This is a genomic window from Streptomyces sp. NPDC016640, from assembly GCF_043076215.1.
Taxonomy (GTDB): domain Bacteria; phylum Actinomycetota; class Actinomycetes; order Streptomycetales; family Streptomycetaceae; genus Streptomyces.
Window position 1 is genome coordinate 569,157 of sequence record NZ_JBIBRG010000001.1, and the last position, 113,633, is coordinate 682,789.

At 73.2% G+C, this 113,633-nt stretch carries 95 protein-coding genes and 5 pseudogenes (2 of these 100 cut by a window edge); 33 read left to right on the plus strand and 67 right to left on the minus strand.

All coding sequences use genetic code 11. The features are described from left to right. Window positions 1-1,192 carry the 5' portion of a GMC family oxidoreductase gene (locus ACF07S_RS02665; protein ID WP_391961691.1) on the minus strand. The gene continues 350 nt to the left of window position 1, outside the view, so only the first 1,192 of its 1,542 coding nucleotides appear in the window; its start codon is at window positions 1,190-1,192; its stop codon lies beyond the left edge, outside the window. A 127-nt stretch (window positions 1,193-1,319) separates the two neighbouring features. Next, window positions 1,320-2,840, minus strand: coding sequence for an aldehyde dehydrogenase family protein (locus tag ACF07S_RS02670; protein WP_391961692.1), 1,521 nt, complete (start codon window positions 2,838-2,840; stop codon window positions 1,320-1,322). A 244-nt stretch (window positions 2,841-3,084) separates the two neighbouring features. Here ACF07S_RS02670 and ACF07S_RS02675 point away from each other — a divergent pair, with 244 nt between their 5' ends. Further along, on the plus strand, window positions 3,085-3,987 hold the full coding sequence (locus tag ACF07S_RS02675; RefSeq protein ID WP_391973260.1) for a GNAT family N-acetyltransferase: 903 nt from the start codon (window positions 3,085-3,087) through the stop codon (window positions 3,985-3,987). A 61-nt stretch (window positions 3,988-4,048) separates the two neighbouring features. Here ACF07S_RS02675 and ACF07S_RS02680 read toward each other — a convergent pair whose 3' ends face one another. The 4 genes from ACF07S_RS02680 to ACF07S_RS02695 form a co-directional block, all read right to left on the minus strand. Next, the gene (locus ACF07S_RS02680) at window positions 4,049-5,038 is read right to left on the minus strand and encodes a malate dehydrogenase (RefSeq protein ID WP_391961694.1); all 990 of its coding nucleotides are present in this window, start codon (window positions 5,036-5,038) and stop codon (window positions 4,049-4,051) included. Window positions 5,039-5,565: 527 nt separating this feature from the next. Then, the gene (locus tag ACF07S_RS02685; protein ID WP_391961695.1) at window positions 5,566-6,708 is read right to left on the minus strand and encodes a DUF2690 domain-containing protein; all 1,143 of its coding nucleotides are present in this window, start codon (window positions 6,706-6,708) and stop codon (window positions 5,566-5,568) included. 684 nt (window positions 6,709-7,392) lie between these two features. Further along, on the minus strand, window positions 7,393-7,887 hold the full coding sequence (locus ACF07S_RS02690; protein ID WP_391973261.1) for a DUF3017 domain-containing protein: 495 nt from the start codon (window positions 7,885-7,887) through the stop codon (window positions 7,393-7,395). Next, the gene (locus ACF07S_RS02695; protein ID WP_391961697.1) at window positions 7,877-8,731 is read right to left on the minus strand and encodes a bifunctional methylenetetrahydrofolate dehydrogenase/methenyltetrahydrofolate cyclohydrolase; all 855 of its coding nucleotides are present in this window, start codon (window positions 8,729-8,731) and stop codon (window positions 7,877-7,879) included. Before ACF07S_RS02695 ends, ACF07S_RS02690 begins: the two co-directional genes overlap by 11 nt. Before the next feature lie 294 nt (window positions 8,732-9,025). Between ACF07S_RS02695 and ACF07S_RS02700 the strand changes: the two genes are divergently transcribed. Beyond that, window positions 9,026-9,616, plus strand: a complete 591-nt coding sequence (locus ACF07S_RS02700) for a hypothetical protein (RefSeq protein ID WP_391961698.1) — start codon at window positions 9,026-9,028, stop codon at window positions 9,614-9,616. Between the two features lie 501 nt (window positions 9,617-10,117). Then, a complete protein-coding gene (locus ACF07S_RS02705) occupies window positions 10,118-11,914 on the plus strand; it encodes a protein kinase (RefSeq protein WP_391961699.1) in 1,797 nt (598 codons plus the stop codon). A gap of 62 nt (window positions 11,915-11,976) precedes the next feature. Here the strand turns inward: ACF07S_RS02705 and purH are convergent, their stop codons facing one another. Together purH and purN are read right to left on the minus strand one after the other, a co-directional pair. Beyond that, a complete protein-coding gene (gene purH / locus ACF07S_RS02710; RefSeq protein ID WP_391973262.1) occupies window positions 11,977-13,539 on the minus strand; it encodes a bifunctional phosphoribosylaminoimidazolecarboxamide formyltransferase/IMP cyclohydrolase in 1,563 nt (520 codons plus the stop codon). Next, the gene (gene purN, locus ACF07S_RS02715; protein WP_391961701.1) at window positions 13,536-14,174 is read right to left on the minus strand and encodes a phosphoribosylglycinamide formyltransferase; all 639 of its coding nucleotides are present in this window, start codon (window positions 14,172-14,174) and stop codon (window positions 13,536-13,538) included. Before purN ends, purH begins: the two co-directional genes overlap by 4 nt. 387 nt (window positions 14,175-14,561) lie before the next feature. On the opposite strand from purN, the gene ACF07S_RS02720 reads away from it, so the two are divergent. Continuing rightward, window positions 14,562-15,344 (plus strand): hypothetical protein, encoded by a 783-nt coding sequence (locus tag ACF07S_RS02720; protein ID WP_391961702.1) that lies wholly within the window; start codon window positions 14,562-14,564, stop codon window positions 15,342-15,344. Between the two features lie 25 nt (window positions 15,345-15,369). Here ACF07S_RS02720 and ACF07S_RS02725 read toward each other — a convergent pair whose 3' ends face one another. Further along, a complete protein-coding gene (locus ACF07S_RS02725; protein WP_391973263.1) occupies window positions 15,370-16,965 on the minus strand; it encodes a DUF6350 family protein in 1,596 nt (531 codons plus the stop codon). A gap of 96 nt (window positions 16,966-17,061) precedes the next feature. On the opposite strand from ACF07S_RS02725, the gene ACF07S_RS02730 reads away from it, so the two are divergent. Next, window positions 17,062-18,273 (plus strand): helix-turn-helix domain-containing protein, encoded by a 1,212-nt coding sequence (locus tag ACF07S_RS02730; RefSeq protein ID WP_391973264.1) that lies wholly within the window; start codon window positions 17,062-17,064, stop codon window positions 18,271-18,273. 82 nt (window positions 18,274-18,355) lie between these two features. Here ACF07S_RS02730 and sucD read toward each other — a convergent pair whose 3' ends face one another. From sucD to ACF07S_RS02755, 5 genes are all read right to left on the minus strand, one after another. Next, on the minus strand, window positions 18,356-19,240 hold the full coding sequence (gene sucD / locus ACF07S_RS02735; RefSeq protein WP_391961705.1) for a succinate--CoA ligase subunit alpha: 885 nt from the start codon (window positions 19,238-19,240) through the stop codon (window positions 18,356-18,358). Between the two features lie 21 nt (window positions 19,241-19,261). Further along, on the minus strand, window positions 19,262-20,440 hold the full coding sequence (gene sucC / locus ACF07S_RS02740; RefSeq protein ID WP_391973265.1) for an ADP-forming succinate--CoA ligase subunit beta: 1,179 nt from the start codon (window positions 20,438-20,440) through the stop codon (window positions 19,262-19,264). 491 nt (window positions 20,441-20,931) lie between these two features. Next, complete coding sequence (locus ACF07S_RS02745; RefSeq protein WP_391961707.1) at window positions 20,932-22,101, minus strand: vWA domain-containing protein; 1,170 nt, start codon at window positions 22,099-22,101, stop codon at window positions 20,932-20,934. Further along, a complete protein-coding gene (locus ACF07S_RS02750; RefSeq protein WP_391973266.1) occupies window positions 22,098-24,473 on the minus strand; it encodes a DUF5682 family protein in 2,376 nt (791 codons plus the stop codon). The genes ACF07S_RS02745 and ACF07S_RS02750 overlap by 4 nt, the downstream gene beginning before the upstream one ends. Then, window positions 24,470-25,621 carry an AAA family ATPase gene (locus tag ACF07S_RS02755; RefSeq protein WP_391973267.1) on the minus strand — a complete coding sequence of 384 codons (1,152 nt, stop codon included), beginning with the start codon at window positions 25,619-25,621 and terminating at the stop codon, window positions 24,470-24,472. The genes ACF07S_RS02750 and ACF07S_RS02755 overlap by 4 nt, the downstream gene beginning before the upstream one ends. 132 nt (window positions 25,622-25,753) lie before the next feature. Between ACF07S_RS02755 and ACF07S_RS02760 the strand changes: the two genes are divergently transcribed. Then, complete coding sequence (locus tag ACF07S_RS02760) at window positions 25,754-26,833, plus strand: SWIM zinc finger family protein (RefSeq protein ID WP_391973268.1); 1,080 nt, start codon at window positions 25,754-25,756, stop codon at window positions 26,831-26,833. Window positions 26,834-26,939: 106 nt separating this feature from the next. After that, window positions 26,940-28,601: a DUF5691 domain-containing protein gene (locus ACF07S_RS02765; RefSeq protein WP_391973269.1), complete on the plus strand. Its 1,662-nt coding sequence runs from the start codon at window positions 26,940-26,942 to the stop codon at window positions 28,599-28,601. Window positions 28,602-28,735: 134 nt separating this feature from the next. Here ACF07S_RS02765 and ACF07S_RS02770 read toward each other — a convergent pair whose 3' ends face one another. Then, window positions 28,736-29,152: a cobalamin B12-binding domain-containing protein gene (locus ACF07S_RS02770; RefSeq protein WP_391961712.1), complete on the minus strand. Its 417-nt coding sequence runs from the start codon at window positions 29,150-29,152 to the stop codon at window positions 28,736-28,738. A gap of 413 nt (window positions 29,153-29,565) precedes the next feature. Here ACF07S_RS02770 and ACF07S_RS02775 point away from each other — a divergent pair, with 413 nt between their 5' ends. After that, entirely contained in the window at window positions 29,566-30,426 is an 861-nt protein-coding gene (locus tag ACF07S_RS02775; RefSeq protein ID WP_391961713.1) for an esterase/lipase family protein, read from the plus strand. A gap of 177 nt (window positions 30,427-30,603) precedes the next feature. Continuing rightward, window positions 30,604-32,223 carry a peptidoglycan DD-metalloendopeptidase family protein gene (locus ACF07S_RS02780; RefSeq protein WP_391973270.1) on the plus strand — a complete coding sequence of 540 codons (1,620 nt, stop codon included), beginning with the start codon at window positions 30,604-30,606 and terminating at the stop codon, window positions 32,221-32,223. A gap of 46 nt (window positions 32,224-32,269) precedes the next feature. Here the strand turns inward: ACF07S_RS02780 and pcrA are convergent, their stop codons facing one another. Further along, complete coding sequence (pcrA, locus tag ACF07S_RS02785; protein ID WP_391973271.1) at window positions 32,270-34,771, minus strand: DNA helicase PcrA; 2,502 nt, start codon at window positions 34,769-34,771, stop codon at window positions 32,270-32,272. A 469-nt stretch (window positions 34,772-35,240) separates the two neighbouring features. On the opposite strand from pcrA, the gene ACF07S_RS02790 reads away from it, so the two are divergent. Continuing rightward, window positions 35,241-36,428, plus strand: a complete 1,188-nt coding sequence (locus tag ACF07S_RS02790; RefSeq protein ID WP_391961716.1) for an NlpC/P60 family protein — start codon at window positions 35,241-35,243, stop codon at window positions 36,426-36,428. A 28-nt stretch (window positions 36,429-36,456) separates the two neighbouring features. Here ACF07S_RS02790 and ACF07S_RS02795 read toward each other — a convergent pair whose 3' ends face one another. Beyond that, window positions 36,457-36,810 carry a hypothetical protein gene (locus ACF07S_RS02795; protein ID WP_391961717.1) on the minus strand — a complete coding sequence of 118 codons (354 nt, stop codon included), beginning with the start codon at window positions 36,808-36,810 and terminating at the stop codon, window positions 36,457-36,459. 284 nt (window positions 36,811-37,094) lie between these two features. On the opposite strand from ACF07S_RS02795, the gene ACF07S_RS02800 reads away from it, so the two are divergent. Beyond that, entirely contained in the window at window positions 37,095-38,150 is a 1,056-nt protein-coding gene (locus ACF07S_RS02800; RefSeq protein ID WP_391973272.1) for an NlpC/P60 family protein, read from the plus strand. Window positions 38,151-38,172: 22 nt separating this feature from the next. On the opposite strand, the gene ACF07S_RS02805 is transcribed toward ACF07S_RS02800, so the two are convergent. Together ACF07S_RS02805 and ACF07S_RS02810 are read right to left on the minus strand one after the other, a co-directional pair. Then, the gene (locus ACF07S_RS02805; RefSeq protein WP_391961719.1) at window positions 38,173-38,913 is read right to left on the minus strand and encodes a LuxR C-terminal-related transcriptional regulator; all 741 of its coding nucleotides are present in this window, start codon (window positions 38,911-38,913) and stop codon (window positions 38,173-38,175) included. After that, window positions 38,910-40,202, minus strand: coding sequence for a PspC domain-containing protein (locus tag ACF07S_RS02810; protein ID WP_391961720.1), 1,293 nt, complete (start codon window positions 40,200-40,202; stop codon window positions 38,910-38,912). Before ACF07S_RS02810 ends, ACF07S_RS02805 begins: the two co-directional genes overlap by 4 nt. Before the next feature lie 178 nt (window positions 40,203-40,380). Between ACF07S_RS02810 and ACF07S_RS02815 the strand changes: the two genes are divergently transcribed. Together ACF07S_RS02815 and ACF07S_RS02820 are read left to right on the plus strand one after the other, a co-directional pair. Next, window positions 40,381-41,838: a PspC domain-containing protein gene (locus tag ACF07S_RS02815; RefSeq protein ID WP_391973273.1), complete on the plus strand. Its 1,458-nt coding sequence runs from the start codon at window positions 40,381-40,383 to the stop codon at window positions 41,836-41,838. Further along, window positions 41,825-42,061, plus strand: a complete 237-nt coding sequence (locus ACF07S_RS02820) for a hypothetical protein (protein WP_391973274.1) — start codon at window positions 41,825-41,827, stop codon at window positions 42,059-42,061. Before ACF07S_RS02815 ends, ACF07S_RS02820 begins: the two co-directional genes overlap by 14 nt. Window positions 42,062-42,068: 7 nt before the next feature. Here ACF07S_RS02820 and ACF07S_RS02825 read toward each other — a convergent pair whose 3' ends face one another. The 3 genes and pseudogenes from ACF07S_RS02825 to ACF07S_RS02835 form a co-directional block, all read right to left on the minus strand. Then, entirely contained in the window at window positions 42,069-42,599 is a 531-nt protein-coding gene (locus tag ACF07S_RS02825) for a DoxX family protein (RefSeq protein ID WP_391973275.1), read from the minus strand. A 142-nt stretch (window positions 42,600-42,741) separates the two neighbouring features. Next, the gene (locus ACF07S_RS02830; RefSeq protein WP_391961724.1) at window positions 42,742-44,019 is read right to left on the minus strand and encodes a hypothetical protein; all 1,278 of its coding nucleotides are present in this window, start codon (window positions 44,017-44,019) and stop codon (window positions 42,742-42,744) included. Window positions 44,020-44,284: 265 nt separating this feature from the next. Continuing rightward, a pseudogene (locus ACF07S_RS02835) lies at window positions 44,285-44,404 on the minus strand (class II aldolase/adducin family protein); the annotation flags it as partial. A gap of 190 nt (window positions 44,405-44,594) precedes the next feature. On the opposite strand from ACF07S_RS02835, the gene ACF07S_RS02840 reads away from it, so the two are divergent. Beyond that, the gene (locus tag ACF07S_RS02840; protein ID WP_391961725.1) at window positions 44,595-45,068 is read left to right on the plus strand and encodes a pyridoxamine 5'-phosphate oxidase family protein; all 474 of its coding nucleotides are present in this window, start codon (window positions 44,595-44,597) and stop codon (window positions 45,066-45,068) included. Between the two features lie 33 nt (window positions 45,069-45,101). Here the strand turns inward: ACF07S_RS02840 and guaA are convergent, their stop codons facing one another. Then, window positions 45,102-46,682, minus strand: a complete 1,581-nt coding sequence (guaA, locus tag ACF07S_RS02845; RefSeq protein ID WP_391961726.1) for a glutamine-hydrolyzing GMP synthase — start codon at window positions 46,680-46,682, stop codon at window positions 45,102-45,104. A 378-nt stretch (window positions 46,683-47,060) separates the two neighbouring features. Between guaA and ACF07S_RS02850 the strand changes: the two genes are divergently transcribed. Beyond that, window positions 47,061-47,357, plus strand: a complete 297-nt coding sequence (locus tag ACF07S_RS02850; RefSeq protein ID WP_391961727.1) for a chorismate mutase — start codon at window positions 47,061-47,063, stop codon at window positions 47,355-47,357. Between the two features lie 289 nt (window positions 47,358-47,646). Here the strand turns inward: ACF07S_RS02850 and ACF07S_RS02855 are convergent, their stop codons facing one another. Continuing rightward, complete coding sequence (locus ACF07S_RS02855) at window positions 47,647-47,841, minus strand: hypothetical protein (protein WP_391961728.1); 195 nt, start codon at window positions 47,839-47,841, stop codon at window positions 47,647-47,649. Window positions 47,842-48,024: 183 nt separating this feature from the next. Between ACF07S_RS02855 and ACF07S_RS02860 the strand changes: the two genes are divergently transcribed. After that, a complete protein-coding gene (locus tag ACF07S_RS02860) occupies window positions 48,025-49,083 on the plus strand; it encodes a hypothetical protein (protein ID WP_391973276.1) in 1,059 nt (352 codons plus the stop codon). A gap of 150 nt (window positions 49,084-49,233) precedes the next feature. Here the strand turns inward: ACF07S_RS02860 and ACF07S_RS02865 are convergent, their stop codons facing one another. From ACF07S_RS02865 to ACF07S_RS02900, 8 genes and pseudogenes are all read right to left on the minus strand, one after another. Then, window positions 49,234-51,051 carry a GMC oxidoreductase gene (locus ACF07S_RS02865; protein WP_391961730.1) on the minus strand — a complete coding sequence of 606 codons (1,818 nt, stop codon included), beginning with the start codon at window positions 51,049-51,051 and terminating at the stop codon, window positions 49,234-49,236. 65 nt (window positions 51,052-51,116) lie between these two features. Then, entirely contained in the window at window positions 51,117-52,730 is a 1,614-nt protein-coding gene (locus ACF07S_RS02870) for a succinic semialdehyde dehydrogenase (RefSeq protein WP_391961731.1), read from the minus strand. A 132-nt stretch (window positions 52,731-52,862) separates the two neighbouring features. Further along, entirely contained in the window at window positions 52,863-54,536 is a 1,674-nt protein-coding gene (locus tag ACF07S_RS02875; protein ID WP_391973277.1) for a serine/threonine-protein kinase, read from the minus strand. Between the two features lie 64 nt (window positions 54,537-54,600). Continuing rightward, window positions 54,601-56,313, minus strand: a complete 1,713-nt coding sequence (locus tag ACF07S_RS02880; protein ID WP_391973278.1) for a serine/threonine-protein kinase — start codon at window positions 56,311-56,313, stop codon at window positions 54,601-54,603. 108 nt (window positions 56,314-56,421) lie between these two features. Next, a pseudogene (locus ACF07S_RS02885) lies at window positions 56,422-57,801 on the minus strand (serine/threonine-protein kinase); the annotation flags it as partial. Window positions 57,802-57,883: 82 nt separating this feature from the next. Then, complete coding sequence (locus ACF07S_RS02890; RefSeq protein WP_391973279.1) at window positions 57,884-59,539, minus strand: serine/threonine-protein kinase; 1,656 nt, start codon at window positions 59,537-59,539, stop codon at window positions 57,884-57,886. A 230-nt stretch (window positions 59,540-59,769) separates the two neighbouring features. Further along, window positions 59,770-62,331, minus strand: a complete 2,562-nt coding sequence (locus ACF07S_RS02895; RefSeq protein ID WP_391973280.1) for a protein kinase — start codon at window positions 62,329-62,331, stop codon at window positions 59,770-59,772. Between the two features lie 153 nt (window positions 62,332-62,484). Next, complete coding sequence (locus ACF07S_RS02900) at window positions 62,485-64,461, minus strand: serine/threonine-protein kinase (protein ID WP_391973332.1); 1,977 nt, start codon at window positions 64,459-64,461, stop codon at window positions 62,485-62,487. Window positions 64,462-64,632: 171 nt separating this feature from the next. On the opposite strand from ACF07S_RS02900, the gene ACF07S_RS02905 reads away from it, so the two are divergent. Then, window positions 64,633-65,727 carry a serine hydrolase domain-containing protein gene (locus ACF07S_RS02905; protein ID WP_391973281.1) on the plus strand — a complete coding sequence of 365 codons (1,095 nt, stop codon included), beginning with the start codon at window positions 64,633-64,635 and terminating at the stop codon, window positions 65,725-65,727. Between the two features lie 88 nt (window positions 65,728-65,815). Here ACF07S_RS02905 and ACF07S_RS02910 read toward each other — a convergent pair whose 3' ends face one another. Then, a complete protein-coding gene (locus ACF07S_RS02910) occupies window positions 65,816-67,522 on the minus strand; it encodes a glycerol-3-phosphate dehydrogenase/oxidase (protein WP_391961737.1) in 1,707 nt (568 codons plus the stop codon). Window positions 67,523-67,794: 272 nt separating this feature from the next. Between ACF07S_RS02910 and ACF07S_RS02915 the strand changes: the two genes are divergently transcribed. Further along, entirely contained in the window at window positions 67,795-69,003 is a 1,209-nt protein-coding gene (locus ACF07S_RS02915) for a nucleotide sugar dehydrogenase (RefSeq protein WP_391961738.1), read from the plus strand. Between the two features lie 269 nt (window positions 69,004-69,272). On the opposite strand, the gene ACF07S_RS02920 is transcribed toward ACF07S_RS02915, so the two are convergent. From ACF07S_RS02920 to ACF07S_RS02935, 4 genes are all read right to left on the minus strand, one after another. Then, window positions 69,273-70,397: a GuaB3 family IMP dehydrogenase-related protein gene (locus ACF07S_RS02920; RefSeq protein ID WP_391961739.1), complete on the minus strand. Its 1,125-nt coding sequence runs from the start codon at window positions 70,395-70,397 to the stop codon at window positions 69,273-69,275. Window positions 70,398-70,526: 129 nt separating this feature from the next. Continuing rightward, a complete protein-coding gene (gene guaB / locus ACF07S_RS02925; RefSeq protein ID WP_391961740.1) occupies window positions 70,527-72,032 on the minus strand; it encodes an IMP dehydrogenase in 1,506 nt (501 codons plus the stop codon). A gap of 161 nt (window positions 72,033-72,193) precedes the next feature. Then, on the minus strand, window positions 72,194-72,781 hold the full coding sequence (locus ACF07S_RS02930) for a sigma-70 family RNA polymerase sigma factor (protein WP_391961741.1): 588 nt from the start codon (window positions 72,779-72,781) through the stop codon (window positions 72,194-72,196). 528 nt (window positions 72,782-73,309) lie between these two features. Then, window positions 73,310-73,921: a response regulator transcription factor gene (locus ACF07S_RS02935; RefSeq protein ID WP_003948568.1), complete on the minus strand. Its 612-nt coding sequence runs from the start codon at window positions 73,919-73,921 to the stop codon at window positions 73,310-73,312. Between the two features lie 379 nt (window positions 73,922-74,300). Between ACF07S_RS02935 and ACF07S_RS02940 the strand changes: the two genes are divergently transcribed. After that, window positions 74,301-74,630 (plus strand): WhiB family transcriptional regulator, encoded by a 330-nt coding sequence (locus ACF07S_RS02940; protein WP_391961742.1) that lies wholly within the window; start codon window positions 74,301-74,303, stop codon window positions 74,628-74,630. Between the two features lie 81 nt (window positions 74,631-74,711). Here the strand turns inward: ACF07S_RS02940 and ACF07S_RS02945 are convergent, their stop codons facing one another. Beyond that, a complete protein-coding gene (locus ACF07S_RS02945; protein WP_391961743.1) occupies window positions 74,712-75,608 on the minus strand; it encodes a LysR family transcriptional regulator in 897 nt (298 codons plus the stop codon). An 80-nt stretch (window positions 75,609-75,688) separates the two neighbouring features. Between ACF07S_RS02945 and ACF07S_RS02950 the strand changes: the two genes are divergently transcribed. The 3 genes from ACF07S_RS02950 (at window position 75,689) to ACF07S_RS02960 (ending at window position 78,002) form a co-directional block, all read left to right on the plus strand. Then, complete coding sequence (locus tag ACF07S_RS02950) at window positions 75,689-76,384, plus strand: MOSC domain-containing protein (protein ID WP_391961744.1); 696 nt, start codon at window positions 75,689-75,691, stop codon at window positions 76,382-76,384. 36 nt (window positions 76,385-76,420) lie between these two features. Continuing rightward, window positions 76,421-77,194 (plus strand): SDR family NAD(P)-dependent oxidoreductase, encoded by a 774-nt coding sequence (locus tag ACF07S_RS02955; protein ID WP_391973282.1) that lies wholly within the window; start codon window positions 76,421-76,423, stop codon window positions 77,192-77,194. 100 nt (window positions 77,195-77,294) lie between these two features. Next, complete coding sequence (locus ACF07S_RS02960) at window positions 77,295-78,002, plus strand: ester cyclase (protein WP_391973283.1); 708 nt, start codon at window positions 77,295-77,297, stop codon at window positions 78,000-78,002. Window positions 78,003-78,137: 135 nt separating this feature from the next. Here ACF07S_RS02960 and ACF07S_RS02965 read toward each other — a convergent pair whose 3' ends face one another. The 6 genes and pseudogenes from ACF07S_RS02965 to ACF07S_RS02990 all read right to left on the minus strand — a co-directional run bounded on the left by ACF07S_RS02965 (window position 78,138) and on the right by ACF07S_RS02990 (window position 82,657). Further along, window positions 78,138-78,878: a hypothetical protein gene (locus ACF07S_RS02965; RefSeq protein ID WP_391973284.1), complete on the minus strand. Its 741-nt coding sequence runs from the start codon at window positions 78,876-78,878 to the stop codon at window positions 78,138-78,140. A 241-nt stretch (window positions 78,879-79,119) separates the two neighbouring features. Further along, window positions 79,120-79,860: a class I SAM-dependent DNA methyltransferase gene (locus ACF07S_RS02970; RefSeq protein WP_391961749.1), complete on the minus strand. Its 741-nt coding sequence runs from the start codon at window positions 79,858-79,860 to the stop codon at window positions 79,120-79,122. A 432-nt stretch (window positions 79,861-80,292) separates the two neighbouring features. Beyond that, window positions 80,293-80,499, minus strand: a complete 207-nt coding sequence (locus ACF07S_RS02975) for a DUF397 domain-containing protein (protein ID WP_391961750.1) — start codon at window positions 80,497-80,499, stop codon at window positions 80,293-80,295. Beyond that, window positions 80,496-81,350, minus strand: coding sequence for a Scr1 family TA system antitoxin-like transcriptional regulator (locus ACF07S_RS02980; protein WP_391973285.1), 855 nt, complete (start codon window positions 81,348-81,350; stop codon window positions 80,496-80,498). Before ACF07S_RS02980 ends, ACF07S_RS02975 begins: the two co-directional genes overlap by 4 nt. Window positions 81,351-81,464: 114 nt before the next feature. Further along, window positions 81,465-82,215, minus strand: a pseudogene (locus ACF07S_RS02985) (transposase family protein). 199 nt (window positions 82,216-82,414) lie between these two features. After that, a complete protein-coding gene (locus ACF07S_RS02990) occupies window positions 82,415-82,657 on the minus strand; it encodes a hypothetical protein (RefSeq protein ID WP_391973286.1) in 243 nt (80 codons plus the stop codon). Between the two features lie 645 nt (window positions 82,658-83,302). Here ACF07S_RS02990 and ACF07S_RS02995 point away from each other — a divergent pair. The 6 genes and pseudogenes from ACF07S_RS02995 to ACF07S_RS03020 all read left to right on the plus strand — a co-directional run. Further along, a pseudogene (locus ACF07S_RS02995) lies at window positions 83,303-83,407 on the plus strand (IS5/IS1182 family transposase); the annotation flags it as partial. Window positions 83,408-83,737: 330 nt separating this feature from the next. After that, window positions 83,738-84,505, plus strand: coding sequence for a hypothetical protein (locus ACF07S_RS03000; RefSeq protein ID WP_391973287.1), 768 nt, complete (start codon window positions 83,738-83,740; stop codon window positions 84,503-84,505). A 348-nt stretch (window positions 84,506-84,853) separates the two neighbouring features. Next, window positions 84,854-85,210, plus strand: a complete 357-nt coding sequence (locus tag ACF07S_RS03005) for a DUF6281 family protein (protein ID WP_391973288.1) — start codon at window positions 84,854-84,856, stop codon at window positions 85,208-85,210. A gap of 535 nt (window positions 85,211-85,745) precedes the next feature. Further along, window positions 85,746-85,931, plus strand: a complete 186-nt coding sequence (locus ACF07S_RS03010; RefSeq protein ID WP_391973289.1) for a hypothetical protein — start codon at window positions 85,746-85,748, stop codon at window positions 85,929-85,931. A 25-nt stretch (window positions 85,932-85,956) separates the two neighbouring features. Continuing rightward, on the plus strand, window positions 85,957-86,325 hold the full coding sequence (locus tag ACF07S_RS03015; protein WP_391973290.1) for a hypothetical protein: 369 nt from the start codon (window positions 85,957-85,959) through the stop codon (window positions 86,323-86,325). A 30-nt stretch (window positions 86,326-86,355) separates the two neighbouring features. Then, window positions 86,356-86,820: an ATP-binding protein gene (locus ACF07S_RS03020; protein WP_391973291.1), complete on the plus strand. Its 465-nt coding sequence runs from the start codon at window positions 86,356-86,358 to the stop codon at window positions 86,818-86,820. Between the two features lie 21 nt (window positions 86,821-86,841). On the opposite strand, the pseudogene ACF07S_RS03025 reads toward ACF07S_RS03020, so the two are convergent. From ACF07S_RS03025 to ACF07S_RS03050, 6 genes and pseudogenes are all read right to left on the minus strand, one after another. Then, window positions 86,842-87,056: pseudogene (locus ACF07S_RS03025) on the minus strand (Txe/YoeB family addiction module toxin). A 12-nt stretch (window positions 87,057-87,068) separates the two neighbouring features. Then, window positions 87,069-88,118, minus strand: a complete 1,050-nt coding sequence (locus ACF07S_RS03030; RefSeq protein WP_391973292.1) for a hypothetical protein — start codon at window positions 88,116-88,118, stop codon at window positions 87,069-87,071. 192 nt (window positions 88,119-88,310) lie between these two features. Next, window positions 88,311-89,936, minus strand: a complete 1,626-nt coding sequence (gene groL, locus ACF07S_RS03035) for a chaperonin GroEL (protein WP_391961754.1) — start codon at window positions 89,934-89,936, stop codon at window positions 88,311-88,313. Window positions 89,937-90,077: 141 nt separating this feature from the next. Further along, entirely contained in the window at window positions 90,078-90,386 is a 309-nt protein-coding gene (gene groES / locus ACF07S_RS03040) for a co-chaperone GroES (RefSeq protein ID WP_006130737.1), read from the minus strand. Between the two features lie 351 nt (window positions 90,387-90,737). Further along, on the minus strand, window positions 90,738-91,496 hold the full coding sequence (locus tag ACF07S_RS03045) for a polysaccharide deacetylase family protein (protein ID WP_391961755.1): 759 nt from the start codon (window positions 91,494-91,496) through the stop codon (window positions 90,738-90,740). Then, window positions 91,493-92,389 carry a polysaccharide deacetylase family protein gene (locus tag ACF07S_RS03050; protein WP_391973293.1) on the minus strand — a complete coding sequence of 299 codons (897 nt, stop codon included), beginning with the start codon at window positions 92,387-92,389 and terminating at the stop codon, window positions 91,493-91,495. Before ACF07S_RS03050 ends, ACF07S_RS03045 begins: the two co-directional genes overlap by 4 nt. 126 nt (window positions 92,390-92,515) lie before the next feature. On the opposite strand from ACF07S_RS03050, the gene ACF07S_RS03055 reads away from it, so the two are divergent. Next, window positions 92,516-93,700, plus strand: a complete 1,185-nt coding sequence (locus ACF07S_RS03055; protein WP_391961757.1) for a methyltransferase domain-containing protein — start codon at window positions 92,516-92,518, stop codon at window positions 93,698-93,700. A gap of 17 nt (window positions 93,701-93,717) precedes the next feature. Here ACF07S_RS03055 and ACF07S_RS03060 read toward each other — a convergent pair whose 3' ends face one another. The 4 genes from ACF07S_RS03060 to ACF07S_RS03075 all read right to left on the minus strand — a co-directional run bounded on the left by ACF07S_RS03060 (window position 93,718) and on the right by ACF07S_RS03075 (window position 97,849). Continuing rightward, on the minus strand, window positions 93,718-94,998 hold the full coding sequence (locus ACF07S_RS03060) for an RNA polymerase sigma factor (protein ID WP_391973294.1): 1,281 nt from the start codon (window positions 94,996-94,998) through the stop codon (window positions 93,718-93,720). 56 nt (window positions 94,999-95,054) lie between these two features. After that, the gene (locus tag ACF07S_RS03065) at window positions 95,055-95,411 is read right to left on the minus strand and encodes a YciI family protein (protein WP_391961759.1); all 357 of its coding nucleotides are present in this window, start codon (window positions 95,409-95,411) and stop codon (window positions 95,055-95,057) included. Between the two features lie 146 nt (window positions 95,412-95,557). Beyond that, window positions 95,558-96,580 carry an LCP family protein gene (locus ACF07S_RS03070; RefSeq protein ID WP_391973333.1) on the minus strand — a complete coding sequence of 341 codons (1,023 nt, stop codon included), beginning with the start codon at window positions 96,578-96,580 and terminating at the stop codon, window positions 95,558-95,560. Window positions 96,581-96,796: 216 nt separating this feature from the next. Further along, window positions 96,797-97,849, minus strand: a complete 1,053-nt coding sequence (locus tag ACF07S_RS03075) for a LacI family DNA-binding transcriptional regulator (RefSeq protein ID WP_391961760.1) — start codon at window positions 97,847-97,849, stop codon at window positions 96,797-96,799. Between the two features lie 437 nt (window positions 97,850-98,286). Between ACF07S_RS03075 and ACF07S_RS03080 the strand changes: the two genes are divergently transcribed. Then, complete coding sequence (locus ACF07S_RS03080; protein WP_391961761.1) at window positions 98,287-98,820, plus strand: hypothetical protein; 534 nt, start codon at window positions 98,287-98,289, stop codon at window positions 98,818-98,820. Window positions 98,821-98,840: 20 nt separating this feature from the next. On the opposite strand, the gene ACF07S_RS03085 is transcribed toward ACF07S_RS03080, so the two are convergent. The 4 genes from ACF07S_RS03085 to tsaB are packed head-to-tail and all read right to left on the minus strand — an operon-like array spanning window position 98,841 to window position 101,464. Beyond that, the gene (locus tag ACF07S_RS03085; protein ID WP_391961762.1) at window positions 98,841-99,104 is read right to left on the minus strand and encodes a hypothetical protein; all 264 of its coding nucleotides are present in this window, start codon (window positions 99,102-99,104) and stop codon (window positions 98,841-98,843) included. After that, a complete protein-coding gene (tsaD, locus tag ACF07S_RS03090; RefSeq protein WP_391961763.1) occupies window positions 99,101-100,219 on the minus strand; it encodes a tRNA (adenosine(37)-N6)-threonylcarbamoyltransferase complex transferase subunit TsaD in 1,119 nt (372 codons plus the stop codon). Before tsaD ends, ACF07S_RS03085 begins: the two co-directional genes overlap by 4 nt. Further along, window positions 100,212-100,814, minus strand: a complete 603-nt coding sequence (locus tag ACF07S_RS03095; protein ID WP_391961764.1) for a GNAT family N-acetyltransferase — start codon at window positions 100,812-100,814, stop codon at window positions 100,212-100,214. The genes tsaD and ACF07S_RS03095 overlap by 8 nt, the downstream gene beginning before the upstream one ends. Further along, a complete protein-coding gene (gene tsaB / locus ACF07S_RS03100; protein ID WP_391961765.1) occupies window positions 100,811-101,464 on the minus strand; it encodes a tRNA (adenosine(37)-N6)-threonylcarbamoyltransferase complex dimerization subunit type 1 TsaB in 654 nt (217 codons plus the stop codon). Before tsaB ends, ACF07S_RS03095 begins: the two co-directional genes overlap by 4 nt. Window positions 101,465-101,583: 119 nt before the next feature. Here tsaB and ACF07S_RS03105 point away from each other — a divergent pair, with 119 nt between their 5' ends. Next, window positions 101,584-102,135: a hypothetical protein gene (locus ACF07S_RS03105; protein ID WP_391961766.1), complete on the plus strand. Its 552-nt coding sequence runs from the start codon at window positions 101,584-101,586 to the stop codon at window positions 102,133-102,135. Window positions 102,136-102,155: 20 nt separating this feature from the next. On the opposite strand, the gene ACF07S_RS03110 is transcribed toward ACF07S_RS03105, so the two are convergent. From ACF07S_RS03110 to ACF07S_RS03130, 5 genes are all read right to left on the minus strand, one after another. Next, window positions 102,156-102,329, minus strand: a complete 174-nt coding sequence (locus ACF07S_RS03110; protein WP_391961767.1) for a hypothetical protein — start codon at window positions 102,327-102,329, stop codon at window positions 102,156-102,158. Window positions 102,330-102,479: 150 nt separating this feature from the next. Then, entirely contained in the window at window positions 102,480-103,004 is a 525-nt protein-coding gene (gene tsaE / locus ACF07S_RS03115) for a tRNA (adenosine(37)-N6)-threonylcarbamoyltransferase complex ATPase subunit type 1 TsaE (protein WP_391961768.1), read from the minus strand. Beyond that, window positions 102,973-104,241, minus strand: coding sequence for an alpha/beta fold hydrolase (locus ACF07S_RS03120; protein ID WP_391961769.1), 1,269 nt, complete (start codon window positions 104,239-104,241; stop codon window positions 102,973-102,975). The genes tsaE and ACF07S_RS03120 overlap by 32 nt, the downstream gene beginning before the upstream one ends. Before the next feature lie 198 nt (window positions 104,242-104,439). After that, a complete protein-coding gene (alr, locus tag ACF07S_RS03125) occupies window positions 104,440-105,621 on the minus strand; it encodes an alanine racemase (protein ID WP_391961770.1) in 1,182 nt (393 codons plus the stop codon). Then, window positions 105,618-107,105 carry an NAD(P)H-hydrate dehydratase gene (locus ACF07S_RS03130; RefSeq protein ID WP_391961771.1) on the minus strand — a complete coding sequence of 496 codons (1,488 nt, stop codon included), beginning with the start codon at window positions 107,103-107,105 and terminating at the stop codon, window positions 105,618-105,620. Before ACF07S_RS03130 ends, alr begins: the two co-directional genes overlap by 4 nt. Before the next feature lie 162 nt (window positions 107,106-107,267). Here ACF07S_RS03130 and ACF07S_RS03135 point away from each other — a divergent pair, with 162 nt between their 5' ends. Continuing rightward, window positions 107,268-108,449: a hypothetical protein gene (locus ACF07S_RS03135; protein ID WP_391961772.1), complete on the plus strand. Its 1,182-nt coding sequence runs from the start codon at window positions 107,268-107,270 to the stop codon at window positions 108,447-108,449. 70 nt (window positions 108,450-108,519) lie between these two features. On the opposite strand, the gene ACF07S_RS03140 is transcribed toward ACF07S_RS03135, so the two are convergent. The 4 genes from ACF07S_RS03140 to ACF07S_RS03155 form a co-directional block, all read right to left on the minus strand. After that, window positions 108,520-109,356, minus strand: a complete 837-nt coding sequence (locus ACF07S_RS03140) for an RNA polymerase sigma factor SigF (protein WP_391961773.1) — start codon at window positions 109,354-109,356, stop codon at window positions 108,520-108,522. Between the two features lie 131 nt (window positions 109,357-109,487). Continuing rightward, window positions 109,488-109,859 (minus strand): holo-ACP synthase, encoded by a 372-nt coding sequence (locus tag ACF07S_RS03145; RefSeq protein ID WP_391961774.1) that lies wholly within the window; start codon window positions 109,857-109,859, stop codon window positions 109,488-109,490. 312 nt (window positions 109,860-110,171) lie between these two features. Then, complete coding sequence (glmS, locus tag ACF07S_RS03150; protein WP_391973295.1) at window positions 110,172-112,019, minus strand: glutamine--fructose-6-phosphate transaminase (isomerizing); 1,848 nt, start codon at window positions 112,017-112,019, stop codon at window positions 110,172-110,174. Window positions 112,020-112,143: 124 nt separating this feature from the next. Beyond that, window positions 112,144-112,929: a hypothetical protein gene (locus ACF07S_RS03155; RefSeq protein WP_391973296.1), complete on the minus strand. Its 786-nt coding sequence runs from the start codon at window positions 112,927-112,929 to the stop codon at window positions 112,144-112,146. Between the two features lie 168 nt (window positions 112,930-113,097). Here ACF07S_RS03155 and coaA point away from each other — a divergent pair, with 168 nt between their 5' ends. Next, window positions 113,098-113,633, plus strand: the 5' portion of a protein-coding gene (coaA, locus tag ACF07S_RS03160) for a type I pantothenate kinase (RefSeq protein WP_391961777.1). 454 nt of this gene lie beyond the right edge of the window; 536 of the gene's 990 nt are visible here — the first part of the coding sequence; the start codon lies at window positions 113,098-113,100; its stop codon lies beyond the right edge, outside the window.

Genomic DNA, 113,633 nt, shown 5'->3' on the forward strand with positions numbered 1-113,633 from the left:
GGGCGTCGTAGTCGTCCTCGTCGGTGAAGTAGCGGAAGTCGAGCGCCGGCTTCACGGACGGGTCGGCGCTGGTGAGGCCGAGGCGGCCGCGGCTCTTCGGCTTGGGGATGTTCGGGGTCATCGAGACGCCGAACTCCGGTCGCCGGTAGCCCAGTCGCTCCGGATTGTCGGTGAACGGGATCTGGTAGAAGTGGAACATCAGGTCCGGGCCCGCGTGTCCGGGGTCACGGCGCACGAACAGGCCGGCGTCGGAGTCCATCGCGGAGTTCTCCGGGATGGGTCCGTTCGTCTCCCAGACGATGACCGACTCGGGGTGGTCGAGCAGGTTCTCGCCGACGCCGGGCAGGTCGTGCGCCACGGGTATGCCCAGCGCCTCCAGGTCGGCCTTCGGGCCGATGCCGGAGTGCAGCAGCAGCCGGGGCGAGTCGACGGCGCCGGCGCACAGCACGACCTCGCTCCGGGCGCGGACGAGGATCTCCTCGCCGTCCTTGGTGCGCACGTGCACGCCCTCGGCCCGGGTGCCGTTCAGCTCCAGCCGGTACGCCCAGGTCTCCAGCATGATCGTCAGGTTGGGACGCTCGTCCATCACCGGGTGGAGATAGGCCACCGACGCCGACGAGCGCTTGTTGTCCTCCGGATGGTAGGCGAGGTCGAAGAAGCCGACGCCCTCGTCGAACGGCTCCCTGTTGAAGCCCTCCACGCGCGGCACGTCCAGCGCGGCCTGTGCGGCGTCGACGAAGTCGCGGGCGATGGCGTTGCGGTCCTTCTCGTCGACCGGGACGATGTTGTTCTCGAGGCGGGCGTAGTACGCCTCCATCCGCGCCGCGCCCCAGCCCTCGGCGCCGGCCCGCTCCCACTCGTCCCAGTCGGACGGCAGCGGCTTGAACGCGATGAGGGTGTTGTGGGAGGAGCAGCCGCCGAGGACGCGGGCGCGGCTGTGCCGGATGTGCGAATTGCCGCGCGGCTGCTCGGTGGTGGGGTAGTCGTAGTCGAGTTCGCCGCCGAGCAGGCCCATCCAGCGGCGCAGGGTCAGCACGTCGTCGCGGCCGACGTCGCTGGGGCCGCCCTCGATGACGGCGACGGTGACGTCCGGGTTCTCGGTCAGCCGGGAGGCGACGACGGAACCTGCGGTGCCGCCGCCTATGACGACGTAGTCGTATTCATGCGGGAGTTCGTGGGTGTGATCCGGCATCGGCGTGGTACTCCTCCGGGGATTCGGGACAGGTGGGCGGGTCGCGTGGCGACGTCGGGCCGGGGCGGGCGCGGACACCGTCCGGCGGGGAGCGGCGGTGTGCGGACACCGCCCGGCGGTCGGCGGCTCAGCCCGCGAACCAGCGCACCGGCTTCGGCGCCAGGTTCTGGTAGACGTGCTTGGTCTCGCGGTACTCGGCGAGACCGGCCGGGCCGAGTTCGCGGCCCACTCCGCTCTTGCCGAAGCCGCCCCACTCCGCCTGCGGGAGGTAGGGGTGGAAGTCGTTGATCCACACGGTGCCGTGGCGCAGCCGTCCGGCCACCCGGCGGGCGCGTCCCGCGTCGGCGGTCCATACGGCGCCGGCCAGCCCGTACTCGGTGTCGTTGGCGAGGGCGACGGCCTCGTCCTCGGTGCGGAAGGTCTCGACGGTCAGGACCGGTCCGAAGACCTCCTCGCGCACGACGCGCATCCCGCGGTGGCAGCGGTCCAGGACGGTCGGCTCGTAGAAGTAGCCGGTCCCGGGGCGGTCGGCGGACGGCTCGGGCCGCTTGCCGCCGGAGCGCAGCACCGCGCCCTCGGCAAGCGCGGACTCGACGTACGCCTCGACCTTCGCGCGCTGCTGTGCGGAGACCAGCGGACCGCACTCCACGCCGTCCGCGGTGCCCCGGCCGAGCCTGATCAGCTCGGCGCGGCGGGCGAGTTCGGCGACGAAGCGGTCCCGGACCGACTCCTGGACGATCAGCCGGGCGCCCGCCGAGCAGACCTGGCCGCTGTGGATGAAGGCGGCGTTGAGGGCCTGGTCGACGGCCGTGTCGAAGCCCTCGTCGGTGGCGCAGGCGTCGGCGAAGACGACGTTGGGGTTCTTGCCGCCGAGTTCGAGGGCGACCTTCTTCACGCCCGGGGCGGCGGCCTGGGCGACCTTGGTGCCGCTGGCCAGGCCGCCGGTGAAGGAGACCAGGTCGACGTCGGGGTGCCCGGCGAGCCGGGCGCCGACGGTGTGGCCGGGCCCGGTGACGATGTTGGCGGTCCCGGAGGGCAGTCCGGCCTCGGTCAGCAGACCGATGAGGGCGACGGTGGTCATGGGGGTGATCTCGCTGGGCTTGATCACGAAGGTGTTGCCCGCCGCGAGGGCCGGGGCGATCTTCCAGCTGGCCTGGAGCAGCGGGTAGTTCCAGGGCGTGATCAGCGCGCAGACGCCGACCGGCTCGTGCACCACGACGCTGTGGATGTGGGGGGAACCGGCGTCGACGACGCGTCCGGGTGCCTCGGCGGCGACCAGGCCGGCGAAGTAGCGGAAGGCGTCGGCGACGCAGTCGATGTCGACGCGCCCCTCCTCGACGGTCTTGCCCGCGTCCCGGCTCTCCAGCAGGCCGAGCCGTTCCCGGTCCCGTACGAGCAGGTCGGCGACGCGGTGCAGCAGGGCGGCCCGCTCGGCGACGGGGGTGTGCGGCCACGGACCGTCGTCGAAGGCGCGCCGGGCGGCCGCCACCGCGAGGTCGGCGTCCCTCTCGTCGCCCTCGGCGACCACGGCGAACGGCAGGGCGTCCGCGGGGTCGACGATCTCGCGCGTGGCCCCCGAGAGGGCCGCACGCCACTCGCCCCCCGCGTGGATGGTGTCGCGTGCCTGGAGCTCCGTACGGTCCGCCATGATCGGTTACTGCCTTCCGTTCCTGTTCGGCGCCCGTGGGTCACACGGGTGGCACCCACGGGACCGGGTGCGCCTGCCCTTCGTCCCCGGATGCATGCGTGATCCATGGTCGAAAGTGCGCTGGGTCACGGAACTTGAGGGCGAAAGGGAGAAATGGCTTGCGTTCCGCGGCACGGAAAGCGCTGTCGGCGTGGACCGGCGGGCCTCTGGCCACCCCGCACTTCTTTGACTAAAGTCAAAGAACATGGAGACGGTGCCAGGGGATCAGGTGGCGGACTTCCGCCGGTTCAATCGCTGCTACACGCGCCGGATCGGCGTGCTCGACGACCGCTACCTCGGTCAGGACCGGCCGCTCGGCGAGGCCCGGCTGCTGTTCGAGATCGCGGAGCGCGACGGCCCCGACGGGGTCTCCCTGCGCGAGCTGCGGAGCCGGCTCGGCCTGGACGCCGGGTATCTGAGCCGGATGACGAAGACGCTCGAGCGGCAGGGCATGGTCCGGCTGGACGTGCACCCGGGGGACAACCGGCTGCGCACGGTCCGGCTGACCCCGGCCGGGCGCGTGGAGGTCACCGAGCAGAACCGCCGGGCCGACTCGCTCGCCGCCGGAGTGCTGGGGGGCCTGGACGCGGAGCAGCGGGCGCGGCTCACCGGGGCGCTGGCCACCGCCGGGCGCCTGCTGCGGCTGGCGGCGATCACCGTCGAGCGCGTCGACGGCCACGCCCCGGACGCCCGCGCCTGCCTCGACGCCTACGCCGGCGACCTGGACGTCCGCTTCCCCGAGGGCTTCGACCGGACGGACCTGGTGAGGCCGGAGGAGGTGTCGGGGGACGCGGGGGCGTTCTTCGTCGCCTACGAGGAGGGCCGTCCGGTGGGCTGCGGGGCGCTGCGGCGGCAGGCGGCCGGGATCGGCGAGATCCGGCACGTGTGGGTCCACGCCGGCGCCCGGCGGCTCGGACTGGCGCGCCGCATCCTCGACGCGCTGGAGGCGGAGGCGCTGCGCCGCGACTGGACCGTCGTACGGCTCGACACGCACGCGGCGCTCACCGAGGCGCGGGCGCTGTACCGGGCGTGCGGCTACACCGAGATCCCGGCCTACGCCGACCACGTCTACGCCGACCACTGGTTCGAGAAGCGCCTGGCCGGCTGAACACGACGGGCCCCGCACCGGCCGGAGCCGGTGCGGGGCCCGGAATCCCGGGCGGGTCGGATCAGAGGAGACCGAGGCCGCGGACCGCCTCGCGCTCCTCCTCGAGCTCCTTGACGGAGGCGTCGATGCGGGCGCGGGAGAACTCGTTGATCTCCAGGCCCTGGACGATCTCGTACGCGCCGTCCTTCACGGTGACCGGGAAGGAGGAGATCAGGCCCTCCGGGACGCCGTAGGAGCCGTCCGACGGGATGCCCATGGAGACCCAGTCGCCCTCGTCGGTGCCGTTGACCCAGCTGTACACGTGGTCGATGGCGGCGTTGGCGGCGGAGGCGGCCGACGAGGCGCCCCGGGCCTCGATGATGGCGGCGCCGCGCTTGGCGACGGTCGGGATGAAGTCCTCGGCCAGCCACTTCTCGTCGTTCACGACCTCGGCGGCGTTCTTGCCGGCGACGGTGGCGTGGAAGATGTCGGGGTACTGGGTGGCGGAGTGGTTGCCCCAGATCGTCAGCTTCCTGATCTCGGAGACCGGGACGCCGGTCTTCTTCGACAGCTGGGTCAGCGCGCGGTTGTGGTCCAGGCGGGTCATCGCGGTGAACCGCTCGGCGGGTACGTCCGGCGCGGCGGCCTGGGCGATCAGGGCGTTGGTGTTGGCCGGGTTGCCGACCACGAGGACCCGGATGTCGTCCGCGGCGTGGGCGTTGATGGCCTGGCCCTGGGGCTTGAAGATGCCGCCGTTGGCCTCGAGGAGGTCACCGCGCTCCATGCCCTTGGTGCGGGGGCGGGCGCCGACGAGGAGGGCGACGTTGGCGCCGTCGAAGGCCACGTTCGGGTCGTCCGTGATGTCGATGCCCTGGAGCAGCGGGAACGCGCAGTCGTCCAGCTCCATGGCCGTGCCCTCGGCGGCCTTGAGCGCCGGGGTGATCTCCAGCAGGCGCAGTTTGACCGGCACGTCCGCGCCGAGCAGCTGGCCGGAGGCGATGCGGAAGAGCAGGGCGTAACCGATCTGGCCGGCCGCGCCGGTGACGGTGACGTTCACGGGAGTGCGGGTCATGGCTTCTCCGTATGACAGCTGGCGGTGGGGCGGTCCCTGCCCCGGGTTGCGGGATCCCGCCGCGATGATCGATCAACGGTTTCGATGATCGATCTCTTGGCGTCAAGAGAGATCCAGCCGTCAGGCTATCGCGCATCGACGAGCGCGGACGGGCGGGCTCCCTGTGGCCCGCCCCACAGAGTGACGGTGCGGACACAGGGGTAACGGGGAGCCGCGCGAAAGTGCGGCCACCCCGTCCGGGAGAGGTGGAGACGGGGCGGCCGCCGCCGGGGACCGACCGTGCCGGGCTCCCGTGCGGATGTCCTCCGCGTGCCCGCCCCGCGCCGCCGCATGCGCGTCCCCACGCATCCCCCACATGTGCGCGTCCGATCGGGCTCATACAGGCGGGGCCGCGCCTCAGCGGCCGCCTGCTCCGCGCGGCCCCGCACCGTACGGCCCTGCTCCGTACGGCCCTGCCCCGTACGGCCCTGCTCCGTACGGCCCTGCTCCGTACGGCCCCGCACCGTACGGCCCTGCTCCGTGCGGCCCTACTCCGTGCAGCCCTTCTCGCCGGAGGCGGCCAGGACCGCGCAGGCCCTGACCTCGGTGCGACCGTCGGCCGGCACCATCGGGGTGTACGTGACCGTGTCGCCGGCCGCGGTGATGGTGTCGCTCTGCGTCGACGTGCCGGTGGTGATCTCGACCCGGTCCCCCTGCGCCGCCTGGGTGATACGCCCCCATGCCGCGCCGCAGGTCTCGCTGTAGCGGATCTCCACGGTCGCGGCCCCGACGGTCGCGGTGCGGGTCGTGGTCACGAGTTCGCCGCTGCACCCCATGACCTCCGCGTCCTTCCCGTCGCAGCCGTCACCGCTGCACTTCACGCCCGGCGGCAGTTTCGCCTCGGTGGTGGCGGTGGGCGACGGGGACGTCCGGGCCCCGTCGTTCCCGTCGTCCTGGGTCCCGGTGACGTAGAACGCGGCGGCGATCACCACCAGTGCCCCCACCGCTCCGACGACGAACCTCGACGTCCGCCGCCTGCCGCCGGAACCGCCCGAGCGGCCGTGGCCGGCCGGTTCCCGGGGCGGTGCGCCGTACTCCCCCCGCGCGGGCCCGCCCCCGGCGGGCGGAACGGCCCCGGTGCCGGTGCCGCGGCGGCCCGGCCGCGACGGCCCGGCGACCCCCCAGGGGTCCGTCCCGGGCGAGCCGCCCGGGACGCCGTCCTCCCGCACCCCGCCGGAGGCGTCGCGCACCTCCGAGGCGGTCGGCTGCGGGGGCACGCCCGGCCCGGCCCCGGCCGGCCCCGCGACACCCGGACGGACCGCGGCTCCGCCCTTGCGGGCCCTGCCGCCCGCGCCCGACGACGGCCCGGCGAGCTCGCTGAGCGCGGCGCGCGCCTGCGAGATCCGGATCGCCTCCATCGTCATGTCGTGACGCATCTCCGAGCGGCTCCAGGCACGTTCGGCGAGCTCCCACATGGTGGTGAGGTGCGTCGGGTTGGTGCCGGTGACCTCGGCCAGGGCCACGATCGCGCCCTTGGGCGCGAGCAGCCGGCCGTTCAGATAACGCTCCCAGGACGTCTTGCTGTAACCCGTGCGGTCGGAGACCGACGCGACGCTCAGGCCGCTGCGGTCCACGACCCGCCTGAGCTGGCTCGTGAACTCCCTGATCTGCGGATCGAGTTCATCCGGCAAGGCCTTCCAACGAGGCACTGCTTCCCCCTCTTCCCCCCGGTACGTGCTGGTTCTTCCCTCGCGCACGGCGCTCTCCGCCGAGTCCCCGTTCCCGCTACCCACAGGGATACCGCAGGGAAGGGTCCCAGTTCCCGGGGCGGGGGCGCACGGGTGCATCAGGCCGGTGGGCGCGCACCCCCGCACGCCTGCGATCTCGCGGTCCAGTGTCCCATCGGCCACCCCTCGGCCGAACGGCGCCCGGGACCGGTGAGCGGGACACCCCGGACCGTCCCGATTGTTCACACCGGCTCTGCGGTTATCCCACTTGGACACACATCCGCGAATTTGTCAATACACGGACACAAACCGACCGCATGGGGACGCACACCCGTCCCGGACGGCCCGCCCGTCCCGGCCCGTCCCGCCGCGGGCACCTCGCGCGGGCCGGGCGGGGTGCCGGCCCGCGGACACATCGCAAACGTGTACGGGGATTCCGGAGGACGTACCGGAACGGTCACTTCCGTGCCACAGCGGCCGGACAGCCGTTGAACAGCCGCTTCTTCGTGCAGGAGTGTTGATCCCGACGGCGGCCCGTCCTCTCACGGGGGTGAGGACGGGCCGGCGTATCCCGCGGGGATGCGACGGGCCGGCGTCTGTCACAGGGGTGTGACGGACCGCCGCCGCGGGCCCCGGCGTTCCGTGCCCCTAGCCGCTCACGGTGAAGTGCAGCGTGTCCTTCAGGAACGGGATCTCCAGCAGCGGATCGGGTTGCACCATCAGCGCCAGCAGCGCGATCGCCAGGCCCATCCCGCCGTAGGTGACGATGTCGGTGAACCGGGAGCGCACCGCGAGCATGCCGACGTCCGGCACCAGCCAGCGCAGCGCGGAGCCGGTCAGCAGGGCCAGGCCGATCAGCAGCGTGCCGAGCCGGAACTGGTCCGTCGCGGTCAGCAGCAGCCCCAGTCCGACCACGAGCAGCACGGCGAGAATCGGCCACTGCCGGGCGGGCGCCGGGGCGTCGCCGGGAGCCGCCCTGCCGCCGCCCTCGGGGCGCGCGGTGTCCCGGGTGAACAGCGGGAACCGGCGGGTGGTGCGGCGCGGCCGGCCCTCGGCGTCGGGCGCGCTGACGGGATCGGTGACCGTGACCTCCTCGGCCCCGGCCGCTTCCCGCGCCTTGGGTGCGCTGCGCTCAGCCGACACTGCGCTCCGCCGCCTCGACCACGTTGACCAGCAGCTGGGCCCGCGTCATCGGGCCGACACCGCCGGGGTTCGGGGCGACCCAGCCGGCCACCTCGGCCACGCCCGGGTGGACGTCGCCCACGATCTTGCCCTCGGCGCTGCGGGAGACCCCGACGTCGAGGACGGCCGCGCCCGGCTTGACGTCCTCGGGGCGGATCAGATGGGCCGAGCCCGCGGCGGCGACGATGATGTCCGCGCGCCTGAGGTGGGCCGCCAGGTCGCGGGTGCCGGTGTGGCACTGGGTCACGGTGGCGTTCTCGCTGCGCCGGGTCAGCAGCAGCGGCATCGGGCGGCCGATGGTGACACCGCGGCCGACGACCACGACCTCGGCGCCCTTGATCTCCACGCCGTGGCGGCGCAGCAGGGTGATGATGCCGTTGGGGGTGCAGGGCAGCGGGGCCGGCTCGTTGAGGACGAGACGGCCGAGGTTCATCGGGTGCAGGCCGTCGGCGTCCTTGTCCGGGTCCATCAGCTCGAGGATGCGGTTCTCGTCGATGCCCTTGGGCAGGGGCAGCTGCACGATGTAGCCGGTGCAGGCGGGGTCCTCGTTCAGCTCGCGGACGACGGCCTCGATCTCCGCCTGCGTGGCGGTGTCCGGCAGCTCGCGCTGGATGGAGGCGATGCCGACCTGGGCGCAGTCGCGGTGCTTCCCGGCGACGTACTTCTGGCTGCCGGGGTCCTCCCCGACGAGGATCGTGCCGAGGCCGGGCGTGACGCCCTTCTCCTTCAGCGCCGCCACGCGGGCGGTCAGATCGGACTTGATCTCTGCTGCGGTGGCCTTGCCATCGAGAATCTGGGCGGTCATGACCCCATCCTCGCGGATGACCGGGCCCCGGTTCCAATCCGCCCGCATTCCGGGCGGCCGCGGGGTCCGCACCACGCGACCGGTCTTCTCCGGTTCGAATCCGGTCAAGATCAGTGATGTTGCACTTGCACAACGCCTACGGTGTACGCCTGGACAGCAACGGAACGGTCAAGAACGATGAGTGGCACAGTGCCGCGGGCAGAACCGGGGGGACGGACCGCATCTGTAGGACTTCCTCCGCGCCGTGCCTCGCACCGTCCCCGCACCCGATGCACAGACGGAGGAAGAACCGCCATGAGTTTCGGCGACCCGAACAACCCCTACGGGCAGCCGCCCCAGCAGCCCCCCGCCGGACCCGGCTACGGCTACCCCCAGCAGCCCGGCGCCCCGCAGCAGGGCTACGGCTATCCGGCGGCCCCTCCGGTGTCCCAGCCGTACGGCGGCGGTTACGCTCCCGCCCGGATGCCCGGCATCACGCGCGCCGCGCAGGTCCTGCTCGCGGTGATCGCCGCGGCCCACGCCGTCATCGCGGCCGTCTACGGCAAGGCGCTGGCCGACTGGGACACGACGATGCTCGAGGCCGGCATCACCGGTGACGCCGAGGCCGAGCGGTACGCCGACCTGGGCAAGGGCGTCGTCGTCTTCTTCCTGGGCCTGGCCGCCGTCTTCGCGATCCTCGGTCTGGTGCTGCTGCTGCAGTACGCCAACGGCGGCAACGGCGTCCGTGTCTGTTCGATCGTGTACGCCTCGTTCGCGATCGTCAGCGGCATCTTCTCGATCCCCCTCTACCTCCTCGGCCTGCTCATCATCGTCGTCGCGATCCTGACGATCGTCTTCGCCTCGAAGCGGGCCAGCGCCGAGTGGTTCAGGCGACCTCGCTACTGAGCCGCTGACCGCCTTCGGCGACTCGCCGTGTCACAGGGAGGCTCCGGCGCTCCGCCGGGGTTCCCGCACCCCCTCCCCCGCCGGACCGGGGAACGTCGGACCCGAGCGACCGGGGGGGGAGGGGCGGTCCCGAGCTCCCCGGCGGTCCGGGGCACCCCCCGATGGTGAGGGCGAGACCCGCGTCCGTCCTCGCCGCCCGGCCGAACGCGGGGCCCGGAGGATGCGGGGCCCGGAGAACGCGGGGCCTGAAGGATGTCGTGGAACGTCTTCGCCCCACCAGGCCCGGCGCCGTCCGCTCCACCGTCCAGGTGCGGCGGAACCGTCACATCCGCGCGGCGGCCCCGGGCAGAGCCGTCACATCCGCGCGGCGGCCCCGGGCAGAGCCGCGCACACTCGTCCGTGACTCCGGGCCACTCCCCCCGCCCCGAGACGGTAACCTCCCGTCAGCTGGCATGACACACCAGCATTTTACGGACGTGAGGACAGTCGGGGGACTCATTCATGACAGACCAGCGGCCCGGGCCGCCGTACACATCGGCGTCCGGTGGGGCCGCCGTGCGGCGGACCGGTGCGGCACCGCTGCAGCCCGGGGATCCCGCGAGGATCGGGCCGTACGTGCCGCTCGGGCGGCTCGGCAGCGGCGGGATGGGCCGGGTCTATCTGGCCCGGCCCACCGGCGACCGCCGCCCGGGTCTCGCCGCGGTGAAGGTGATCCGGCCCGAGTACGCGGAGGACCCCGAGTTCCGGCGGCGATTCGAGCGGGAGGCCGCCGTGCACGCCCGGATCGGGGCGCCGTACGCGCCGCGCCTGCTCGGCACCGGGTTCGCGGACTCGCTGCTGTGGATGGCCACGCAGTACCTCCCCGGCCTCAACCTCACCGACGCCGTGCGCGGATGCGGCAGGCTGGACCCCGCCGGGGTGTGGCGGCTGGTGGGCGAGCTGGGGCGGGCGCTGTCCGCGCTGTCCGCCGCCGGGATCGTCCACCGGGACCTCAAGCCGTCCAATGTGATCCTCTCCCTGGACGGCGTCCGGGTCATCGACTTCGGCATCTCGCGTGCCATGGACAGCAGCGCGATCACCGTCACCGGTTCCCGGGTCGGCACACCCGCCTACATGTCCCCCGAGTATCTGCGCGAGAGCCGCTGCGACACCGCCTCCGACGTGTTCTCGCTCGCCGGCACCCTCGTCTACGCCGCCACCGGCAACGCGCCGTTCGGCGACGGGACCGGCGTGGACGTGCTGCACCGCATCGCCTTCGAGGAGCCGAACCCCGAGGTCATGGCGGAACTCGCGGCGGCCGACCCGCGGTTGGCCACCCTGCTGTCCGCCTGCCTCGCCAAGGATCCCGCCGTGCGGCCCGCCGCACGGCAGCTGATCGACGCGGCCGCGGAGGCGGCGGAGGGCCCCGGCCCCTCCTGGCCGGAACCGCTGAGCGCCCGGCTGCTCGCCCGGCAGCAGGCGTACGAGGAGCTGGCACAGGCCCCCGCCGGACCGGCCGGACCCCCGCGGACGCCGACCGAGCGGGTGGCCGCGCCCGTTCCCGGCCCCGCGTTCGGGCCCGCGACGCCCCCGGGCGCGTACCGGGCGCCCACCGTGGAGAGCCGTGAGCGACGCCGGCGGCACGGGCCGTACTTCGCCGTCGCCGCGTGCCTCGCCGTGTGCGCCGTGGCGGTCGGCGCCTATCTGCTCACCCGCCCACCGCTCGACGGAGCGGCCTCCCCGGGCCCCACGGCGGCCACCGGCGGGAGCACCGCCGACGACGCCCTGGCCCCGCTCCTGCCGCTCCCCTCCGCCTCACCGTCCGGCGGCGGCGCGGAGCAGGGGAGGGGGAAGGGCGCGGGAAAGAGTGCGGGGAAGGGCACGGCGGAGGAGAGGAGCGACGCCGGGGCGAAGGGCGAGGAGGCAGGGGGCACCCGCACGGAGCCGACGGAAGGAGCCGGTGGTTCCGGCGCGGCGGACGCCGGTCCGGGCGGCGCCGGCGCGCAGGGCGGCGGAGGCGGCACCGCGGCGCCTTCCCCCACCGGGCCGGCGACCGGTCCCGCCACCGCGCCGTGGCTCTCCCAGTGCACGTACTACTCCGGCACCGAGCTCACCGTCTACGGCGACAGCGGCCGGCGCGTGGTCCAGGTGCAGTGCATGCTCACCGAGCGGGGCTACGGCGTCGGCCGCTCGGGCGTCGACGGCCAGTTCGGCAAGGACACCATGTCGGCGGTCAGGCGGTTCCAGAGCGACCGGGGACTGGACGTCGACGGCGACGTGGGCGCCAAGACCTGGGCGGCGCTGCGCGCTTCCACGTGACCCCGAGCAGCCGGGGCCGGTGTGTCCGGCCGCCCGCGCGGGCGGCCGGACGCACGGGGACGTCAGTGGAAGAAGTGCCGCGTCCCGGTGAAGTACATCGTCACGCCCGCCTTCTCCGCGGCCTCGACGACCTGCTCGTCGCGGACCGAACCACCGGGCTGGACCACGGCCTTCACTCCGGCCCCGGTGAGGATCTCCAGGCCGTCGGGGAAGGGGAAGAAGGCGTCGGAGGCGGCGTAGGAACCGGCCGCGCGCTCGGCGCCCGCCCGCTCCACCGCCAGCTTCGCGGAGTCGACGCGGTTGACCTGGCCCATGCCGACGCCGACGGAGGCGCCGTCCTTGGCGAGCAGGATCGCGTTGGACTTCACCGCGCGGCAGGCCCGCCAGGCGAAGGCGAGATCGGCCAGTTCGGCCTCGGAGAGGGCCTCGCCGGTGGCCAGGGTCCAGGTGGCCGGGTCGTCGCCCTCGGCCTGGAGGCGGTCGGTGACCTGGAGGAGGGCGCCGCCGTCGATCGGCTTCACCTCGACGGGCGCGGCCGGGGCCTCGGGGGCGCGCAGCACGCGGATGTTCTTCTTCTTGGTGAGGGCTTCGAGGGCGCCGTCCTCGTAGTCCGGCGCGACGATGACCTCGGTGAAGATCTCCGCGACCTGCTCGGCCATCTCCTTGCTCACCGGCCGGTTCACGGCGATCACACCGCCGAACGCGGACAGCGGGTCGCAGGCGTGCGCCTTGCGGTGCGCCTCGGCGACGTCCGCGCCGACCGCGATGCCGCACGGGTTGGCGTGCTTGATGATCGCGACGGCGGGCGCGTCGTGGTCGTAGGCGGCGCGCAGGGCGGCGTCGGTGTCCGTGTAGTTGTTGTAGGACATCTCCTTGCCGTGCAGCTGCTCGGCCTCGGCGAGGCCGCCCGTGCCCGAGACGTAGAGCGCGGCGGGCTGGTGCGGGTTCTCGCCGTAGCGCAGGGTGTTCTTGCGCTCCCAGGTGGCGCCGAGGAAGTCGGGGAACCGCGAGTCGTCGACGGGGGCGTACTCGGAGGCGAACCAGGAGGCGACGGCGACGTCGTAGGCGGCCGTGTGCCGGAAGGCCTCGGCGGCCAGCCGCTTGCGGGTGGTCAGGTCGAAGCCGCCGTCCCCGACCGCGGCGAGGACGTCGCCGTAGCGGGCGGAGCTGGTGACGACCGCGACCGAGGGGTGGTTCTTGGCGGCGGCGCGCACCATGGAGGGGCCGCCGATGTCGATCTGCTCCACGCACTCGTCGGGCGTGGCACCGGAGGCGACGGTCTCGCGGAACGGGTAGAGGTTGACGACGACGAGGTCGAACGGCTCCACGCCCAGCTCTCCGAGCTGCCGCCGGTGGTCCTCCAGGCGCAGGTCGGCGAGGATGCCGGCGTGGACCTTCGGGTGCAGGGTCTTGACGCGGCCGTCCAGGCACTCGGGGAAGCCGGTGAGCTCCTCGACCTTGGTGACGGGGACGTCCGCGGCGGCGATCCTCGCGGCGGTGGACCCGGTGGAGACGAGCTCCACGCCGGCCTCGTGCAGGCCGCGCGCGAGGTCCTCGAGGCCGGTCTTGTCGTAGACGCTGACGAGCGCCCGTCGGATGGCCCGCTTGTTGCTCTCGGCGGTCACTGGATAACTACCTTTCGTCCCTCGATGCGATAGCCGTTGCGGGCGAGCCGCCCCACGACCTCGACGAGCAGCCTTCGCTCGACTTCCTTGATGCGCTCGTGCAGAGCGCTCTCGTCGTCCTCGTCCCGGACCTCCACCACGCCCTGCGCGATGATCGGCCCGGTGTCGACGCCGTCGTCGACGAAGTGGACGGTGCAGCCGGTGACCTTGGCGCCGTACGCGAGCGCGTCCCGTACGCCGTGGGCTCCCGGGAAACTGGGCAGCAGCGCGGGGTGGGTGTTGACGAACCGCCCGCCGAAGCGCGCGAGGAACTCCTTCCCCACGATCTTCATGAACCCGGCGGACACCACGAGGTCCGGTTCGTGGGCGGCGACGGCCGCGGCGAGCGCCGCGTCCCACTCCTCACGGGTCGCGTGGTCCCTGACCCGGCACACGAAGGTCGCCAGCCCGGCGCGCTCGGCGCGGGCCAGTCCCTCGATGCCGTCGCGGTCCGCGCCGACGGCCACGATCTCGGCCCCGTACGCCTCGGTGCCGGTGGCGGCGATCTCGTCGAGGAGTGCCTGCAGATTGGTGCCGGATCCGGAGACCAGCACGACGAGACGCCTGGCGCGCTCGGCCACGGGCTTGGCGGCCACGGTGGGGCCCTTTCTCGGGGAGCGTCTGTACGGTCGGCGGCACAGCGCTTTGTACATTCATACGAATGCTTCGTGCCCCCGGATACGGGGAAGCCTACGAAGCGGCCGACCGCCAGCAACGATACCGGCACATCGGGCGGCCCCCACGGGACGGGGGCGTGGCCGGAAGGTAGCGTCTGGGACGAGCCGGTCCGGGAGAGCCGGGTCCGGGAACGCCGGGGGCGCGCGGGAACGCGAACTGCGCCCCGAGCGTTCACGGAGTGGCGGACCCGGGCCGGAGAGCCGGCGGGAACGCGTCGGCTCAGCAGCCCAGCCGTAGTCGATACGTCGTGCGAGGCGGCCGCGCCGCACCACGCCGTGCTTCATTAAGGGGAAGACGCTCACTTGATGCCGGACCGCAGCCTGCGACTCCTCACGTTCCCCCAGCAGTCGGCCCAGGGAGGGGAGCGTGGCGCCGTGCTGCTGCGGGAGCGCCCCGCCTCGCCGCCCGACGCGCCCCAGGGCGAGGGCAGCGGCGACGGCCGGCGCCACGACTCCCAGGGCTCCCAGGATGACAATCCGTTCGCGCCGCCGCCGGAGGGGAGCCCCGACCGGCCCTGGCAGCCGAGGCACCCGTCCGGCGGGGACGGCGGCGGCCGCTCCCCCTGGGGCCGGAACTGGAGCGACCGGCAGCCCGGCCGCTCATCCGGCGACTTCGGCGAGCGCCCGCGCGGCCCGGAGGGGCAGGGAGGCGGCGCCCAGGGCCCCGGTCCGCGCTGGGATCCCACCGACCCGACCCAGCGCCGGGCGCGCTATGCCCTGCTGACCGGCATGTGGGCCTTCTTCTTCGCCCTCTTCGGCTGGCCCTCCGTGGCGCTGCTGCTGGGCGCGCTGGCCCTGTACTGGGGTGTCGGCGCCCTGCGCGCCAAGCCCCGCACACCGGACCCGGACTCCCCCGCACAGGGACGGACCGACCGACCGGGCACCGGCCGCCCGGGGACCACCGCCGCGGTGAGCGGCCTGGTCACGGCGTCCCTGGCACTCGCCCTGGTCGCCGCGTCCTTCACGGCCCAGCTGGTCTACAGCGACTACTACACCTGTACCGACGACGCCCTCACCCAGCAGGCCCGCCAGTCCTGCGGCGACCTCCTGCCGGAGGAGCTGCGCGACCTCCTCGGCACCACCGACTGACGGCGCCGGCCTCGGGACGCCGGCCTCACCCCCCGGAGTCGCCGGACGGCGCCTCCTCGGGCCGGAGTGCGGCCGCCGTGGGCCCGGGGTCCGGCGGCAGGTCGCGGGGAAGGCCGTCGGGTGTCTTCCGCCCGTCGCCCCCGGGCTGCCGGCTTCGGGGGAACCAGCGGTGGGGCCCGGGGACGAGGGCCCGGGACCGCCGGGCGAGGGGACGGTCGCGAGGTGCGCGGGGTCCCGGAAGCCGCTCGGTCGGCGGGTCGGCGGGGGCGCGGCCGCGCCAGGCCCGTACCGCCAGTGACGTGGCGATCGCCGTCGGCCCGAGCCAGGCCAGTGTCGCGGCGCCCACCTGCCACCACACCGGACCGAACCGGGAGAGCGCGGCCACGCCCAGCGGACCGCCCGCGAGCGCGGCCAGCAGGGCCAGCAGGGCCGCGCACAGCACGCCCGCCAGCGCCGCCGCCCCGGCGGTCCGGCCACGCGTCCACACCTCGGCGGACGTACGTCCACGCGGCCGGGCCCCGGCGGGCGCTCGGCCGTCCGTCCGGGCGGCGGGCGCGCGGCCGTGCGTCGTGGTGCCCCGGCCCACGAAGTAGCCCACCACCAGCCCGGCCGTCAGCGGCACCGCCCCGGCCGCCCAGTTCACCGCCGTCCCCGCCCCCGTGTCCGGTACCGCCGCGAGCAGCGGGAACGGCGGCAGCGGCGGGGCCGGCGCGGAGCCGAGCGGGGTCACCGGGGCGTCCGTGCCGAGGAAGAAGCCGGGGCCCACGGCGTACGCCGCCGCCCACACCGCGGCGTTCGGCACCAGCGTGACGCAGAGCAGCAGCACGGCCAGCCAGCCCGACCAGCCCTCCGTCAGGCGCAGGAAGGCCCCTCGGGTCTCCCCGCCGTGCCCGCCCAGCGACACCGCCAGCAGCAGCGTCCCGCCCCCGGTCAGCACCACCGCCCCGGCCGCCGCGGCCCGCGCCGCCGCGCCCGGGCGGCCGTCCGGTCCGAGGACCAGATGGCGCACCCCCCTCGGCAGCACCGCGCCGAGCACCCGTTCCAGCGGGCCGCTCGGACGGCCGTACGCCGTCCACACCCCTGCGCCCGCGGCCGCCACCGCGACCAGCGTCACGCACACCCCGGTCCACACCCACGCCGGCCGCAGCCCGCCGCCGGCGGCGTGGAGCGCGGCGGGCGCGCCGACGGCGAGGTAGCCGAGGACGACGCCCGTCCACGCGGTGCGGCCGGGGACCAGCGGGGCCTCGTCGCCCGCGCCCCCGTCCGCGGCGTCGCAGGCCGCCCGGCGCAGCAGCCACACCGGCAGCACGAGCAGCAGCAGCGGCGACACGCCCATGGGGGCGGGGACGCCGGAGAGGGTGTCGGTGCGGACCAGTTCGGCGCCGTGCGCCAGCAGCCACAGCGCCGCCGCGACGTGCAGCGCGCCGCCGGGTCCGCTGTCGGGGTAGGGCGAGCTGATCCACAGCAGCATCACCAGCGCGGTGAACGCCGCGAGGCCCAGCACGGCCGCGAGGGCGCCGCCGAGGAGGGCGGAGGGCAGCCCGGGCGAGCGGTCGCGCACCCGGGCGAGCAGGGCGGCCGGTGTCGAACGGCGAGCGGTCATCGGGGTCACGTCCGCCATGCTCCCAACGACACGCGCTTTACCGGCGTAACAGGCGAAGCGCCGCTGTGTCGCTCAATATACGTTTATGTACTTTTCCGTACGGAGGGGCGCCCGGTGACGCGGCACCCTGCCACCTCCCTCCCTCCGCCCAAGGACCGCCGACGCCTGCGTGAGGAGGCGTCGCTGACACGGGTTCAGCTCGCCGAGCGTGTCGGGGTCCGGCCCGAGACGGTGCGGGCGTGGGAGTCCGGCCGCAGCACACCGCGCGGCCGGAAGCGGGAGGCGTACGCGAGACTGCTGGCCGATCTGACCGGGCCGGCGGACCGGACCACCGGGGTCGCCGCACCGGGGTCCGCGCCGGACCGTCGGCGAGGGGCCCGCACGGCGGTGGTGACGGTGTGTCCGGACGAGCCGGGTGGCGGACGCCGGGGCCGGGGCACGGCAGCCCCCGGCGCCGTGCCGGAGCCTGCCGCGTCCACCCAGGCGCCCCCGCCGCCGTCGCGGCCCTCCGCCGGCCCGCGAGCCCCGGCCCTGACACCCGCTCAGGCCTTCGACGCCCTGTACGCCGTGGGCGCCCCCGCGCTCGTCCGGCAGACGTACCTGCTCACCGGCCGCCGCGGCCTCGCCCGTGAATCCGTGGAGCGGGCCTTCCAACTGGCCTGGGACCGCTGGCCGGAGGTGGCCCGCGACCCGGACCCGGCCGGCTGGGTGCGCGCGGCGGCCCACGAGTGGGCGCTGTCCCCGTGGCACCGCTACCGCCGCCACCACCGGCGGCCCGAGCCTCCGCCGCCCGAGGCGGCCGACCGCGCGCTCCTCGAGGTGCTGCTGCGCCTGCCGCCGCCGTACCGCCGCACGCTCCTGCTGCACGACGGTGTCGGCCTCGGACTGCCCGAGACGGCGGCGGAGACGGAGGCCACCACCCGGGCGGCGGCCGGCCGGCTGCTGCACGCCCGCGAGACCGTCGCCGCCCGGCTGCCGGACCTGTCGGATCCGCGGGAGCTGCACCGGCGGCTGGCCGAACTGGCCGCCACCGGTCGGCTGCGCACCGCCGACCCCCCGGCGGTGCGCGGCGGCAGCGAGCGCCGGGCCCGGTTCTGGACCCGGGCCGCCATCGCCTTCACGGTCGTCCTCGTCGGCACCACGGCGCTCACCCTGCGCACCGCCCCCACCCGCTACGAGCCGCCCGTGCCGGCGGGCGAGACGGTCCGCGGCGTTCCGCCCCACGTGGCGCCCGGGCCCCTGTCGGAGGAGCAGCGGGAGCTGCGCGCCCGGCTGCGCGAGGAGCTGCCGCGCGGACCCGGGCGGCTGACGCCGCAAGCGCGCTGACCCACGGGTGAGGACGACGGTGGGCCCGTTCTCCCTCGCGGGGAACGGGCCCACCCGTGCCGTACTGCTGTGCGCCGGTGACTCAGCCGGCGAGGACCGCGCGCGCCAGCTTCGCCGTCTCGGTCGGCGTCTTGCCGACCTTGACGCCGGCGGCCTCGAGGGCCTCCTTCTTGGCGGCGGCCGTGCCGGAGGAACCGGAGACGATGGCGCCGGCGTGGCCCATGGTCTTGCCCTCGGGCGCGGTGAAGCCCGCGACGTAGCCGACGACCGGCTTCTTCACGTTCTCCTTGATGTAGGCCGCGGCCCGCTCCTCGGCGTCGCCGCCGATCTCACCGATCATCACGATCAGGTCGGTGTCGGGGTCGGCCTCGAACGCGGCGAGCGCGTCGATGTGCGTGGTGCCGATGACCGGGTCGCCACCGATGCCCACCGCCGAGGAGAAGCCGATGTCACGCAGCTCGTACATCATCTGGTACGTCAGCGTGCCGGACTTCGAGACCAGGCCGATACGGCCCGGCTTGGTGATGTCGCCCGGGATGATGCCGGCGTTCGACTGACCGGGGCTGATCAGGCCCGGGCAGTTCGGGCCGATGATCCGGGTCTTGTTGCCCTTCTCCACGGCGTAGGCGTAGAACGCGGCGGAGTCGTGCACCGCGATGCCCTCGGTGATGACGACGGCGAGCGGGATCCGGGCGTCGATCGCCTCGACGACGGCGGCCTTGGCGAAGGCCGGCGGGACGAAGAGGACGGACACGTTGGCGCCGGTCTTCTCCATCGCCTCGGCGACCGTGCCGAAGACGGGGATCTCGTTGCCGTCGATGTCGACGGAGGTGCCCGCCTTGCGCGGGTTCACGCCACCGACGATGTTCGTGCCGTCGGCCAGCATGAGCTTGGTGTGCTTCATGCCCGTGGCACCGGTCATGCCCTGGACGATGACCTTGCTGTCCTTGTTGAGGAAGATAGCCATGGCTGTTTAGTCCCTCGTCCCTTACTTCGCAGCCGCGAGCTCGGCGGCCTTGTCGGCCGCGCCGTCCATGGTGTCCACGCGCTGGACCAGCGGGTGGTTGGCGTCGGAGAGGATCTTGCGACCCAGCTCGGCGTTGTTGCCGTCCAGCCGGACGACCAGCGGCTTGGTGACGTCCTCACCCTTGTCCGCGAGCAGCTGCAGCGCCTGCACGATGCCGTTGGCGACCTCGTCGCAGGCGGTGATGCCGCCGAAGACGTTGACGAAGACGGACTTGACGTCCGGGTCGCCGAGGATGATCTCCAGGCCGTTCGCCATGACGGCGGCGGAGGCGCCGCCGCCGATGTCGAGGAAGTTGGCGGGCTTGACGCCGCCGTGCGCCTCACCGGCGTAGGCGACGACGTCCAGGGTGCTCATCACGAGACCCGCGCCGTTGCCGATGATGCCGACCTCGCCGTCGAGCTTGACGTAGTTGAGGTTCTTCTCCTTGGCGGCGGCCTCGAGCGGGTTGGCCGCGGCCTTGTCCTGGAGGGCCTCGTGGTCGGGGTGACGGAACTCGGCGTTGTCGTCCAGGGTCACCTTGCCGTCGAGGGCGATGACGTCACCGGAGGCGACCTTGGCCAGCGGGTTGACCTCGACGAGGAGCGCGTCCTCGGCGACGAAGGTCTCCCACAGCGTGACGAGGATGTCGGCGACCTTGTCGGCGACCTCGGCCGGGAAGTTCGCGGCCTCCACGATCTCGCGGGCCTTGGCGGGGGTCACACCCTCGTTGGCGTCGATCGGGGTCTTGGCGACGGCCTCGGGGCGGGTGGCCGCCACCTCCTCGATGTCCATGCCGCCCTCGACCGAGGCGATGGAGAGGAAGGTGCGGTTGGCCCGGTCGAGGAGGAAGGAGACGTAGTACTCCTCGACGATCTCCGGAGCGGTCTCGGCGATCATCACCTTGTGGACCGTGTGGCCCTTGATGTCCATGCCGAGGATGTCCGTCGCACGGGCGACGGCCTCGTCCGGGGTGGCGGCGAGCTTCACGCCACCGGCCTTGCCGCGGCCGCCGACCTTCACCTGGGCCTTGACGACGGACTTGCCACCGAGACGCTCGGTGGCTGCGCGGGCCGCCTCAGGCGTGTCGATGACTTCACCGGCCAGCACCGGTACATCGTGCTTGGCGAAGAGGTCCCTCGCCTGGTACTCGAACAGGTCCACGCGCTTCCGTCCCTATCAGTGATCTCGCGGTTCGTTGGATGCGTGGGCGTGCCGCGAAGGGCAACGTGACGTCCGCTGTGTCACAAGGGAGGCGCACACGGTGTCCGAGCGCGCGGCATGTCCGTCTCGCAGGTTATCTCCGCCGGGGGGACCTCTCTAAATCGCGAGTCACACATGAGCGGTGATACCTGTCACATGATGCCGCCTTCTCTGGCACCGCGTGCCGGATGTGAAGGGCCTCACCGGGCCGGGGCCGACCCGGTGAGGTCCCGCGAAAAAATCCGGAGGGGGCGAACGCGGACGAACGCCCTGTTTCTCCGGGGTGCGGGGCGGACGGCCCTCACCCCCATGGGGGCCGAGCGCCCCTTCACGGGGTTCCGGCCGGACGAGCCGACGGCTTCCGGCCGTCCGGGAGGTGATGCCCCGTGGAGCCGTTCGTCACCCGCGAGTCAGGTGCGGGTCGGCGCCGGCCCACCGGGTCCGCCGCCCGCTCACCCCCCATCGGGTACCGGCAACGGCCGCTTCTCGATCGCCGCCGCCATCACCTCCGGGAACAGATCGGGTGTGCAGGCGAACGCCGGCGATCCCAGCGCGGCGAGCGCCGCGGCGTGCTCCCTGTCGTAGGCGGGCGCGCCCTCGTCGGACAGCGCGAGCAGTGTCACGAACTGCACTCCCGACGCCTTCATCGCCGCCACCCGCTTGAGCATCCCGTCGCGTATGCCGCCTTCGTAGAGGTCGCTGATCAGTACGACCACCGTCTCCGCCGGCCGGGTGATCCGCGACTGGCAGTACGCGAGCGCCCGGTTGATGTCCGTACCGCCGCCGAGCCGGGTGCCGAAGAGGACGTCGACGGGGTCGTCGAGCCGGTCGGTGAGGTCGACGACCGCCGTGTCGAAGACGACGAGCCGTGTGCTGATCGACCGCATGGACGCCAGCACCGCCCCGAACACGGAGGCGTGGACCACGGACGCCGCCATCGACCCGGACTGGTCGACGCAGAGCACGACCTCCTTGCGCACCGACCGCGCGGCCCGCCCGTAGCCGATGAGCCGCTCGGGCACGACCGTCCGGTGCTCCGGGAGGTAGTGCTTGAGGTTGGCCGCGATCGTGCGGTTCCAGTCGATGTCGTGGTGGCGTGGCCGGCTGGTGCGGGCGCCGCGGTCGAGGGCGCCGGTGAGGGTGGCCCGGGTGCGCGTGGCGAGCCGCTCCTCCAGGTCCTCGACGACCTTGCGCACGACCGCCCGTGCCGTCTCCCTGGTCGTCTCCGGCATCGCCTCGTTCAGCGACAGCAGCGTGCCGACGAGGTGGACGTCGGCCTCGACCGCCTCCAGCATCTCCGGTTCCAGCAGGAGCGTGGCGAGCCCGAGCCGGTCGATGGCGTCGCGCTGCATGACCTGGACCACGGAGGAGGGGAAGTAGGTCCGGATGTCGCCGAGCCAGCGCGCCACCGAGGGCGCCGACGTCCCGAGCCCCGCCGAACGGTCCCGGCCCGCCCGCGGCTTGTCCCCCTTGCCGTAGAGCGCGGTGAGCGCCCCGTCCATCGCGGCGTCCTGTCCGGACAGCGCGCATCCGGTCCCGTCGGCCGCGTCCCCGCCGAGCACCAGCCGCCATCTGCGCAGCCGCTCCCGCGCCGGGTCCGTCGTCGCCTCCGCCTCCGTCATGCGCGCCTCTCCCTGGTGCCGCGTGTCCGTCGTCCCGCCGCTCCCGCGCAGGCGTCGCGTGCTCCCTCGTCGTCCCCGTCCGTCCCGAGCAGCAGCCGCAGGACCGGCAGCACGGCGTCCGCGCGCGCGGTGTCGGGGCCGGGCGCGAAACCGGGGGTGCCGGCGGCCGTCGTGCCCCCGCCGGTCCCGGGCCCGCGCCGGACCAGTTCGCCCAGGGTGCGCCGCACCCCTGGCTCGTACGCCGAGAACGTCCGCCGCAGCAGCGGCAGCACGTCCGTGAACGCCTCCGCCGGTACGCCCGTCAGCCACGCGTCGACCAGCCCGAGCAGCCGCTCGTCGTGGACCAGGAGCAGCCCGTCGCCGGCCCCTCCGCCGGCGAAGCCCCCGATCCACGCGGCCGCGTCCGCCGGCGGTGTGCCCGGCGACAGCACGAGCCCCATGAGCCGCGACGCCTCGTCCTGTGCCAGTTCCCCGCCGTCCAGCAGCAGCCGCACGGCCCGCCCGCGCAGGACGCCGGGCACGGTGTCCCGCGCGGACAGCGTCCGCAGCACCGACTGCCAGCGGGCGCGCAGCTCCCCGTGGCCCGGTGTGGGGGTGTCGCCGAGGAGACCCACCGCGCCGTGCACGGCGTCGACATGGCGCCGCATCTCCTCGGCGGCGTCCGCGTCCAGCGCGGCGCAGGCCGGGGGCAGTCCGACGAAGACCCGCTCGGCGAGGCCGGCGGCGACCTCGGCCAGTGCCGCGGTGCCGGTGCCGCGTACGTCGCCGTAGCGCAGCGCGCGGGCCAGGGCGGGCAGCGCCCGGGCGAGATGGCCGACGTCCGTGTCGAGGGCCGCGCGGTCGGCGAGGACCCGCATCACCGTGGGCAGCGCCTCCGGCAGACCGGCCGGCAGGCAGCGTTCGGCGAGCCCGGTGACCTCGGCGAGGTGCCGCGCGGCGACGGCGTCCGCCTCGGCCCTGGCGGTCGCCGCGGCGCGTACGGTCGTCCCCCACACGCCGGCCTCGGCGACCCGCAGGGACAGCTCCGGTTCCCAGCGCAGCCGCCAGGTCTCCCGGAAGGTCCCCGTGCTGCCGCGCGAGGCGGCCGGCTCTCCCCAGCCGATGCCGAGCAGCCGCAGCCGGTGCAGCAGCCGGCTGCGTGCCGCGTCGGTCTCCTTGCGCAGGTCGAGCTCCAGCTCCCGCTCCGGGGCCTCCGGTCTCAGCCGCAGCCGGCGCTGGATCCGCGCGAGGTCCCGCTGCAGCGGCACGGCGGGCGCCGTGGCGGGCACCTCCCCCAGCACGTCGCCGACGACCAGCCGGTCGTGCACCAGGGTCAGCGGCACGTCGGAGCCCTCGCACAGCACCGCCCGGACCGCGTCGGTCGTCTCGCTCAGTCCGGGCAGCGGACGCCCGCGCAGCGCCGCGAGCGTCTCCGCCAGCCGTACGGCCTCGATGACATGGGCGGACGAGACGATCCGGTCCTCGTCCCTCAGCAGCCCCGCCACCTTGGTCAGCCACCGCTCGACCGGCCGGTCCGGGGCGCCGAACAGGTGCGCGTACCAGCCGGGCGAGTCGACGCCCGCGCCGTACCCGCTCGCCCGGGAGAGCCTCCGGTTGGTCCAGGGCACCCAGGTCATGTCCGTCTTCACCTTGGGCAGCCCTTTCAGCAGGGCCCGGTCGGCGGCGACGGCCGCCTTCCGCCGCAACGCCGGCACGTGCCAGGCCCCGCACACCACGGCCACGCCGCTCTCGGACTCCCGCCGCGCCTCCCGGATCCGCAGCCGCATGTGCGCCTCGCGCACGAGGTCCCGCCGGTGTCCCCCGCTGCCGTACTCCTCGCGCAGCACGGTCATGGCCTCCTCGAGCGCGGTGAACGGCGCGACCGCGTCGCCCCTTCCCACGCCCCGGTGCTCGACGACGTCCTCCCACCAGCGCTCGGCGTCGTCGTACCCGGCGGCTTCGGCCAGCGCCCCCAGCGGATCGACCCGCACCCCGGCATCCGGCGGGGGTTCGCGGCCGCCGGTCTCCCCGTCGCCGTCGTCGTCCCCCGTCCGGGCCAGCGTGTGTGCGGCCGGCAGGTCGATGAAGCGGGCCGGGACGCCGTGGCGCAGCGCCCAGCGGATCGCGACCCACTCCGGGGAGAACTCGGCCAGCGGCCAGAAGGCCGAGCGGCCGGGCTCGTCCACGGCGTGGGCGAGCAGCGCGACCGGCGGGCGCATGTCCTCCCCGGCGGCCAGCGGGATCAGCGCGTCCGCCTCCGGCGGTCCCTCGATCAGCACCACGCCGGGCCGGGCCTCCTCCAGTGCCGCCCGCACGGCCCGCGCCGACCCGGGCCCGTGATGCCGTATGCCGAGCAGCAGCGGGCCGGCGGCGTCCCTCCCCCCGTCGCTCATGGGGTGACCTCCCGGCAGGCGCGGTAGAGGTCCTTCCAGCCGTCGCGCTCGCGGACGACGGTCTCCAGGTACTCCTGCCAGACGACCCGGTCGGCCGCCGGGTCGCGGACGACGGCGCCGAGGAGGCCCGCGGCGACGTCCCCGGCCCGCAGCACGCCGTCGCCGAAGTGGGCGGCCAGCGCCAGCCCGCCCGTGACGACGGAGATCGCCTCCGCGGTCGACAGCGTGCCGCTGGGCGACTTGAGCTTCGTACGGCCGTCGGCCGTGACCCCGTCGCGCAGTTCGCGGAAGACGGTGACGACGCGGCGGATCTCGTCGATGCCGGCCGGCACGGCCGGCAGGTCGAGGGAGCGCCCGATCTGGCCGACCCGGCGCGTGACGATGTCCACCTCCGCCTCCGGCGTCTCCGGCAGGGGCAGCACCACGGTGTTGAAGCGGCGGCGCAGCGCGCTGGACAGCTCGTTGACCCCCCGGTCGCGGTCGTTGGCCGTGGCGATCAGGTTGAAGCCGCGGACCGCCTGCACCTCCTGGCCCAGTTCCGGTATGGGCAGCGTCTTCTCCGACAGGATCGTGATGAGCGTGTCCTGCACGTCGGCCGGGATGCGGGTCAGCTCCTCGACGCGGGCCGTCCTGCCCTCCGCCATGGCCCGCATCACCGGACTGGGCACGAGGGCGTCGCGGCTGGGGCCGTGGGCGAGCAGCCGGGCGTAGTTCCAGCCGTAGCGGATGGCCTCCTCCGGGGTGCCGGCCGTGCCCTGCACCAGCAGGGTCGAATCGCCGCTGACCGCCGCGGCCAGGTGCTCGGAGACCCAGGTCTTCGCGGTGCCGGGCACACCGAGGAGGAGCAGGGCGCGGTCGGTGGCGAGGGTGGTCACCGCGACCTCGACGATGCGGCGGGGGCCGACGTACTTCGGTGTGATCACGGTGCCGTCCGGCAGTGTGCCGCCGAGCAGGTAGGTGACGACGGCCCACGGCGACAGCCGCCAGCGGGCCGGGCGCGGACGGTCGTCCCGCGCCGCCAGCGCGGCGAGTTCGGCGGCGAAGGTCACCTCCGCGTGCGGGCGCAGGGCCTCGGCCGCCGGCGGCTTCGCGGGCGCGGAGCCGCTCCGGCTCGGGTCGACGGACGTCGGTTCAACGGACACGGGCATGGCTGAGTCCCCCTCCAGCTCGGCCGGTTCGGATCTGTCACCAACCGTGCACCACGCCACTGACAATCGCTCCGACCTGCGCGGACGTGCCCGTCGGGGCGATTGTCAGTGCCGGGACCTAGTTTCGGTGGCATGACTGAGCAGGGGGTGCGCCGGGGCGCGGACCGGGCGCCGGAGCGGGCCGAGGAGTGGATCGCCGGCCGGCGCACGCGCACGGGACGGCGCGGGGACGCGGACGCCCCGGACGCGCCGCCGGGGTCCGCCGGTCCGGAGGCGGCACGGCGCAGGGCGGAACGGCGGGCCGAGCGGATCGACGCGGGCGCGACCGAACTGGAGCAGCGCCTGACGGATCTGCTGCGCGGCGGCCTGGCGTCGGCCGAGCAGTCCGGCTACGGCCTGTGGGAGGAGACCGCCGCCCGCATGGTCGACGCGCAGGCGCCGGGACTGGCCGCCCGGGTGCGGGAGCTGGGCGCGCTCCCGGGCACCGGTCCGGGCTGGCCGGTGCGGCTGCTGGAGGAGTGCGCGCTGCTCCACCTCCTCGGCCGGGGCTGGCTGCGCCGGGAGCGGCTGCCGCAGGGCCTGGCCGCGACGGTCCGCTCCCGTGTCGGCCTGCCCGCGACGGCGGACGGCCCGCCGGTGCGGGACCGCTGGCTGGTCCTCGCCCAGTACGACACGGCGGACGGCCGGCTGACCACCCGGCGCATCTGGCTGTACGGCACGGAGTCGGGCCGCACGGCGCTGCTCCTGTCCTACGGTGCGGCGGGCCGCGCCCCGGAGCTCGCGCTGCCGGTCGGGCTGGCCCTGGACGCGGAGCTGTCCGCGTACCCGGGCGCGGGCGGGCCGCGCGCGGCCCTGGGGGAGCGGTTCGCGCCGGCCGCGCCGACGGCGGCGCGGCCGGCGGGGACGACGACGGCCCGGGCGCTCGCCCGTTACGGCGAGGCGTTGCGCGACGACCCCTGGCTGGACTCGGTCCCGGTGACACTGGAGCGGGTGATACCCGCCCCGGACGGTGAGGGCTGGCAGCTGGCCGACGCCGACGGGGACACGGCCCTGCCGCTCACCCCGGCCGCGCGGTCCCGCCCCGGGCTGTGGCGCCTGGTCGCCGTGTCGGGCGGCGCCCCGCTCAGCGTCTTCGGCGAGTGCGGCCACCAGGGGTTCACCCCATTGGCGGCATGGCCCGAGGGGGCCGGTGAGGTGGTGCCGCTGTGCTGAGCGGCACGCCCGCTCCCGCTCCCCGCAGGAATCTTTCGGGCATCACTGGACACTCGGCGCAGGTGAGTCTTCGACCGCTCCGGGCCACCCGTCGGAAGGGAAGCTCATGAGCAGGACCACCCCCGCCGCGGAGGCGTCCCTCCCGGCCGCCTGGGAGGAGCTGGTGACCTCGGCCCTGCTGGGCACGGACCGGCGCACCCCCGCGGGCACCGCGCCCGGGCCCCGCGCCCCGCTGGCCCTGCTGGACGCGGCGGCCGTGGCGACCGTACGGCGACGGGCCGGTCTGCGGCCCGCGCGCGCCGCCGGGCGTCCGGAGCCCGCGCCCGAGGACCGGCGTCCCGGGCTGCCGCCCGCCGCAGCGCGCCGGCTCACGACGCTGCTCGCCGACCGCCCCGGCGCCTCGGCCGGTGGCCGCCGGGGCGCGGCGCCGGATCTCATGGAGCTGCTGCCCCAGTGGCTCGCGGCCGCGAACGCCCGCGGTTTCGCGGCGCCCCCGGCGGCGCTGCCCGCCCTGCTCGACGCCGCGCGGGGGCGTACGGACCTGCGTCCGGCGGCGCTGCGGTTCGCGGGACCGCGCGCCCTGTGGCTGGCCCGGTTCAACCCGGACTGGCGGTTCGCCCTGCGTTCCCTGCCCGGCGGGCCGGCGGCGGGGCCCGGCCCGCGGGACCCGGACGGGGTGCGGCGGCTCTGGCAGGAGGGCCTCTTCGCCGAGCGGGTCGCCCTTCTCGGCGCCCTGCGCTCGCGTGAGCCGGCCGCCGCGCGCGAACTCCTCGCGGCGACCTGGGAGACGGAGCGGGCGGAGGACCGGCTGATGTTCCTGGACTCGCTGCGCGCCGGGCTCGGTCCGGACGACGAGCCCTTCCTGGAGCAGGCCCTGGCCGACCGCAGCCGCAACGTGCGGGCGACGGCGGCGGAGCTGCTGTCGGCGCTGCCCGGCTCGGCGCTGGCGGAGCGGATGGCGGTCCGAGCCGGGGCGTGTGTGGCCGTGGACCACACGCGGGACGTACCGACGATCACCGTCGAGGCGCCGCACGAGTGCGACGCGGGCATGGAGCGTGACGGTGTGGTCGCCAAGGCCCCCGCGGGCCGGGGCGAACGGTCTTGGTGGCTGGGCCAGTTGGTGGAGGCGGCGCCGCTCGGCAGCTGGTCGCGGCGGCTCGGCGGGCGTACGCCGCGGGAGATCGTGGCCCTGCCGGTGGCGGACGACTGGCAGGGCGAACTGCACGCGGCCTGGTGCCGGGCGGCGGTACGGCAGCACGACGCGGCGTGGTCCCGGGCGCTGCTCGCCGAACCCTGCGCGCCGGAGGCGGGCGGGCCGGGGGCGGTGTCGCTGGCCGAGCGCGCCCAGCTGCTCGGCACCCTGGCGCCCGCCGAACGGGCGGAGTGGGTGGCCGGGTTCATCGGGACGCACGGCCTGTCCGAGGCGTTCCAGCTGCTCGGCGTGTGTGCCGTGCCGTGGGCCGAACCGGTCGGGCGGGCGGTGGTCGACGCGCTCGACATCGCGCGGGACGCAGGGAGTTATCCATGGAGTTTCAGCGGAGTCATGGGCTTGGCCGAACGCTGTCTCGACCCGTCCGAGGCCGGCCGTCTCGACGCGCTGCTGGCGGTACCGGACGAGCCGGAGGACGCCTCGCCCGGAGCCGGTGGCTACTGGTCGGAAGCCTTCCAGCGCCTGGTCACCACGCTGCGCCTGCGCGCGGCCATGCTCTCGGAACTGACCCCGTCCGAGGCCTCGGCGGGTCCGGCCGCGGTGTCCGCGACGGGATGACCCCTGCCCGGCGGGCGGGGTACGGCGGGGGCACGCGTGCGGGGCGGACGGCGGCCCGGGACGGCCGCTTCCGTCACGTCCCCGGCCCGCCCCCGCCCGGGGACGCGGACGTCCGTGCCGCCTGCGACGGCAGGCTACGCCTGCGCGGGCTGGCGTACGTTCGAGCGGACCCAGTCGACGATCGACGCCGTGGTGGCACCCGGCGTGAAGATCTCCGCGACGCCCTTCTCCTTCAGCGGGGCGATGTCCGCCTCGGGGATGATCCCGCCGCCGAAGACCAGGATGTCCGCCGCGTCCCGCTGTCCGAGCAGCTCGATCACCGCCGCGAACAGCGTGTTGTGCGCGCCGGAGAGGATGGAGAGACCGATCGCGTCGGCGTCCTCCTGGATCGCGGTGTCGACGATCTGCTCGGGGGTCTGGTGGAGCCCGGTGTAGATCACCTCCATACCGGCGTCGCGCAGCGCCCGCGCGATCACCTTGGCCCCGCGATCGTGGCCGTCGAGCCCCGGCTTGGCCACCACCACGCGGATCGGACCGGCTGCCACACCCATCACTGCCTCCATGAAGCGACTACATCCATCCGTACCGACAAGTACCGCACACATCCGTCACGCCGTACACCTGGCACGGAAACCCGGGCCCGAACCGGCCGAGGAAGTGAACGAACGTTATCCCCAGCATCCCGCACCCGGCAGTTTCACGGTGCGCAGCGAGGGGCAAATCACACGGTGGGACACGTTCATCGCGCAGCGTCCCCGGGCTCCGCGGCCCGCGCACCGCGCGCCCGTGCGGCACTCGGGCATCGGTGGGACCATGCGCACAGGGGATTCGTACCGGGGCCGCCGCGCCGGTGCGCCCCCTCCAGCCGTCACCCGCGCGCACCGTCGACCGCTCTCGTAGCGAGGTCCCGCGAGGGCACACGGGGGACGAGGCCGTCCTCGCGTGTGCCGACAGGAGGCCGGCCATGAAGGTCACCCAGGCAGCTCTCCCCTTCCTGCCGCTGTGCCGGCGTCTCGTGCCGGCCCGGCTGGCGGATCTCTCCCTGGCCCTGCTGAAGGCGACCGCCCTGGAGCTGGCGATCCTGGCGGGCCACCTCCTGCTCTATCCGGCCGGCATCGTCCAGGAACGACGGGGCGCGATTCCCGCGCTGCCCGCACCGGGCGGTGCCGCGCGGCTGCCGGCGGAGGCCAAACCGCCGGTCGTGCTGCTGCACGGCTTCATCGACAACCGCTCCGTCTTCGTCCTGCTGCGCCGCAGCCTGGCCCAGCACGGCAGGCGGCAGATCGAGTCGCTCAACTACTCGCCGCTGACCTGTGACATCCGTATCGCGGCCGAGCTGCTCGGCCGACACATAGAACAGGTGTGCGAGCGGACGGGCAGTGGCCGGGTGGACGTGGTGGGACACAGCCTCGGAGGGCTGATCGCGCGCTACTACGTGCAGCGGCTGGGCGGTGACGCCCGCGTGCGGACGCTCGTCACGCTCGGCACGCCGCACTCCGGCACCCGTGTCGCGCCGCTGGCCAACGCGCACCCGATCGTGCGACAGATGCGTCCCGGTTCACCGGTACTGCAGGAACTGGCCCTGCCCGCACCCGGCTGCCGTACGCACTTCGTCGCCTTCTGGAGTGACCTCGACCACATCATGGACCCGCTCGAGGCGGCGTGCGTGGGACACCCCGACCTGTCCGCGGAGAACGTGCGGGTGAGCGGCGTCGGCCACCTCGCCCTGCCGGTGCACCCGGCCGTGGCGACCGGCATACGGCAGGCGCTGGACACGGCACGCCCCGGAGAGCCCGGCAGCCCGGCGGGCCTGACGGTGGCCTGACGCCGGCGGAGCGACACGCCCGGCCCCCGCGCCCGGCGACGGGCAGCATCGCGGCGTCACATCTGGACAACTTCGGTCCGACACGGCCGACTTGCCGACGCCGCCTCACCCAGAACCTCGAACGCTTATCGAACAAAGAGCCAAGACCGTGCCCGCCGTCCGCCAAAAGACGACCGAATGCCCGTTTCCTGCGCACCCGAAACCTGCGGAAGATTGTCGTGCCCGCGTACCGCCGGGTACAGTCGCGGCACTGCTCTGGCAGCCCTTGTTGTCGAGGCGAAAGAGAAGTTGGTGAACGACCGTCACCCGTCGGGGACCGTGGCCCCGGCTCCGGCTTCCGATGCCGCCTCGGCGCCCTACGCGTCGTACGAAACGCAGGAAGCCCAGTACGGCGGCTACGACACCACCGGTTTCGACGCCACGCACTTCGGCACCGGTGGCCACACCACCGGGACCTTCGCCACCGACCCCCTCTTCGGCGACCTCCCGGGCAGCGGCCAGGACACGGGTGCGTACGACACCGGGCACTGGCAGGCCGGCGGTCACGACACCGGGCACGACACCGGGCACTACGACGCGTACACGGCCCAGCAGCCCACCGCGTACGACACCGGCGGCTACGACACGACCGCCTGGACCACCGGGCACCAGCCGATAGCGGTGATCCCCCCGCAGGGCGGTTCACCCGAGACCAGCGGCCAGTGGGACGCCGGTTCCTGGCTCCAGCCCGACCAGAGCGGGAATCCCGCCGACCAGACCCAGCAGTGGGACTGGGGCACGCAGACCTTCGACAGCGGTGTCTACGACGCCACGCAGTGGAACTTCGACGGCGGCGACACCGCCGAGGCGTCCGCGCCCGACACCTACGAGCCGCAGGCCGACTCCTACGAGCCGCAGGCCGACTCCTACGAGCAGGGCGCATACGAGGACCCCGCCGCGGCCGAGCCGGTCCACGGCGAGCCGGCCGACACCGGTGAGCTGCCCGCGGTGCACCTGCTCGACGGGCAGGAGGAGACCGTCCCCGCCCCGTCGCCGCGCGCGGCGACGCGCTCCGGATCCCGTTCCCGCCGCCGTACGCCCCCCAAGCGCTCCGCGCTGCTGACGGTGGCCGTACCCTCGGCGTGCGTGATGGGCGTCGCCGGTATCGCGGCGGCCTCGGTCGGCGATCTGACCGAAGACGGCGGCCAGGACACGGCGACGACCGCGGCGGACGCCCAGCCCGTGCAGCCGTCCACCGCCAACATCAAGCTGGACACCCAGCTGGAGAGCCTCGCCGCCGGCGCCGACGACTTCGCCGACCGGGCCAGCCGCACCCAGGAGCGCATCGACCTCAAGGCGCAGCAGGAGGCCGAGCGCAAGCGGGCGGCGGAGGAGGCGGCCCGCAAGGAGCGGCTGCGCCCGAAGTTCGCGCTGCCCGTCGCCCAGCACGGCCTCAGCGCCTACTACGGCCAGTCCGGCATCAACTGGATGTCCGTCCACACCGGCATCGACTTCCCCGTCTCGTACGGCGCCACGGTGGTGGCCGCGACCGACGGCACGGTCCGCACGCAGTACAACTCCGCCTACGGCAACATGATGATCGTGACCGCGATGGACGGCACGGAGACGTGGTACTGCCACCTCTCCAGTTACCAGGTTCCCTCCGGTACGACCGTCAAGGCCGGCGATCCGATCGCGTTCTCCGGGAACTCCGGGAACTCGACCGGGCCGCACCTGCACTTCGAGGTCCGGCCCGCCGGCGGCCCGGCGGTCGACCCGCTCGCCTGGTTCCGCAGCCACGGCCTCGACCCGTCCTGACCCTCGCGGACGAGCGGCGCGAGGGCCGGTCTCCGGCCCTCGTCCGCTACAGCTTCTCCACCGGCGCGTACCGCAGCAGCAGGCGCTTGGGCTTGACGTCCCCGAAGTCGACCGTCGCCTCCGCGTTCGCGCCCGTGCCCTTCACCGCGACCACGGTGCCGAGACCGTACTGGTCGTGTGTGACCCGGTCTCCGACGGCCAGCGACACCACGGGCTTCTCCCCCGCCCGGCGGGTGGCGAAGCCGGAGGCACCCGAGGCCGACGAACGGGAACGGGACGACGACAGCGAGGCCGCCACCCCCGACGCCGGGCCGGAGGACACGGGCGCGCTCGCCCCCGTCCGCTTCCACTCCAGGTGCGCGGCCGGGATCTCCTCCAGGAAGCGCGAGGGCGGGTTGTAGGAGGGCTGCCCCCACGCGCTGCGCAGGGTCGACCTGGTGAGGTACAGCCGCTCACGCGCGCGCGTGATGCCGACGTAGGCCAGGCGCCGTTCCTCCTCCAGCTCCTTGGTCTGGCCGAGGGCGCGCATGTGCGGGAAGACGCCGTCCTCCATGCCGGTCAGGAAGACGACCGGGAACTCCAGGCCCTTGGCGGTGTGCAGGGTCATCAGGGTGATGACTCCGGAGCCGTCCTCCTCGTCGGGGATCTGGTCGGAGTCGGCGACGAGTGCGACCCGTTCCAGGAAGTCCGCCAGCGTGCCCCCCGGGGCGCCGGCCCCTGACGTGGCCGCGGTTGCCTCGCGCTCCTGTTCGAACTCAAGCGCCACCGCCGCGAGTTCCTGCAGGTTCTCGATCCGGGTCTCGTCCTGCGGGTCGGTGGAGGCCTGCAACTCGGCCAGGTAGCCGGTGCGTTCGAGGATCGCCTCCAGGACCGTCGCCGGGCCCGCCCCGGACTCGACGACCGTACGGAGGTCCTCCATCAGCGTGTTGAACCGCTTCACGGCGTTCGCCGACCGGGCCGCCATGCCGTACGCCTCGTCGACGCGCTTCAGCGCCTGCGGGAAGCTGATCCTCTCGCGCTGCGCGAGGGCGTCGATCATGGCCTCCGCGCGGTCGCCGATGCCCCGCTTGGGCACGTTGAGGATGCGGCGCAGCGGCACCGAGTCCTCGGGATTGGCGAGCACCCGCAGGTAGGCCAGGACGTCCCGGACCTCCTTGCGCTCGTAGAAGCGGACGCCGCCGACGACCTTGTAGGGCAGGCCGACCCGGATGAAGATCTCCTCGAAGACACGGGACTGGGCGTTGGTGCGGTAGAAGACGGCGACGTCACCGGCCCTGGCCTCGCCGGCGTCGACCAGGCGGTCTATCTCGTCGGCGACGAACTGCGCCTCGTCGTGCTCGGTGTCCGCGACGTACCCGGTGATCCGGGCGCCGGTGCCGGCGTTGGTCCACAGGTTCTTGGGGCGGCGGGACTCGTTGCGTTCGATGACGGCGTTGGCGGCGCTCAGGATGGTCTGGGTGGAGCGGTAGTTCTGCTCCAGCAGGATCGTGGTCGCGTCCGGGTAGTCCTCCTCGAACTGGAGGATGTTGCGGATCGTCGCGCCGCGGAAGGCGTAGATCGACTGGTCGGCGTCGCCCACCACGCACAGTTCGGCGGGCGGGACCTCGGTCTCCGGCGGCACGCCGACGGGGTGCTCCGAGCTGCCGACGAGCTCCCTGACCAGGGCGTACTGGGCGTGGTTGGTGTCCTGGTACTCGTCGACGAGGACATGCCGGAAGCGTCGGCGGTAGTGCTCGGCGACGTCCGGGAAGGCACGCAGCAGGTTGACCGTCGTCATGATCAGGTCGTCGAAGTCGAGGGCGTTCGCCTCGCGCAGACGCGACTGGTAGAGGGCGTAGGCCTGGGCGAGGGTCTTCTCGAAACCGTCGGCGGCCCGGGCGGCGAAGTCCTCCTCGTCGATCAGCTCGTTCTTCAGATTGCTGATCTTGGCGCTGAAGGACTTCGGCGGGAAGCGCTTGGGGTCCAGGTCCAGGTCGCGGCAGACGAGGGCCATCAGGCGCTTGGAGTCGGCGGCGTCGTAGATCGAGAACGACGAGGTGAAGCCGAGTTTCTTGCTCTCGCGGCGCAGGATGCGCACGCAGGCGCTGTGGAAGGTCATCACCCACATCGCGTTGGCGCGCGGGCCGACGAGATGCTCGACGCGCTCCTTCATCTCGCCGGCGGCCTTGTTGGTGAAGGTGATCGCGAGGATCTGGCCGGGGTGGACGCCCCGCTCGGCGAGCAGGTGGGCGATGCGGTGGGTGAGCACACGCGTCTTGCCGGAGCCGGCGCCGGCCACGATGAGCAGCGGGGAGCCGGAGTGCACGACGGCGGCGCGCTGGTTGTCGTTCAGCCCTTCCAGCAGCGCGGCGGCATCGATCACCGGGCGCGGGGCACCGTCGCGGTAGTACGCGTCCCGGTCCGGCGGCACGTCGAACCTTCCGCCGAACAGATCGTCCGGAAGGGGCTCCGGCACATGATCGTCCTCGGGTGGCGGCGGGGGTTCGTCCGCGGGGCCCCGCTGGGCCTGGAGGTCCGCCAGGAAGCTGTCGTCAAAGAGGCTGCTCATCGCTCTCCGAGTCTAGGGTGCCCCACCGACAATCCGGGCCCGCCCCGGGAACATCCCCGGATTCCGGCGCACTCCCCGCGACCGGCCCGGCCACCGGCGCCACTCACCCTCCAGCACCGCCCCCTCACCCTTGGTGACACCTCCGGCAAGGTCACGAAAATGTATCGGGCATATCACCCACCAACCTTCACAGGGGCCACACGAGTTGGCTACGGTGCGGGCGGGCCGCTCGACCCCCACCGGCGAACCTCGCCGGGCCGTGCGGCCTCCGCCGAGTCCGTCGCCGCCCCCGCGGCAGCCGGAGCCGGGGACCCACCGAGACCATGGGGTGAATCGGCCCGCTCCCTCGCGGAGCGGCCGTAGGGCAACCCTTCCAAGCAGCCGCCCGAACCCTCCCCCGATACCTGACCGGCCTGGGGGACCCCCACCGCTCACCCGGTAGGCGGAGCTTTGGAAGGAGTCGCCTCCCTTGGCGTCGCACCGCAAGTCGCGCATCCCCGGCCCGCGCGTGGCAGGCATACGGACCCCGGCCCTCGCCACGGCCGCGCTGACCTCCGTGGCCCTGCTGTCCCAGACCGCCGACGCCGCCCCCTCGGACGACGGCAGGCCGAGCCTGGAGGAGGTCGAGAAGAAGGTCGACGATCTCTACCGCCAGGCGGAGTCGGCGACCGAGAAGTACAACGCGGCCAAGGAGAAGACCGCGAAGCAGCGCAAGCGCGTCGGCACCCTCCTCGACGACGTGGCCGAGCGCACCCAGAACCTCAACGAGGCCCGGGAGAAGCTGGGTTCCTTCGCCGCCGCCCAGTACCGGACCGGCACCGCCCTCCCCGACACCGCGACCTTCCTGCTCGCCGACTCGCCGCAGGACATCTTCGACCAGAACCGGCTGATGGACCGGATGACCGGCCGTCAGAAGGACGCCGTCGACGACTACGTCACCCTGCAGTCCGAGACGATGGAGAAGCGCCGGGAGGCCACCGAGAGCCTCGAGACGCTCTCCGAGTCCCAGGGCGACCTGAAGACGGCCAAGGCCACCGTCCAGAGGAAGCTCACCGACGCGCGCGAGCTGATGTCGAGGCTGACCGCCGAGGAGAAGGCGCGGCTCGCGGCGGCCGAGAAGGAGAAGCGGGAGGAGGCCGCGCGCAGGGCGGCCGAGCTCGCCCGGCAGCAGACGGAGCAGCAGAAGGCCCAGGAGGAGGCCGCACAGCAGGAGAGCGGCACCTCGGGGGGCTCAGGTGCCCCCGGCACCTCGGAGTCCTCCGGCCCGGTCACCGCGCCCCCGGCGGACTCCTCGTACGCCACCCAGGCCGAGAAGGCCCTCGCCTTCGCCCGCGCGCAGATCGGCAAGCCGTACGTCTGGGGTGCCACCGGCCCCGACTCCTACGACTGCTCCGGCCTCACCCAGGGCGCCTGGAAGGCGGCCGGCGTCACCCTCCCGCGCACGACCTACGACCAGGTCGAGGCGGGCACGACGGTCCCCCTCTCCCAGGCCCGGCCCGGCGACCTGGTCTTCTTCTACGACGACGTCACCCACGTGGGCGTCTACATCGGCAACGGCATGATGATCCACGCGCCGAAGCCCGGCACGTACGTCCGCGAGGAGTCGGTCTACTACGACGGCGAGTCCTCGATCCACAGCGTGGTGCGCCCGGCCTGACCCGTACGGGACCCGTACGGGGGAGGAGTCAGGTCCACAGCACCGCGATGAAGACGTTCGCCGTGGTCAGCAGGCCGACCAGGCCGAACAGGCCCTTGTCGGCCTTCTCCTCGTCCCGCTTCACATAGACCAGGCCGAGGATCACGATCAGCAGGGCCAGCTTCACGCCGATCTTGATGTTGTCGACCGGCTGGTCGTCGGCCTGGTTGAGGCCGACCAGGATCACACCGGTGACCAGCATCGTCAGCGCGCCGTGCAGCATCGCGGGGCTGAAGCGGGCGGTGCCCGCGCCCATCGCCCTCAGCTGGGTGAGGAAACCGCCGAGGAGCGACGCGATGCCGATGATGTGCAGACCGACGAAAAGGTGGATGAGTACGTCCATGGGGCCGGAGCCTAGCCACGTCCGCCCCATGGCACTGCGGTGCCCTCCCCCTTCCCTCCTTCACCACATCGGTCATGGCTCCGAGCGAATCGGAGCGAATCCGAGTGAATCCGAGTGAAGAGGACGAGACAGGAACGCGATCACGGTCGCTTACGGTCACCCAGCGGTCCGGACGCACCAGTTCCGCACAACCCGTTACCGGGACCGCGCGGCCGGACCTAGCGTCCTGCAGCAGGTGACCGGCCCTCCACTCCGGGCGGTCGTCGGAAAGGACGGGAGGCCAAGTGGCAGCGCACCGCAGGTCCCGGCAGCGCCCGGCGGGCGGCACCACGGCCCGTACGGCCGCCACCATCGCCCTCGCCGGCGCGGCCACCGCGGCCGGCTTCGACGGGTCGGGGCACGCCGAACCCCAGCCGACACCGGACCGGGTCAGGGCCGATGCCGACCGGCTGTACCGGGAGGCGGAGGCGGCCACCGAGAAGTACAACGGCGCGCAGGAGAGGGCGGAGTCCGCCCGGCGGCGGCTGCGCGCCCTGCAGGACGAGCGGGCGCGCCGCGAGGACCGGCTCGCCTCCGCACGCGCCGCGCTGGGTTCGGTCGCGGCGGCGCAGTACCGCGGTGGCGGCCTGGATCCGGCGCTGCAACTCGTCCTCTCCGAGGACCCGGACGGCTACCTGGACGGCGCCGCGCTCGCCGAACGGGTGGGCAGCCGCCGGAAGGCGGCGGTGGGGCGCGTCCGCAGCCAGCTCCGGGAGATCGAGCGGCTGCGGGGAGCCGCGCGCATCGAGGTGACCTCGCTGACGTCCCGCCGGGCCGAGCTGAAGCGGCACAGGACGACGATCACCGGCAAGCTGACCGCCGCGCGCCGGCTGCTGTCCCGGCTGCCACCCGAGCGGCGCGCGGGGCTCGGCGAGGGCACCTCGCGCTCCTCGCAGGGCCACCGGGACGGGCCGGCGGCCCCCGGCCCGGTCACCTCCCCGGCGGCCCCCGGTCCCCGCGCCGCACAGGCCGTCTCCTACGCCTACCGGAAGCTCGGCAGCCCCTACGTCTGGGGAGCGACCGGTCCCGACGCCTTCGACTGCTCGGGCCTGATCCAGGCCGCGTACCGCTCCGCCGGCGTCTCCCTGCCCCGCACGACCTACGCCCAGATCGACGCCGGCCGCCGCATCCCGCGCTCCGAACTGCTCCCCGGTGACCTGGTGTTCTTCTACTCGGGCATCAGTCACGTCGGCATCTACGTCGGCGACGGCCGGATGATCCACGCCCCGAACCCCTCGGCGCCGGTGCGCGTGGCCCCCCTCGACGAGATGCCGTTCGCGGGTGCCACGCGGGTGACCTGAGCGGCCCTCGCGAGGCCCCGGCTCACACCAGCCGTCGTGCCGTCGCCCAGCGGGTCAGTTCGTGGCGGTTGGACAGCTGGAGCTTGCGCAGCACCGCCGAGACGTGGGACTCGACCGTCTTCACGGAGATGAACAGCTGCTTGGCGATCTCCTTGTACGCGTAACCCCGGGCGATCAGCCGCAGTACCTCCCGCTCGCGCTGGGTCAGGCGGTCGAGGTCCTCGTCGAGCGGTGGGGCGTCCGTCGAGGCGAACGCGTCCAGGACGAAGCCGGCCAGCCGGGGCGAGAAGACCGCGTCCCCCTCCTGGACCCGGAAGACCGAGTCGACCAGGTCGGTCCCGGTGATCGTCTTGGTCACGTATCCGCGGGCACCGCCCCGGATCACACCGATCACGTCCTCCGCCGCGTCCGAGACGGACAGGGCCAGGAAGCGGACCGGCCGCTCGGCGTCGCTCATCAGCGGGGCGCAGCGGCGCAGCACTTCGACACCGCCGCCGCCGGGCAGGTGCACGTCGAGCAGGACCACCTCGGGCCGGGTGGCGGTGATGACCGTGACCGCCTGGTCGACGTCGGCTGCCTCACCGACCACCTCGACACCCGTCTGCCCGGTCTGCCCGATCTCGGCCTGGACGCCCGTGCGGAACATGCGGTGATCGTCGACGAGGACGACCCGCACATGGCGCCCGGCGCCGCCCGCCGACTCCGCGGGACCGGCCCCCCGTCCCGGTCCCGTCGTTCCGTTCGCCTCGGTCGGCTCGCTCATGACGTCTTCTCCGCCCTCTCCATCTCCAGCTCGACCTCCGTGCCGCCGCCCGGCACCGCGCGCAACCGCGCCGTACCGTCGTTGCGCTCCATGCGGCCGATGATCGATTCTCTGACGCCCATGCGGTCGGCGGGTATGGAATCGAGGTCGAAGCCGGGACCGCGGTCCCGGACGGACACGAAGACCGTCTTCCCCTCGACTTCGGCGTAGACCTGAACCGCGCCTCCCTCGCCACCGTACTTGGCGGCGTTGACCATCGCTTCGCGCGCGGCCTGCATCTGCGCGCCGATCCTCTCGTCGAGCGGGCAGTCGCCCACCACGACGACCTCGATGGGGACGCCGTGCTGGTCCTCCACCTCGGCCGCGTTGCGCCGCACGGCGTCGGCGAGGGTGGTGGGCTCGTCGTCCTCGTCCTTCCCGTTGCCCTCCGGTTTGTAGAGCCAGGCGCGCAGGTCGCGTTCCTGGGCCCGGGCCAGGCGGCGCACCTCGCCCGCGTTGTCCGCGTTGCGCTGGATCAGGGTGAGGGTGTGCAGCACCGAGTCGTGGACATGGGCGGCGACCTCCGCGCGTTCCTGGGCCCGGATGCGCATCAGACGCTCCTCGGAGAGGTCCTGTGTCATGCGCACGAGGTAGGGGCCGGCGAGGAGCGTGATGCCGACGAGGACCGCGAGAGCGGCCTGGAGCACCGAGCCGAGGTGGCTGCCGGAGCCCCGCAGGACGAAGATGCCCGAGACGCCCGCCGTCACCAGCAGGACACCGGCCACGGCCCGCAGCAGCGTGACCGTCCGGCGGCGCCGGCCCACCTCCATCCAGCGGGCCCGGCGGGCGTTGTCGGCCTGCCGCCAGACCAGGGCGACACCCGCACCGACCAGCACGGTCGGCCAGAGGTAGGCCTTGGCGCCGTTGCTCAGGTTCACATTGCCCACGAAGATCATGGCCACCACGACCATGAGCAGCAGGGCGACGATCTGACCCTTGTCCGGTCTGCGGGTGACGAGTCTGCGCCGGCCGTCCGGCGAGGACTCGGTCGTCACCAGCGAGGGCGGCCGCTGCGCGTCCACGCCGCCGACACCCAGCGGTACGAAGAACCAGAACGCCGCGTACAGCAGCGCGCCGAGACCGTCGGCCATGAACAGGCCGACGAAGACCAGACGCACCCAGATCACGGGCAGCCCGAGATGCCCGGCGAGCCCCCGCGCCGCACCACCGAGCCAGCGTCCGTCACTGCTGCGGTAGAGCTTGCGCGGCGGCCGCGGCTCGGCGAGTGGCGCTGCTGCGGCTTCCGACATGCCAACGATGGTCACACGCCCGGGATGCCGGAGCATCAGGGTCCGCCCCGGAGACTCCCCTGATCCGCGCCGGGCAGGCCGGTCGAACGCTCCCCCGGCCCGCTCCGGGCCCGATATCAGGGTCCGGCCAGGGTCGTACCGGCTGCCGCCGCGGCGGCCCGCCCGTCACCATGGACCCATGACCGATCACCAGCACGCCGCGACGGGTCCGGGGCCCGGCTCCGGCCCGCGCGCCCATGAGGGCGCCGGACCACGGGATGCCGTGCCCGACGCGGACCCGGCTCGCGCGCACGGGGGCACGGGCGCGCACGAGGAGGAGGGAGCGACCGCCCCGCGGCCGGACCGGGCCGGCGAGGCCGGCCCGGGCGAAGCCGGCGACCGCTTCCGTCGCGACCGCCGGCACAAGATGCTCGGCGGGGTGTGCGCCGGGCTGGGACGGCAGTGCGACATGGACCCGGTGATCTTCCGGATCACGCTCGCGGTCCTGTCCGCCACCGGCGGCATCGGCCTCATCTTCTACGGGTTCGCCTGGCTCTTCGTCCCCTACGACGACGACGAGGAGAACGAGGTCCGCAGGCTGCTGACCGGCCGCGTCGACGGCCACACCCTGACGGCCGTGCTGTTCGCGCTGGTCGGCTGCGGCGTCTTCCTCACCATGCTGAGCAACGACGGCGTGCTGAGCTTCGCCGTCATACTGTCCCTGCTGCTCGCCGGCGCCGGGTACTGGTCACGGCGGCGCGGCGTCCCCGGCCCCGACCACATCGCCGCCCAGGCCGTCGCCGACGCGCCGCCGGAACCCCAGGCGCCGCCGGTGGCCACCGGCTTCCCCTCGTGGTGGCGTGACCCCATCGTCAAGGACGGTACGCACATCGGCGGCACGGGCTATCTGTGGGGCCCCCGGGAGTCCCCCGACGCGGACATCGCCGCCGCCGTCAACATCAGCCTCGGCACCCACTCCGGCGCCCGCGGCCACGCGCCGGGCTCCCGGCCGCCGAAGCCGCGCGGCCCTCGCCGGATCGGCGGCTGGATCTTCCTGCTCGCCCTGCTCGCGGGCGGCCTCGGCACCGGTCTGACCTGGGAGGGACAGCCGCTCGGCACCAGTCTGCAGACCGGTCTCGCCTGCGCGCTCGCCGTCTTCGGCTTCGGTGTGGCCCTCAGCGCGTTCCTCGGCCGCACCGGGGCGGGATCCATCGTCCTGGCGGTCGTCACGGCGGGCCTGCTCGCCGGCTCGGCCGCCGTCCCCGGGGACATCGGCACCGACTGGACGCGCACGAGCTGGAAGCCCACCTCGGCCGAGCGGATACGCCCGGCGTACGAGGTGGGCACGGGAAGCGGCGTATTGGACCTGTCCGCGATACGCGTGCCCGGGGACGGGACCGTCTCGACGCGGGCCGATGTCGGCCTGGGCCGGATCCATGTGATCGTGCCCAGGGACGTGACCGTGAGGCTGATCATCGACGTGGGGATGGGCGACATCCAGTTGCCGGGCGACAAGCAGAAGGACGTGGACGTGGCTCCGGGCAAGCACAGGGAGGTGACCCTGGAACCACCCGCCGGCGTCGGGAGGGCGGGCACGCTGGACCTCGAGCTCCAGGTCGGCGCGGGACAGGCGGAGGTGAGCCGTGCTACGTCATGAGTTCCAGCCGGGCAAGCTGGTCGCCGGCGCCTTCCTCGCCCTCGCCGGGGTGATCTACGCCGGTGACGCCGGTGGCTCCTGGGAGACACCGTGGTTCGTGGTGATCCTCGTCGTCGCGGGCGGCCTCTGTCTGGCCGGCGCGGTGGGCGCCGTGACCGCCGGTGTACGCCGCCGCCGGGCCAGGAGGAAGCCCCGGGAGGCCGACGCGGACCCGGTGGCCTGACGACGGTCTACCGGTACTGCCCCGTCCGCTGCCGCCGCCGCGCACGAAGGGCGGCGTCCACGGACAACAGCGGGGCCCCGGCCAGCACCAGCGGGATCCAGCCCATGAGGTACGGGAGGTCATTGCCGTAGTAGTAGGGATCGGCGGCCCAGCTCACGGTCAGCCACAGGCTGAGGGAGATCAGCGCACCGCCCAGGGCGGCCGGCCGGGCGAGCAGACCGAGCAGGGTCCCGATTCCGACGGCCAGCTCCCCGAAGGCGATGGCGTAACCGAATCCGACCGGGTTCTCCAACGCCAGGTCGACCAGTGCGGGAACGGCGGAGGAATCGCGAACGCCCCGCATCAGGTCACCGATCGACCCGGCCCCGGAGTCCTTCAGGAACGCGCTGTCCGTGAGTTTGTCGAGGCCGGCGTAGAGGAAGGTGACCCCGAGGAAGATCCGCAGCGGCAGCAGGGCGTAGCGGCCGGCGGTGCCCCGCCACCCGTCGTCGCCGCCGGAGTGCGGGGAGTACCTGTCCGCACGCATACCGTGAGTCATCGCTGCCTGCCACCTCTCACCGCGGTACCGGCACTCCCCGACAGGACCATACGTACGGCAGTCGGGCCCGGCTCAATCCTGCCGCCGGGGTATTTCTTCGGGACCGCGTCGGCACACGCGCGGGTTTCGGCCGTGGCGCCGCCTACTCCGTCACGTCGATCGCATACCGGTTCGTCTCCACCCCCGCCGCGGTGACGACCTGCACCTCGACCCGCCCCGGCTCCACGTCCGCCGGCACCGGCACCGTCAGCAGAGCGTCCGTCGGGTTGTCGAACCCGCCCGTCACCGGAACCAACGGCACATGCACATGCACCGCTCCCACGCGGACCACCATCCGCGACAGCCGGTCGGCCCCCTGCGCCCCGGCCGGCACGAACCCGGCCCCGCGGATCTCGATGTCGTCGCCGGTCCGGATGGGCGCGTCCAGATCACCGGGCTCCCGCGCCCGCACCACCGACAGGATCACCGGGCGCCCGCCCTCGGCGTACTTCCCCGCGAGATACGTCGCCGCCGACACCAGCACCACCACCGCGAGTCCCCACGGCAGATCCGGCAGCTGGTCCGGCCGCCGCGCCAGCCGCACCGCCGCGAACGCCAGGGCGACGCCGCTGATCACGACGTACTGGATGTCGGCGAAACTCCCCCGGCCCGCGTCGTCGGTCAGCAGGTCCGCCGCCCTGGGCCGGTACGCGCGCACCTTCTGCAGCCGCTGTCCCTGTACCCGCAGCCCGACCACCCGCCGGACCAGCACGGCGATTCCGCACACCACGGCCAGCACGGTCACCACACCGGCGCCGCGGGCGAGTTCGAGGCCGGCGATCAGCGCGTCACGCTCCCGGTTCCCGGACGCGGCCGCCAGCCGTCCCACCAGCACGAGCACCGCGAACGCCAGGAAGAGAACCCAGGACGCGGCCACCGCACGGGACGTGGAGAGGCGGTTGTCCTCCCCGATCACCGGCGCCAACGCGCCGCCGCGCGCCCGGTGGAGCCACGACGCGGCGGTCAGCGCGCCGGCCACCAGCAGCGCGGCCAGCAACCCGGCGGAGCGCGCGGCGGTCCACCCCGCGCCGACCGCCGTGAGCGCCTGCCCGAGGAGCAGCGAGACGACACCCGCCCACACCACGACCGCGGTCCGCCGCCACAGCCGCGCCAGCCACGCCGTGCCCTCGGCCCGGCACCGTTCGGCGACGGCCTCCGCCGCCTGCGTCAGCTCCTCCGACACCCACTGCCGGGAGGCGGAGGCCGAGTGGGCGACGGCGGCCGGCACCCCCTGCCCGGCCGCGAACTCGTCCCGCTTCAGCAGGAACGCGGCGACCGCGCGCCGATGCCCCTCACGCGCCCCGTGCGGACAGTCCCCGCAGGTACAGCCGCCCTCGTGCGCGCCCGCATCCGCGCGCCGCCCCGCCTCCTGCACCGCCACGCCCGAAGCCCGCCTTCCCCACCGTCACACCTTCACGACCACGGCCACCGCCGACGATCACCACGCAACTCCCGCGTGACGACGACGAATTGTGCCCTACCCGGCCCCTTCCCGTCCGGCAGGCCCGGTCAGGTCGAGTGAACTTCGGGGCGTCATGTTGACGGCGCCCCGGAAACACGGCGTCCCGGACCGCCCGCTCCCCCGGCCCGGCTCCGGCCGGCCCGGCGGACGGCCCGGCGGACGGCCCGGCGGATCCGGGCCAGCACAGCAGATCCGGCTCGCTGCGGCCGATGTCCTGCCCCATCGGCCGGTGGTTGATCCACGCCACCAGGTCCCCGCCCGGCTGCTCCCGTGTCGCCGCCGCCCGCCGGTGACCGATGAGGACTCGTGGAAGGCACAGCTCTCCCGGGTGATCGGGCCGAGCAGGTCACCGTCCCGGGCGGCAGTCCTCCTCCTTGAAGAAAGCGGTGCGGGAGGGGACGGGCGGGACGACGGGGCCCGCGCCCGCTGCTCCATCCGGAGGGCGGGACGGATACCCGACACAAGATGTCCGGTATCCGCGCCACACTCGGTCCATGGAGATGAACTGGGAGGCCTTCACCGCGGCCGAGCCCGATCTGGCGAAGACCGTCGAGGAGCGCTTCGGCGCGTACACCCACCACGTCCTCGCGACCCTGCGCAAGGACGGCTCACCGCGCACCACCGGCCTGGAGGTGCGGTTCCTGAACGGCGAGCTGTGGCTCGGCATGATGCCGCACTCGCTCAAGGCGCTCGACCTGCGCCGCGACCCGCGCTTCGCGCTCCAGGCGAACCCCGGCGAGGGCACGGGGATGGGCGGCGGCGACGTCCGGATCAGCGGGCGGGCGATCGAGGTCGAGGACGCGGGGACCAGGAGCGCGTACGCCGAAGAGGTGGAACCGCCGGAGCCGTTCCACCTCTTCCGCACCGAGCTGACGGAGGTCGTACGGACCCACGTCGAGGACGACGCGTATCTCGTCGTCCAGGTCTGGAAGCCCGGAGGGCCGGTGCGTACCCTCAGGCGGACGTGAGGGCCCGCGGACCGGGGACTACCGGACCGGGGACTACTCCCACTCGATGGTGCCCGGCGGCTTGGAGGTGACGTCGAGGACGACGCGGTTGACGTCGCGCACCTCGTTGGTGATGCGGGTCGAGATCTTCGCGAGGACGTCGTACGGCAGCCGCGACCAGTCGGCGGTCATGGCGTCCTCGGACGAGACGGGCCGCAGGACGATCGGGTGGCCGTAGGTCCGGCCGTCGCCCTGGACACCCACGGAGCGCACGTCGGCGAGCAGGACGACCGGGCACTGCCAGATGTCCCGGTCGAGACCGGCCGCGGTCAGCTCCGCGCGGGCGATGGCGTCGGCGTCGCGGAGCAGGTCGAGCCGCTCCTTGGTCACCTCGCCGACGATGCGGATGCCGAGGCCCGGGCCGGGGAACGGCTGGCGGTGGACGATCTCCTCGGGCAGGCCGAGCTCCTGGCCGACCATCCGGACCTCGTCCTTGAACAGCTTGCGCAGCGGCTCGATCAGCTTGAACTCGAGGTCCTCGGGGAGCCCGCCCACGTTGTGGTGGGACTTGATGTTGGCGGTGCCGGTGCCGCCGCCGGACTCGACGACGTCCGGGTAGAGGGTGCCCTGCACCAGGAACTCCACCGCCGGGCCCTCGTCCGCGATGATCTCGGCCTGGGCCTGCTCGAAGACCCGGATGAACTCGCGGCCGATGATCTTCCGCTTCTCCTCGGGGTCCGAGACGCCCTTGAGCGCGGTCAGGAACCGCTCCTGCGCGTCCACGACCTTCAGCTGGACGCCGGTCGCGGCCACGAAGTCCTTCTCGACCTGCTCGGTCTCGCCCTTGCGCATCAGGCCGTGGTCGACGTACACGCAGGTCAGCTGGGAGCCGATGGCCTTCTGCACCAGGGCGGCGGCGACGGCGGAGTCGACGCCTCCGGACAGGCCGCAGATGGCGCGCTTGTCGCCGACCAGCTCCCGGATGGCGGTGACCTGCTCGTCGATGACGTTGCCGGTGGTCCAGTCCGGGGTCAGGCCCGCGCCCCGGTACAGGAAGTGCTCCAGCACCTGCTGTCCGTGCGTGGAGTGCATCACCTCGGGGTGGTACTGGACGCCGTAGAGCTTCTTGTCGTCGTTCTCGAAGGCGGCGACCGGGACGACGTCCGTGGAGGCGGTGACGGTGAAGCCCTCGGGGGCGGCGGAGCAGGCGTCGCCGTGCGACATCCAGACCGCCTGCTCGTCCGGGGTGCCCTCGAAGAGGGTGGAGGACGTCCTGGAGACGTGCAGATCCGTACGGCCGTACTCACGCGCACCGGTGTTGTCCACCTGGCCGCCCAGGCTCTGTGCCATGAGCTGGAAGCCGTAGCACATGCCGAAGACGGGGACGCCGGCCTCGAAGAGCTCGCGGTCGAGGCGGGGGGCGCCCTCCTCGTACACGGACGAGGGACCGCCGGAGAGGATGATCGCCGCCGGGTTCTTGGCGAGGATCTCCGCGACCGGCATGGTGCTGGGCACGATCTCGCTGTAGACCCGCGCCTCGCGGACGCGACGGGCGATGAGCTGGGCGTACTGCGCGCCGAAGTCGACGACCAGGACGGTGTCGGGCGCGTGGGCAGCGGGAGACGCTGATGACACGAGGTGCCTTCCGGCGGTGGGGCGGGGGTCTTGTCCCTCCCGATTCTACCGAGACGGTGACGGCGCACGTCCCGGCCGGAGCGGACGGCGGGCGGAGCCGGGCGGAGACACGTGTCCCGCCGGGACCGCGTCTCACCATGTGATCCGTGCGGGAGACGCGCGGACGGCCGGGCATACTGGCCGCATGCTCACGCACCCGACCTTCCTCTTTACCTATGGCAACCGGCCCGCCGGCTGCCATGGTCGTGCTGCTTGAGCAACTGACAAGCGACTTCCCAGGCGCCCCGGGCCGACAAGGTCCGGGGCGCCTGCCGTTTCCATCCGGATCTTGCCGCTCCGGGCACCGCACCCGTCAATCACCCACCGAGGAGCCCCGGCATGACCGCCACCACGACGGAGTCGACCGAGAAGACCGGCGCACGCACCACCGAGGCCGCCGGGCTGATCACCGGTGCCCGCGAGCGGATCGACGCGCTCGACGACCGGATCATCGGCCTGGTGCAGGAACGGATGGCCGTGTCGGCCGTCATCCAGAAGGAGCGGATCGCCTCCGGCGGCCGGCGCGTGAACCTCTCCCGCGAGATGGAGATCCTGGCCCGCTTCAGGGACGCGCTGGGCAAGCCGGGCACCACGCTCGCGATGACCCTGCTGGAGCTGTGCCGGGGGAGGATCTGAATCCGCGTTCGCGGTACCAGGGCCCTGCGGCTCCGCACCGCCGGGCCCTTCACCTGCCGTCGATCCGACGCATGCCGTGGGCCGGACGCATGCCGTCGATCCGACGCATGCCGTCGATCGGACCCGCACCCGAGGCGGCCGGACGCGCCGGCCTCGGGTACGGGGGTCACGACGCCGCACTCCTCGTCGTCCTCGGCCCCCGTCAGCTCCCTGCTGCGGTCGTACGGATCGTGCGCCTTCCCGGACGGCTCGGGACCGGTCCGCCGGTCGGCGAAGAACTGCGGGCGGATCACGCCGTCGCCCTCCCGGCAGCCGTCGTCGGATATCCCGCGTCGCGCTCACCGTCCCGGACGCACTTCTCCCACACGTCGTCCGGGAGGGAGGAGGACTGCGGTCCGGGTTCTTCGGACGGCTGCTCCGGCACGGGATCGCGCACTTCCTCCCGGCGGTGGTAGGCCGCCGAGCGCACGACAGCGGTGATCACCGCTTGATCGTGATCCACCTCACATAAAAATTCCGTGAGATTCAGGACAACCATCCGCAGACGTCGTTGATCGAACCCCCTGAAACACACGGATCACACGGATCACACAGCACACACGCCCCGGACAGCCGGCGCGCCCACTCGTGCCGCACCGCGCGGCACACCGGACTTCCCGAGGTCTTCATGAAGCTTCGCCGTGCCATGGCCACAGCGGCCGCGACGGCCGTCCTGGCACCGCTGGCCCTGCTCTCCGCCCCGGCAGCGTTCGCGAGCAGCGAGGAGCCGTCGAACACGTCGGCGAGCAGCCCCGCAGCCGACGCGAGCAGCCCGGCCGCCGACGCGAGCAGTCCCGCAGCCGACCAGAGCTCCCCCAGCGACGGCTCGAGCACCCCCTCGGAGGGTTCGAGCACCCCCGCCACCGACGAGAGCGGCCCGGGCGAGGACGCGAGCACCCCCGCGTCCGACGAGAGCTCGCCGGCCGCGGACACGAGCTCGCCGGCCGCCTCTCCGTCGCCGAGCGCCACCGAGAGCACCCCGGCGGAGGACGACGCCGAGCTCTGCGTCGACGAGGAGGGCAAGAGCACCGCCGGGCTCAGCGCCGACCTGCGCAGCGGTCTGTCGAGCCTGCCCGACACGATCGTGGCCGGCAGCGGCTGGACGGCGTTCTCGTTCAACGTGTCCAACCGCGGCGACGAGGCGATCAAGGACATCCGGCCGCTGATCGGCGTCGCGGCCATCGGCTGGAACGAGAAGGACTACTCCGGCCAGATCACGGTCCAGGTGTTCGACAAGACCACCGGAACGTGGGACACGCTCGCGGGCACCGCGGGTGAGGGCGGCACGTTCGCCGCGTTCTCGCTCGAGGCCGGCCGGTCGGTCTCGTACCAGCTGCGGTTGAGCGTCAGCGGCAAGGTGCCCGACGCGCTCGGCATCACCGGCGGTTTCGCCGAGTACTCGGACGCCGACGGCTGCTGGCTGGCCGACGACCCGAACGGCTGGATCTACTTCTTCGACGTCCTGGCCGCGGGCGCCGACGCCGGCAAGCCGAACGAGGCGAAGCCGCAGACCGGCGGCATGGCCGAACTCGACGAGGTGAGCGACGTCGAGGTCACCGGCAGCCTCGCCGAGACCGGTGCCGGCTCCGCCCTGCCGATGATCGGGCTGGTGGGCGGCGCCGCCGTCGTGGCCGGTGCCGGCGCGGTGATCGTGGTGCGCCGTCGCAGGGCCGGTGCGGTGGCGTAACGCCGCCGCCGGACGGCGCCGCCCGCGCGGCGCCGCACAGGACAAGGGCGGAGGACCTGAGCTCGGAGGGGGGCACAGGTCCTTCTCCCTTGTCCGGTCACTCTCCTTGTCCGGTCGCTCTTCCCTGTCCGGTCGCTCTTCCCTGTCCGGTCACTTCTTCGGCGGCACCGTCGGTATTCCCAGGAACGGCAGCCTCAGCGCGCCGAACGCGTCCGCCGGGACCGCGGGGGACTTCGGCGCGACCGGCTTCAGCCGCTGGTAGGCCGCTCCCTGCCGCGGGCGCGGATCGGCCTCACCCTTGTTGGGCCAGTACGACATCGCCCGTTCGGCCTGTGCCGTGATGGTCAGCGAGGGGTTGACGCCCAGGTTCGCCGAGACCGCCGCCCCGTCCACGACCGAGATGCCGGGGTGGCCGTAGAGGCGGTGGTACGGGTCGATCACACCGGTCTCGCGGGAGGCGCCGATCGGGCAGCCGCCCAGGAAGTGGGCGGTCAGCGGCATCCCCGTCAGCTCCCCGACGTTGGAGCCGGCGAAGCCGTTGATCTCGGCCGCCAGCGCCGAGGCGCTGTCCGTGGCCGCCTTGATCTGCTTGGGGTTGGGCGCGCCGTGGCCCTGCCGCGCGGTGAGCAGCCCGCGACCGACGCCGGACGGCTTGAGGTACGTGGTCAGGGAGTTGTCCAGCGACTGCATCACCAGGCCAATGATGGTCCGCTCCGACCAGCGCCGGTTGGACAGCGAACGCAGCAGCCGCCAGGGGTGCCGCGCCGCGTTGCCGAACCAGCCCAGCACCCGGGCCGTGCCCGAACCGCCGCCCGCGTACGGCACCTGGAGGATGGACAGTGCGCCCATCGAGTTGGAGCCCTTGCCGTAGCGGACCGGTTCGACGTGGGTGTTCGCGTCGGGGTGGACCGAGGACGTGATGGCCACTCCGCGCGTGAAGTCGGCCTTCGGCGCGCCGGTGGCCCTGCGGTAGCGGCGGTTGTCGGTCTGGGCGCCGACCAGTGCCTCGGAGTTGGTGCGGGTCAGCTCACCCAGCCTGTCCGACAGGTGCGGCAACTGGCCGCCGGCCCGCATGCGGTGCAGCAGCGTCTGGGTGCCGTAGGTGCCGGCGGCCAGCACCACCCGGCGGGCCCGGAAGGTACGGCCCCGGCTCTTGCGGCGGTGGCCGGTCGGCAGCGTGGCGACGGCGTACCCGCCTTGCGCGTCCTCCGTCACCGACACCACCGTCGTCATGGGGTGCACCACCGCGCCCGCCTTCTCGGCGAGGTGGAGGTAGTTCTCGTTGAGGGTGTTCTTCGCCCCGTGCCGGCAGCCGGTCATGCACTCGCCGCACTCGGCACAGGCCCGGCGCGCCGGCCCCGCCCCGCCGAAGTACGGATCGGGCACCTCCTGCCCCGGCCGCGCCGTCACCGTTCCGTCGGCGTCCTCGCCGTCCCCGAAGAAGACACCGACCGGGGCCAGGTGGAAGGTGTCGCCCACGCCCATCCGCTCGGCCGCCGCCTTCAGGTGCACGTCCGACGGGGTCATCGTCGGGTTGAGCCGCACGCCGAGCATGCGCCGCGCCTGGTCGTAGTACGGCGCCAGCTCCTCCTGCCAGTCGGTGATCTCCCCCCACTGCGGGTCCTCGAAGAAGGGCGCGGGCGGTACGTAGAGGGTGTTGGCGTAGTTCAGGGAGCCGCCGCCGACGCCCGCCCCGGCCAGGACCATGACGTTGCCCAGCAGATGGATGCGCTGGATGCCGTACATGCCGAGCCTGGGCGCCCACAGGTAGTTCCTCAGGTCCCAGGAGTTCTTCGGCAGGGACTCGCGGGTGAAGCGGCGGCCGGCCTCCAGGACGCCGACGCGATGGCCCTTCTCCGTCAGCCGGAGCGCCGAGACCGAGCCGCCGAAGCCCGAGCCGACGACGATGACGTCGTAGTCGTACGCGCCGTCGTCGTCCGGCTCCCGGGCGGAGTTCTCCTGTGACACGTGCTCTCCTCGTCGAAAGCGGTGGTACCCGTGCTGGGCGGTGCCTGTGTGGGGTGGCCGCTGTCTCAGCGGAAACGGAACGCCTTCATCAGGCGCAGGCTCCGGTTCATGAACGCCGCGTACTTCTCGTCGTCCATGCCGAACGCGGGGGCCAGCGGCAGCAGCCGCTGGTGGGCGACGGTCTGGGCCTCGGTGTACTTGAGGATGCCCTCGGAGCCGTGGCGGCGGCCGAGCCCGGAGTCCTTCATGCCGCCCATCGGCGACTGGACGCTGCCGTACGCGGGCGCGTACCCCTCGTTGATGTTGACCGTGCCGGTGCGCAGCCGCGCGGCGACCTCGCGGCCGCGCCGGGCGTCCTTCGTCCAGACCGAGGAGTTCAGTCCGTACGGCGTGGCGTTGGCACGCTCGACCGCCTCCTCGTCGGACGAGAAGCGGTAGACGGAGACGACCGGGCCGAAGGTCTCCTCCGAGCAGATGCTCATCGAGGGCTCGACACCGTCGAGGACGGTCGGCTCGTAGAAGTAGGGGCCGATGTCCGGACGGGCCGTGCCGCCCGCGAGCACGGTGGCGCCCTTGGCGACGGCGTCCTCGACGTGCCGGGTGACGGCGTCCAGCTGGCGTTCGCCGACCAGGGAGCCCATGTCGGCGCCGTAGGCCAGGGAGGTGCCGAGGCGGAGCGCCTTCGTGCGGGCGGTGAAGCGCTCCAGGAAGGCGTCCGCGACCGCCTCGTGGACGTACAGCCGCTCGATGGAGATGCACAGCTGGCCCGCGGAGGAGAAGCAGGCGCGCACGGCGCCCGCGGCGGCCTTGTCGAGGTCGGCGTCCTCCAGCACCAGCATGGCGTTCTTGCCGCCGAGTTCGAGGGAGACGCCGACCAGCCGGGCGGCGGCGCCCCGGGCGACCTCGCGGCCGGTGCGGGTGGAACCGGTGAACGAGACGTAGTCGGCGTGCCTGACGACCTCGGGGCCGACCACCGGGCCCTCGCCGAGCACGACCTGGAAGACGTCGGCGGGCAGTCCGGCCTCGATGAGCAGGTCACGGGCCCACAGCGCGGTGAGGCAGGTCTCCGTGTCGGGCTTCATCACGACCGCGTTGCCCGCGACGAACGCGGGGAGCGCGTCACCGACGGAGAGTTCGAGGGGGTAGTTCCACGGGGCGATCTGGCCGACGACACCGCGCGGGTGACGCAGTTCGGTGACCTTCGTCAGCGCCGGTATGGCGCCCGCGTGCCGCTTGGGCCGCAGATACGCGGCGGCCCGGCGGCCGTAGTGGCGGGCGGCGACGGCGACGGACTGCACCTCCTCGTGGGCGTGCAGCCGGGCCTTGCCGGTCTCCAGCTGGATCAGGTCGAGCACCTCGGCCTGCCGCTCCAGCACCAGGTCGTGGAAGCGGAGCAGCACGGCGGCGCGCTCCCGGACCGGGATCCTGGCCCATACGGCCTGGGCGGCGCGGGCCGCCTCGAAGGCCCTCGCCACGTCCTTGGGGGTCGACTCGGGCAGGTCGGCCAGCTTCTCGCCGGTGAACGGCGTGTGGCTGGCGGTCCGGCCGGAGCCGGCCACGCCCTTGGTCAGCAGCGCGACCAGTTCCGGCGTGACCACGTCGGCGGCGGTGCGGGCGCCCGCCGGGGCGGGGGCGAGGGGGTTGGTGCCGGTGGTTTCCCGGGTCTGCGCGTCCGTCATGAGGCGCAGGGTATGCCCGGGCGGGCACTTTGTGTACCCGTCGGTAACAGATTCGCGCGCCGCTCACACGACGCCAGCGATCACTGGCAACGAACCTCCTGATCAGGGCGTTGACACGGAGATGCCGACGGTTCACCACGGTCCGATCTCGAGGCGGTCCCGGGCGCCCCGGAACACCGCTTCGCCCTGCTTCTCCGGCGGGGCGCCCCTGGGCATGTCGACACGCAGTTCGTACATCGCGCCCTCGTCGGTACGGATCACCAGCCGCAGGGCGCGGCCGGGGGTGCCGTCCGCGCTGCCGTCCGGGCCCCAGGCCGTGTCGGCCAGCACGGCCTCGTGGCCCTGGAAGCCGGTGCGGGTGTACCGGGTGCGCGCGTCCCCGGCGCGGCCGTCCCGGGCGGCGTGATCCTCCTTCGCCCGGGCCATCGGGGAGCCGGGGGCCGTGTCCCACCGGGTGAGGCGGACGCGGATGCCGCCGTCGGACGCGTAGACCACGAGCCGGGTGCCGTCCTCCGCGCCGCCCTCGCGGGCCGCCTCCTGGTATCCGGGCGGGAGGAAGAGGACGGCGTCCATGGCGGATTCGCGGTGCGCGGTCCAGGCGGCGGTCGTGGGAGCGGTGGGCTCCTCGGCCGCTGCGGTGGCGTCCCGTCCGGCGGCCGAGGTGGCGGACCAGGCGCCGCCCGCGACGAGGAGCGCCCCCAGGGCGGCCAAGGGCGCACGGCGGCGGAGGCGGTGCGGGAGCGGGGCGGGCGGTACCGGTTCCGGTTCCGGTTCCGGCATGCGCGTACGCCCGGGCTCCTCGGCGGGGTCCGGGCCGGCGGGCTCCTCGGCGGGGTCCGGGCCGGCGGGGCTCGGCTCGGGCGGGTCCGGCCGTAACGTAGGGGTGTCGTCCGGCGTGGACTCCCTCACCGCGACGGCCTCGTGGCTCGCCGCCTCCAGCGCCCCGGCCACCTCCTCCGCGCCGGGGCGCTCGGCGGGGTCCTCCGTCAACAGGCGTGAGAGCAGCGGTCCGAGCGCTCCGGCCTGTTTCGGCTCGGGCGGATCCTCGGAGGTGACGATCGCGGCGGGAGCGGGCTCCGGGACCGTACGGCGGAATGGGGGCCGTCCCTCGACGGCGGTGTACAGCAGGACGCCCAGGGACCACAGGTCGGAGGCGGGTCCGGCGGTACGGCCGGATCTCCGCTCGGGGGCGACGTACTCCGGCGGGTCGCCGAACTCCCCGCCGGACGCCACGGATTCGTCCCCCGGGCCGTGGGCGATGCCGAAGTCGGTGAGGACCACGCGCCGGTGCGGTCCGAGCAGCACGTTGGCGGGTTTCACCTCGCGGTGCACGATGCCGACGGAGTGCGCGGCGCGCAGGGCGCCGAGGACGGCGAGCCCGATCCGGGCCGCCTCGGCGGGCGGGAGGGGCCCGCGCTCCAGCACCTCGCGCAGGGACTCGCCGCGGACGAACTCCATGACGATCCACGGCAGTCCGCTCGTCCCGTCCACCGCCTCCACACCGTCCGCCCGCACCGCCCCGTCGTCCTCCTCGACGACGACGTCGAGGATGGAGAGGGCGGACGGGTGCTCGACACGGGCGGCGGCACGGGCCTCGCGGTGGAGCCGCCGGACGGCCCTGCGACGGCTCTCGTCCCCCGGTTCACCGGGCAACCTCGGTTCCCTGAGGGCGACTTCGCGCTGCACGAACTCGTCCAGCGCCCGCCAGACCGTACCCGTGCCACCGGAGCCGACGCGCTCGGTCAACCGGTACCGCCCACCGACCAGCCGCCCCTGGACGCCCCTCGGGCCACCGTCGTAGCTCATGCCCCATCAGTACCGTGCGGGCCGCGCCGTTGTCGACGTACGACGCCGTGTCCGGTCGGCCGGTTCAGAGCTTGTGGACGTCCCACGACTCGAAGACCGTGCGGGCGATCTCCCGGCCGTCCCCGGCGAAGTAGCCCTTGCCCGGGTACACGACCCACAGGCGGTACATGTCGCCGTCCCCGTTCCGGTAGTACCTGACCTGCGCCTCGCGCACCAGCGGTACCGGCCCGTCGCTCGTGGTGTAGACGATGGTGTTGGCGGCCGCCTCGCGGTCCTTGTAGGTGGTCTCACGGGGCCGGCCCGTGGGCGCCGGCGTGTCGGCGATCCCCCAGCTGTACTCACCGTCCTTGAGTTCGTCCCACTCCGCGAAGGCCCGCTCCGGCGCCGAGGCCGGGATCGCGCCCTCCTCGTCCTCGGCCTCGAGGTCGCGGTCGGCCTCGATCCGGACCAGTCCGCTCGGGTCGGTGAAGGAGGCGACGGTCCCGTCGGAGTCCTCGGCGGGCTCGTCCCTCACGAACCCCTCGGGCACCGCGAGGGCCACCCCCACCCGCTGCCCGAGGTCGTGCCGCTTCCAGCCGTCCGGCAGCGGACCCGCGAACGGGTCCGCGACCACCAGGTACGCCGCCACCGCTCCCGCGACCACCGCCGCTCCCAGCCCGATCAGCGTCCTGCGGCCGAGCCGGACGCCCTTGCCCGCGGAGTCCGCGACGGGGAGCCGGCCGACCTGGGTGGGCTGCGGGGCGGGCGGGTTCGCGGCCGTCTCCAGCACGGCGCGGACCTGCGCGGCGTTCGGACGGCGCGCCGGGTCCTTCTCCAGCAGGCCGGTGATGATCCCCGCCAGTTGTCCGTGCGCGGAGGCGGGCGGCGCCGGCACGGCGTTGAGGACGGACTGGAGGGTGGCGGGGGTGTTGCTGCGCCGGAACGGAGAGACGCCCTCCGTCGCCGCGTACAGCACCACGCCGAGCGACCACAGGTCGGACGCGGGACCGGGGCGCTGCCCCAGCACCCGCTCCGGGGCGATGTACTCGGGCGAACCGACGAAGCCGCCGGTGTCGGTCAGGTCGGTCTCGCCCTCCGTCCGGGCGATGCCGAAGTCGGTGAGCACCACCCGGTCGTACCGGCCGAGCAGCACGTTGTCCGGTTTCACGTCCCGGTGCAGGATGCCCGCCGCGTGCGCGGCCTCCAGCGCGCCGAGCACCTCCAGGCCGACGCGGGCCGCCTCGCGGGCGGAGAGGGTGCCCTCCTCCTGCAGCACGGCGCCCAGCGAACGGCCCCGGACCAGCTCCATCACGATCCACGGCTGACCGTCCACCACCGCGACGTCGTGGACGTCGACCACCGCGGGGTGGTCGAGCCGGGCGGCGGCACGGGCCTCGCGACGCATCCGCTCGAACACGTTGGAACGTTCGCGTTCGGAAAGGTGGTCCGGGACGCGGGGCTCCTTGACGGCGACCTCGCGGTCCACCGTCTCGTCCTTGGCCCGCCACACGGTGCCCATCCCGCCGTGCCCGAGCTTGGCGATCAGCCGGTACCGGCCGGCGATCAGCCGACCGGCGCCGGGGTCGCGGTCGGGGGCGTCGTCGCGCACGTGGTGCTGCGCCTGCCGCGGTGCCGGGGGCCGCGCGGGGCCCTGCGGCTGCGGAGGGACCACCCGGACCGGTGCCGCGTACGGGTTGCCGGGGTGCGGGACGGCCGCGGGCGGGTTCGGGTTCGGCGGTTGCAGACCAAAACTGGTGGGCTCGTCGGCCCCGTGGTGGGCTCCCCCGTCGCTGCTCATGGTTCATCCATATCGCGCCAGGCACCGGTACATCCACTGCGGACGGGGACCGGTCACAGACCCGTGACCCTCGCCGTGGCTTATCTCCCTTTTATCGGGCTATGCGGCCGGGGACGAAGCGCCGGTATCCGGCTGTGCGGCCGGAGACGAGGCGCCGGGCCCCGTGCGAGCGGTCGCCGCAGGACCCGGCGCACCGGGAGCCGTCGCCGCGGAAGTGGTCGCCACGGGAGCCGTCGCCGTGGGAGTGGTCGCCGTGGGAGCCGTCGCCGTGGAGCCCGGGGCCGACGGGAGCGGCCGCCGTGGAGTGGTGGCCGTGGGAGGGGGCGCGGGCGCGCCGGTCCCGGCGGGCGTCTCGCTCGCGGGCGTCTCCGGCGCCGTACTCGTCGGCGAACCGCCCCCGTCGCCGTCCCGGTCCCCCACCAGCAGCGCCGCGGCGGACACGCCCGCTCCCGCCATCGCGGCGACGGCCAGCGCGGCCACGAGCGCGCCCCTCGAGGGCTGGCGGCGGACGGGACGCGCCGTGGGGGAGCCCGACAGCCCCCCGCCTGCTTCCTCGCGCCGCGGCGAGGGCCGCCGGCGGGGCGCCTCCCAGTCCGGCGGCAGCAGGTCGAGGGGCGCCGACTCCGGCGTACGGCCCGTCTCGCGGAACGCCCGCAGCATCCGTTCGGCCCGGTCGGCGTCCAGCCGGCGGTCGGGGTCGCGCTCCAGCAGCCCGCGCACCACGGGCAGGATCGGCCCGGCCTGCGCGGGCGGCCGGATCTCGTCCACCACGACGGCGTGCAGGACTCCGCCGAGGGAGTCGCGCCGGAACGGCGACTCACCGCTGAGCGCCGTGCACAGCAGGGCACCCAGCGACCACAGGTCGGACTCCGGTCCGGTCCGCGCGCCGGACATCCGCTCGGGGGCGGTGTACTCGGGCGAGCCGACGAAGGAGCCGATCTCGGTGAGCGTGGTGGAACCCGGCACCTGGGCGATACCGAAGTCGGTGAGCACGACCCGGTCGGTGCCGTTCTCCAGCAGGACGTTGGCGGGCTTGAGGTCCCGGTGCAGCACACCGGCCGTGTGGGCGGCGCGCAGCGCGCCGAGCAGGTCGATGCCGATCCGCGCGGCCTCCGGCGCGTCGACCGGGCCCCGCTCGGCGACGAGGTCGGCGAGGGACGACCCGTCGATCAGCTCCAGGACGATGTACGGGCGTTCGTCGTCCTCGACGACGTCGTGGACGACGATGATGTGCGGGTGGCTCAACTGGGCCAGGGCGCGGGCCTCGCGCAGGGTGCGGTCCCGTTGCCGCCGGGCCTCCGCGGCGGACAGCGTCTCGTCGACGGGGAGCTCCTTGACGGCGACGCCCCGGCCGAGCAACAGGTCGGTGGCCCGCCAGACCACGGCCATGCCGCCGCGCCCGATCCTCTCCTCCAGACGGTAACGGCCCGCGACGACACGGGCGTTGTGCCCTGCGGCCCCGCTCCCGGGCTCCCCCTCGGTCACCATGCGTCCATCATGCCCCACCGGATGTATCCGCTCCGGTACGGCGATTCGGCCAAGCGGCGCTCATCCGCGCACCCCGGCCACGTCAGGGCTCGCGCCACCCCCGCAGGACCGTCTCGAACTGTTCGCGGGTCGTGGCCCAGTCGGCGGCCGGAGAGGCCATGTAGATCGCGTACTCGACGCCGTCCCGCGAGATGTACATCTGGTCGATCGCCCGGTACGGGCCGGGGAAGTCCGTGTCCTTGGCCAGCGCCGTCCAGCTGTACTCCAGCCGCGCGCCCTCGCGGTCGCGGTAGACGCGGCGCTGCAGGTCCAGCCGCCGGTAGTCGACCAGCCGGCGGCCCACCTGCTGGTCCAGGTCGCTCAGATGCTCGTAGGGGTCGTCGAAGTCGGGCGAGTCGTCGACGGCGACACGCAGGAAGTGCCTGCCCCCGTCGGGCGTGTAGTCGACCTGCCGGGTCTCCTCGTCGAAGACCACGCGCTGCCAGTCCCCGCCGGGCAGGACGACCGTGAAGCCGAAGGGGTCGGTACGGCGCACCCAGCCCTCGGGCAGGTCCTCCGCCGGGTCGGTCCCGCCCGTCCCGGTGGGGCCGGGCGTCCCGGTGGGGCCGGGCGTCGTGGGGGTCGGGGAGGGCTCGGCCGTGGTGCCGCCCCGGTCCCACTGGTGCAGCACCACCGCGGTTCCGCCGCCGATCAGCGCGGCCAGGACGACGACCAGGGCGATCATCCGTCCGCGCGCCCGCCGGCGGGGCGCGGCGGCGAAGGGCCCGTACGGCGTCTGCACCGCCGTGCCGCTTCCCCGCGTGCCGCTTCCCCGCGGGTGGTGCGGTGCGGCCGTCGGGGCGGTCTGCGGCCCGGCCGCGTACGGCAGCGGCACATGCGGGCCGGCGGCCCGGGCCGGCGCGCATTCCTGTGCCGCGTGCGGGCGGCGTCCCTCCGCCGCCTCGGCGAGCATCTGCTCGGCCCGGGCCGCGTCGGGTCGGGTGGCCGGATCCTTGCGCAGGAGTGCGCTGATGACGGGCGCGAGCGGGCCGGCGTACCGCGGTTCCTCGGCCTCCTCCTCGACGACCGCCTGCATCGTGGTCAGCGGTGAGGTGCGGCGGAACGGGGACCTGCCCTCCACCGCCGTGTACAGCGTCGCGCCGAGCGCCCACAGGTCGGAGGACGGTCCGGGGTCGTGACCGCGGACCCGCTCGGGCGCGAGGTAGTCGACCGAGCCGACGACCTCGCCGGTGCGGGTGATGGCGGCGTCGCCGTCGATCTGGGCGATGCCGAAGTCGGTGAGCAGTACCCGGCCGTCCCGGGCGAGGAGGACGTTGCCGGGCTTGACGTCCCGGTGCAGCACGCCGGCGGTGTGCGCGGCGCGCAGCGCGCGCAGCACCCACAGGCCGATGCGGGCGGCCTCGCGGGGCTCGACGCGTTCCCGCTCCCGCACCGCGTCGGCCAGCGAACGGCCCTCGACCAGCTCCATCACGATCCACGGCCGGCCGTCGTGCTCCAGCACGTCGTGCACCGTGACGACGGCGGAGTGGTTGATCCGCGCGGCCGCCCGCGCCTCCGCGCGGGTGCGCGCCAGCAGCATGGCCTGTTCGCTGTCGGAGACGTAGAGCGCCGCGGTCAGTTCCTTGAGGGCGACGGCCCGGTGCAGCACCTCATCGTGGGCACGCCACACCCGGCCCATGCCCCCGCTGCCGATGGACTCGCCGAGCCGGTAGCGGCCCGCGACGAGCGAGCCCTGCATCTGATTCACGTTGCCCCGCAATGGTCTTGACAGGGTCAGGGTAGGTATCCCGGCCCGTCCTGGGAACCCGGCGGGGCGCCAAGGAGACCGCACTGTGATGGTTGTCGCTGTAGGCGGCGCGAGGCAACCAAAACGCCCGCGCCTGCGTGGCGTCCGCGCTTCGCCCGGTGGCGGGGAGACCGGTCCGGCCGGTGGTACGCGTCCCGGCCGGCCCGTCGTACGGGTCCCGGTCAGCCGGTGTACCGGTAGGTCGCCGCCGCCTGCTCGAAGAGCCGTGTCACCTCGTCCCGTTCGGCCTCCGGTCCGCGCACCTGCACCACGTGGTAGCGGCCGTCGATCAGCGCCGCGAGGTTGCGGACGTACAGCTCGCCCGCGTCGCCGGTCCAGGTGAACTGGCCCTCGGCCATGGTCCGTCCGCCCACCTCGATGGTCTTCAGGCCGGTGGAGGTGGCCCAGCTGGAGTCGCGGTAGGGCTGGAGCTCGCGCTCGTCGTCCCGCTGGTAGGCCATGGGGTCGCTGCCGTAGCGCTCGGCGCTGTCCCGGCCCGGCACCACGATGAGCTCGAAGTCACCGCCGGCGTAGACGACCTGGCCGCTGCCGTTCTTCGCGGTGCGCTGCCAGCCCTCGGCGACGGCGATCCGGAAGCCCTCGGGGTCCTTGCGCAGGGTGAAGCCGTCGGCGGCCTCGGGGCCGGCGGTCTGCGCCTCGGTGGACGCCGATCCCTCGGGGCTGTCCTGCGCATCCGGCGTCGTCTGCCCGGTGTCCGGCCCGGCGCCCCCGTCCGGCGGGCCCGGTGCCTCGCCGGCCTCTCCGGCGGCCCCGGTGCGGTCGGCCGAACCGCCCGCCCCTGAGGACTCCTCCCCTGTTTTCGGCATGAACAGCACGGCGTACGCGACCGCCGCCGCCATGGCGAGCAGCACCAGCAGGAGCAGGGTGCGGCCGAGCCGGCGCGGGGAGCCGCTCTCCTGCCTGGCCCGCTTGTGCCGTCCGTGGTGGGCGGGGAGCCCGGCCCGCCGCCTGCGCACCAGCTCGCCCCGGCGCCGTATGACCGGCAGCCGGCTCGCGTCGACGGGCGGTGCCGCTATGACGTGGACACCGGCCTCGGGCTCGGGCGCCGACCGCACCAGCGAACGCAGCCAGCCGCTCAGCTCCTCGAAGTCGGGCCGTTCGGTGGGGTCCTGACGCAGCAGGGACTCCACGACCGGCCGCAGCGGACCGCACTCCTCGGCGAAGGCGGGCGGCTCGGCACACACCATCTGCACCAGCTCGGCCGTCGACTCCTCCGGGTACGGGGCGTGTCCCTGCACGGCCCGGAACAGCAGCGAGCCCAGCGCCCAGAGGTCGGTGGCGGGTCCGATCGGCGCGGCCAGCTGCCAGTTCTCGTGCACGGGCCCGGCCTGCTCCGGCGCCCACCGCTCGGTCACGGGGCCGACGACGGCCATCCTCGCCTGCCGCGCCCGCTCGGCGACCAACGCGGTGGTCGGGCCCCGGCGTTCGGGGGTGTGCGCCACGAAGTCGCCCCAACGCCCGGACGGGGCCGCTCCGCCGGGAGCGCCGGGCTCCGCCGGTCCGCCGGCGAGGGCCGGTGCGCCGCCCGTGCCGGTGCGGGGTGCGGTGCCGGGCCGGCCGGCGGCGCCCACACCGTAGGGGTCGGCTGTCCGTCCCGGCGAAAGCGCGCCGTCCGCCGTGCCCTCGCCGTCGCCGTCCGGTCCGGAGACGTGCGGCGGGTGTGCGGAGCCGTCGAGGTGCTGCGGGGCGGGGACCGGGCCGTTGTCGTCGAGGGCGGGCCGGGCTCCGGGCAGGGCGGTACGGCCGCCCTGCTGGGCCTCCTGCACCCGGGCTGCGGCACGGGCACCCGCCCGGTAGGCGGCGATCGCGCCCGCGCGGGCCGCCCGCACGTCCCCCGCGCTGTCGAGGGGACGGGGGGCCGCGGCGGGAGTGAGACCGTCCGGCGCGCCCGCGCCGCCGCCGGGCAGCCGGCCCGCCCGTGCCTCGATGGCGGCCCGGCGCGCGGCATCGGGATCGGATGCGGGGTCGGGGCCGGGGTCGGCGGCGGTGAATCCGGGCGGCCAGGACGGGCCCCGCCCGGGCTCCCGCGTCGCGGCGGGCGCCGGGGCCGGTGCCTCGACCGCCCGCGCTCCCCGGCCCGGCTCCTCGTCCGGGGCCGGCACCGGGTCGTAGCCGCACAGTGCCTCCTCGGCCGCGCCGACCGCGAGGCCGGTCAGCATCACCCGGCCGTCGTCGGAGACGAGCACCGTGCGCGCGGTGATGTTGCGGTGCACCCAGCCGTGGGAGTGCAGCACCCGCAGCGCCGTCAGCACGTCGGAGGCGACTTCCGCCGCCCGGTACGGGGACAGCGGTTGCTCGGCGAGCAGGGCGGCCAGCGGGCGTCCGGCCACGAGTTCACTGACGATCCACAGCGAACCGCCCTCCGCGAACACGTCGAAGACCTGGTCCAGACGGGGGTGGTCGGGAATGGCGGCCGCCGCCTGCGCCGCCTCGACCGCGCGCCGCACGGCCGGGTCGGCGGGCCGCCGCGGGCCGCCGCGCGCGGACGCGGGCCGGTGGCCGCCACGCCGTGCGCCCCCGTCGCGGGCGGTGAAGCCGTCGGGCAGCCCCTCGGCGTCGAGCACCTCGGCCTCGACGACCTCCGGCAGCGGAACCTGCCTGACCAGGACCTCCTGCCCGCTGTAGGTGTCGAAGGCCCGGGTCTCGGTCAGTTCGTACTCGTCGGACGGCGGCAGGGGCAGACGGTAGCGGTCCGCGAGAACCCGTCCCGCGTAGTCGTCCACGATGCCTCCCCCGGCACTCCGGTCGGTCGGTTCCGCTCACCCGGCGGGCCGTTCCGGCTGCTTACGGTCCGCAAGCCCTCACGATACGTGCCGGGGGCAACCCGCAGAGGGGGGATGCCACATCTCCTCTCCCCTTCCTGCGGCCGCTCATGCTCAGGACTTGGGCTCGAACGTCCCCGTCAGCGTCCGCCAGGTGTCCTTGCGCTGCTCGCTGCCCCAGTCGGCGGCCCTGGCCGTGTACATCAGCCCGTACCCGAGCCGGTCGTTGACGACGGTGCCCCGGTCGACGGACCGGTACTTCGTACCGTTCTCCACGTAGGTGAACTCCCAGTCGGCCGTGTTCCACCCCCGGTAGTCCACCGCCTCGATACGGATCCGCTCGTACTGCGAACGCACCATGAAGCGTTCCTGGTTCGTCCAGTCCGCCACCGGGTCGTCCTTCGGGGCGGACGTCCAGCCGATGAGCAGCTTCTGCCCGTCGGGGCCGGTGAAGCGGTCCCCCGCGCTCCCCGTCGACTGGTACTTCCACCCCTTGGGCAGTCCGATCGAGTACCCCTGGCTTCCCTTGTGCGTCTGCCGCACCGCGGCACCGCCGCCGTCCTCGGCCGCGTCGCCCGACCCGCCGGCCCCGTCGTCCGGCCCGGCGGACGCCGAACTCGCGCCCGTGTGCGTGCCCGTGGCGGTGGCCGTGCCCGTCTTCCCGGTCGCCGTGCCGTCGGTGCGGGTGCCGCCGGCTTCGTCGCTCCTGGTGTCGGCGCTGGGGGCCTCACCGGCGGCGGTGCGGTCACCGCCACCGCCCTTGGCCCCCTGTTCGCCGTCGCCGTCGCCGAGCGTGAGCGCCAGTACGGTGCCGAGCACGGCGAGCGCCACGACCACCGCGATGACGATCAGCGTCCGCCGGGGGACCACATCGGTGAGCGGCGCCCGCGGCGCGGGCCTCGCCGGCATGTCCGGCGGCGTCATCACGGGCCACCCCGAATCGCGCCCGGTGCCGCCCGGCTTCTGCCCCGTGCTCCCCCGCCCGCCGGAACCGGCGGCCGCGTGCGCGGCCGGGCCGGAGGACGATGCGGATGCGGCGGCGGACTCCGCGGGCGCGGAAGGGGTGGTGCCGTTGCCGGACTTGGCGCGGGCCGCGGCGGCGCCGGCGCCGGCCGAACCGGCGGCGGCCGCCGCCTTCCGCACGGAACGCAACGCTCCGCGCAGCTTCTCCCCGGGCTGCTCGGGCAGCGGCACGACCTTGGTCGCGTCCGTCGGCCCGTGGTCGGTCTCCCGGGCGCCGGGCGCGTGCAGTACGGCGTTCAGCATGGCCCGGGCGCCGGAGTCGTCGAGTCGCTGGGCGGGGTCCTTGGTGAGCAGCCCGTGGATGACGTCCCGCAGCGGTCCCGCGTTCCTCGGCTCCTCGAGCGGCTCGGTCATCACCGCCGTGAGCGTCGCGATCGCGGACCCCTTGTCGTACGGCGGCGTGCCCTCCACCGCCGCGTACAGCAGCCCGCCGAGCGACCACAGGTCGGCCGCCGGCCCCGGCTTGTGCCCGCGGGCCCGCTCCGGGGAGATGTAGGAGGGGGCGCCGACCAGCATGCCGGTGGAGGTGACGGACGGGTCGCCCTCGACCTGGGCGATGCCGAAGTCGGTGAGCACGACCCGGCCGTCCTCGGCGATCAGCACGTTCGACGGCTTCACGTCACGGTGCAGGATGCCCTCGCGGTGAGCGGAGCGCAGCACGTCGAGCACGGCGAGCCCGACCTCGGCGGCACGCCTCGGCTCCAGCAGGCCGTCCTCCCGGATGACCTCGGCGAGCGACTTGCCCTCGACGAGTTCCATCACGATCCAGGGCCGGTCGTCCTCCTGCACCACGTCGAAGACGGTGACGGCGCTGTTGTTGCGGATCCGCGCGATCGCCTTCGCCTCGCGCAGCGTCCGCGTGATCAGCCGCCGCTTCTCCTCGTCGTCGATGCTGGACGGGAAGCGGAGTTCCTTGACGGCGACGGTCCGCCCCAGGGTCTCGTCCTCGGCGCGCCACACCGTCCCCATGCCGCCGCGGCCGAGCACGTCTCCCAGCCGGTACCGCCCGGCGAGGAGACGTGCGCTCTCATTCTGACGGGATGTCCCCGACCGCTCCGCCTCCGACATGCGTCCCCTCATGCAACCCGCCCTGACAGAGCCTTCATTGTCTCTCACCCGACAAGTGGTCGACGCCCAGGGTGCCCCAGGCCGTGTCCCGGGCCCGGCGGACGGGGAGCCCGGACGCGCAGGACGTCTCCCCGCCCTGCATGATGGGCGTCTCACGAGGGAGGAACCGGAATGCCGTCGCTTCGGACATTACTGGTCCTTTCCCTGTCCCTGGCGCTGCCGGCCCTGTCCCCGCCCGCCGTGTCGGCGCCGGCCGCCCCGCCCGCGGACGCCTTGCTCACGCTGCTGGTCACGCGGGGCGGTGCTCCCGCCGCGGCCCTGCTGGCCCAGGGGGAGACCGGTCCGCGCTACGCCGAGGCCGGCCAGGGCATCGGGCGCCGCGACCACTTCCGCGCCGGCAGCATCACGAAGACGTTCGTCGCCACGGTCGTCCTGCAACTGGCCGAAGAGGGACGCCTGTCGCTCTCCGACTCGGTGGAGGAGCATCTGCCCGGTCTGGTGCGGGGGGCGGGCAACGACGGCCGCGCGCTGACCCTGCGCTCCCTGCTCACCCACACCAGCGGTCTTCGCGACTTCTCCGCGGACACGCGAGGCACCGTGCCGGTGACGCCCCTTCAGGCCGTACGCATCGCACTCACCCACCCCCCGGCCGCCCGCGGCCGCTTCTCCTACTCGAACACCAACTACGTCCTGCTCGGCCTGGTCGTCGAACAGGTCACCGGTCGCTCGTACGCCGACGAGGCCGAGCGCCGGATCATCGCTCCGCTGCGTCTGACGGGTACCTCTTTTCCGGGCTCCCGCACCTCCCTGCCCCGGCCGCACGGCCGTTCCTACTCCTCCGACGGCACGGACGTCACCCGACTCGACCCACGGGTGGCCGGCGCCGCGGGCGAGCTGGTGACCACGCTCGCCGACCTGGACCGCTTCTACGCGGCGCTGCTCGGCGGTGAACTGCTGCCCCCGCGCCGGCTGCGCGAGATGCTCCGGACCCGCACCGCACACGGCTCGTACGGCATGGGCCTGTTTCCCCTGAAGCTGCCGTGCGGCACCACCGTGTGGGGGCACAACGGCCGTATCTCCGGCAGCTATGTGCGCACCGCGGCCACCGTCGACGGCCGGCGTGTCCTCACCTTCCGGGTGAACACGGACGCGCTGGCGGATCCCGGTCTCGAACCCGCGGTGCTCACCGCCGAGTTCTGCCCTCGCACTCACTTGAACGACCGGGCCCCGAACGGGGATCCCGCTTCCCGCCACCCGTTCGAGTGATTCGCCCGCGGGCCGCACGGCACGTCCCGGCTCCCGCGGCACGCACCGGGGCCGCCCCCCGCACGCACCGGGGCCCCGGCCGCGGCGGCTACAGCGGCACGATGTCCGGCGCCCCCAGTCGCGCCGCGTCCGCCGTCAGGTCGTCGGGCTGCCGCTGCGACTCCCGTTCGGCCTCCACCCGCTTCTCGTAGTGCCGCACCTCGCGCTCGGTCCGGTCCCTGTCCCAGCCCAGCACCGGTGCCATCAGCTCGGCGGCCTCCCGTGCGCTGCGCGTACCCCGGTCGAACGTCTCGATCGATATGCGGGTGCGCCGGGTCAGCACATCGTCCAGGTGCCGTGCCCCCTCGTGCGAGGCGGCGTAGGTGATCTCGGCGCGCAGGTAGTCCTCGGCCGCGTGCAGCGGCTCGCCCAGCGAGGGATCCGCGGCGATGAGCTCCAGGACCTCCTCCGCCATCGCGCCGTACCGGTGCAGCAGGTGCTCCACCCGTGCCGTGTGCAGACCGGTGCGGGCGGCCGTCCGCGCCCGCCCGTTCCACAGCGCCCGGTACCCCTCGGCGCCCACCAGCGGGGTGTCCTCGGTGACGCATTCGGCGACCCGCAGGTCCAGTCCGTGCACCGCCGCGTCCACCGCGTCCTTGGCCATCACCCGGTACGTCGTGTACTTGCCGCCCGCCACCACCACGAGGCCGGGCACCGGGTGGGCCACGGTGTGCTCGCGCGACAGCCGGCTGGTGGCGTCCGACTCGCCGGCGAGCAGCGGCCGCAGGCCCGCGTACACGCCCTCGACGTCGTCCCGCGTGAGCGGGACCGCGAGCACCGAGTTCACGTGTTCGAGCAGGTAGTCGATGTCCGCGCTGGACGCGGCCGGGTGCGCCTTGTCCAGGTCCCAGCCGGTGTCCGTGGTGCCCACGATCCAGTGCCGGCCCCAGGGGATGACGAACAGCACGGACTTCTCGGTCCGCAGGATCAGCCCGGTCGTGGAGTGGATGCGGTCCTTGGGGACGACCAGGTGGATGCCCTTGGAGGCCCGCACGTGGAACTGTCCTCGCTCGCCGACCATCGCCTGGGTGTCGTCGGTCCACACGCCGGTGGCGTTGACGATCTGCTTGGCGCGGACCTCGTACTCACCGCCGCCCTCGACGTCCCGCACCCGGGCGCCGACGACCCGTTCGCCCTCGCGCAGGAACCCGGTCACCCGGGCCCGGTTGGCGACCCCGGCACCGTACGCCGAGGCCGTGCGCACGAGCGTCGTCACGAACCGGGCGTCGTCCATCTGGGCGTCGTAGTACTGCAAGGCCCCGACCAGCGCGTCCTTCTTCAAGCAGGGAGCCACCCGCAGCGCGTGACGGCGGCTCAGGTGACGGTGCAGGGGCAGGCCCCGCCCGCGGCCGCGGGCCATCGACATGGCGTCGTAGAGCGCGACTCCCGATCCGGCGTACAGCCGCTCCCAGCCCTTGTGCTGCAGCGGGTACAGGAACGGCACGGGCCGCACCAGATGCGGGGCGAGTCTCTCCAGCAGCAGGCCGCGCTCCTTCAGCGCCTCCCGTACGAGCGCGAAGTCGAGCATCTCCAGATAGCGCAGCCCGCCGTGGATCAGCTTGCTGGACCGGCTGGACGTGCCCGACGCCCAGTCGCGCGCCTCGACCAGGCCCGTGGACAGGCCGCGGGTCGCGGCGTCGAGCGCCGTGCCCGCACCGACGACGCCGCCGCCCACCACCAGCACGTCCAGTTCGCGCTCGGCCATGGACGCGAGTGATGCGGCGCGCTGCGCCGGCCCCAGTGTCGCTGTCCTCACCGCTGCCTCCCGCTCATCGGTCGCGTCGGCCGCACCCGTCGGGCGTGGCCCGGTTCCCCACTCTCATGCCCGAATTCTGACCGGCTCGCCCGACTTCGGCCACCACTCGCCCCGGCCTGTGGACGACATCCCGGTACGACTCACCGAAACTCGGCCAGCCAATCCCACATGTCGGTCATATTTACTCCTAGTGTGACATTGCGCTGGCCTGTCCAGTTCACCGGGCTTGCGCACCTGTAGTGCTCCGGTTATTGGGAAGGACGGGCCACGCCATGCCCGCAGATCTCGCCGTCATCGGACTCGGCCCGTACGGCCTGCCCCTGGCCCAGGCCGCCGTCGCCGCAGGCATCGCCACCGTCGGTTACCGGACCGGTCCCGAGCCGGGCTCCCTCAGCGCCGCCGAACAGCGCCGGATGCTCGCGCAGGGCTTCCGTACGATCACCAGCCCCGCCGAGCTGGGCCGGGTGCGCACCGCGGTCATCTGCGCCCCGGCCCCGCGCGGCGCGGACGGCGGACTCGACCTCGGCCAGGTCGAGGCGGCCGCCGGCACCCTCGCCGCGCGGCTGCGCCCGCACACCACGGTGATCCTCGAGTCCCCGGCACCCCCGGGGACGACGGAGGGCCCCCTGCTGCGCCTGCTCGAATCGGGATCGGGACTTCGCGCGGGGCGCGATTTCCACCTCGCCTACTCCCCCAGCCGCGTGGACCCCGGCAACCGCGACTTCGGCCCCGCCAACACCCCGAAGGTCATCGGCGGCCTCACCCCCGCCTGCACCGAGTCGGCCGCCGCCTTCTACGGACGGATCACCGACAAGGTGGTCCGCGCGCGCGGCCCGCGTGAGGCCGAGACGGTGCAGCTCCTGGAGGCCAACTTCCGGCACGTCAACATCGCCCTCGTCAACGAGATGGCCGTGCTCTGCCACGACCTGGGCGTCGACCTGTGGGACGTCGTCCGCTGCGCCGAGACCAAGCCCTTCGGCTTCCACGCCTTCCGCCCCGGCCCCGGCGTCGGCGGTCACTCCCTGCCGCAGGACCTGACCGCCCACACGGGCCGCACGCTGCGCATGGCGGAACTCGCCCAGCAGGTCAACGGCCGGATGCCGCACTACGTCGTCCAGCGCGCCGCCGCGCTCCTCAACGAGCACGGCAAGTCCGCGCGCGGCGCGCGCATCCTCCTCCTCGGCGTCACCTACAAGCCCGACCTCGCCGACCAGCAGGGCTCCCCCGCGCAGGAGATCGCGCGCCGGCTGATGGAGTTCGGCGCGTCCGTCAGCTACCACGACCCCCACGTGCCGTCCTGGAACGTCCTCGACCGCCCGGTTCCCCGCGCGGACTCCTTCTACGAGGCCGCCTCCGACGCCGACCTGACGATCTTGCTCCAGCAGCACCGCACGTACGATCTCCAGGGCCTGTCGGTCAAGGCCCAGCTGCTGCTGGACACGCGCGGGGCGACTCCGACGGGGGCGGCGCACCGGTTGTGAGGGGGCGCGCGGAGGGCCTTCGCGCCACGGGAACGGGTGGTGGGAGGGGGCCGCGCCGGTACATCCGCACGATCCGCCTTCTCCGCTTCTCCGCTTCCCCGCTTCCCCGCTTCCCCGGCACCCCACCGTCCGCGGACGGATCCGGTCCCGGCGGGTGGGCGTGCGGTGGCGGCCCAGGGGCGCCCCCGGACACGCGGAAGGGGCCGGTCGCATGTGACCGGCCCCTTCCGCGTCGTACCGCCCCGTCGTACCGCCCGCCCGCGGGGGGACTACCGCCGGTGCTGTGAGTCCGCCACCGTCACCTCGACGCGCTGGAACTCCTTCAGGTCGCTGTAGCCCGTGGTCGACATCGCGCGGCGCAGGGCACCGAAGAGGTTCATCGAGCCGTCGGGGGTGTGGGACGGGCCGGTGAGGATCTCCTCCAGCGTGCCCACCGTGCCGAGGTCGACCTTCTGGCCGCGCGGCAGCTCCTCGTTGACGGCCTCCATGCCCCAGTGGTTGCCCCGGCCGGGACCGTCGGTCGCGCGGGCCAGCGGGGAGCCCATCATCACCGCGTCGGCGCCGCAGGCGACGGCCTTGGCCAGGTCGCCGGACCAGCCGACACCGCCGTCCGCGATCACGTGCACGTACCGGCCGCCGGACTCGTCCATGTAGTCGCGGCGCGCCGCGGCCACGTCGGCGACCGCGGTGGCCATCGGGACCTGGATGCCGAGCACGTTGCGCGTGGTGTGCGCGGCACCGCCGCCGAAGCCGACCAGTACGCCGGCCGCGCCGGTGCGCATGAGGTGCAGGGCGGCCGTGTAGGTGGCGCAGCCGCCGACGATCACCGGGACGTCGAGCTCGTAGATGAACTGCTTCAGGTTCAGCGGCTCGTGCGCGGACGAGACGTGCTCCGCCGAGACCGTCGTACCGCGGATGACGAAGATGTCCACGCCCGCGTCGACGACGGCCTTGGAGAACTGGGCGGTGCGCTGCGGGGAGAGCGCGGCGGCGGTGACCACGCCCGAGTCGCGCACCTCCTTGAGGCGCTGCCCGATCAGCTCCTCCTTGATGGGGGCGGCGTAGATCTCCTGGAGGCGGCGGGTGGCCGCCTCCACGGGCAGGCCGACGATCTCGTCCAGCAGCGGCTGCGGGTCCTCGTAGCGCGTCCACAGGCCCTCGAGGTTCAGCACACCGAGGCCGCCGAGCTCGCCGATGCGGATCGCGGTGGCCGGCGAGACCACCGAGTCCATGGGGGCTGCCAGGAACGGCAGCTCGAAGCGGTAGGCGTCGATCTGCCAGGTGATCGAGACCTCCTTCGGGTCCCGCGTACGGCGGCTGGGGACAACGGCGATGTCGTCGAAGGCGTACGCCCGGCGGCCGCGCTTGCCGCGCCCGATCTCGATCTCAGTCACGTCTGTGGCCTTTCCCTGATGCGTTGCAGCGCCTTCCAGTATCCCCGACGGCCGTGGTGGCCACCGCCCCTCGCGCACGACGGGGCGGTCCCGGACGCTTGCCGGAACCGCCCTCGGAGGACCGGCCGCCTACTTGCGGCTGTAGTTCGGGGCCTCGACCGTCATCTGGATGTCGTGCGGGTGGCTCTCCTTGAGGCCCGCGGAGGTGATCCGCACGAAGCGTCCGTTGTCCTGGAGCTCGGGCACGGTGCGGCCGCCGACGTAGAACATCGACTGGCGCAGGCCGCCGACCAGCTGGTGGACGACCGAGGAGAGCGGGCCGCGGTAGGGCACCTGGCCCTCGATGCCCTCGGGGACCAGCTGCTCGTCGGAGGCGACGCCCTCCTGGAAGTAGCGGTCCTTGGAGAACGACCTGCGCTCACCGCGGGTCTGCATGGCGCCGAGCGAGCCCATGCCGCGGTACGACTTGAACTGCTTGCCGTTGATGAACATCAGCTCGCCGGGCGACTCCTCGCAGCCCGCGAGCAGCGAGCCCAGCATCACCGTGTCGGCGCCCGCGACCAGGGCCTTGGCGATGTCGCCGGAGTACTGCAGGCCGCCGTCGCCGATGACCGGGACGCCGGCCTCCCTGGCGGCCAGCGCGGCCTCGTAGATCGCGGTGACCTGCGGGACGCCGACGCCGGCGACGACGCGCGTGGTGCAGATGGAGCCGGGGCCGACGCCGACCTTGATGCCGTCGCAGCCCGCGTCGACGAGGGCCTTCGCGCCGTCGCGCGTGGCGACGTTGCCGCCGATGACGTCGACGCCGGAGGAGTTCGACTTGATCTTCGCGACCATGTCGCCGACCAGCCGCGAGTGACCGTGCGCGGTGTCGACGACGATGAAGTCGGCGCCCGCCTCGATCAGCGCCTGGGCGCGCTCGAACGCGTCACCGGCGACGCCGACCGCGGCGCCGACCAGCAGCCGCCCCTCGGCGTCCTTGGCGGCGAGGGGGTACTTCTCGGCCTTCACGAAGTCCTTGACCGTGATCAGGCCCTTGAGGACGCCCTGGTCGTCGACGAGCGGAAGCTTCTCGATCTTGTGGCGGCGCAGCAGCTCCATGGCCTCCGCGCCGGAGATGCCGACCTTGCCGGTGACCAGCGGCATCGGCGTCATGACCTCGCGCACCTGACGGGAGCGGTCGGTCTCGAAGGCCATGTCCCGGTTGGTGACGATGCCGAGCAGCTTCTTGTTGCCGTCGGTGACCGGGACGCCGCTGATGCGGAACTTGGCGCACAGGGCGTCGGCCTCGGCCAGCGTCGCGTCCGGATGGATGGTGATGGGGTCGGTGACCATGCCGGACTCGGAGCGCTTCACCAGGTCGACCTGGTTGGCCTGGTCCTCGATGGACAGGTTGCGGTGCAGCACGCCGACGCCGCCCTGGCGGGCCATCGCGATCGCCATGCGCGACTCGGTGACCTTGTCCATGGCGGCGGACAGCAGCGGGATGTTGACCCGCACGTTCTTGGAGACGTACGAGGCGGTGTCGATCTGGTCGGGCGCCATGTCCGACGCGCCCGGCAGCAGCAGCACGTCGTCGTAGGTCAGCCCGAGTGTCGCGAATTTACCGGGCACTCCGTCGACGTTGGCAGTCATGACACCTTCCCCAAATGGCCTTGATCGGTGCGGATGTCCATGCTAACGGGAAGCGCGGGTGTCTCATTCCACGGTTTCACCGGGCTCCGCCCTTCGTATGTTCGTACGGAAATGCCTGAGTGCCCGTTCATCGCGCCGTGGGAGCGGCATGGTGGCGGGGGTTACTGCTCCGCCAGGGCGCGCAGCCGGCTCAGCGCGCGGTGCTGGGCCACCCGGACGGCGCCGGGTGACATTCCCAACATCTGTCCGGTCTCCTCCGCCGTGAGGCCCACGGCGATGCGCAGCAGGATCAGTTCGCGCTGGTTCTCGGGCAGGTTGGCGAGCAGTTTCTTGGCCCACTCCGCGTCGCTGCTGAGCAGGGCGCGCTCCTCCGGGCCGAGGGAGTCGTCGGGGCGCTCGGGCATCTCGTCGGAGGGCACGGCCGTGGAGCCGGGGTGGCGCATCGCCGCGCGCTGCAGGTCGGCGACCTTGTGGGAGGCGATGGCGAAGATGAACGCCTCGAAGGGCCGTCCGGTGTCCTTGTAGCGGGGCAGTGCCAGGAGGACCGCGACGCAGACCTCCTGGGCCAGGTCCTCGACGAAGTGGCGGGCGTCGCCGGGCAGCCGGGACAGACGGGTGCGGCAATAGCGCAGTGCCAGGGGGTGGACGTGGGCGAGCAGATCGTGCGTGGCCTGCTCGTCTCCGTCGACGGCGCGATGGACGAGCGCGCCGATCGCCCCTTGGGCAGTGCCCGCCTCGTCGTCGCCCATCGGTCCATGGTGCCCTGCGGACGCCGGGTCCGCGGCACCGTGTCCCCTGTTGTGCACCGAAGCGTTATGAGCAGGTGCGCCGGAACTCATCCCCTGCGCCCTCCCCTTCCGCTCGACCGACTCGTCCCCGAGGAACTCCACACCTCAAGGATGCGGCATCCGCGCCGAAACGAGCAGCGGGCACCCACCGGTGACCGCCGGCGTCCTGGTGAGCGCCGTCCACGGCGCTCTCGTCACGGCGTACGCGGCCGGCCCCGGGGCCCGTGCCGTGCGGGATCCGCGTCCGGCCGGGTGGTGAACCCCGCGTGCACGAGAACCGGCCCCACCGCCGGACCCGCGTCCAGGGGCCGGGTCCTCCGCCGGTCTCAGGCACGGTGACCGTCGGTGTCGGCGCGGGGCCTTCCAGGCATCCGCGCCGTCCCGCGCCCGGGGTGACGCCCCGCGCCCGGGCGGGGGCATCCACGTGCCCCCGCTCACCGGCTTCCGCTCCATGCCGTACGCCCCGTCCGGCCCGAGCCGGAGGACGTCCTAGCGCACGAGACCCCAGCGGAAACCGAGCGCCACCGCGTGGGCCCGGTCCGACGCGCCGAGCTTCTTGAACAGCCGCCGCGCGTGTGTCTTGACGGTGTCCTCGGAGAGGAACAGCTCGCGGCCGATCTCGGCGTTGGAGCGCCCGTGGCTCATGCCTTCCAGGACCTGGATCTCACGTGCCGTGAGCGTGGGCGCGGCGCCCATCTCGGCGGAGCGCAGCCGGCGCGGGGCGAGCCGCCAGGTCGGATCGGCCAGAGCCTGCGTGACCGTGGCGCGCAGCTCCGCGCGGGAGGCGTCCTTGTGCAGGTAGCCGCGGGCACCGGCGGCCACCGCGAGCGCCACGCCGTCGAGGTCCTCCGCGACGGTGAGCATGATGATGCGCGCTCCGGGGTCGGCGGACAGCAGTCGCCGGACCGTCTCGACGCCGCCCAGGCCGGGCATGCGTACGTCCATCAGGATCAGGTCCGAACGGTCGGCCCCCCAGCGGCGGAGGACTTCCTCGCCGTTGGCGGCCGTCGTCACGCGCTCGACGCCGGGCACGGTCGCGACCGCGCGGCGGAGCGCCTCTCGGGCAAGCGGGGAGTCGTCGCAGACGAGGACGGAAGTCATGGCCGCCCTCCGCAGCTGATGCGCGTCACAGTGAGCCTCCAGGCTGGTACGAAATAGTCACCTGTGCGGTCGACCGTCTCGGACGCCCGCCCGAGCGCTTGTTCCTTCAACCGCCTCGCACTCTCAACGACGGTCACTCGAAAGAGTTACGGGGCCGTCCGCCCTCTTCGGCACTCTACGTGAGGAGGCGGACACGATGGAGACATGCGCGGCGCACCCTCGGACTTTCATCACAACCGTGCCCCATTCAGCCCTTTTTCTTCCCCTTTATTGGTGTCCGGGGCTAGATTCGCAATGGGTCATATTTTCATCTCCTTGGATCGTAGTTGTACGGTCGTGGACACCGGATCCGCCCAGAACGGCTACAAGGGGTCACGCAATGGCAGATTTCTCCCGCCTTCCCGGACCGAACGCGGACCTATGGGACTGGCAGCTCCTGGCCGCCTGCCGCGGGGTGGACAGCTCGCTCTTCTTCCACCCCGAGGGCGAGCGTGGTGCGGCTCGAAGCGCTCGCGAGAACTCGGCCAAAGAGGTCTGCATGCGGTGCCCGGTGCGCGCCGAGTGCGCCGCACACGCGCTGGCGGTACGTGAGCCGTACGGCGTGTGGGGCGGACTGACCGAGGACGAGCGCGAAGAGCTGATGGGGCGGGCCCGCAACCGGCTGGTGACGGCGTCGGCCGTCGGCGGGCACACCGCTTCGCATAACTGAGGGAACGTTTCTGCAGTAACGAGAGGGCACGCTCGCGTGCCCCCGTCCCGTCGTGCGGCTCCCGTCCGCCGCTCCCGCCCGTCACCGGGCGGCGGCCCCGGCCAGTTTCCCGAGCGTCGCGGAGACCGCCGGCACCCGGGCCAGGTCCGGGAGGGTGAGCGCGACGATCTCCCGCCGCACCGCGGGTTCCAGCACCACGGTGCGCACACCCCGGGGGCGTACGGACTCGACGGCGAGCTGCGGCAGGACCGCGACCCCGAGCCCGGCGCCGACCAGCCCGACGACCGCCGGATGGTCGTCGGTCGCGAAGTCGATGCGCGGAGTGAAGCCGGCCGTCTCGCACACCTCGATCAGTTGACCCCGGCAGCGTGGGCAGCCGGCGATCCAGGGCTCCTCGGCGAATTCACCGATGGCGACGGACCCCGCGCGCGCGAGCCGGTGCCGCTCCGGCACCAGCCCCACGAGCCGGTCCGTCAGCAGCGGCCGTACGACCAGGTCGTCCCACTCCTCGGCACCCGCCGCGCCCTCGTAGCGGAAGGCGAGGGCCACATCGCAGTCGCCCTCACGCAGCATCTCCACGGAGCGGGGCGGTTCGGCCTCCTCCAGCGAGACCCGGGTGCCCGGGTGGGCGTCGCGCAGGGCGGCGAGGGCCGTCGGAACGAGCGTGGAACTGCCGCTGGGGAAGGAGACGAGCCGGACGCGGCCCGCGCGCAGTCCGGCGATGGCGGCGACCTCCTCCTCGGCGGCGGTCAGCCCGGCGATGATCCCGGCGGCATGCCGCACCAGCGCCCCGCCGGCCTGCGTCAGGCGCATCTCGCGGCCGGTGCGGATGAGCAGGGGGGTGCCGACGGACGCTTCCAGCGCCTTCATCTGCTGGCTGACGGCGGGCTGGGTGCAGCCCAGCTCGCGGGCCGCCGCGGAGAAGGAACCGGTGGCGGCCACGGCGCGCAGCACGCGGAGATGACGAGCTTCGATCACCCTTCGAGGATAAGCCGCCCTTTGACCGGACGGCCAATAACGCGTCGACGCTTTGGCCCCCATCGCCTACCGTGCGGCGCATGAAACTTCTGTCTGTGAACCTGGGGCGCCCCGCGGCCGTGCCGTACACGGATCAGCCCGAGGGCGTGACCGGCATCGACAAGCGGCCCGTGGAGGGGCCGGTGCGGGTGGCTGCGCCGGGCCCGAAGGGGGTCGGCGCGAGCGGGCTGGAGGGGGACGCCGTGTGCGAGACACGGCACCACGGCGGAGACGAGCAGGCGGTGTACGCCATGGCCCGCGAGGACCTCGACGAGTGGGAGCGCACGTTGGGGCGCCCGCTGGCGAACGGCTCGTTCGGCGAGAACCTCACCACGGAGGGCATCGACGTGTCCGGTGCCCTGATCGGTGAGCGCTGGGCCGTCGGGCCCGAGGTGCTGCTCGAGATCACCTCCGGCCGCATCCCCTGCCGCACCTTCCAGGGCCACATGGATGAGAAGGGGTGGGTGAAGCGATTCACGCAGCGGGGCGCGCCGGGGGCGTATCTGCGGGTGATCCGGCCCGGTGGGATACGGGCGGGCGACGCGGTGCGGATCGTGCACCGGCCGGACCACGAGGTGACGGTCGCGCTGCAGTTCCGCGCGGTGACGACCGAGCGGACGCTGCTGCCCCGGCTCCCGGCGGCCGGCGAGGCGCTGCACTCCGAGGCGCTCGCGATGGCACGGAAGTACATGGCGGAGTACGGAACGGACCCCTCGGCCCGACGCTCCGCCAGGTGAGCGGATGCCTGCGCTCCGGGTAACTACTCTTGCGCCATGACAACGGCTCTGATTACGGGATCGACGGCTGGGATCGGTGCCGCGTTCGCGCGGCGGCTGGCGGCCGACGGACACGACCTGGTGCTGGTGGCCCGCGACACCGGCCGGCTGCGCGAACAGGCCACCGAACTGCACGACCGCCACGGCATCGAGGCGGAGGTGCTGACCGCCGACCTGGCGCAGGACAAGGGCATCGAGGCGGTGGCCGACCGCCTCGGTGACCGCAGGAACTCCGTCGACCTGCTGGTCAACAACGCCGGTTTCGGCAACAAGGGCCGTTACCTCGACGTCTCCATGGCCGACGAGCTGAGGATGCTCAAGGTGCACTGCGAGGCGGTGCTCCGGCTGACGTCGGCGGCGGCGGAGTCGATGCGGGAGCGCGGCCGCGGCGGCGTCGTGAACGTGGCGTCGGTGGCGGCGTTCCTGCCGCGCGGCACCTACGGGGCGTCCAAGGCGTGGGTCGTGCAGTTCACCCAGGGCGCGGCCCGGGACCTCGCGGGCAGCGGCGTACGGCTGATGGCGCTGTGCCCGGGGTTCGTGCGCACCGAGTTCCACGAGCGGGCCGGGATGGGGACGGACAACATCCCCGACTGGATGTGGCTGGACGCGGACAAGGTCGCCGCGGCGGCGCTCGCGGACCTCGCCCGGGGCAAGTCGCTGTCGATCCCCGACCCGCGCTACAAGGCGCTGATGGGGGCGGCGAAGCTGGTCCCGCGCGGGCTGCTGGGCGGGATCTCGTCGCGCACGGGACGGAAGTACGGGCCTCAGTAGCGCGATCGCGGCGGGTCCGGTCACGGCGGGACGCGGTCCGCGCTCCGGAGGACAATGGGTGCTGACAGGACCCGGACCCAGGGGGGCCGGAGGTGACGTCATGACCTTCCTCCAGCTCATCGACTGCAGGACGAGCCGGTTCGACGAGATGGACCGGCTCATGGACCAGTGGGTCGAGCAGACCAAGGGGAAGCGGACGGCGACGCACGCGGTGGTCGGCAAGGACCGCTCGGACGCGTCGCACGTCGTCGAGATCGTGGAGTTCCCGTCCTACGAGGAGGCGATGCGGAACTCGCAGCTCCCGGAGACCGACCGGATCTTCCGGCAGGTGGTGGCGCTCTGCGACGAGATGCCCACGTTCACGGATCTGGACGTGACGCGGGACGCGCAGCTGAACACGGACTCCGCGCGGCGGTTCTTCGAGGTGCTGGCCACCGCGAACGACCTGTCACCGCTGACGGGGATGGTCGAGGAGCACTACCGCGGCCACGATCCCGCCCATGAGCAGGAGACCCTCGGGCTGGACCACCTCCGGCGCGAGATGGACGTGTGGCGCGGCGGCTTCGACCTCTCGTTCCGGATCGAGGACCAGATCGCCCAGGGGGACCGGGTGTGCACGCGGTGGAGCTGGGAGGGAACCCACAAGGCCGACTTCCTCGGCATTCCGGCGACGGGGAAGAGGGTCGCCATGACGGGTACGACCATCTTCCGCTTCGGCGCCGGCGGCAAGATCGCCGAGTGCTGGTGGCAGTACGACCGGCTGGGGCTGATGGCGCGGTTGGGGGCGCTGGAGCCGACGGAGCCGTGAGCCGCGTACGGGCGGGGGCGCACCGGCGGCTGCGAGGGGGGAGGGCCCATGACCGGCCGAACGGGCGGGGTGGTCTGCGACCTCACGGTCCCGGCCGACGGGTACCCGGCCGGCGAGTGCGGTCACGCACGTGGCCTACCGCGTGCCGTCCCGGGCCGGGGCCGCCCCGGCCCAGCGGCTGAGCGTCTCGCTCCCGTCGTCGTAGGTGAGCCAGGTTCCGTCGCCGAGGGGGCGTACGTAGCTGTCGTCGGGGCCCGCGGGGTAGGCGACCACCCCGCGTATGCGCAGGGTGCGGGCGTCGAGCAGCCAGTGGCGGGCCCGGTCCCGGTCCTCGTCGGAGTCGGCCGTCGAGGCGATGACGGTGTCGGCGTCGACGAAACCGCAGGCGTAGTCCCAGCAGGTCTCGTCCTCGTCGCCGCCCGGCTCCGGCTCGGCCACCACGTGCGCCCACACGAGCCGGCCGTCGTCCGAGATCCGGCAGGAGCCGTGCTCCGGACCGCGGCACACCTCCTGCTCGTCCCCCGTGTGCGCATGACCGGGCTCGGGACCCCAGCAGCCGTGCCGGTACTCCCACAACGTCTCTCCCCCCGTGCCCACGGCCCGCACCGCGCACTGTCCCGAGCACACCGCGAACGTGCCGTCCGGGCTCACCGAGTGGACCCCGTGGTTCCACCCCGGCCAGGGATGGGGGAAGACGACCGCCGGCGCGCGCTCCCCCGCGAACACCTCGTGGAGGTCGTAGGCCTCCAGCTCCTGCCCGTCGCGGAGGAGGGCGCGGCACGGACCGTCCCCGCGGCTTTCGAACGCGAAGCCGTTGACCAGTGCGCCCCCACCCGGCAGCCTCACCGAGTCGCGCAGTCGTGCGGTGATCGACATGACCCGAAGCCAACGGATCCCACTGACAGCGGTGCCCGCCCCCGCCACGGGCGCCCGGCCGGCCGGTGACCCGGTACTGCCCGGCCTCCAGGAACCAGCGCATCTCCTCGGCCGTGCCGTTCGGAGCCTTCCGGCCCCCGTCGGTCGTCTCCGTACCGGTTTGGGGCAGGGACATGAGCCGCACGATCGCGATCCGGAGGTCGTTGCGGGCACGGCTTACGTCGACTGCCGGTGGTCGACCTCAAGTCGGCTTGCGCCACACGGAGACGTGTTTCTCGGAGTCCTGGGTGAACGGTGCTCCGTCCCAGTCCGCGACGCGACGTTCCAGCTCGAGCCCAGCGATCCGTGCCATCAGGTCGAGCTCTGCCGGCCAGGCGTACCGGTGCCGGGAGTTGCCGCGACGGTAGCGGCCGTCGTCGCCGTCGCGGGTGAAGTGGTGCGAGACGAGAATCTGCTCGACCAGGTCGAAGGTGTCGAAGCCGAGATGCTGTTCGGAGACGTCGAACGGCACCGCGACCTGACCGGGAGGCAGGAACCGCAGCGGCGGCACGCCCAGCTCGATGACGAATCGGCCGCCGGGCACGAGGTGGCGTGCGGCGTTGCGGAAGCACTCGACCTGCTCGTCCTGGGTGAGCAGGTTCGTGATGGTGTTGTAGACGAGATAGACCAGGGTGAACTCGCCGGGGACGACGGTGGTGGCCATGTCCCCGATGGCTACCGGGAGCGTGTCCTCGTCGGTCTTGCGCCGCAGGACCGCCGCCATGTGTTCGGACAGTTCGATGCCCACTACCCGCACGCCGCGTTCCCGGAGCGGGACGCCCACTCGTCCGGTTCCGATGGCGAACTCCAGAGCCCGGCCGTCCCCGGCGAGCTCGGCGAGGAAGGCGAGAGTCGGTCCGAGGACGGCGGCCGAGGACATCTCGGCCTCTTCGGCGTCGTAGCGGTCGGCGGTCGCCCGGGTCCACAGCTCACTGCTCGTCATGGGCGGCCACTTTGCCGGGTGCCGGGGGACGCTGTCGACGCGTTTACCTCCCACTGACTCCGATTGCAGGATTCGGGGCATGTCGGCACAAACCTTTCAGGGACCGTCCGGATCAGGGGCGCACGGTCACGGCAGTGGCGCGGTCGATCTTCCCGGCGCAGCACGCACCGTCCACAGTTCGTCATCGGCTTCCCACGGCTTCGCCCGGGCCACCCCACATCAGGAGTGGGAAGGCAGTCCCGCCGAGGAGTTCCAGGCCGTCCTCGGCACCGGGTGCGCGGAACGTGAGCTGTCCGAGACGGATCTCGTCGACCGGCGTCCCGAGAAGAAGGCGCGCGGTCGGCAGAAGAAGAGCGAGCGGAGCAGTGCCCTTCGGGCATGAGGGAGGGGTGGAGGGGAGCACGTACTGCTCCCCTCCACCCCTCGTTCGTCTCAGACGCGTGCGGCCATCCGCACGAACGCCGTCCACTGGGCAGTGGGAACACTGAGGATCGCCGCGTCCGGGCGCTTGGAGTCGCGGATCACTACCGCCGTACCCGCATCAGCGATCTCAACGCAGTCACCGCCGCTTCCGGAGCTGTAGCTGCTCTTGAACCAGCTCAGCTTGTCTGCGGCAGGCTCGGGGGTGCTTGCCTTCATTGCTCTCCCAACAGCTTTTCGATGAAGGCCAGCGACTCCCGCGGAGTGAGCGCCTGCGCTCGGAGAACGCCGTACGTTGCTTCCAAGGGGCTGACCTTCTTGGGCGCGGTGTACAGGATGCTCGCCTCCTGCACCTCCATGTAGCCCATCCTGCTCTGGTCTTTGAGGTGGATCAATGTGAAAGCCCCACCCAGACCCGCATGTTCGTCACGATCCGTCGGCATGACCTGCATCTCGACGTTGCGCTCGTGCCCGTAGAGCAGCAGTTGTTCCAGTTGGCCACGCAGTACCTGGCGACCGCCGACAGGCCGACGCAGCGCCTGCTCCTCGATGACGAAGCTCAGGAGAGGCGCAGGCCGTCGAGAAAAGAGCTTCTGCCTCTCCAACCGGGCGGCCACACGTTGCTCGATGACCTCCGCGTCCAGTAGTGGCCGCCACATGCTGAAGACGGCGCGCGCGTACTCCTCCGTCTGGAGAAGCCCCTTGACCACGTGGTTGTCGTACGCATGCAGCTCGGTAGCCTCGGCCTCCATCTCTGCGTACCGCCTGAAGAACCCCGGATACCGGGCCTTCGCCACCTCCCCCTTCATGGCCACCAGCACCCCCCGCGCCCCCACCTCCCGGTCCACCGCGTCCACCAGCTCAGGCCGGGGAATCCGCCGCCCCTGCTCCACCGCCGCGATCTGCGCCTCGCCGTACCCGACCCGCTCCCCCAACTGCGCCTGGGTCAGGCCCGCGACCTCCCGCAGCAGCTTCATCTGCCGTCCGAAGCACCGCAGGAACTCCCCGTTCGAGTCGGCGCCCCCACCCGCGCCCTCCACGCCCGCACCCGAATCCGCGCCCGACTCCATCGCACTCGCCCCCTCAGTACACCCGTCCACCGGTCATCCGTGCTCGCACCGTAGGACGCACCCGGGTCAACCATGCCGAGACCGAAATAAGTTGCGCCGGAAGAGTGAGCTTCTTCAGCGTCGCAGCTCCAGGGTGAGGACGGCCTTGGCGATTGACGTCATGCGGTTGGGGCTGCAGCGGGACCTGCGGAGAATCCGCCAGGACTTCAGGCGGGCGACTCCACGTTCGACGGGGGCTCGTGTGGCGGCCAGGGCACGGTTGCGGGTCTTCTCGGTAGGGGTCAGTTCCTTCAGGGGCCTGCGTTTGATGCCCGTGGTCAGCCACGGACCGGCGCCCTGGTAGGCGAGATCGGCCACGATCGGAACGTCCTGGCGCTCGCAGATCCGGATGATCCGGTGGGTGCGGGCAGCGGTCAGATCGTGGGTATGGCCCGGCAGGGCGGGCGAGAGCCACAGCAGCTGGCCGCCAGGGTCGGTGACGACCTGCACGTTCACGCCGTGGCGCCGGTGTTTGTGGGAGTAGTCGGCCCGGCCGTCGCCGACCCGGTCGCATTCGGCGAGGGTGCCGTCGAGCAGGACGAAGTCGGGATCGTGGTCGCGCAGCGTCTTCAGCAGACCCGGTGCACGAGCGGCGAGAAGGTCGACGACCGCGCTGGTGTAGGCATGCGCGGTGGACTCGCTGATCCCGAACCCGGCGGCGATCTTCGCGAGAGTGGTGTGTTCGCGCAGGTACAGCCAGTGCCACCATCGCGCGCTGGGACGGACGGAGCTTGCAGCGCCGGTCGCCCTCACGGGTGATGATCAGCATGGTGACCCACTCCACGAGTGCATGCGGTAAGTCGAGTGCGGCAGGATGGATGACCAACGAGGCCCCCGAGCAGTGTGATTGAGACGTCAGACATCTCGATCAACAGCCCGGGGGCTTCGCTCGTTGCGCTTCACGGACCGTCACCCGATCAGTAGCCACATCGAAGAAGCTCAGTGGTCCTTGGGCCTGGACCTGCTCCGGCTTGCCGGCGATGGGTGCCGGCGCACTGTTGACACGGAGCAGAGAGGTGGTTGGTCTACCACCAAGAGGTGCACTGGATGCCGCTGTTGCTGCCCTGGCTCAGCAGCTCCGCGCAGACGCGGAAGGCCCGGCTCGACGAGCTGCTGGTCGGGTAGGCCGGCGTCGTCATCCTCTTGCCGCCCGTCATCGTGCTGAACGGACCGCACTGGATCCAGGTCTGCCTGTTGTCGTTGCTGACGTCCATCCAGACCTGTGCCAGGACGCCGGAGCCCCAGTTGCTGCCCGATCCGGTGGTCAAGACGCCCCACGCGGCCTCTCGGCCTCCAACGCTGCCGGCCTGCATCGCGTACGAGGCGACAGCGTGGGGAAAGTCAATCACCATCGCACCCGCACCCCCCACACCACGGCCACTGAGACTGTCCGGGATGTCGGTGAAACCATTCACACCTCCCTCGCAGTCCGACCGCGCTGCCTGAGCCGTGCCGGCGGATCCGGCCGCCAGGCCTGCCGCCAACATGATCGCGGCTGCTCCTACGCTGAAGATCCGTCGGATGCTGTGCATGTTTTCTCCCTGGGTCCAGGTGCTGAGGGCTTCCGCAGAGGGGCGCTGTGCCGTGGAGTCGTCGGCCACTGCTGTGACCTGACCGAAGCGGTAACGGCCCCCGCTTCAGCTGCCGTAGCGGTGCAGGGGACGCCCAGTCGGCGCCTCGAACTGTAGGGCGGACCCGGGACGTTGCGACCCTGACAGATGTCAGGGTCACGATCAGCTGCTGGTGCGCGCCATGGTTTCGCCAGGCCGCCCTGGCCTGGGTCACTTAAGGGCCGATCAACTGGCTGCACGTGCCGCTGCCCTGTACCCGAACGGCAGGATCGGCGAGAAGCTGCTCTGAACTTTGACCCGGCCGGATCTCCTCGCGCCAGCGGCAGTCTCATCGTCCTCCAGGTCGCCCGCCTGAAGTCCTGGCGGATCTTCCGCAGGTCCCGCTGCAGCCCCAACCGCATGACGTCAATCGCCAAGGCTGTCCTCACCCTGGAGCTGCAACGCTGAAGAAGCTCAGTGAACGAGCAGGTCACCTCGCCCTGGATGCCGTCCCTAGCGTCCAGCGGTGGAGCGTCTCGCTCTCGTCGTCGTAGATGAGCCAGCTCCCGTCACGAGCGGGCGTACGTGACGTCGGTGTGCAGCAGCACAGGCCGACCATGCCGCCCCTGACCCGGGCGGTTGGAGATGGGAGTGGAGGTCGGCCCCCGGAACGTTCCTCCTTCTCCGTAGCACCCGAAGTACCCTGCGTAGCAGGAGATGTCCGGATCCGGTAGGAGGTAGACGAGAGTGTCCACACCGTGCACTGGCTGGATAAGCGAACTCCGAGGGCACACGCTCATGTTCACCGGCAAGACCCTGGTGGACGGTGAATGGGTTATCCGTGATGACTGCTTCTCTCGTTCGCAGACATTAGGGGCTGTCTGCCAGAACAGTTTCTCCAGAAAGGTAACCCTCGTCGTCCATGGAGAGTTGGCAGGCAACGTCAAGGACATGGGCCGGGGACTGAGCAGAAAACTTCTGGCAGTCATGGAATCACGCAAAGCAGGTCGACACATACATGTGGTTGACGCTGCCGGCTACTCGGATCTTCTGTTCGGAGCTCCGGCTCGGTGCCGAGACCTCAAGGTGCAGGGCGATCAGGTGACCGTCATGCCTGAGGTCGGGGAAGGGTTCCTCGGCGGCCCGTTCGACAGGCTTCGTCTGCGCACTCGAGGCATCAGCCGGTTCGAGGCCGGTGCGCTGGGACGAGGCACGCCGCAACACGAGAAGCTGCTGTCACGCCTCATCGAGCAGGTCGTTGGACGAGTGACGCTCGACGTTCGCGCTCCAGCGCGACGGGGCCCGCATTTCGACCTCGGCTGGATCAGCGAACGGACCGCATACGGCGCATGGGTCGCGACTCCCCAGCAATCAGTTGGCGAAGAGACCAACCACCTCGCAGAGGCCGTCGAGTACGTCGGCAGGCCGGCCCGGTCCGTTCCTCGACACGGCCAGGTCCAGCGGGTAGTGGTGCTTGAGGATTCCGTAGACCTGAGTTCCGGGCTGAGAGAGAAGGCAAAAGCGTTCGGCGTTCTGATCGGGAAAATCAAGGATGCCCCCTGGTGAGATGGGGACCAAGTGGCATACAACGACCCGATGCGGGTGACCCATTCCGGGATCCAGCAGTCGTGCCCGTGCTCCCGCAACACCCCCCATCCATCCTCATGAACCACACCGAGCGCTGCCCCGGGACCACCGCGAACCTGCCGTCGGGGCCCACGGGACCGGACACGTCTTCGGGCTGGGGCACGTCGGCTCGGGTCACTCCAACCTCACGATGTACACGGACTCGTTCCCGTGCAAGACGATCGCCAGGTCCCCCGGCAAGGGAGACGTCCTGACCCTCCGTAACATCTACCAGGAGGAACAATGAACCGGTCGGGGCGAATCGCGCGTCCGCTTCTGGTGGCGGCCATGCTGATGCTGACCGTGGCCTGCGCATCGGAGAGCGGCAGCGACGGAGACGGCGAGCAGGCGAATTCCTGTGCTTACCGCGTCCTCTACCAGGACCGTACGTACCGGGACGTCGCGAACGTGGAGTTCACGGCTGGAGAAAAGCTCGGTTCCGCCACCGTCCTGCCGTGCGACGACACCGGTGGCCAGAACGATGCCGGACAGGCCGGGGAGACGACCACCGCCTACCGGGTGGACGGCATCTCTCCCTCGGTGGCCTTCGCCGTCGGAGACAGCCTCGACGACACCACTCTCGTGGTCGCCTACTCGGACAGCAAACTGCCCCCGGAAGTGCGGAAACTGATCGACGGGTCCTGAAGTCGGCCGCGCGGAGCGCGAGCTGTCCGAGACGGATCTCTTCAACTGACGTTCCGGGAAGAGGACTCGCGGTCAGCAGAAGAAGAGCGGGTGAGCAGAGCGATGCCCTTCGGGCATGAGTGAGGGGCGGTGGGGAGCATCAACGGCTCCCCACCGCCCCGTTCATTTCAGTCACGTGCGGCCATCCGCATGAACGCAAGCCACTGATCGGCGGGGACACTCAGGAACGCCGTCTCCGGACGCTGAGAATCTCATACGCATGCAGTTCGACGCCTTCGGCCTCCAACTCCGCGTACCACCCTAAGAACGACGGACACCGCGGTGGCGAAGTCGGTGAAACAGCACTGGAAGGTGAGGGCGGGGCTGTTCTTGGCGATGGCGCCGATCACCCGGACGTTGAACATGCTCGTGCCGACCGGCCGGCCATTGCGCGGGGGCAAGAAGAAAGGGGCAGCGGCCTGGACGGCGGGTGCCCCTTTAAGTCTGCGACCACGGTAGCACTCTGCTCGACACGCGGTGACTGATCCCGTCGGGCGTGGCACTGGAAGCCTCGCTGCGCACCGCCGCCCCTCTGGTCGGCGCGGGCTTGGACCGGATCATCCACGCCGACTACGCCGAAGGCCTCGATCCGCTCGACCTGGCCGCTCGCGCCGATGTCGCCCTCGCTCTCGTCAACGGCGAGACCGGGCTCTCCGTCGTGGACCTCCTCGAGCCCGCTTGACCGCAAGTACGGCTGCATCGGGCAGTTGCCGGGGCGCGGCGGGCGGCGGCGCAACCAGGAGGCCGGCTCTGCGGCGCTGCGGAGGATCCAGGCCCGGGACAGTGACGAGGACCGGGTCACCGACGCCTTCCGCATCCGGCTGCTCGCCGAAGGGCGGACACCGGTCGAGCCCACGAACCGCTGGACCGACCTCGAAGCGGTGCGCGGCGACGAGCGGCTGATGTGCGAGGCCCACGGCCGTGGGCAACCACCGCGAGGTCCACCGTCAGCTTCCCTGGGGCGTCCGCGCCTCGTACGGTCCGCGCCGGACTGCCCGGAGGTCACCCCCGACAGGACCGACGCCGGCGCCCGCCACCCCGACAGACAGCCGCCGTGGGAACGTCGTACCTGGTGAGCGGGGGTGTCGGCACGGGATCTTCGGGGCATGACCACTTCCCCCCGCCAGGAGCGGCGCTCCGCGCTGCCGCTGCCCCTCGCCGATCAGACGGTGTTCTCGTTCCGCTTCACCGCATCCCCGCGCGGCGCCCGGCTCGCCCGCCGGCTCGCGTCCTGCCAGATGGACGCCTGGGGCTGGCGGTACGGCACCCCGGCGCACGACTCCGTCGAACTGATCGTGGCCGAACTGGCCGCCAACGCCGTGACCCACGGGCGGGTGCCCGGCCGGGACGCCGAGTTGCGGCTCAGCAGGGAGGACGGCGGGCACGTACGCGTCGAGGTGAGCGACGCGCGGGGTGAGCGGCTGCCCGAGCCGCGGGACGCCGGGGAGGACGGTGGCCGGGGACTCCTCCTCGTCGCCGCCCTCGCCGAGGAATGGGGAACGGCCCCACGCCCCGGCGCCCCCGGCAAGACGGTGTGGGCCGTGGTGCCCGCCGTGCCGGTACGCGGGTGAGCCGGGGAGGCGCCCGATCCGTCAGCAGTGGTACCGGGCCTCGACGATCACGGCTTCCTTCTCGGGGCCCGGTGGACGAGGCGGTGCCCGTCGTCGATCCGGCGTGACCGGTGGCCCGGCGGGTCGCCCTTCAGCGGCTCGGGTCTGCCGATACCGGTGAAGGGATCGCGCCGGATCTCGCCGATCAGGCGGACGAGCTCGCGGGACGGTGTCCTGTCGGCGGCCTGCCGGGTCACCGTGCCGTCCGGCTAGTCGCCCCCTCCGCCGCCGCCTCCCCCGTCACCGCCGCCGTCTCCGCCGCCTCCGCCGTCACCGGCGTCCCCGCCGTCGCTGCCCCAGCCGTCGGCGCCGCCGGGCTCGTTGTCGTCGCGGCCGGAGCCGATGTTGGTGAACCAGGGCTGCTCCCACGCACCGCCGTCCTCGCCGCGGGAGCGGCGGGCGGTGCGGAACCTGGCCAGGCCCGTCGTGTCCCCGAGGCCGAAGGAGACGGCGACCGCGTGGGCCATGACGGCGTCCAGGGGGTCGGGGCTCTCGTGGTGCACGAGGGCCAGCGGCAGCAGGACGGTGCCGGGAACCGGGCGCGAGCTTCGCGGCGGACGGGTCAGCAGCGCCACCCTCCGCTCGTCGCGCAGCAGCCACGAACTCATCGTGTCCTCGCGCCGCAGCGTCCAGTGCCGGTCGGGCAGGTGTATCTCCACGCTGCTCCTGGACCTGCGCAGCCTCCTGTGGAGGACGAGCCGGGCCGCGACGTCGCCGACGGTCAGGAGCAGGCCGCCGTCCGGGGCGGTGGAGTCACCGCGGAAGCCGTGCGGCGCCCTGAGCCGTACGGCGGGAGCGTGCGGACCCCAGACGTCGACGCGCACCAGGCGCCGGTCGACGGCGACGGCCACCGGGCCGGCGGGGCCGGGCGCGTACCGTCGCGCGATCCACAGCGGTACGCCCTCCGCGTGCGCCCGCGCGGCGAGGGCGGCCACCTGCTCCGCCCCGCCGCACCTGCGGACCGCCAGGTCGCCCAGCGCGCGGGCGAACTCGGCGGCCCGGCGCACCCTCAGGGGCTTGGTGCTGCCGGTCACGCGGGTCACCGGGACCACGCCGGGACCCTGCGGCAGCGACTCCAGGGAGCGTTCCGTGCCGGCGCCGCCGAGCCAGCACCCGCGCAGGTACGCGTCGGCCATGGCGGCGAGGTTCAGCTCGTCCAGGGGTGTCGTCCTGCCGCCCCTGCGCAGCCGGCCGTCGGTGAGTTCCACGGTCCGTGCCAACGGGTTGCGGGACCGTTCCCCGTAGATCACCTGCGTCATCGTCGTCCCCCCTCTGCTCCGGCTTCCGCTCCGCGTCGCTTCGAGGGATAGGTCGCCGGCGGGGGCTCCGCCGGTTCCGCGGTCGGGCGATGTCCGTCCGCCGGACGGGAACCGCCCGGCGGACGGCGAAGGCCCGGCACCCCCGTTACGGGGGTGCCGGGCCTTCACTCGGCAGCTGTCGACCTGACGTCGTCAGTGGGCGTGGCCGTGGCCGTGGCCCGCGGCGGCCGGCTCTTCCTCTTCCTTCTTCTCGACGACCAGGGTCTCGGTCGTCAGGAGGAGGGAGGCGATGGAGGCGGCGTTCTCCAGGGCGGAACGGGTCACCTTGACCGGGTCGATGACACCGGCCTTGACCAGGTCGCCGTACTCGCCGGTGGCGGCGTTGTAGCCGCTGCCCTTCTCGAGCTCGGCGACCTTGGAGACGATGACGTAGCCCTCCAGGCCGGCGTTCTCGGCGATCCAGCGCAGCGGCTCGACGGCGGCCTTGCGGACCACGGAGACACCGGTGGCCTCGTCGCCGGTCTTGTCGAGGTTGCCCTCGAGGACCTTGACGGCGTGGACCAGCGCGGAGCCACCACCGGAGACGATGCCCTCCTCGACCGCGGCGCGGGTCGCGGAGATGGCGTCCTCCAGACGGTGCTTCTTCTCCTTCAGCTCCACCTCGGTGGCGGCGCCGACCTTGATCACGCACACGCCGCCGGCCAGCTTCGCGAGGCGCTCCTGGAGCTTCTCGCGGTCCCAGTCGGAGTCGGTGGTCTCGATCTCGGCCTTGATCTGGCCGATGCGACCGGTGACGTCTTCCTTGTTGCCGCCGCCGTCGACGATCGTGGTGTCGTCCTTGGTGACGGTGACGCGGCGGGCGGAGCCGAGGACGTCCAGGCCGACCTGGTCGAGCTTGAGGCCGACCTCCTCGGAGACGACCGTGGCGCCGGTGAGGACGGCCATGTCCTGCAGCATCGCCTTGCGGCGGTCACCGAAGCCGGGGGCCTTCACCGCGACGGCGTTGAAGGTGCCGCGGATCTTGTTGACCACCAGGGTCGACAGGGCCTCGCCCTCGACGTCCTCGGCGATGATCAGCAGCGGCTTGGAGGAGTTGGCCTGGATGACCTTCTCCAGCAGCGGCAGCAGGTCGGCGATGGCGCCGATCTTGCCCTGGGTGATGAGGATGTAGGGGTCGTCGAGGACGGCCTCCATGCGCTCCTGGTCCGTCACGAAGTACGGCGACAGGTAGCCCTTGTCGAAGGCCATGCCCTCGGTGAAGTCCAGCTCCAGACCGAAGGTGTTGGACTCCTCGACGGTGATGACACCGTCCTTGCCGACCTTGTCCATCGCCTCGGCGATGAGCTCGCCGACCTGCTGGTCCTGGGCGGACAGCGCGGCGACGGCGGCGATGTCGGACTTCTCGTCGATCGGACGGGCCGAGGCGAGCAGGTCCTCGGAGACCGCGGCGACGGCGGCGTCGATGCCCTTCTTCAGGGCGGCCGGGGAAGCACCGGCGGCGACGTTCTTCAGGCCCTCGCGGACCAGGGCCTGGGCCAGCACGGTGGCGGTGGTGGTGCCGTCACCGGCGATGTCGTTGGTCTTGGTCGCCACCTCCTTCACCAGCTGGGCGCCGAGGTTCTCGAACGGGTCCTCGATCTCGACCTCGCGGGCGATCGTGACACCGTCGTTGGTGATGGTGGGGGCGCCGAACTTCTTGTCGATGACGACGTTGCGGCCCCGGGGGCCGATCGTCACCTTGACCGTGTCGGCAAGCTTGTTGACGCCGCGCTCGAGGGCGCGACGGGCGTCCTCGTCGAACTTCAGGATCTTCGCCATGGCAGCGGGAGCCCTCTCGAATTATGGGTGACATCACTGCGCCCCGGGCGCCCGGCTTCTTATCGGATGCTGGGGCCAGGGGCGCAGTTCGAGCAAAAGTGCTTCGAGGTCGGGTGTTCCGGGGCTGCCCCCGGACTTCCCCTACTTCTCGACGATCGCGAGGACGTCGCGGGCCGAGAGGACGAGGTACTCCTCGCCGTTGTACTTGACCTCGGTGCCGCCGTACTTGCTGTACAGAACGACGTCGCCGACCTTCACGTCGAGCTCGACGCGCTTGCCGTCCTCGAACCTGCCCGGACCGATGGCCAGGACGACGCCCTCCTGGGGCTTCTCCTTGGCCGTGTCCGGAATGACCAGGCCCGAAGCCGTGGTCTGCTCGGCGTCGAGCGGCTGGACCACAATGCGGTCCTCGAGCGGCTTGATGGCAACCTTGGAGCTGGCGGTCGTCACGATCCGACCTCCCCCTTCGGAGATCTCGGGGTTAACTGTCTGAGGTGGCGACCAGGTGGATCCGTCGTCGCGGGTGCCGGACCTGCCCGTCGCTTTGTTGGCACTCTCCAGTGGGGAGTGCCAGACCTGAGACTATGACCGGGATTAGCACTCGGTCAAGCGGAGTGCCAATTACCCGCGCGCGTCGCGGGCGGGACGGGCTGTTTTCACACGTGCGCGCAGTCGGCCGGCGTCGCGGTGACCGCTTCCGGGGGCTGCCGTCCCCGGGTCCCGCTCCGGCTGGACTGCCTCGTCCCCGGTCGCCGGACGGGCCGGGAGCGAGCGGCGTCCGCGGGTCCGGCCGGAGCGGGCTCAGCGGTGTTCGAGGTGGTCCTCCAGGCGGCCGACCCCCAGGCCCCGCTCCCCCAGTTCCCGCAGCAGGCGGGTCGTGCGCTCCGCCAGGGTCAGGGGCGGGACCTCGCCCGACGGTACGGAGACGATGTCGCCCGGGACCGGGCGTCGGGGGCCGCGGGTGTACGTGAGGTGGCCGTCGGCTTCCAGCGTCACCCGCCAGAGCACCACCGCCGCGATGCCGCAGTCCGCGGCGGCCCGCAGGGTCGTGGTGTCGTACGCGCCGTAGGGCGGGCGCAGGAGGCGGGGGCGGACGCCGAAGCGGGACGCCAGCTTGCGCTGCTGGCCGCAGATCTCGGCGCGCTGGCCTGCGTAGGGCAGACCGCGCAGGGCGGGATGGTCGAGGGTGTGGTTCTGCAGGCTCGCGCCGACCGAGCGCAGGCGGGCGAAGTGGGCGTAACCGGGTCCCGCCACGCTGTCGGTGAGGAACATGCTGACGGGGAGCCGGCGTTCGCGCACCAGGTCGATGAAGCGGGGATCGCGTTCGGCGCCGTCGTCGTAGGTGAGGAAGACCACCTTGTCGCCGGTCGGCACGCGGTCGACGACGGGCGGCACCTCGCCTCCCGCCGCCGGACCGCCCCCGGGCGGCCGGACCGCCGCGTCCCCCGGGCCCGCCTGCCGGCCGCACCCGGCGAGCACGGCCAGCAGGACGGCGGCCGCCAGCAGAGCGGTTCGCGGCGCGCCCCGGCGGGCGGCTCCCGGCGCGCCCCGGCGCCTCACAGGTAGTCCTCCAGCCGCGCCACCGCGTAGCCCTCGGCCGTGACCTTGTGCAGGAAACGGCGGATCATGTCCGGCATCGTGCCCTTCCAGTCCTCGCGGCCCCGGAAGTGGGTGAGGACGATGTCGCCCGGGTGCAGTGCGCGGTCCCACTCGCGGTACTCCCAGCGGTCGGCGAAGACCTCCGCGTTCCAGAGCGGGACGTGGGTGATGCCGCAGGCCTTGGCGGCGCGCAGGGTGGCCTTGTCGTAGTTGCCGTAGGGCGGGCGGAAGAGGGCGGGGCGCTTGCCGTAGCGCTTCTCCATGACCTCCTGCATGCCGCAGATCTCGCGCTTCTGGCGGGCGTGGGACAGGGCCGGCAGGTAGGGGTGGCGCAGGGTGTGGTTGTGCAGGCCGGCGCCGTCGTCCCGCATCTTCCCGAAGTATCCGTAGTCCTCCTTGACGAGGTAGTCGCTGAGGAAGGCGGAGTAGGGGACGCGCAGCTCGCGCATCATGCGCACGAACGCCGGGTCCCTCTCGGCGCCGTCGTCGATGGTGAGGAAGACGACCCTGTCCCGGGTGGGGACGGTGGTGAAGACCGGGGGGAGGTCCAGCCGCCGGTGGCCCTCGACCTCGAAGCCGTCGCGGGTGGTGATCCTCGGCTTCCTCGCCGGGGGCGGCGGGGCGGTGAGGGGCACGCGCCGGAGTCCCCAGCGGCGCGCGGCGGCGGCCCTGGCGGCGTGCGCGGCGCGCAGTTTCGTGGCGTAGGCGTCGAGCGCGCGGGCCGGCGGCGCCTCGAGCGGCTGCTGGCCGCCCGCCGGGGCGACCTCGGCGCCGGGCCGTCCGCAGGCCGGTGCCAGGACGGCGAGAGCGAGGACCGCGAGTGCGGCCCGCGCCCCGCCCCGCGACCACCCCATGCCCCGCGTTTTGTCGTTTTGTCCTACTACTCGCATGGGGCCGGATCCTCGCAGTCCGGGATCCGGAACCGGGCCCGACACCGCGGCCGGAGGCGTACGGTCCACCGACTGGCCCACAATGAGCCGGTGAACGACCTCGCCCCCCTCCTCACCCCCGAAGGCCGCGCCCTCCTCGACGAGGTGCGCGACACCGACCCGGCGCACGAACTGGCCGTCGCGACCCGGCTGCGCCGCGAGCACCCCGCCGAACTGGTGTCGGCGGCGCTCGGCCAGGCGCGGCTGCGGCAGCGGGCGGTGGCGAAGTTCGGGGCGGAGGACGCCCGGCGGATGTTCTTCACACCCGACGGGGTGGAGCAGTCGACCCGGGCGAGCGTGGCGGCGTACCGGGCGCGGCGGTTCCGCGAACTGGGCGTGACGTCCGTGGCCGACCTGTGCTGCGGGATCGGCGGGGACGCCGTCGCGCTGGCCCGCGCCGGCATCCGGGTACTGGCCGTGGACCGGGACCCGCTCACCGCGGCGGCGGCCCGGGCGAACGCCGGCGCGCTGGGGCTCGCGGATCTCATCGAGGTGCGCGAGGGGGACGTGACGGAGGTGGACACGGCCGGCTGGGACGCCGTCTTCGTCGATCCGGCCCGGCGCGGCGGCCGGGGCCGGATCTTCGACCCCGAGGCGTACTCGCCCCCGCTGTCCTGGGCGGTCGGGGCGGCCCGCACGGCGTCCCGCGCCGCCGCGCTCAAGGTCGCGCCCGGCATCCCGCACGAGGCCGTGCCCGGCGACGCGGAGGCCGAGTGGATCTCGGACGGCGGGGACGTGAAGGAGGCGGTGCTGTGGTTCGGCACCGGTGGGGGGACCGGTCCGGGGGCGGTCCGGGCGACCCTCCTCCCCGGCCCGCACACCCTGCTCTCCCGCGGCCTGCCCGACCCGGCGGTCCGCCCGCCCGGCCGGTTCCTGTACGAGCCCGACGGCGCCGTCATCCGGGCGCATCTCGTCGCCGAGGTCGCCGAGCGGCTCGGCGGCGGGCTGATCGACGCGACCATCGCCTACGTCACGGCGGACGAGCACCGCCCCACGCCGTACGCCACCGCCTACGAGCTCACCGACCGGCTCCCGTTCAACGCCAAGAAGCTGAAGGCGCTGCTGCGCGAGCGCCGGGTCGGCACGCTGACCGTCAAGAAGCGCGGCTCGGCGGTGGAACCGGAGGAACTGCGGCGCAAGGTCCTCCCCAAGCCCCAGGGCGCCGCGTCCGTCACGGTGTTCCTCACCCGGGTGGACGGCGCCCCGTCCATGCTGCTGGGGCACCCGGTGCGGTGAGTTCCCCGGGCGGGTGATCAGGCCCCGGTGGCGCGTCCGGTCTCCGCCGCCCGCCGCAGCAGCAGGCCGCGCTCCCGCTCGTTGCGGGTCAGCGACGCCGCACGCGCGAACTCCGCCCGCGCCTCCCGCGTACGGCCCAGACGCGCCAGCAGGTCGCCGCGGACGCTCGGCAGCAGGTGGTAGTCCCGCAGCGCCGGTACGCCGGTCAGGGCGTCGACGAGGGGCAGCGCGGCGGCGGGTCCCTCGGCCAGGGAGACGGCGACCGCCCGGTTGAGTTCGACGACCGGGGAGGGGGCGCGGGCGGCGAGGAGGGCGTACAGGCCGGCGATGCGGGGCCAGTCGGTCTCCTCGTAGCGGTGGGCGTGCGCGTGGCAGGCGGCGATGGCCGCCTGGAGGACGAACGGGCCCGGGGCACCGGCGCCGGCGGCGCGGGCGAGGGCGGTGACGCCGCGGGCGATGAGCATGCGGTTCCAGCGGGCGCGGTTCTGGTCCTTCAGGAGGACCGGTTCGCCGTCCGGGCCGGTGCGGGCGGCGGTCCGGGAGGCCTGGAACTCCAGCAGCGCGGTCAGGCCGTGCACCTCGGGTTCCTTCGGCATCAGTGCGGACAGCACGCGGGCCAGCCGCAGCGCGTCCTCGCACAGGGCGGGCCGCAGCCAGTCGTCGCCGGCCGTGGCGGCGTACCCCTCGTTGAAGATCAGGTAGATGACGTCGAGGACCGAGCCGAGACGGGCCTCGCGGTCGGGGCCGCAGGGCACCTCGAAGGCGATGTTCCGGGTCGCCAGGGTGCGCTTGGCGCGCACGATGCGCTGGGCCACCGTCGGTTCCGGGACGAGGAAGGCACGGGCGATCTCGGCCGTGGTCAGGCCGCCGAGCAGCCGCAGGGTGAGGGCGGTGCGGGCCTCGGCGGACAGGACGGGGTGGCAGGCGGTGAAGACGAGCCGGAGGAGGTCGTCGTCGATGTCCTCCGGGTCGGCCGGCTCCCCGGGCGGTCCCGCGGCCGTCGACCGGTCCCGGCCGATCTCGGCCAGCTTGCGGGCGTAGTTCTCCCGGCGGCGGACCAGGTCGACGGCACGGTTGCGGGCGGTGGCCATGAGCCAGGCGCCCGGGTTGTCGGGCACGCCGTCGGCCGGCCACTGCTCCAGCGCGGCGACCAGGGCGTCCTGCGCGAGTTCCTCGGCGATGCCGACGTCCCGGACGATACGGGCCACGCCGGCGATCACCCGGGGCGATTCCATGCGGAAGACGGTCTCGACGGTCTGGGCCGTACCGGGCGGGCCGGCGGTGGGCTGCGGTGTCACAGCCCACCATCAGACACCCGTACGGCGACGGGGCCAAGGAGGTTCCCCGGCTCCGTTCAGGCCTCCATGACCTCCCGCACCTCGCAGGTCACCGTCCAGTGCGCCTCGTGCACCTTCAGGAACCGCCTGGTCCACTCGATCGCCTCGGCCCTGTCCTTGGCCTGCAGCATCGAGTAGCCGCCGATGACCTCCTTGGACTCGGTGAACGGCCCGTCGGTCACGGACAGTTCCCCGCCCTCGTAGTGCACCCGGGTGCCCTGGGCGGTCGGGGCCAGCCCGGCGGTGTCCAGCAGGACCCCGGCCTTCGTCATCTCCTCGATCAGCTCGCCCATGCGCCGCATCAGCTCGGGGCTCGGTCCCTCGGCGGGGGCGTTGTTCTCGTCGATCCGGATCATGGAGAGGTAGCGCGGCATGGTGACTCCTGGTGTCGTGCGGGCCGGGCCCTTCCCGGCCCCTCACCCCTGCGTCGAACGGGAGACACCGGAATCGACACCCGCGCCGAAGTTTTTCCGGATCCTCCTGCCCACCGCGCTCCGCCGCGCGTCCCGGCCCGCCCGGCTCACCTCAGCGAAGCCCACAGCTCGCCCGCGTCCGGCTCGTCCGCCACCACGCGGTCGGGGTCCCAGGGCGCGGGCAGCACCGGCATGGTCAGGGTGGTGACGCCGTCGGACGACAGCCCCTTGAGACTCCGGCCCAGGCTCACCAGTTCGCCGAGCGAGTCCAGCCCGGTGTCGGTGGTCAGGCTGCCGGTGACGGCGTCGGCGACCTCGTACAGCCCGGTGGGGGCGGTCAGCAGGTCGCGGTCCGCGATCTGCTCCAGGAGCGCCTTGACCAGCCGGTGCTGGAGTTCTATGCGGTCGAGGTCGCTGCCCGTGCCGATGCCGTACCGGGTGCGGGCCAGGGCGAGGGCGTCCGTGCCGTCGAGGTGGTGGGTACCGGCCTCCAGGGTGAGGTGGCTGCGGTCGTCGTCGATGTCCTCGTCCGTGGTGACGGTGACCCCGCCGAGCGCGTCGACCAGGCGGGCGAAGCCGGCGAAGTCGATCTCGATGTAGTGGTCCATGCGGACGTCCGTGAACGACTCCACGGTCTTCACCGCGCACACCGGTCCGCCCACCTCGTAGGCGCTGTTGAACATCGCGCCGGACACCGGCTGCGTCGATCCGCCGTCGGGCAGGGGGCAGGCGGGCCGGTCGACGAGGGTGTCGCGCGGGATGCTGACCACCGTCGCGCCGGTCCGGCCGGCGTCGAGGTGGACGACCATGGCGGTGTCGGAGCGCGCCCCCGCGTCCTCGCCGCCGCCGAGCGCCCGGTTCTCCTCGCCGCTGCGCGAGTCCGAGCCGAGCACCAGGATGGTCAGCGACCCGGCCGGCAGCGGTGAGGCCGTGCCGGCCGCGTTCGGGGACGGGGCGGTCACGGCCCCGGCCGGGCGGTCGTCGCCGAGGGCGCCGTCGATGTCGACGCTGCGGATGTTGTCCTCGAGCTGCCAGTACGCCCAGCCGGCCGCTCCGGCGCCCAGCAGGAGCAGGCCCGCCAGCGTGCGGCCGGTGATCCTCAGCGCCCGCGCCCGCCGGCCGGTCCGTATGCCCGTGCCCCCGGTCCCGGCCCCGGCCTCCCCGCCGCCGCTGCTGCCGCCGTCACCGCCGTCGCTGCCGGCCGCCCCGATGTCCCCGGTCCCGCCGCTCCCCTGGTGTTCCGTCACGGGCAGGAACGTAAGTCCGAATTATGACGAGCAGCGACTCCCGGCCATTTTTCTTGGCAAATTCTCAGACTTCCGTCGCGCCGAAACTTTCGGACCGGCTCATGTCCCCGCCGGCGCCGCCGTGCTGCTGCGCACCACCAGGCTCGTCGCCAGCTCGACCCGGGTCGCGGCCTGCGCGTCCTCGCCCTTGCCCAGGTCGAGGACCAGCTTGGCCGCCTCCTCCGCCATCTCCGTCAGCGGCTGCCGTACGGTCGTCAGCGGCGGCCCCACCCAGCGGGCCACCGGCAGGTCGTCGAACCCGACCACGCTCAGGTCCTCCGGGATCCGCAGTCCCAGCTCGCGCGCCGCCTCGTACAGCCCGAGGGCCTGGAGGTCGTTGCCGGCGAAGACGGCGGTGGGCCGGTCCTCGCGGCGCAGCAGGGCGAGGCCCTGCCGGTAGCCGGCCTCGTGGTGGAAGTCGCCCGTCATGATCAGCCCGGGATCCACCGGGAGTCCCGCGGTCTCCAGGGCGGCCCGGTAGCCATCGACACGGGCGCGGCTGCACATCATCCGCGTGGGCCCGCTGATCGCCCCGATCCGGGTGTGTCCCAGCTCCACCAGGTGCCGGGTGGCGGCGAGTCCGCCCTGCCAGTTGGTCGCGCCGATGGAGGGCACGTCGGTGCCGGGGTCGCCGGCCGGGTCCATCACCACGAACGGGATGGAACGGCTGGTCAGCAGGGCCCGCCCGGACTCGTCGAGACCGGACAGCACGAGGATCACGCCGTGCGGGCGGCGCGCGGCGACCTGGTCGGCCCAGGTGCGCCCCGGGGTGAGCCGGCCCGCGCTCTCGGAGAGGACGACGCTCAGGCCGGCGTCCCTGGCCACGTTCTCCACGCCCCGGATGACCTCCATCGCCCAGGCGCTCTCCAGCTCGTGGAAGACCAGGTCGATCAGGGGTGAGCGGGTGGCCTCGGCGCGGCGGCGCCGGTAACCGTGGGCGCGCAGCAGCTGCTCGACCCGGCTCCGGGTGGCGGGGGCGACGTCGGCCCGCCCGTTGAGGACCTTCGAAACAGTCGGCGCGGAGACGCCGGCCTCGCGGGCGATTTCGGCGAGGGTCGCGGTCTGCGCGCCGCGCCCTTGCCTCCGGGTTTCAGCGGGCTGCGGGGAAGTCATGGCCGCGATCGTAACCCCGCGGGACCTCCTGACGAAGACCTCGGGACACCATGGGCATCCGAACCATTCGATTAATCATCCGAAACATTCGCCGAAGGGGGATCCGAACCGACGGAGCTCGGCACGAACGGCTCGCACGACGTCCGCGTGACCGTCCGCGGCACGGGGCGGGCACGGGCGGCACCCGGAGCGGTGACACGGGGGACGTTCCGCTTCCACGCGGGCCTCTGGGCGTTCACCGACCGTTCAGGCCGGCGGGTGGCCGGGCCCGGCGTGCCGGAACTACGGTTGGCGGCATCCCGCGCGGACGTCCGGCACACCGTCCGGCACGCCCTCACCGGTGCGCCGCGGGAGCTCGGTGCCGGCCGGCGGCGGGGGTGCGGGGCGGAGGCGGCCCGGGGCGTGTGGCCTCCGCGCGCGGGGTGACGGGGGACGCGATGGACAGATTGCTGCACCACGAACTGCGGGCCGTCTTCGCGGCGCTCGCCGCGGCCGTCGTCTCCGGGGCGGCGCTGGGCCTGGTCCACGGGTTCTCGGTGCCGTCGAACGCCGGGGGCCTGGTGAAGCTGTCCGCCGGCCTGCTCGTGGGCGCCGTGGTGTTCACCCTCCTCGGCGCGACCAGGCTCAAGTGGGTGAGCGAGGTACGGGACTTCGAGCAGGCGGTACCCGTCGAGGACATCGACGTGGTGCCGCCCGAAGCCCGTTCCCTGCGCGGCGACTGGTTCGGTCCCGGTCTCTTCGCCACGTACCTGGTGCTCACCCTGCCCATCGCCCTGTTCTGGGAGGCGGCGGTGCTCGCGATACCGGTGTGGTCGGCCCTGAGCTGGCTGGGCAAGGCCGCGTTGATCGCCCACTGGGAGCGCCGGCACGGGCTGGTGCTGTGGCGGGGCCACGTCGGGGCCCGGCCGTGGGAGCTCTCGGTCAGCCGGCGGTCACCGGCGTCCGCCGGCACCGGCGCCCCGCCCGCCTGAACGCTCCGGCGGCGGGGACGTCAGGCGTCCCCGAGCGACTCGAACCGCCACCGGTGCGCCGCGCGTGCGACCAGTTCCCCGTCCGGCTCGGGAAGTTCGGGGAGGTCCGCGTCGTACGGGGCGTCCCACCAGGTGATGACCAGGACCCTGTCCTGCGGGGCCCGGAAGGTCTCGCGGCGCAGGGGGCCGCCGGGGAGTTCGCGGGCCCGTGTCCGCGCCCAGGCCAGCAGGTCCGCGCCCCGGCCGGGCAGCGCCCGGGCCTCCCACATCAGCGCGACCGTCATGAGTACAGGTTCTTCCCGGCGGTCTCGTGCACGTGGTCGTGGTGCTGGTCGTGGTGGTCGTGCGGGTGGGCGGTACCCGGGACGTGCGGGTCCGTCACCGGCAGGGAGGAGTCCGCCGACAGGTCCCAGTCGGAGGCCGGACGGTTCCGGGCGACCATCTCCGCCCCCAGCGCGGCCACCATCGCGCCGTTGTCCGTGCACAGCTTGGGGCGCGGCACGCGCAGCCGGATGCCGGCCGCCTCGCAGCGCTCCTGGGCGAGGGCCCGCAGCCGGGAGTTGGCGGCCACACCGCCGCCGATCATCAGATGGTCGACGCCCTCGTCCCTGCAGGCCCGTACGGCCTTGCGGGTGAGCACGTCCACGACCGCCTCCTGGAAGGACGCCGCCACGTCGCGCACCGGCACCTCCTCCCCCGCCGCCCGCCTGGCCTCGATCCAGCGGGCCACGGCCGTCTTCAGCCCCGAGAAGGAGAAGTCGTACGCCGGGTCGCGCGGGCCGGTCAGGCCGCGTGGGAAGGCGATGGCGGCCGGGTCGCCCTCGCGCGCGTACCGGTCGATCACCGGGCCGCCGGGGAAGCCGAGGTTCAGCACGCGGGCGATCTTGTCGAAGGCCTCGCCGGCCGCGTCGTCGATGGTGGCGCCCATCGGGCGGACGTCGGAGGTGATGTCGCTCGACAGCAGCAGCGAGGAGTGCCCGCCGGACACCAGCAGCGCCATCGTCGGCTCGGGCAGGGCGCCGTGCTCCAGCTGGTCGACGCAGATGTGCGAGGCGAGGTGGTTGACGCCGTACAGGGGCTTGCCGAGCGCGTAGGCGTACGCCTTCGCCGCCGAGACGCCGACCAGCAGCGCGCCGGCGAGTCCGGGACCGGCGGTGACGGCGATGCCGTCCAGGTCGCGGGCGCTCACCCCCGCCTCCTTCAGCGCGCGGTCGATGGTCGGCACCATCGCCTCCAGGTGGGCCCGGGAGGCGACCTCGGGGACGACGCCGCCGAAGCGGGCGTGCTCGTCGACGCTGGAGGCGATGGCGTCCGCCAGCAGGGTGGTCCCGCGGACGATGCCGACGCCGGTCTCGTCGCAGGAGGTCTCGATCCCCAGTACCAGGGGTTCGTCAGCCATGGGTCTCGGTTCCTTGTACGCCGTTGCCGCTGCCGGGGTTCGCCGGGTCGACGGTGGTGGACGGATCGGTCAGTCGCATCACCAGGGCGTCCACGTTGCCCGGCTGGTAGTAGCCGCGGCGGACGCCGATGGTCTCGAAGCCGAAGCGCTCGTAGAGCTTCTGGGCGCGGACGTTGTCGACCCGGCACTCCAGCATCACTTCGGCGCAGTCGAACGCGGTCGCCGCCCGCAGCAGTTCGGTCAGCAGCCGGGAGCCGAGGCCGGTGCCCCAGTGGTCCCGGGTGACGGCGATGGTCTGGACGTCGGCGACCGCGTCGGAGCCGCCCCCGGCCTCCGCGCCGGCCGCGGCCTCCGAGCCGCCCCCGCTCTCCGCGCCGGCCGCGGCGAGGCCGGCGTAGCCGACGATCCGGTGGTCGTCCTCCTCGGCGACGACATAGCGCCGGGTCGCCCCGGGGCCGCGCGAGTGGGCCAGCTCGGACCAGAACATCCCCCGCGACCAGGCGTCCTCGGGGAACAGTTCCCGCTCCAGCTCCAGTACGGGGTCGATGTCCCACCAGCGCATCTCGCGCAGCACGGCGGTGTCGGTTCCGGTCACTTGGGGGTGACCACCTTGTAGTTCCTGGGGACCTGGGCGTCGGGCCGGCGCAGGTACAGCGGCCGGGGCGCGGGCAGTTCCCCGCCGGCCGCCAGCCGCTCCGCGGCCAGCCGGGCCAGGGCGGCGGCGGACACGTGCTCGGGCTCGTGCGCGTCGGGGAAGGTGTCCGGGTACAGCAGCGCGCCGGCGCCGACCGCGGGCAGGCCCTTCACCTGCCCGGCGATGTCGGCGGGCCGGTCCACGGCGGGCTCGGTCAGCCGGGTGCGGGAGTCCGCGTAGCGTGCCCAGTAGACCTCCTTGCGGCGGGCGTCGGTCGCCACGACGAAGGGGCCCTGCAGGTCGGCCGCGCGGGCGAGGCCGTCCAGCGTGCACACACCGTGCACGGGGACGCCGAGCGCGAGCCCGAAGGCGTCCGCGGTCATCAGGCCGACCCGCAGCCCGGTGTACGGCCCGGGTCCGACGCCGACGACGATCCCGGTGACGGCGTCCAGCTTCAGACCTGCCTCGGTGAGCACCCGGTCGATCGCCGGGAGCAGCAGCTCGCCGTGGCGGCGGGCGTCCACCTGGCTCGACGAGGCGATGACGTCGTCGCCGTCGTGCAGCGCGACGGTGACGGCGGGGGTGGCGGTATCCAGAGCGAGCAAGAGCACGCAAACAGCCTACGGCTCCCGCGCCCCCGCCACGGCCGCACGGGCCGGGCGGTCACGTACTGCTACGGTCGCATCGACGTGCGTACACGACGGGCCATCGCGGGACGGAGGTGACGACGGTGGCAGGCACCAGCTCGATGGTCGTCGCGGGGCTGACCGCGGCGGCCCTCGCGACGGTCGGCCTCCTCGGCCGTCAGGCGGCGGTGAACGTCCCGGCCGGGCTGAGCCGTCCGGGTGCCGGCGCCGCGGCGGCCGCCCACCAGGTCCCGCGGGGCGGCGACGGCCCTCCCGCCGCCCTGCCCGCGCGCTCGGGGCGGGGCGTCCGGGTGGTGTACTCGCTGGACGACGACCGGGTGTGGCTGGTCGAGGACGGCGGGAAGGTGCGGCGCACCTTCGGGGTCAGTCCCAGCACGGTGGACCCGGCGCCGGGCACCTACCGGGTCACGTCCCGGTCCCGGGCGGTCACCGGATCGGACGGCGTTCCGGTCGAGCACGTGGTGCGCTTCGCCGACGTCGCCGGCACGGTGATCGGGTTCAGCGCGGCGGTCGACGGCTCGGCACCGCGCGTCGACCCCGGGGAGCGGACGGGCGGCATCCGCGAGACCCGTGCGGACGGCGCGGCGATGTGGTCGTTCGCGACGATCGGCCGGAAGGTCGTCGTCGTCCCCTGAGCCGGTTGCCGGGCCGGTCCCTAGGCCGCCTCGCGGCGGCCCTCCACCGGCTCGCGGCGCCGGGCCTCGGGAGCGCGGGGCGGGGTGGAGACCGCGGCGGCCGCGGCGCAGGCGGCGAGCAGATCACGCATGGGCACCCCGGAAAGCGGCTGCGGCTGCGCCGTGGACTCACGAGCGCTCTGGGTGGCCGGCATGGACGCCTCCTGAGGGTCGGGGGCGGGCGTGGTTAGGTAGACCTAACTACGAACTGGATACCATGTGACCACGGCCGGGACGCCGAACGCAACACTTTGCCGACGCGTTGTCGGAATGTACGGAACACGGTGCGGAGCACCCGCGACCGCTCAGGCGGACAGCGCGCTCAGGCCGGTCCCCCTCCAGCGCGCGCCCAGGCCCGTCACGGTCACGTGCCGCACCTCGTCCGCGGTGTCGCCGACCGCCCGGTGGATGACGAGGTGGAGGCGGTCCTCGGCCAGCTCCTCGACCTTGCCCTCGCCCCACTCCACGACGATCACCGACTCCGGCAGCGAGACGTCGAGATCGAGGTCCTCCATCTCGTCCAGCCCGCCGGAGAGCCGGTAGGCGTCGACGTGGACCAGCGGCGGACCGCCCCCCAGTGACGGGTGCACCCGGGCGATCACGAACGTCGGGGAGGTGACCGCGCCCCGTACGCCGAGTCCCTCGCCCAGGCCCCGGGTCAGCGTGGTCTTGCCCGCGCCGAGCTCGCCGGAGAGCAGGACCAGGTCCCCCGCGCGGAGCAGTCCGGCGAGTCTGCGCCCCAGTTCGCGCATCTGCTCGGGGGAGGTGACGGTCAGTCCGACGCAGGGCGCGGACGGCTCAGCCGGGTTGTGCGGTGCTGCTGCTTCCATAGCCGTCCACGGTAGCCCCTGCGGGCACCGCGCCCGCGCGGGTGAGCAGGTCGGCGAGGCGGTCGGTGACGGCCTCCGGGTGTTCCAGCATCACCAGGTGCCCGGCGTCCGGGACCAGCACCAGTTCCGCGTCCGGCAGCAGATCGGCGATGGCCTCGCTGTGCTCGCCGGGTGTCACCAGGTCCCGCACCCCGGCCAGCACCAGCACCGGCAGGTCCGCGAAGCGGGTGAGGGCCTCGGTCTTGTCGTGGTCGCCGAACGCCGGGTAGTACTCGGCGACCACGTCGATCGGGGTGCTCTCGATCATCCGCTCGGCGAACCGGGTGACGGCCGGATCGACGTCGCGGGACGCGAAGGAGTACCGCTTGATGATCCCGGCGAACAGGTCCGCGGTGGCCCGGCGCCCCTTCTCCACCAGTTCGGCCCGTTGCCCGAGCGCCTTCAGCACCCCCGGCAGCACCCGCCGCACCGCGTTGACGCCGGCCACCGGCAGCCCGAAGTTGACCTCGCCGAGGCGTCCCGAGGACGTGCCTATCAGGGCGACGCCCACGACCCGCTCCCGGACCAGCTCCGGGTACACGTCGGCGAGGGCCATCACCGTCATCCCGCCCATGGAGTGACCGGCCAGCACGATCGGCCCCTCGGGCGCCGCCGCGTCGATGACGGCCTTCAGGTCGCGCCCCAGCTGCTCGATGGTGACCGGCTCGCCCCGCTCCGCCTGCGCCGCGCCCCGCGCCGAACGGCCGTGGCTGCGCTGGTCCCAGTACACGGTCCGCACCACGCCCCTGAGCGCGGCCCGCTGGAAGTGCCAGGAGTCCTGGGTGAGGCAGTAACCGTGGCTGAAGACGACGGTGACCGGGGCCGGGGCCCTGCGGCCGAAGAGCCGGCGGCGCCGCGCGGGGGTCGCGGCCGGGTCGGGGTCGACGTCGTCGACCTCGTAGTACAGCTCGGTGCCGTCATCGGCGTACGCCTTGCCGGGCGTGCCGCGCAGCGTGCCGTACGGGCCCGCGGAGTCCAGGGCCAGCCTGGCCTTCGCCCGTATGCCCCGGCCGACCGTCATCCGCTCTATGGCGACGCCCGCGGCGGCCCCGGTGGCGAGCACGCCTATCGCGATGCCCGCGACGCCGGTGGCGCGGCGCCAGCTCCCGCCGGGCACCCCGGGTGCCCCGGGCGCGCCGGCGGCGGAGACGACGGCCGCCGTGGCGGCGGCCGCGGCCCCCGCGCTGCTCTCGCTCACGTACCGCTCCTCTTCGCCGGGCCGCCGACCGGCGTCCGTGCCGTCTCGGTCTTCGGGGTGGGTCTCCGCATGGCTCCACGGGTCACCGCGTGCGGGTACACGTCGCTCCTTGCCGCTTCGGGCCGCTGCATGTCGCCACGCGTCTCCGTGTGTTGCGCGTCTCCGTGTGTTGCGCGTCTCCGTGTGTCTCCAAGGGGGCTACCCGCCTTGGCGCCCGTTCACGTAGACGCGCGGGACGCGGCTTCCGATGCGGGTCACGATCTCGTAGGCGATGGTTCCGGCCGCCTGCGCCCAGTCCTCCGCGGTGGGCTCGCCCCGGTCGCCGGGTCCGAAGAGGACCGCCTCGGCACCCGGCCCCGGCTCGTCGCCGCCCAGGTCGACGACGAACTGGTCCATCGCGATCCGTCCCGCGACCGTGCGCCACTTGCCCTCGACGAGCACCGGCCCGGCGGAGGAGGCGTGGCGCGGGACGCCGTCCGCGTACCCGAGCGGGACCAGGCCGAGGGTGGTCGCGCCCGGGGTGACGTAGTGGTGGCCGTAGCTGACGCCGTGGCCGCCCGGGACGTGCTTCACCAGGGCCAGCGCGGCGGACAGGGTCATCACCGGGCGCAGTCCGAGGTCGGCGGGGCTGCCGATCCCGGGGCTGGGCGAGACCCCGTACATCGCGATGCCGGGGCGGACGAGGTCGAAGTGGCTCTCGGGGACGGTGAGGGTGGCGGGCGAGTTGGCGATGTGCCGCACCTCGGGGTCGACGCCCTGCCGCTCCGCGTACGCCACCATCTCCCGGAACCGGGTCAGCTGGGCGGCGATCGAGGGATGTCCCGGCTCGTCGGCGCAGGCGAAGTGCGACCACAGGCCGGTGACCCGCAGCAGCCCCTCGGCCTCGGCGCGCAGCGCCCCCGCGACCAGCTCCGCCCAGTCCTCACCCGGCTGGCACCCGCCCCGCCCGAGCCCCGTGTCGGCCTTGAGCTGCACCCGGGCGGGCCGCCCGGCGAGGCGCGCGGCCCGGATGGCCTCGTCCAGCGCCCACAGGCCGCTCAGGGACACGTCGAGATCGGCCTCGACCGCCTCCCGCCAGGGCCCGCCGGGCGTCCACAGCCAGCACATGATCCGTACGCCGGCCGGGACCCCGGCGCCGGGCGCGCGCAGCGCGAGTGCCTCCTGCGGGGTGGCGGTGCCCAGCCAGGTCGCCCCGGCCTCGACGGCCGCCCGCGCGCACGCGAGGGCGCCGTGCCCGTACCCGTCGGCCTTGACGACGGCCATGAGGGCGGCGCCGGGCGCGCGCCCGCGCAGGGCCCGTACGTTGGCCCGCACGGCGGCCAGGTCGATCTCGGCGCGGGCCCGCAGCTCCGCACCGCTCGGGGCGACTGTCTCGTTCATCCCGCCCAGTGTCTCAGAGCGCCGTGACCGGTCCGGGGCGTGCACCCCCGCTGTCCTCGTGCGACGTCCCGCCAGGCCTCCGCGACCGTCTCCGCGACGTCGTGGGCCCCCATCGGCGCACCGTCGGCCGCGAGGCGGCCCGCCAGGCCGTGGAGGTAGGCCGCCGCGCCCGCCGCGTCCACCGGGGAGAGGCCCGCCGCCAGGAGTGAGCCGGCGAGGCCCGACAGGACGTCGCCGCTGCCGGCCGTGGCCAGCCAGGACGTGCCCGTCGGGTTGACCCGTACGGGCCCGCCGTCCGCGTCGGCGACCAGGGTCGTGGAGCCCTTCAGCAGCACGGTCGCCCCGTACCGCCGCGCCAGTTCCCGCACGGCGGACAGCCGGCCGCCCTCGACCCGCTCCCGTTCGACGCCGAGCAGTGCGGCGGCCTCCCCGGCGTGCGGGGTCATCAGGGTCGGCGCCCGGCGGGCCCGCACGGCCTGCGCCTGCGCCAGCCGCAGCCCGTCCGCGTCGATCAGCACCGGTACGTCCGCCGCCAGCACCTCCGCGACCGTCGCCGCGTCGTCCCCGGCGCCCGGTCCGACCACCCACGCCTGCACCCGCCCCGCGTGCCTCGGACCCCGGTCCGACACCAGCGTCTCGGGGTAGCGGGCGATCACGGCCTGCCCGGCGGGCCCGACGTACCGTACGGCCCCGGCGCCGCCCCGCAGCGCGCCCGCCACCGCGAGCACCGCGGCCCCGGGGTAGCGGGCGGATCCGGCCGCGATCCCGACGACGCCCCGCCGGTACTTGTCGCTCTCGGCGGCCGGCACCGGCAGCAGCCGGGCCACGTCCGCGTGCTGCAGTGCCTCCAGGGCCGGCTCGGCCGGCAGGTCCAGCCCGAGGCCGACCAGCCGCACGGTCCCCGCGTACTCCCGCGCCGGATCGATCAGCAGCCCCGGTTTGTGCGTGCCGAACGTGACGGTGAGGTCCGCGCGGACCGCCGCTCCGCGCACCTCCCCGGTGTCGGCGTCGACACCGCTCGGCAGATCGACGGCGACCACCGCGGCCCGCGCCCGCTCGGCGGCCTCGGCGAGCGGTACCGCTTCCGGGCGCAGGCCGCCCCTGCCGCCGATGCCGACGATGCCGTCGACGACGAGACCGGCCCGTCCGATCAGCTCCTCGGCCGCTTCCACGCCCACCGCCCGTCCGCCCGCCCGGCGCAGCGCCGCGAGCCCTCCGGCGTGGGCGCGCTCCGGCGCGAGCAGCACCGCGCTCACGCCCGCGCCGCGCCGGGCCAGCCGGGCGCCGGCGTACAGGGCGTCACCGCCGTTGTCGCCGCTGCCGACCAGCAGGACGACCCTGCTGCCGTACACCCGCCCCAGCAGGTCCGCGCAGGCGGCGGCGAGTCCGGCGGCGGCGCGTCGCATCAGCGTCCCCTCCGGCAGCCGTGCCATCAGTTCCCGTTCCGCCGCCCTGACCGTCTCCACGCTGTACGCAGTACGCATGCGTCCGAGTTTCCCGCACGGGGCGCCTCAACTCCCGTAACAGCGAGGCCCGTCCGCTCGGCGCATCGCCTTGACGCGGTACCCCGCCCTTGCCAGACTTCCGGCCCCCCACAGGATGAATCGATTCAGTCGAATCGGTTCGACGACGGAAGCAGAGGATCCATGGGACGCAGAGCCGCACTCCTCGCCGCAGCCGGCGCCACCGCACTCCTCACCACCGCCGGCACCATGACGGCCCCCGCCACCGCGGCCGCCACCGCCATGACCGCCGCCCCGGCCCCCGCCCGGGCCGCCGCCTGCGGCGACGGCTCCTACCAGGCCGAGGCCGTGCTGAGCGGCAGCACCTGGACCGCCCGGCGCGGCAGCAGCACCGTCTACACCGGCAGCGACATGCGCGCGGCCGTGCAGGCGGCGATCGGCAGCCTGTCCTCCGGCCGCACGAGCAAGGAACGGGTCGTGGTCCGCGGCTCGGGTTCCCTCTCCGCCGGTTCCCGCATCTCCCTGCCGAGCTACACGGTCCTCGACGTCTGCGGCACCGTCAACGTCACCGGCAGCGGCTCCGGCGACCAGGCCCCGGTCTACTCCCGCGGCACCCGGGACGTCGAGGTGCAGCACCTCAACGTCACCGGCGCCCCGCTGTACGGCATCTTCATGCGCAACGTGCAGAACGTCGTCCTCGGCCAGATCGACATGCGGCTGTCGGGCGGCCTCGGCGTCCGCATCGACAACCGCGGCGACACCAGCCAGTGGACCCGTAACGTGCGCATCGACAACGTCTACGTCTCCGGCGCATCCAGTCACGCCGTGGAGACCTACGGCGTCGACGGCCTCACCGTCGGCACGGTGACCGCCCGCGACGTCGGCGAGTCGGGCCTGTTGCTGAACGAGACCGTCAACGCCACGGTCACCAAGGTCGACGCGGAGAACGCGGGCACCGGCACCGGGTATGCCGCCTTCCGCATGGCCAACCGCAACGGCCGGATCGGCGGTTCCTACCCCACCAACATCCGGGTGGGCGAGGTCGTCGCGCGCGGCGGCGGGCGCGGTGTGTTCTGCGTCTCGGAGAGCGGCGGCGCGACGATCGACCGGATCACCCTCTCCGGCACCGGCAACAACGCGATCCTGATCGAGAACTGCTACAACGTGAACCTCGCCGCCCAGAGCGGCACGGTCACCGGCGGCGGCGAGATCCGCCTGGCGGCGCGTTCGGAGTTCGCCAACAACAGGGACATCACCGTCCAGAACCTGACGGTGACGAACTCGTCGATCCGGGAGAGCCCCTGCGGCGAGAACACCACGTTCCGCAACAACCGGCTGGTGAACAGCAGTCAGTCGATCTGTTAGCGGACCGACACGCCGCGCGGGGCGCGGCCCGCCGTGCCGCGCCCCGCGTACCCGTCCCCCGGGCCTTGCCTCAGTTCGTGGTGAGCATGCCCGCGCGCAGCCGCTTCAGCGTGCGGGAGAGCAGCCGGGAGACGTGCATCTGGGAGCAGCCCAGCCGTTCGCCGATCTCCGCCTGGGTCAGCTCCTCGACGAACCTCCAGTGGACGATCCGGCGCTCGCGCTCGTCGAGTTCGGCGATCATCGGGGCCAGGGCGTGGAAGTCCTCGACCAGTTCCAGGGCGGCGTCCTCGCAGCCGATGAAGTCCGCGAGCACGCTCTCGCCGTCCGGCTCGCTGCCGATGGCCGCGTCCAGCGAGGAGGAGTTGTAGCCGTTGGCGGCGATCCGCGCCTCGTTGACCTCTTCCTCGGTCAGGCTCATCAGCTGCGCCAGCTCGGCGACCGTGGGCGTACGGCCCAGCCGGCTGCGCAGTTCCTCGGTGGCGCGGGCGAGCTGCACCCGGGCCTCCTGCAGGCGGCGCGGCACGTGCACGGACCAGGAGGTGTCCCGGAAGAACCGCTTGATCTCACCCACGATGTAGGGGATCGCGAAGGAGGTGAACTCCACTTCGCGGGTCAGCTCGAACCGGTCGATGGCCTTGATCAGTCCGATCATGCCGACCTGGACGATGTCCTCCATCTCCTCCGGCCCGCGGCTGCGGAACCGGCCGGCCGCGAAGCGGACCAGGGACATGTTCATCTCGATCAGCGTGTTGCGCGCGTACTGGTACTCGGGAGTGCCCTCCTCCAGCTCGGTCAGCCGCTGGAAGAACTGCTTGGACAGCTCGCGGGCGTCCCGCGGCGCGACCTGGCCGGGATCGGCGACCTCCGGCAGCTCGGTCGTGCCTTGAGCTCGGTCGGTCCGTGCCATCGTCGACGTCACTGTTCGCCCTCCCTGTTCGATCGGCCCGCTCGGGGCACCGGCTCTCCGCGTCTACCCCGTTCCACTCGAAGCACGCATGCCTGTCACCCACGACATTTCCGCGGCGGGCGGCACCGGCGTCATCCCTCCGCGATCACGACCGCCGAGGCGACTCCGGCGTCATGACTGAGCGACACGTGCCAGGACCGTACGCCGAGCTCCGCGGCCCGGGCCGCCACCGTCCCCTTGACCCGCAACTGCGGCTGCCCGCTGTCCTCGCACCACACCTCGGCGTCGGTCCAGTACAGCCCCGCGGGTGCCCCCAGCGCCTTGGCCAGCGCCTCCTTCGCGGCGAACCGCGCGGCGAGCGAGGCGACACCGCGCCGCTCCCCGCTGGGCAGCAGCAGCTCGCTCTCCACGAACAGCCGCCGGGCCAGCCCGGGTGTCCGCTCCAGGGACGCCGCGAACCGCTCGATCTCGGCCACGTCGATCCCCACTCCGATGATGCTCATGCGGGCACCTTATTGCGGCCGGGCCGGAGACAGGCCGACCGGCCGACGGGTGAAGGCCGGGTCACCGGGCCGCCGCCCCGGACCACCAGCACCACCCGAGTGCCCCTCGGACGCGGTCGGCGGCACCCCCTTCGGGTTCCGTGAGCACTTCGCCCCGAAGTGCTCACGGAACCCGGGCCCCCTCCCCCACCCCCCACCCACCGCCGGGTCGCGGAAGCACGACACCGACCAAGAAGCGGGCGGCCAACGGCCACCGGCAGACCCCGTCCAGCCGGACCCCGCCCCGCCCGGGCACACCCCGTCCAGCCGGACCTACTCCACCGTCACCGACTTCGCGAGATTCCGCGGCTGGTCCACCTCGTTGCCCCGCGCCGTAGCCAACTCGCACGCGAACACCTGCAACGGCACCGTCGCCACCAGCGGCTGAAGCAGCGTCGGCGTCGCCGGAACGCGGATCAGGTGGTCGGCGTACGGGACGACCGCCTCGTCGCCCTCCTCCGCGACGACGATCGTGCGGGCACCCCGCGCCCGGATCTCCTGGATGTTGGAGACGAGCTTGTCGTGCAGGACGGACCGGCCGCGCGGCGACGGGACGACCACGACCACCGGCAGGTCGTCCTCGATCAGGGCGATCGGCCCGTGCTTCAGCTCACCCGCGGCGAAGCCCTCCGCGTGCATGTAGGCGAGTTCCTTGAGCTTGAGCGCGCCCTCCAGCGCGACCGGATGGCCGACGTGCCGGCCCAGGAACAGCACCGTGTCCTTGCCGGCGAGGGAACGGGCCAGCTCGCGCACCGGCTCCATCGTCTCCAGGACCCGTTCCACCGCACCGGCGATCGAGGACAGGTCGCGCACCACCGCGCGGATCTCGTCGGCCCACTGGGTGCCCCGCACCTGACCCAGGTACAGCGCGACCAGGTAGCACGCCACCAACTGCGTCAGGAACGCCTTGGTCGACGCGACCGCGACCTCCGGCCCGGCGTGCGTGTAGAGCACCGCGTCCGACTCGCGCGGGATCGTCGAGCCGTTGGTGTTGCAGATCGCGAGGACCCTGGCGCCCTGCTCGCGGGCGTGCCGCAGGGCCATCAGGGTGTCCATGGTCTCGCCGGACTGGGAGATGGCGACGACCAGGGTCTGCCGGTCGAGGATCGGGTCCCGGTAGCGGAACTCGCTCGCCAGTTCCACCTCGCACGGGATCCGGGTCCAGTGCTCGATGGCGTACTTGGCGATCAGCCCGGCGTGGAAGGCCGTACCGCAGGCGACGACGACGACCTTGCCGACCTCGCGCAGTACGTCCGCCGGGATGCGGACCTCGTCCAGGGTCAGCGAGCCCGACCCGTCGATGCGGCCCAGCAGGGTGTCGGCGACCGCCTTCGGCTGCTCGGCGATCTCCTTGAGCATGAAGGAGGCGTAGCCGCCCTTCTCGGCGGCGGAGGCGTCCCAGTCGACGTGGTACGAGCGGACGTCGGCCGGGTTTCCGTCGAACCCGGTGACCGTCACCGCGTCCCGGCGCAGCTCGACCACCTGGTCCTGGCCCAGCTCGACGGCGTCCCGCGTGTGCGCGATGAACGCGGCGACGTCCGACGCGAGGAAGGCCTCGCCGTCGCCGACCCCCACCACCAGCGGCGAGTTGCGGCGTGCCCCGACCACCACGTCCGGCTCGTCCGCGTGCACGGCGACCAGGGTGAACGCGCCCTCCAGGCGCCGGCACACCAGCCGCATCGCCTCCGCGAGGTCCGCGCAGACGGAGAACTCCTCGGCGAGCAGGTGGGCGACGGCCTCGGTGTCCGTCTCGGAGACGAGATCGTGGCCGCGCTCGGCCAACTCGGCGCGCAAGGCGGCGAAGTTCTCGATGATGCCGTTGTGGACGACGGCGACCCGGCCCGCGTTGTCGATGTGCGGATGGGCGTTGGCGTCGGTCGGGCCGCCGTGCGTGGCCCAACGGGTGTGACCGATGCCGGTGGTGCCGGCCGGCAGCGGCCGGTCGGCCAGCTCCTTCTCGAGGTTGACCAGTTTCCCGGCCCTCTTCGCCGTGGCCAGCCCGCCGTCGGCCTGCACCGCGACGCCCGCCGAGTCGTACCCCCGGTACTCCAGCCGCTTCAGTCCGGCCGTCACGACGTCCAGCGCCGACTGCGTCCCCACATATCCCACGATTCCGCACATGCCCGGCAGCCTACGATCCGTCAGCCGTCGGAAACCGGCTCCACGTGCCCGGAATCGGAAATTCCCACCGGTGCGCGATGTGCCGGAGCACCGGTGGGAACGGAGCGCGCAGGCGCGGGTCGCGTCAGCCGAGCTTGGCCAGCTGGGCGTCGACGACGTCCGCCGGGACCTCGAAGTCCTCGCCGGCGGCCACGGCGGCGAGGTTGACGGCGCTGAAGGAGACCAGGGTGGCGCCCTTGCGCACGACGATGATCTTGCTGGGCGCCTTGACGTTCTCGTCGGCGGCCACGGTCAGGGTGACGGCGGAGGCCTCGTCCCCGCCCTCGGGAGCGGTGGTCGTGGCGACCTCGACGACCTCGGCCTTCTCACCGGACACGGTGGCGGTGAAGCCGCCCGCGCACTTCTCGGCGGCGGCGGTCAGGCCCTTCATCGCCTGCTCGGCGCCGTCGCCCTCGTAGGAGGCGAGGTTGATCAGCATCTTGTCGACGTCGAGGGAGGCCATCAGGGCGTCCTCGGGGTCGGTGCCCTCGGAGGGCTTCACGGGCTCGCCCGTCCAGGACCGCTTCACGGTCGCGGCCGGCTCGGCCTGGGCGACTCCGGCCTGGGCGTGGGCCAGCGGCAGGCAGGCCGCGTCGTCCGTCGTCACCTGGTCCTCGGCGATGTCGTCCGTCGCCGCGAGCTTGGTGGCTACCTTGCCGCTCTTGACGTCCGCCTGGGCGAGCGCGGCCTTCTCCAGCTCGGCGGCGCCGAGCGCCCCGGCAGCCGGCGCGGCGGAGGCGGCCGAGTCGGCCCTGCCCTTGCCCTCGCCGGCCTTGTCCTCGTCGCCGGAGCCACCGCAGGCGGTGACGAGCAGGGCGAACACGGCGGCGGAGGCGGCGAGAGCGGTACGGCGGACGGCGCTGGTTCTCACGTAGGGAACTCTTTCTTCGAAGGTGCGGAGGACTCCGCAGCACACAGCGGGCACTCTAAACACGACGGACGGACAGATGATCATTCAACGATCACCCGGTATCCGACCGTGACACCGGCGTGACACAGCCCACCCGCCGCCCGGTGCGGACTCCGTTAACAATGGACTGTGATCTCTCCGGTCCCCTCGATACCCCGGAGCGCCCACCGGCAGCGGCCGGAGGCGACTCCCTACCTCGACCTCACCCGTGCCGAATGGAGCGCGCTGCGCGACAAGACGCCACTGCCGCTGTCGGCCGCGGAGGTCGAGCGGCTGCGCGGTCTCGGTGACGTCATCGACCTCGACGAGGTGCGGGACATCTACCTCCCGCTGTCCCGGCTGCTCAATCTCTACGTCGGCGCCACCGACGGACTGCGGGGAGCGCTGAACACCTTCCTCGGTGAGCAGGGCTCCCAGTCCGGCACCCCGTTCGTCATAGGAGTCGCCGGTTCCGTCGCCGTCGGCAAGTCCACGGTGGCCCGGCTGCTGCGGGCCCTGCTGTCCCGCTGGCCCGAGCACCCGCGCGTGGAACTGGTCACGACGGACGGGTTCCTGCTGCCGACGAGGGAACTCCAGGCGCGCGGCCTGATGTCGCGCAAGGGGTTCCCCGAGTCGTACGACCGTCGCGCGCTGACCCGTTTCGTCGCCGACATCAAGGCGGGCAA

Excerpts from the sequence above, each read along its gene's own strand:
- ACF07S_RS02670 (WP_391961692.1), bottom strand. The coding sequence starts at position 2,840 with ATGGCGGACCGTACGGAGCTCCAGGCACGCGACACCATCCACGCGGGG.
- ACF07S_RS02675 (WP_391973260.1), top strand. The coding sequence starts at position 3,085 with ATGGAGACGGTGCCAGGGGATCAGGTGGCGGACTTCCGCCGGTTCAAT.
- ACF07S_RS02680 (WP_391961694.1), bottom strand. The coding sequence starts at position 5,038 with ATGACCCGCACTCCCGTGAACGTCACCGTCACCGGCGCGGCCGGCCAG.
- ACF07S_RS02695 (WP_391961697.1), bottom strand. The coding sequence starts at position 8,731 with ATGACCGCCCAGATTCTCGATGGCAAGGCCACCGCAGCAGAGATCAAG.
- ACF07S_RS02700 (WP_391961698.1), top strand. The coding sequence starts at position 9,026 with ATGAGTTTCGGCGACCCGAACAACCCCTACGGGCAGCCGCCCCAGCAG.
- ACF07S_RS02705 (WP_391961699.1), top strand. The coding sequence starts at position 10,118 with ATGACAGACCAGCGGCCCGGGCCGCCGTACACATCGGCGTCCGGTGGG.
- ACF07S_RS02720 (WP_391961702.1), top strand. The coding sequence starts at position 14,562 with ATGCCGGACCGCAGCCTGCGACTCCTCACGTTCCCCCAGCAGTCGGCC.
- ACF07S_RS02725 (WP_391973263.1), bottom strand. The coding sequence starts at position 16,965 with ATGGCGGACGTGACCCCGATGACCGCTCGCCGTTCGACACCGGCCGCC.
- sucD (WP_391961705.1), bottom strand. The coding sequence starts at position 19,240 with ATGGCTATCTTCCTCAACAAGGACAGCAAGGTCATCGTCCAGGGCATG.
- ACF07S_RS02745 (WP_391961707.1), bottom strand. The coding sequence starts at position 22,101 with ATGACGGAGGCGGAGGCGACGACGGACCCGGCGCGGGAGCGGCTGCGC.
- ACF07S_RS02750 (WP_391973266.1), bottom strand. The coding sequence starts at position 24,473 with ATGAGCGACGGGGGGAGGGACGCCGCCGGCCCGCTGCTGCTCGGCATA.
- ACF07S_RS02755 (WP_391973267.1), bottom strand. The coding sequence starts at position 25,621 with ATGCCCGTGTCCGTTGAACCGACGTCCGTCGACCCGAGCCGGAGCGGC.
- ACF07S_RS02760 (WP_391973268.1), top strand. The coding sequence starts at position 25,754 with ATGACTGAGCAGGGGGTGCGCCGGGGCGCGGACCGGGCGCCGGAGCGG.
- ACF07S_RS02765 (WP_391973269.1), top strand. The coding sequence starts at position 26,940 with ATGAGCAGGACCACCCCCGCCGCGGAGGCGTCCCTCCCGGCCGCCTGG.
- ACF07S_RS02770 (WP_391961712.1), bottom strand. The coding sequence starts at position 29,152 with ATGGGTGTGGCAGCCGGTCCGATCCGCGTGGTGGTGGCCAAGCCGGGG.
- ACF07S_RS02775 (WP_391961713.1), top strand. The coding sequence starts at position 29,566 with ATGAAGGTCACCCAGGCAGCTCTCCCCTTCCTGCCGCTGTGCCGGCGT.
- ACF07S_RS02780 (WP_391973270.1), top strand. The coding sequence starts at position 30,604 with ATGCCCGTTTCCTGCGCACCCGAAACCTGCGGAAGATTGTCGTGCCCG.
- pcrA (WP_391973271.1), bottom strand. The coding sequence starts at position 34,771 with ATGAGCAGCCTCTTTGACGACAGCTTCCTGGCGGACCTCCAGGCCCAG.
- ACF07S_RS02795 (WP_391961717.1), bottom strand. The coding sequence starts at position 36,810 with ATGGACGTACTCATCCACCTTTTCGTCGGTCTGCACATCATCGGCATC.
- ACF07S_RS02805 (WP_391961719.1), bottom strand. The coding sequence starts at position 38,913 with ATGAGCGAGCCGACCGAGGCGAACGGAACGACGGGACCGGGACGGGGG.
- ACF07S_RS02810 (WP_391961720.1), bottom strand. The coding sequence starts at position 40,202 with ATGTCGGAAGCCGCAGCAGCGCCACTCGCCGAGCCGCGGCCGCCGCGC.
- ACF07S_RS02815 (WP_391973273.1), top strand. The coding sequence starts at position 40,381 with ATGACCGATCACCAGCACGCCGCGACGGGTCCGGGGCCCGGCTCCGGC.
- ACF07S_RS02825 (WP_391973275.1), bottom strand. The coding sequence starts at position 42,599 with ATGACTCACGGTATGCGTGCGGACAGGTACTCCCCGCACTCCGGCGGC.
- ACF07S_RS02840 (WP_391961725.1), top strand. The coding sequence starts at position 44,595 with ATGGAGATGAACTGGGAGGCCTTCACCGCGGCCGAGCCCGATCTGGCG.
- ACF07S_RS02850 (WP_391961727.1), top strand. The coding sequence starts at position 47,061 with ATGACCGCCACCACGACGGAGTCGACCGAGAAGACCGGCGCACGCACC.
- ACF07S_RS02860 (WP_391973276.1), top strand. The coding sequence starts at position 48,025 with ATGAAGCTTCGCCGTGCCATGGCCACAGCGGCCGCGACGGCCGTCCTG.
- ACF07S_RS02870 (WP_391961731.1), bottom strand. The coding sequence starts at position 52,730 with ATGACGGACGCGCAGACCCGGGAAACCACCGGCACCAACCCCCTCGCC.
- ACF07S_RS02875 (WP_391973277.1), bottom strand. The coding sequence starts at position 54,536 with ATGAGCTACGACGGTGGCCCGAGGGGCGTCCAGGGGCGGCTGGTCGGT.
- ACF07S_RS02880 (WP_391973278.1), bottom strand. The coding sequence starts at position 56,313 with ATGAGCAGCGACGGGGGAGCCCACCACGGGGCCGACGAGCCCACCAGT.
- ACF07S_RS02890 (WP_391973279.1), bottom strand. The coding sequence starts at position 59,539 with ATGCAGGGCTCGCTCGTCGCGGGCCGCTACCGGCTCGGCGAGTCCATC.
- ACF07S_RS02900 (WP_391973332.1), bottom strand. The coding sequence starts at position 64,461 with ATGTCGGAGGCGGAGCGGTCGGGGACATCCCGTCAGAATGAGAGCGCA.
- ACF07S_RS02905 (WP_391973281.1), top strand. The coding sequence starts at position 64,633 with ATGCCGTCGCTTCGGACATTACTGGTCCTTTCCCTGTCCCTGGCGCTG.
- ACF07S_RS02915 (WP_391961738.1), top strand. The coding sequence starts at position 67,795 with ATGCCCGCAGATCTCGCCGTCATCGGACTCGGCCCGTACGGCCTGCCC.
- guaB (WP_391961740.1), bottom strand. The coding sequence starts at position 72,032 with ATGACTGCCAACGTCGACGGAGTGCCCGGTAAATTCGCGACACTCGGG.
- ACF07S_RS02930 (WP_391961741.1), bottom strand. The coding sequence starts at position 72,781 with ATGGGCGACGACGAGGCGGGCACTGCCCAAGGGGCGATCGGCGCGCTC.
- ACF07S_RS02935 (WP_003948568.1), bottom strand. The coding sequence starts at position 73,921 with ATGACTTCCGTCCTCGTCTGCGACGACTCCCCGCTTGCCCGAGAGGCG.
- ACF07S_RS02940 (WP_391961742.1), top strand. The coding sequence starts at position 74,301 with ATGGCAGATTTCTCCCGCCTTCCCGGACCGAACGCGGACCTATGGGAC.
- ACF07S_RS02950 (WP_391961744.1), top strand. The coding sequence starts at position 75,689 with ATGAAACTTCTGTCTGTGAACCTGGGGCGCCCCGCGGCCGTGCCGTAC.
- ACF07S_RS02955 (WP_391973282.1), top strand. The coding sequence starts at position 76,421 with ATGACAACGGCTCTGATTACGGGATCGACGGCTGGGATCGGTGCCGCG.
- ACF07S_RS02960 (WP_391973283.1), top strand. The coding sequence starts at position 77,295 with ATGACCTTCCTCCAGCTCATCGACTGCAGGACGAGCCGGTTCGACGAG.
- ACF07S_RS02965 (WP_391973284.1), bottom strand. The coding sequence starts at position 78,878 with ATGTCGATCACCGCACGACTGCGCGACTCGGTGAGGCTGCCGGGTGGG.
- ACF07S_RS02970 (WP_391961749.1), bottom strand. The coding sequence starts at position 79,860 with ATGACGAGCAGTGAGCTGTGGACCCGGGCGACCGCCGACCGCTACGAC.
- ACF07S_RS02975 (WP_391961750.1), bottom strand. The coding sequence starts at position 80,499 with ATGAAGGCAAGCACCCCCGAGCCTGCCGCAGACAAGCTGAGCTGGTTC.
- ACF07S_RS02980 (WP_391973285.1), bottom strand. The coding sequence starts at position 81,350 with ATGGAGTCGGGCGCGGATTCGGGTGCGGGCGTGGAGGGCGCGGGTGGG.
- ACF07S_RS03000 (WP_391973287.1), top strand. The coding sequence starts at position 83,738 with ATGTTCACCGGCAAGACCCTGGTGGACGGTGAATGGGTTATCCGTGAT.
- ACF07S_RS03005 (WP_391973288.1), top strand. The coding sequence starts at position 84,854 with ATGCTGATGCTGACCGTGGCCTGCGCATCGGAGAGCGGCAGCGACGGA.
- ACF07S_RS03020 (WP_391973291.1), top strand. The coding sequence starts at position 86,356 with ATGACCACTTCCCCCCGCCAGGAGCGGCGCTCCGCGCTGCCGCTGCCC.
- ACF07S_RS03030 (WP_391973292.1), bottom strand. The coding sequence starts at position 88,118 with ATGACGCAGGTGATCTACGGGGAACGGTCCCGCAACCCGTTGGCACGG.
- groL (WP_391961754.1), bottom strand. The coding sequence starts at position 89,936 with ATGGCGAAGATCCTGAAGTTCGACGAGGACGCCCGTCGCGCCCTCGAG.
- ACF07S_RS03050 (WP_391973293.1), bottom strand. The coding sequence starts at position 92,389 with ATGGGGTGGTCGCGGGGCGGGGCGCGGGCCGCACTCGCGGTCCTCGCT.
- ACF07S_RS03065 (WP_391961759.1), bottom strand. The coding sequence starts at position 95,411 with ATGCCGCGCTACCTCTCCATGATCCGGATCGACGAGAACAACGCCCCC.
- ACF07S_RS03075 (WP_391961760.1), bottom strand. The coding sequence starts at position 97,849 with ATGACTTCCCCGCAGCCCGCTGAAACCCGGAGGCAAGGGCGCGGCGCG.
- ACF07S_RS03080 (WP_391961761.1), top strand. The coding sequence starts at position 98,287 with ATGGACAGATTGCTGCACCACGAACTGCGGGCCGTCTTCGCGGCGCTC.
- ACF07S_RS03085 (WP_391961762.1), bottom strand. The coding sequence starts at position 99,104 with ATGACGGTCGCGCTGATGTGGGAGGCCCGGGCGCTGCCCGGCCGGGGC.
- tsaD (WP_391961763.1), bottom strand. The coding sequence starts at position 100,219 with ATGGCTGACGAACCCCTGGTACTGGGGATCGAGACCTCCTGCGACGAG.
- ACF07S_RS03110 (WP_391961767.1), bottom strand. The coding sequence starts at position 102,329 with ATGCCGGCCACCCAGAGCGCTCGTGAGTCCACGGCGCAGCCGCAGCCG.
- tsaE (WP_391961768.1), bottom strand. The coding sequence starts at position 103,004 with ATGGAAGCAGCAGCACCGCACAACCCGGCTGAGCCGTCCGCGCCCTGC.
- alr (WP_391961770.1), bottom strand. The coding sequence starts at position 105,621 with ATGAACGAGACAGTCGCCCCGAGCGGTGCGGAGCTGCGGGCCCGCGCC.
- ACF07S_RS03130 (WP_391961771.1), bottom strand. The coding sequence starts at position 107,105 with ATGCGTACTGCGTACAGCGTGGAGACGGTCAGGGCGGCGGAACGGGAA.
- ACF07S_RS03135 (WP_391961772.1), top strand. The coding sequence starts at position 107,268 with ATGGGACGCAGAGCCGCACTCCTCGCCGCAGCCGGCGCCACCGCACTC.
- ACF07S_RS03140 (WP_391961773.1), bottom strand. The coding sequence starts at position 109,356 with ATGGCACGGACCGACCGAGCTCAAGGCACGACCGAGCTGCCGGAGGTC.
- ACF07S_RS03145 (WP_391961774.1), bottom strand. The coding sequence starts at position 109,859 with ATGAGCATCATCGGAGTGGGGATCGACGTGGCCGAGATCGAGCGGTTC.
- glmS (WP_391973295.1), bottom strand. The coding sequence starts at position 112,019 with ATGTGCGGAATCGTGGGATATGTGGGGACGCAGTCGGCGCTGGACGTC.